105 protein-coding genes, 3 tRNA genes and 1 pseudogene (2 of these 109 only partly in view) are annotated in these 113,780 nt (G+C 64.2%); 49 read left to right on the top strand and 60 right to left on the bottom strand.

The genetic code is table 11. From position 1 onward, the window contains the following. On the bottom strand, window positions 1-1,262 hold the 5' portion of the coding sequence (locus tag P9255_RS24675) for a YihY family inner membrane protein (protein WP_309765094.1). The gene continues 46 nt to the left of window position 1, outside the view; only the first 1,262 of its 1,308 coding nucleotides appear in the window; the start codon lies at window positions 1,260-1,262; the stop codon falls past the left edge of the window. 420 nt (window positions 1,263-1,682) lie between these two features. Between P9255_RS24675 and wrbA the strand changes: the two genes are divergently transcribed. From wrbA to P9255_RS24650, 5 genes are all read left to right on the top strand, one after another. Further along, window positions 1,683-2,300: an NAD(P)H:quinone oxidoreductase gene (gene wrbA, locus P9255_RS24670; protein WP_309765095.1), complete on the top strand. Its 618-nt coding sequence runs from the start codon at window positions 1,683-1,685 to the stop codon at window positions 2,298-2,300. 7 nt (window positions 2,301-2,307) lie between these two features. After that, window positions 2,308-2,706, top strand: a complete 399-nt coding sequence (locus tag P9255_RS24665; RefSeq protein ID WP_309765096.1) for a DUF2069 domain-containing protein — start codon at window positions 2,308-2,310, stop codon at window positions 2,704-2,706. A gap of 108 nt (window positions 2,707-2,814) precedes the next feature. Next, window positions 2,815-4,272 (top strand): FAD-binding oxidoreductase, encoded by a 1,458-nt coding sequence (locus tag P9255_RS24660; RefSeq protein WP_309790568.1) that lies wholly within the window; start codon window positions 2,815-2,817, stop codon window positions 4,270-4,272. After that, on the top strand, window positions 4,269-5,072 hold the full coding sequence (locus P9255_RS24655; RefSeq protein WP_309765098.1) for a metallophosphoesterase: 804 nt from the start codon (window positions 4,269-4,271) through the stop codon (window positions 5,070-5,072). Before P9255_RS24660 ends, P9255_RS24655 begins: the two co-directional genes overlap by 4 nt. Window positions 5,073-5,093: 21 nt before the next feature. Then, window positions 5,094-5,798 carry an SOS response-associated peptidase gene (locus P9255_RS24650; protein ID WP_309790567.1) on the top strand — a complete coding sequence of 235 codons (705 nt, stop codon included), beginning with the start codon at window positions 5,094-5,096 and terminating at the stop codon, window positions 5,796-5,798. Window positions 5,799-5,804: 6 nt separating this feature from the next. On the opposite strand, the gene P9255_RS24645 is transcribed toward P9255_RS24650, so the two are convergent. Continuing rightward, window positions 5,805-5,972, bottom strand: coding sequence for a hypothetical protein (locus tag P9255_RS24645; protein WP_309765100.1), 168 nt, complete (start codon window positions 5,970-5,972; stop codon window positions 5,805-5,807). Window positions 5,973-6,093: 121 nt separating this feature from the next. Continuing rightward, window positions 6,094-7,032: a LysR family transcriptional regulator gene (locus P9255_RS24640; protein WP_309765101.1), complete on the bottom strand. Its 939-nt coding sequence runs from the start codon at window positions 7,030-7,032 to the stop codon at window positions 6,094-6,096. 165 nt (window positions 7,033-7,197) lie between these two features. Here P9255_RS24640 and P9255_RS24635 point away from each other — a divergent pair, with 165 nt between their 5' ends. The 5 genes from P9255_RS24635 to P9255_RS24615 are packed head-to-tail and all read left to right on the top strand — an operon-like array spanning window position 7,198 to window position 12,183. Next, the gene (locus tag P9255_RS24635) at window positions 7,198-8,715 is read left to right on the top strand and encodes an efflux transporter outer membrane subunit (protein ID WP_309790566.1); all 1,518 of its coding nucleotides are present in this window, start codon (window positions 7,198-7,200) and stop codon (window positions 8,713-8,715) included. After that, window positions 8,712-10,889 carry an FUSC family protein gene (locus tag P9255_RS24630; protein WP_309790565.1) on the top strand — a complete coding sequence of 726 codons (2,178 nt, stop codon included), beginning with the start codon at window positions 8,712-8,714 and terminating at the stop codon, window positions 10,887-10,889. Before P9255_RS24635 ends, P9255_RS24630 begins: the two co-directional genes overlap by 4 nt. Further along, window positions 10,879-11,079, top strand: coding sequence for a DUF1656 domain-containing protein (locus tag P9255_RS24625; protein WP_309765104.1), 201 nt, complete (start codon window positions 10,879-10,881; stop codon window positions 11,077-11,079). The genes P9255_RS24630 and P9255_RS24625 overlap by 11 nt, the downstream gene beginning before the upstream one ends. 28 nt (window positions 11,080-11,107) lie before the next feature. Then, window positions 11,108-11,971 (top strand): HlyD family secretion protein, encoded by an 864-nt coding sequence (locus tag P9255_RS24620; RefSeq protein ID WP_309790564.1) that lies wholly within the window; start codon window positions 11,108-11,110, stop codon window positions 11,969-11,971. A gap of 23 nt (window positions 11,972-11,994) precedes the next feature. Next, the gene (locus P9255_RS24615; protein ID WP_309765106.1) at window positions 11,995-12,183 is read left to right on the top strand and encodes a hypothetical protein; all 189 of its coding nucleotides are present in this window, start codon (window positions 11,995-11,997) and stop codon (window positions 12,181-12,183) included. Between the two features lie 64 nt (window positions 12,184-12,247). Here the strand turns inward: P9255_RS24615 and P9255_RS24610 are convergent, their stop codons facing one another. The 13 genes from P9255_RS24610 to P9255_RS24550 all read right to left on the bottom strand — a co-directional run bounded on the left by P9255_RS24610 (window position 12,248) and on the right by P9255_RS24550 (window position 26,170). After that, on the bottom strand, window positions 12,248-13,048 hold the full coding sequence (locus P9255_RS24610) for a lysine/arginine/ornithine ABC transporter substrate-binding protein (protein ID WP_309765107.1): 801 nt from the start codon (window positions 13,046-13,048) through the stop codon (window positions 12,248-12,250). 261 nt (window positions 13,049-13,309) lie between these two features. Further along, window positions 13,310-14,332, bottom strand: coding sequence for a succinylglutamate desuccinylase (gene astE, locus P9255_RS24605; RefSeq protein ID WP_309765108.1), 1,023 nt, complete (start codon window positions 14,330-14,332; stop codon window positions 13,310-13,312). After that, on the bottom strand, window positions 14,316-15,656 hold the full coding sequence (gene astB / locus P9255_RS24600; protein ID WP_309790563.1) for an N-succinylarginine dihydrolase: 1,341 nt from the start codon (window positions 15,654-15,656) through the stop codon (window positions 14,316-14,318). Before astB ends, astE begins: the two co-directional genes overlap by 17 nt. A gap of 15 nt (window positions 15,657-15,671) precedes the next feature. After that, window positions 15,672-17,144 (bottom strand): succinylglutamate-semialdehyde dehydrogenase, encoded by a 1,473-nt coding sequence (gene astD, locus P9255_RS24595; RefSeq protein WP_309765110.1) that lies wholly within the window; start codon window positions 17,142-17,144, stop codon window positions 15,672-15,674. Between the two features lie 20 nt (window positions 17,145-17,164). Further along, window positions 17,165-18,190 carry an arginine N-succinyltransferase gene (astA, locus tag P9255_RS24590; protein WP_309765111.1) on the bottom strand — a complete coding sequence of 342 codons (1,026 nt, stop codon included), beginning with the start codon at window positions 18,188-18,190 and terminating at the stop codon, window positions 17,165-17,167. Next, window positions 18,187-19,233 carry an arginine/ornithine succinyltransferase subunit alpha gene (gene aruF / locus P9255_RS24585; protein WP_309790562.1) on the bottom strand — a complete coding sequence of 349 codons (1,047 nt, stop codon included), beginning with the start codon at window positions 19,231-19,233 and terminating at the stop codon, window positions 18,187-18,189. The genes astA and aruF overlap by 4 nt, the downstream gene beginning before the upstream one ends. Before the next feature lie 24 nt (window positions 19,234-19,257). Continuing rightward, entirely contained in the window at window positions 19,258-20,487 is a 1,230-nt protein-coding gene (locus P9255_RS24580) for an aspartate aminotransferase family protein (RefSeq protein ID WP_309765113.1), read from the bottom strand. Window positions 20,488-20,625: 138 nt separating this feature from the next. After that, a complete protein-coding gene (locus tag P9255_RS24575; RefSeq protein WP_309765114.1) occupies window positions 20,626-21,666 on the bottom strand; it encodes a GlxA family transcriptional regulator in 1,041 nt (346 codons plus the stop codon). Between the two features lies 1 nt (window position 21,667). Beyond that, entirely contained in the window at window positions 21,668-22,459 is a 792-nt protein-coding gene (locus P9255_RS24570; RefSeq protein ID WP_309765115.1) for an ABC transporter ATP-binding protein, read from the bottom strand. 53 nt (window positions 22,460-22,512) lie between these two features. Continuing rightward, the gene (locus P9255_RS24565) at window positions 22,513-23,226 is read right to left on the bottom strand and encodes an ABC transporter permease (RefSeq protein ID WP_309765116.1); all 714 of its coding nucleotides are present in this window, start codon (window positions 23,224-23,226) and stop codon (window positions 22,513-22,515) included. A 13-nt stretch (window positions 23,227-23,239) separates the two neighbouring features. After that, a complete protein-coding gene (locus P9255_RS24560; RefSeq protein WP_309765117.1) occupies window positions 23,240-23,929 on the bottom strand; it encodes a histidine ABC transporter permease HisQ in 690 nt (229 codons plus the stop codon). 237 nt (window positions 23,930-24,166) lie between these two features. After that, window positions 24,167-24,565 (bottom strand): hypothetical protein, encoded by a 399-nt coding sequence (locus P9255_RS24555; RefSeq protein WP_309790561.1) that lies wholly within the window; start codon window positions 24,563-24,565, stop codon window positions 24,167-24,169. Between the two features lie 18 nt (window positions 24,566-24,583). After that, complete coding sequence (locus tag P9255_RS24550; protein ID WP_309765119.1) at window positions 24,584-26,170, bottom strand: EAL domain-containing protein; 1,587 nt, start codon at window positions 26,168-26,170, stop codon at window positions 24,584-24,586. A 318-nt stretch (window positions 26,171-26,488) separates the two neighbouring features. Between P9255_RS24550 and P9255_RS24545 the strand changes: the two genes are divergently transcribed. From P9255_RS24545 to rpsU, 4 genes are all read left to right on the top strand, one after another. Next, complete coding sequence (locus P9255_RS24545) at window positions 26,489-27,019, top strand: N-acetyltransferase family protein (RefSeq protein ID WP_309765120.1); 531 nt, start codon at window positions 26,489-26,491, stop codon at window positions 27,017-27,019. An 18-nt stretch (window positions 27,020-27,037) separates the two neighbouring features. Continuing rightward, on the top strand, window positions 27,038-27,631 hold the full coding sequence (locus tag P9255_RS24540) for a YigZ family protein (RefSeq protein WP_309790560.1): 594 nt from the start codon (window positions 27,038-27,040) through the stop codon (window positions 27,629-27,631). Then, window positions 27,628-27,960 carry a 2Fe-2S iron-sulfur cluster-binding protein gene (locus P9255_RS24535; protein ID WP_404980414.1) on the top strand — a complete coding sequence of 111 codons (333 nt, stop codon included), beginning with the start codon at window positions 27,628-27,630 and terminating at the stop codon, window positions 27,958-27,960. Before P9255_RS24540 ends, P9255_RS24535 begins: the two co-directional genes overlap by 4 nt. Window positions 27,961-28,128: 168 nt before the next feature. Beyond that, entirely contained in the window at window positions 28,129-28,341 is a 213-nt protein-coding gene (gene rpsU / locus P9255_RS24530; protein ID WP_006999077.1) for a 30S ribosomal protein S21, read from the top strand. A gap of 318 nt (window positions 28,342-28,659) precedes the next feature. On the opposite strand, the gene P9255_RS24525 is transcribed toward rpsU, so the two are convergent. The 4 genes from P9255_RS24525 to P9255_RS24510 form a co-directional block, all read right to left on the bottom strand. Continuing rightward, window positions 28,660-28,736: transfer RNA gene (locus P9255_RS24525), tRNA-Met, on the bottom strand. 54 nt (window positions 28,737-28,790) lie between these two features. Beyond that, window positions 28,791-30,317, bottom strand: a complete 1,527-nt coding sequence (locus tag P9255_RS24520) for an oligopeptide:H+ symporter (protein ID WP_309790559.1) — start codon at window positions 30,315-30,317, stop codon at window positions 28,791-28,793. A gap of 197 nt (window positions 30,318-30,514) precedes the next feature. After that, window positions 30,515-31,141 carry a LysE family translocator gene (locus P9255_RS24515; protein WP_309765123.1) on the bottom strand — a complete coding sequence of 209 codons (627 nt, stop codon included), beginning with the start codon at window positions 31,139-31,141 and terminating at the stop codon, window positions 30,515-30,517. A 17-nt stretch (window positions 31,142-31,158) separates the two neighbouring features. Further along, the gene (locus P9255_RS24510) at window positions 31,159-32,238 is read right to left on the bottom strand and encodes a porin (RefSeq protein WP_309765484.1); all 1,080 of its coding nucleotides are present in this window, start codon (window positions 32,236-32,238) and stop codon (window positions 31,159-31,161) included. A gap of 296 nt (window positions 32,239-32,534) precedes the next feature. Here P9255_RS24510 and P9255_RS24505 point away from each other — a divergent pair, with 296 nt between their 5' ends. Further along, on the top strand, window positions 32,535-33,278 hold the full coding sequence (locus P9255_RS24505; RefSeq protein WP_309790558.1) for an SDR family oxidoreductase: 744 nt from the start codon (window positions 32,535-32,537) through the stop codon (window positions 33,276-33,278). Window positions 33,279-33,281: 3 nt separating this feature from the next. On the opposite strand, the gene P9255_RS24500 is transcribed toward P9255_RS24505, so the two are convergent. Beyond that, a complete protein-coding gene (locus P9255_RS24500) occupies window positions 33,282-33,962 on the bottom strand; it encodes a ribonuclease HI family protein (protein ID WP_309765125.1) in 681 nt (226 codons plus the stop codon). 196 nt (window positions 33,963-34,158) lie between these two features. On the opposite strand from P9255_RS24500, the gene P9255_RS24495 reads away from it, so the two are divergent. Further along, entirely contained in the window at window positions 34,159-34,668 is a 510-nt protein-coding gene (locus tag P9255_RS24495) for a PRC-barrel domain-containing protein (RefSeq protein WP_309765126.1), read from the top strand. Between the two features lie 43 nt (window positions 34,669-34,711). Here the strand turns inward: P9255_RS24495 and P9255_RS24490 are convergent, their stop codons facing one another. Continuing rightward, window positions 34,712-34,957, bottom strand: coding sequence for a hypothetical protein (locus P9255_RS24490; protein WP_309790557.1), 246 nt, complete (start codon window positions 34,955-34,957; stop codon window positions 34,712-34,714). A 137-nt stretch (window positions 34,958-35,094) separates the two neighbouring features. Here P9255_RS24490 and P9255_RS24485 point away from each other — a divergent pair, with 137 nt between their 5' ends. Further along, the gene (locus tag P9255_RS24485) at window positions 35,095-35,322 is read left to right on the top strand and encodes a hypothetical protein (RefSeq protein ID WP_309765128.1); all 228 of its coding nucleotides are present in this window, start codon (window positions 35,095-35,097) and stop codon (window positions 35,320-35,322) included. Between the two features lie 32 nt (window positions 35,323-35,354). Here P9255_RS24485 and P9255_RS24480 read toward each other — a convergent pair whose 3' ends face one another. Next, window positions 35,355-36,095 (bottom strand): DUF2968 domain-containing protein, encoded by a 741-nt coding sequence (locus P9255_RS24480; protein WP_309765129.1) that lies wholly within the window; start codon window positions 36,093-36,095, stop codon window positions 35,355-35,357. 274 nt (window positions 36,096-36,369) lie between these two features. Beyond that, the gene (locus P9255_RS24475; RefSeq protein WP_309790556.1) at window positions 36,370-36,951 is read right to left on the bottom strand and encodes a hypothetical protein; all 582 of its coding nucleotides are present in this window, start codon (window positions 36,949-36,951) and stop codon (window positions 36,370-36,372) included. Between the two features lie 222 nt (window positions 36,952-37,173). Here P9255_RS24475 and P9255_RS24470 point away from each other — a divergent pair, with 222 nt between their 5' ends. Then, a complete protein-coding gene (locus tag P9255_RS24470; protein ID WP_309765131.1) occupies window positions 37,174-37,458 on the top strand; it encodes a hypothetical protein in 285 nt (94 codons plus the stop codon). Window positions 37,459-37,990: 532 nt separating this feature from the next. Further along, entirely contained in the window at window positions 37,991-38,275 is a 285-nt protein-coding gene (locus tag P9255_RS24465; RefSeq protein ID WP_309765132.1) for a hypothetical protein, read from the top strand. Window positions 38,276-38,370: 95 nt separating this feature from the next. On the opposite strand, the gene P9255_RS24460 is transcribed toward P9255_RS24465, so the two are convergent. The 5 genes from P9255_RS24460 to acs form a co-directional block, all read right to left on the bottom strand. Beyond that, on the bottom strand, window positions 38,371-38,757 hold the full coding sequence (locus tag P9255_RS24460; RefSeq protein ID WP_309765133.1) for a DUF3597 domain-containing protein: 387 nt from the start codon (window positions 38,755-38,757) through the stop codon (window positions 38,371-38,373). 1,669 nt (window positions 38,758-40,426) lie between these two features. Next, window positions 40,427-40,516 (bottom strand) — tRNA-Ser (locus P9255_RS24455). A gap of 43 nt (window positions 40,517-40,559) precedes the next feature. After that, on the bottom strand, window positions 40,560-42,584 hold the full coding sequence (locus P9255_RS24450; RefSeq protein WP_309765134.1) for a sodium:solute symporter family protein: 2,025 nt from the start codon (window positions 42,582-42,584) through the stop codon (window positions 40,560-40,562). After that, the gene (locus P9255_RS24445; RefSeq protein WP_309765135.1) at window positions 42,581-42,940 is read right to left on the bottom strand and encodes a DUF4212 domain-containing protein; all 360 of its coding nucleotides are present in this window, start codon (window positions 42,938-42,940) and stop codon (window positions 42,581-42,583) included. Before P9255_RS24445 ends, P9255_RS24450 begins: the two co-directional genes overlap by 4 nt. Window positions 42,941-43,019: 79 nt before the next feature. Next, window positions 43,020-45,002 carry an acetate--CoA ligase gene (gene acs / locus P9255_RS24440; RefSeq protein ID WP_309765136.1) on the bottom strand — a complete coding sequence of 661 codons (1,983 nt, stop codon included), beginning with the start codon at window positions 45,000-45,002 and terminating at the stop codon, window positions 43,020-43,022. Between the two features lie 607 nt (window positions 45,003-45,609). Here acs and P9255_RS24435 point away from each other — a divergent pair. From P9255_RS24435 to P9255_RS24395, 9 genes are all read left to right on the top strand, one after another. After that, the gene (locus P9255_RS24435; RefSeq protein WP_309765137.1) at window positions 45,610-46,539 is read left to right on the top strand and encodes a DMT family transporter; all 930 of its coding nucleotides are present in this window, start codon (window positions 45,610-45,612) and stop codon (window positions 46,537-46,539) included. Window positions 46,540-46,706: 167 nt separating this feature from the next. Continuing rightward, complete coding sequence (locus P9255_RS24430; RefSeq protein ID WP_404980413.1) at window positions 46,707-47,291, top strand: TIGR00645 family protein; 585 nt, start codon at window positions 46,707-46,709, stop codon at window positions 47,289-47,291. A 54-nt stretch (window positions 47,292-47,345) separates the two neighbouring features. Then, window positions 47,346-48,881, top strand: coding sequence for a fumarate hydratase (locus tag P9255_RS24425; protein ID WP_309765138.1), 1,536 nt, complete (start codon window positions 47,346-47,348; stop codon window positions 48,879-48,881). A gap of 195 nt (window positions 48,882-49,076) precedes the next feature. After that, entirely contained in the window at window positions 49,077-49,553 is a 477-nt protein-coding gene (gene bfr / locus P9255_RS24420) for a bacterioferritin (RefSeq protein ID WP_309790555.1), read from the top strand. Window positions 49,554-49,565: 12 nt separating this feature from the next. Then, entirely contained in the window at window positions 49,566-50,447 is an 882-nt protein-coding gene (murI, locus tag P9255_RS24415) for a glutamate racemase (RefSeq protein ID WP_309765140.1), read from the top strand. 175 nt (window positions 50,448-50,622) lie between these two features. Beyond that, window positions 50,623-50,865 carry a (2Fe-2S)-binding protein gene (locus P9255_RS24410; protein ID WP_309765141.1) on the top strand — a complete coding sequence of 81 codons (243 nt, stop codon included), beginning with the start codon at window positions 50,623-50,625 and terminating at the stop codon, window positions 50,863-50,865. Window positions 50,866-51,148: 283 nt separating this feature from the next. Continuing rightward, complete coding sequence (locus P9255_RS24405) at window positions 51,149-51,880, top strand: TonB family protein (RefSeq protein ID WP_309790554.1); 732 nt, start codon at window positions 51,149-51,151, stop codon at window positions 51,878-51,880. 26 nt (window positions 51,881-51,906) lie between these two features. Next, window positions 51,907-52,653 carry a MotA/TolQ/ExbB proton channel family protein gene (locus tag P9255_RS24400; RefSeq protein WP_309765143.1) on the top strand — a complete coding sequence of 249 codons (747 nt, stop codon included), beginning with the start codon at window positions 51,907-51,909 and terminating at the stop codon, window positions 52,651-52,653. 12 nt (window positions 52,654-52,665) lie between these two features. Continuing rightward, a complete protein-coding gene (locus P9255_RS24395) occupies window positions 52,666-53,088 on the top strand; it encodes a biopolymer transporter ExbD (protein WP_309765144.1) in 423 nt (140 codons plus the stop codon). Window positions 53,089-53,424: 336 nt separating this feature from the next. Here the strand turns inward: P9255_RS24395 and P9255_RS24390 are convergent, their stop codons facing one another. Further along, a complete protein-coding gene (locus tag P9255_RS24390) occupies window positions 53,425-54,387 on the bottom strand; it encodes a LysR family transcriptional regulator (RefSeq protein WP_244792861.1) in 963 nt (320 codons plus the stop codon). A gap of 162 nt (window positions 54,388-54,549) precedes the next feature. Here P9255_RS24390 and P9255_RS24385 point away from each other — a divergent pair, with 162 nt between their 5' ends. From P9255_RS24385 to hemP, 4 genes are all read left to right on the top strand, one after another. Continuing rightward, the gene (locus P9255_RS24385) at window positions 54,550-55,416 is read left to right on the top strand and encodes a pirin family protein (RefSeq protein ID WP_309790553.1); all 867 of its coding nucleotides are present in this window, start codon (window positions 54,550-54,552) and stop codon (window positions 55,414-55,416) included. 112 nt (window positions 55,417-55,528) lie between these two features. Further along, window positions 55,529-55,927 carry an OsmC family protein gene (locus P9255_RS24380; protein ID WP_309765146.1) on the top strand — a complete coding sequence of 133 codons (399 nt, stop codon included), beginning with the start codon at window positions 55,529-55,531 and terminating at the stop codon, window positions 55,925-55,927. A gap of 42 nt (window positions 55,928-55,969) precedes the next feature. Next, on the top strand, window positions 55,970-56,458 hold the full coding sequence (locus P9255_RS24375; protein WP_035970074.1) for an SRPBCC family protein: 489 nt from the start codon (window positions 55,970-55,972) through the stop codon (window positions 56,456-56,458). A 116-nt stretch (window positions 56,459-56,574) separates the two neighbouring features. Beyond that, complete coding sequence (gene hemP / locus P9255_RS24370) at window positions 56,575-56,808, top strand: hemin uptake protein HemP (protein WP_309765147.1); 234 nt, start codon at window positions 56,575-56,577, stop codon at window positions 56,806-56,808. Window positions 56,809-57,079: 271 nt separating this feature from the next. Here hemP and P9255_RS24365 read toward each other — a convergent pair whose 3' ends face one another. The 6 genes from P9255_RS24365 to uvrB all read right to left on the bottom strand — a co-directional run bounded on the left by P9255_RS24365 (window position 57,080) and on the right by uvrB (window position 63,144). Beyond that, window positions 57,080-57,493, bottom strand: coding sequence for a heme-binding protein (locus P9255_RS24365; RefSeq protein WP_309765148.1), 414 nt, complete (start codon window positions 57,491-57,493; stop codon window positions 57,080-57,082). 18 nt (window positions 57,494-57,511) lie between these two features. Beyond that, window positions 57,512-58,864 (bottom strand): 4Fe-4S binding protein, encoded by a 1,353-nt coding sequence (locus tag P9255_RS24360; RefSeq protein WP_404980412.1) that lies wholly within the window; start codon window positions 58,862-58,864, stop codon window positions 57,512-57,514. A 59-nt stretch (window positions 58,865-58,923) separates the two neighbouring features. After that, a complete protein-coding gene (locus tag P9255_RS24355) occupies window positions 58,924-59,775 on the bottom strand; it encodes an FTR1 family protein (protein ID WP_309765150.1) in 852 nt (283 codons plus the stop codon). 63 nt (window positions 59,776-59,838) lie between these two features. Further along, window positions 59,839-60,183 (bottom strand): cupredoxin domain-containing protein, encoded by a 345-nt coding sequence (locus tag P9255_RS24350; RefSeq protein ID WP_309765151.1) that lies wholly within the window; start codon window positions 60,181-60,183, stop codon window positions 59,839-59,841. A gap of 53 nt (window positions 60,184-60,236) precedes the next feature. Beyond that, complete coding sequence (locus tag P9255_RS24345) at window positions 60,237-60,782, bottom strand: iron transporter (protein ID WP_404980411.1); 546 nt, start codon at window positions 60,780-60,782, stop codon at window positions 60,237-60,239. Window positions 60,783-61,047: 265 nt separating this feature from the next. Continuing rightward, entirely contained in the window at window positions 61,048-63,144 is a 2,097-nt protein-coding gene (uvrB, locus tag P9255_RS24340) for an excinuclease ABC subunit UvrB (protein ID WP_309790551.1), read from the bottom strand. 417 nt (window positions 63,145-63,561) lie between these two features. On the opposite strand from uvrB, the gene P9255_RS24335 reads away from it, so the two are divergent. Further along, entirely contained in the window at window positions 63,562-64,761 is a 1,200-nt protein-coding gene (locus P9255_RS24335) for an amino acid aminotransferase (protein ID WP_309790550.1), read from the top strand. 76 nt (window positions 64,762-64,837) lie between these two features. Here P9255_RS24335 and P9255_RS24330 read toward each other — a convergent pair whose 3' ends face one another. Next, window positions 64,838-65,059 carry a hypothetical protein gene (locus P9255_RS24330; RefSeq protein ID WP_309765154.1) on the bottom strand — a complete coding sequence of 74 codons (222 nt, stop codon included), beginning with the start codon at window positions 65,057-65,059 and terminating at the stop codon, window positions 64,838-64,840. 284 nt (window positions 65,060-65,343) lie between these two features. Here P9255_RS24330 and P9255_RS24325 point away from each other — a divergent pair, with 284 nt between their 5' ends. Then, complete coding sequence (locus P9255_RS24325; protein ID WP_309790549.1) at window positions 65,344-65,835, top strand: hypothetical protein; 492 nt, start codon at window positions 65,344-65,346, stop codon at window positions 65,833-65,835. Window positions 65,836-65,914: 79 nt separating this feature from the next. Here the strand turns inward: P9255_RS24325 and P9255_RS24320 are convergent, their stop codons facing one another. Beyond that, complete coding sequence (locus P9255_RS24320) at window positions 65,915-67,327, bottom strand: lactate utilization protein B (RefSeq protein ID WP_309790548.1); 1,413 nt, start codon at window positions 67,325-67,327, stop codon at window positions 65,915-65,917. A 21-nt stretch (window positions 67,328-67,348) separates the two neighbouring features. Continuing rightward, entirely contained in the window at window positions 67,349-68,083 is a 735-nt protein-coding gene (locus tag P9255_RS24315; protein WP_309765157.1) for a (Fe-S)-binding protein, read from the bottom strand. A gap of 151 nt (window positions 68,084-68,234) precedes the next feature. On the opposite strand from P9255_RS24315, the gene P9255_RS24310 reads away from it, so the two are divergent. Further along, the gene (locus P9255_RS24310) at window positions 68,235-69,041 is read left to right on the top strand and encodes an IclR family transcriptional regulator (RefSeq protein WP_309765158.1); all 807 of its coding nucleotides are present in this window, start codon (window positions 68,235-68,237) and stop codon (window positions 69,039-69,041) included. Window positions 69,042-69,130: 89 nt separating this feature from the next. On the opposite strand, the gene pbpG is transcribed toward P9255_RS24310, so the two are convergent. Continuing rightward, entirely contained in the window at window positions 69,131-70,315 is a 1,185-nt protein-coding gene (gene pbpG / locus P9255_RS24305) for a D-alanyl-D-alanine endopeptidase (protein WP_309765159.1), read from the bottom strand. Between the two features lie 711 nt (window positions 70,316-71,026). Here pbpG and P9255_RS24300 point away from each other — a divergent pair. After that, window positions 71,027-71,614 (top strand): phasin family protein, encoded by a 588-nt coding sequence (locus tag P9255_RS24300; protein ID WP_035970856.1) that lies wholly within the window; start codon window positions 71,027-71,029, stop codon window positions 71,612-71,614. Window positions 71,615-71,761: 147 nt separating this feature from the next. Here P9255_RS24300 and lpdA read toward each other — a convergent pair whose 3' ends face one another. The 4 genes and pseudogenes from lpdA to aceE form a co-directional block, all read right to left on the bottom strand. After that, entirely contained in the window at window positions 71,762-73,504 is a 1,743-nt protein-coding gene (gene lpdA / locus P9255_RS24295) for a dihydrolipoyl dehydrogenase (RefSeq protein ID WP_309765487.1), read from the bottom strand. A 126-nt stretch (window positions 73,505-73,630) separates the two neighbouring features. Continuing rightward, a pseudogene (locus P9255_RS24290) lies at window positions 73,631-73,837 on the bottom strand (biotin/lipoyl-containing protein); the annotation flags it as partial. 73 nt (window positions 73,838-73,910) lie between these two features. Further along, window positions 73,911-75,581: a dihydrolipoyllysine-residue acetyltransferase gene (gene aceF, locus P9255_RS24285; RefSeq protein ID WP_309765160.1), complete on the bottom strand. Its 1,671-nt coding sequence runs from the start codon at window positions 75,579-75,581 to the stop codon at window positions 73,911-73,913. Between the two features lie 79 nt (window positions 75,582-75,660). Then, window positions 75,661-78,354: a pyruvate dehydrogenase (acetyl-transferring), homodimeric type gene (gene aceE, locus P9255_RS24280; protein ID WP_309790547.1), complete on the bottom strand. Its 2,694-nt coding sequence runs from the start codon at window positions 78,352-78,354 to the stop codon at window positions 75,661-75,663. A 288-nt stretch (window positions 78,355-78,642) separates the two neighbouring features. On the opposite strand from aceE, the gene fixL reads away from it, so the two are divergent. The 6 genes from fixL to P9255_RS24250 all read left to right on the top strand — a co-directional run bounded on the left by fixL (window position 78,643) and on the right by P9255_RS24250 (window position 87,766). Then, window positions 78,643-81,186, top strand: coding sequence for an oxygen sensor histidine kinase FixL (gene fixL / locus P9255_RS24275; protein WP_309765162.1), 2,544 nt, complete (start codon window positions 78,643-78,645; stop codon window positions 81,184-81,186). After that, window positions 81,183-81,821 carry an oxygen response regulator transcription factor FixJ gene (gene fixJ, locus P9255_RS24270; protein WP_309790546.1) on the top strand — a complete coding sequence of 213 codons (639 nt, stop codon included), beginning with the start codon at window positions 81,183-81,185 and terminating at the stop codon, window positions 81,819-81,821. The genes fixL and fixJ overlap by 4 nt, the downstream gene beginning before the upstream one ends. Before the next feature lie 348 nt (window positions 81,822-82,169). Then, the gene (locus tag P9255_RS24265; RefSeq protein WP_404980410.1) at window positions 82,170-83,501 is read left to right on the top strand and encodes a DUF3300 domain-containing protein; all 1,332 of its coding nucleotides are present in this window, start codon (window positions 82,170-82,172) and stop codon (window positions 83,499-83,501) included. A 53-nt stretch (window positions 83,502-83,554) separates the two neighbouring features. After that, window positions 83,555-84,466: a DUF2950 domain-containing protein gene (locus P9255_RS24260; RefSeq protein WP_309765164.1), complete on the top strand. Its 912-nt coding sequence runs from the start codon at window positions 83,555-83,557 to the stop codon at window positions 84,464-84,466. 180 nt (window positions 84,467-84,646) lie between these two features. Next, complete coding sequence (folD, locus tag P9255_RS24255; RefSeq protein ID WP_309765165.1) at window positions 84,647-85,501, top strand: bifunctional methylenetetrahydrofolate dehydrogenase/methenyltetrahydrofolate cyclohydrolase FolD; 855 nt, start codon at window positions 84,647-84,649, stop codon at window positions 85,499-85,501. Between the two features lie 147 nt (window positions 85,502-85,648). After that, window positions 85,649-87,766, top strand: coding sequence for a M3 family metallopeptidase (locus P9255_RS24250; protein ID WP_309765166.1), 2,118 nt, complete (start codon window positions 85,649-85,651; stop codon window positions 87,764-87,766). Window positions 87,767-87,811: 45 nt separating this feature from the next. On the opposite strand, the gene P9255_RS24245 is transcribed toward P9255_RS24250, so the two are convergent. From P9255_RS24245 to P9255_RS24230, 4 genes are all read right to left on the bottom strand, one after another. Next, window positions 87,812-89,086, bottom strand: a complete 1,275-nt coding sequence (locus P9255_RS24245) for an amidohydrolase family protein (protein ID WP_309765167.1) — start codon at window positions 89,084-89,086, stop codon at window positions 87,812-87,814. A 134-nt stretch (window positions 89,087-89,220) separates the two neighbouring features. Continuing rightward, window positions 89,221-89,835, bottom strand: a complete 615-nt coding sequence (locus tag P9255_RS24240) for a hypothetical protein (RefSeq protein ID WP_309790545.1) — start codon at window positions 89,833-89,835, stop codon at window positions 89,221-89,223. Between the two features lie 56 nt (window positions 89,836-89,891). Next, window positions 89,892-91,046 (bottom strand): polysaccharide deacetylase family protein, encoded by a 1,155-nt coding sequence (locus P9255_RS24235; protein ID WP_309765169.1) that lies wholly within the window; start codon window positions 91,044-91,046, stop codon window positions 89,892-89,894. A gap of 49 nt (window positions 91,047-91,095) precedes the next feature. Continuing rightward, a complete protein-coding gene (locus P9255_RS24230; RefSeq protein WP_309790544.1) occupies window positions 91,096-92,274 on the bottom strand; it encodes a tetratricopeptide repeat protein in 1,179 nt (392 codons plus the stop codon). A gap of 334 nt (window positions 92,275-92,608) precedes the next feature. Here P9255_RS24230 and xth point away from each other — a divergent pair, with 334 nt between their 5' ends. Next, entirely contained in the window at window positions 92,609-93,388 is a 780-nt protein-coding gene (gene xth / locus P9255_RS24225) for an exodeoxyribonuclease III (RefSeq protein WP_309790543.1), read from the top strand. 11 nt (window positions 93,389-93,399) lie between these two features. Here xth and ntrC read toward each other — a convergent pair whose 3' ends face one another. From ntrC to glnA, 3 genes are all read right to left on the bottom strand, one after another. Next, window positions 93,400-94,878, bottom strand: coding sequence for a nitrogen regulation protein NR(I) (ntrC, locus tag P9255_RS24220; RefSeq protein ID WP_309765172.1), 1,479 nt, complete (start codon window positions 94,876-94,878; stop codon window positions 93,400-93,402). A 114-nt stretch (window positions 94,879-94,992) separates the two neighbouring features. Then, on the bottom strand, window positions 94,993-96,135 hold the full coding sequence (glnL, locus tag P9255_RS24215) for a nitrogen regulation protein NR(II) (protein ID WP_309790542.1): 1,143 nt from the start codon (window positions 96,133-96,135) through the stop codon (window positions 94,993-94,995). Window positions 96,136-96,283: 148 nt separating this feature from the next. Then, window positions 96,284-97,699, bottom strand: a complete 1,416-nt coding sequence (gene glnA / locus P9255_RS24210; RefSeq protein WP_309765174.1) for a type I glutamate--ammonia ligase — start codon at window positions 97,697-97,699, stop codon at window positions 96,284-96,286. A 335-nt stretch (window positions 97,700-98,034) separates the two neighbouring features. On the opposite strand from glnA, the gene P9255_RS24205 reads away from it, so the two are divergent. Continuing rightward, window positions 98,035-98,499 (top strand): rhodanese-like domain-containing protein, encoded by a 465-nt coding sequence (locus P9255_RS24205; RefSeq protein WP_309790540.1) that lies wholly within the window; start codon window positions 98,035-98,037, stop codon window positions 98,497-98,499. Between the two features lie 9 nt (window positions 98,500-98,508). Here P9255_RS24205 and P9255_RS24200 read toward each other — a convergent pair whose 3' ends face one another. From P9255_RS24200 to hrpA, 6 genes are all read right to left on the bottom strand, one after another. Next, window positions 98,509-99,207, bottom strand: coding sequence for a copper homeostasis protein CutC (locus P9255_RS24200; RefSeq protein ID WP_309765176.1), 699 nt, complete (start codon window positions 99,205-99,207; stop codon window positions 98,509-98,511). Continuing rightward, window positions 99,204-100,022, bottom strand: a complete 819-nt coding sequence (locus P9255_RS24195) for a molybdopterin-binding protein (RefSeq protein ID WP_309765177.1) — start codon at window positions 100,020-100,022, stop codon at window positions 99,204-99,206. Before P9255_RS24195 ends, P9255_RS24200 begins: the two co-directional genes overlap by 4 nt. A 9-nt stretch (window positions 100,023-100,031) precedes the next feature. Next, window positions 100,032-100,886: an EI24 domain-containing protein gene (locus P9255_RS24190; protein ID WP_309765178.1), complete on the bottom strand. Its 855-nt coding sequence runs from the start codon at window positions 100,884-100,886 to the stop codon at window positions 100,032-100,034. Window positions 100,887-100,976: 90 nt separating this feature from the next. Continuing rightward, a complete protein-coding gene (locus tag P9255_RS24185; RefSeq protein WP_309765179.1) occupies window positions 100,977-101,993 on the bottom strand; it encodes a sterol desaturase family protein in 1,017 nt (338 codons plus the stop codon). A 108-nt stretch (window positions 101,994-102,101) separates the two neighbouring features. Beyond that, complete coding sequence (locus tag P9255_RS24180; protein WP_309790539.1) at window positions 102,102-103,124, bottom strand: beta-propeller fold lactonase family protein; 1,023 nt, start codon at window positions 103,122-103,124, stop codon at window positions 102,102-102,104. Window positions 103,125-103,280: 156 nt separating this feature from the next. Next, window positions 103,281-108,029 (bottom strand): ATP-dependent RNA helicase HrpA, encoded by a 4,749-nt coding sequence (gene hrpA / locus P9255_RS24175; RefSeq protein ID WP_309790538.1) that lies wholly within the window; start codon window positions 108,027-108,029, stop codon window positions 103,281-103,283. Window positions 108,030-108,051: 22 nt separating this feature from the next. On the opposite strand from hrpA, the gene argA reads away from it, so the two are divergent. From argA to proP, 3 genes are all read left to right on the top strand, one after another. Then, window positions 108,052-109,422, top strand: a complete 1,371-nt coding sequence (gene argA / locus P9255_RS24170) for an amino-acid N-acetyltransferase (protein ID WP_309765182.1) — start codon at window positions 108,052-108,054, stop codon at window positions 109,420-109,422. 55 nt (window positions 109,423-109,477) lie between these two features. Then, a complete protein-coding gene (locus tag P9255_RS24165; RefSeq protein ID WP_061134749.1) occupies window positions 109,478-109,750 on the top strand; it encodes an oxidative damage protection protein in 273 nt (90 codons plus the stop codon). A 685-nt stretch (window positions 109,751-110,435) separates the two neighbouring features. Then, entirely contained in the window at window positions 110,436-111,911 is a 1,476-nt protein-coding gene (gene proP / locus P9255_RS24160; RefSeq protein WP_309765183.1) for a glycine betaine/L-proline transporter ProP, read from the top strand. Window positions 111,912-111,971: 60 nt separating this feature from the next. Here the strand turns inward: proP and P9255_RS24155 are convergent, their stop codons facing one another. Next, the gene (locus tag P9255_RS24155; RefSeq protein WP_309790537.1) at window positions 111,972-112,430 is read right to left on the bottom strand and encodes a metallophosphoesterase family protein; all 459 of its coding nucleotides are present in this window, start codon (window positions 112,428-112,430) and stop codon (window positions 111,972-111,974) included. 7 nt (window positions 112,431-112,437) lie between these two features. Then, complete coding sequence (locus tag P9255_RS24150) at window positions 112,438-113,022, bottom strand: TMEM175 family protein (protein ID WP_309790536.1); 585 nt, start codon at window positions 113,020-113,022, stop codon at window positions 112,438-112,440. Window positions 113,023-113,204: 182 nt separating this feature from the next. On the opposite strand from P9255_RS24150, the gene P9255_RS24145 reads away from it, so the two are divergent. Then, window positions 113,205-113,289 (top strand) — tRNA-Leu (locus P9255_RS24145). Between the two features lie 31 nt (window positions 113,290-113,320). On the opposite strand, the gene P9255_RS24140 is transcribed toward P9255_RS24145, so the two are convergent. Next, on the bottom strand, window positions 113,321-113,701 hold the full coding sequence (locus P9255_RS24140) for a hypothetical protein (RefSeq protein ID WP_309765186.1): 381 nt from the start codon (window positions 113,699-113,701) through the stop codon (window positions 113,321-113,323). 53 nt (window positions 113,702-113,754) lie between these two features. On the opposite strand from P9255_RS24140, the gene P9255_RS24135 reads away from it, so the two are divergent. Continuing rightward, window positions 113,755-113,780, top strand: partial view of a hypothetical protein gene (locus tag P9255_RS24135; RefSeq protein WP_309765187.1) — the start only. 322 nt of this gene lie beyond the right edge of the window; only the first 26 of its 348 coding nucleotides appear in the window; the start codon lies at window positions 113,755-113,757; its stop codon lies beyond the right edge, outside the window.

Below are 113,780 nucleotides of genomic sequence, written 5' to 3'. Positions count from 1 at the left end.
CGCGCATCGGCCTGCGCCTTCGTGCGCGCGGCGATGAGCGTGGCGAGCGAGATGCCGAGCTTCTCGTTCTCCAGCGCGTTCATGAGCGCGTCGCGTTCGATCCGGGTCGCGTCGAGACATAACTGGTAGTCGAGTTCCTCGCGATCCACGACGAATTCCTGAAACAGCATCGTCAGCGTGATCTGCCCCGGATTGGCGATCAGCACGTAACGCGGCATGCGCGCGTCCTCCAGCCGTCCGATCCAGCCGAGCGCATCGAGTCGTGCGATGAGGCGCGTGGAAGTATCGACTTCGCATCGGACCATTCTCGACAACTGCAGCGCGGTGTAGCCGGGCTTGCCTTCGTCGCGCGCTTCGACGAGCCGCGCGAGAATTTCGAGCGCGTCGAGCAGATCGCTGCCGGGAAACTCGCGCCGATGATATTGCCCGATGCGGATTGCGGGCAGCGCGGATGTCACCATCGCGCCGACGAGCGCGATCATCCAGCACAGATAGACCCAGAGCAGAAACACCGGCAGCGACGCGAACGCGCCGTACACGGCGGTGTAGGTCGGGATGCTGCGCACGTAGAAACCGAAACCGCGCTTGCTGATTTCGAACGCGACGGCGGCGATCAGCCCGCCGATGACGGCATCGCGCCATTCGACTTTGCAGTTCGGCATGTAGACGTACATGATCGTGAAGCCGAACACGGTGAGCGGCAGCGAAACGCCCGTGAGCAGCCATTCGACGACGGGCGGCATCAGGTTGTGCGAGCCTGCGAACGCGACCGAGTGCGCGAAGACATAGGAGGAGATCGACAGGCTGCAGCCGAAGAGAATCGGTCCGAGCGTGATGATCGACCAGTACACGAGCACGCGCTGGGCGAACGGACGCGCCTTCTTTACGCGCCAGATGACGTTGAACGCGGATTCGACGGTCATCATCGTCATGACGGACGTCACGAGCAGGATGATCATGCCGACGGTCGTGAGCCCTTTCGCTTTGGATGCGAATTCGTTGAGGTACTTGAAGATCTGGCTGTTGATGGTCGCGGGCATTAGATGGTCCGCGAGGAAGTCCTGCAGCGACGCCTGGAACGAGGCGAAGATGGGAAACGCGGTGAAAAGCGCGAAGGCGACGGTGGCGAGCGGCACGAGCGACAGCACGCTCGTGAACGTGAGGCTTCCGGCCACTTGTGCGACGCGATCTTCGCCGATACGCCGCGCGACGAAACCGGCGAGGCGCTTGACCGCTGCGAAATCGATTGATAGGTGCTGCAAAACTTGTTCTCCTGTCGGTAGGAGTTGGCGCTTTAGCGCCTTACTCCTACCCCATGCAAAGCTGTCGGTGGGAGTTGGCGCTTCAGCGCCTTACTCCTACCCCATGCAAAGCTGTCGGTAGGAGTTGGCGCTTCAGCACCTTACTCCCACCCCATGCAGAGCTGTCGGTGGAAGTTGGCGCTTTAGCGCCTTACTCCCACCCCATGCAAAGCTGTCGATGGTAATTGGCGCTTTAACGCCTTACCGCACTCCCATGAAAGGCTCCCGGCGAAATCGGCGCTCCGGTCCTCACCCGCCCTACAGCACTGCGCCAAAGAGTCGCCGCACTGACGAGCAAGATCCCGACCCCGAACCGCGCTTGCTGCCTCTCCACCGAAACTCACCTCAATACCTATAATAGCCCTTCACTAAAAAGGCTTTATGAACGACATCCTCGTGCTCTACTACAGCCGCCACGGCGCGACGCGCGAACTGGCGCTCGCCATCGCCCAGGGCGTCGACAGCGTGTCCGGCATGCAGGCGCGCGTGCGCACGGTGCCGCCCGTCTCCACCGTCTGCGAGGCAACCCAGCCCGACATCCCCGCAGACGGCCCGCCGTACGCGGAACTACGCGATCTCGAAGAATGCGCAGGCCTCGCGCTCGGTTCGCCGACGCGCTTCGGCAACATGGCGGCATCGCTCAAATACTTTCTCGACGGCACCACGCCGCAATGGCTCTCGGGCGCGCTCGCCGGGAAGCCCGCGAGCGTCTTCACCTCGACCGGCAGCCTGCACGGCGGCCAGGAAAGCACCCTTCTTTCAATGATGCTGCCGCTGCTTCATCACGGCATGATGATCGTCGGCATTCCGTACACCGAATCGCGCTTGACGACGACGCAAAGCGGCGGCACGCCCTACGGCGCGTCGCACCATGCGCGCACCGGTGACGATGCGAACCGCCAGGGCATTACCGCGGACGAAAAAGCGCTCGCCATCGCGCTCGGCGCACGGCTTGCCCGCACGGCGCGCGATCTCGTGCGCGGCGCGCAGGCAGGCTGACCGCGCGATGAACGCTCGTCCCGACGCCGACACGCCAGCGCGCGGTGCATGCGCCGCAGGCGCGATCGCGAGCCTCGGCGCGCTCGTCGCATTGTCGCTCGCCTGGGAACTGTGGCTCGCCCCGCTGCGTCCGGGAGCCTGGGCGCTGGCGCTGAAAGCGCTGCCGCTCGCCTGCGCGCTGCCGGGCATCGCGCGGCGCGACGTCTACACACTGCAGTGGGCCGCCATGCTCGTGCTGCTCTACTTCGCCGAAGGCATCGTGCGCGGCATGACCGATGCAGGTCTTTCCGCACGGCTCGCCTGGCTCGAAACGCTGCTTTCACTTGTCTTCTTCGTCTGCGCGCTCGCTTATGTCGCACCGTTCAAGCGCGCATCGAAAAGCAAGCGGCGGCGTGATGCTTTGTAGCACGGATCGGTGCGTGCCGCGCGTGCCTATGCCATTCGGCCGAGGCACGCGCGGCGACGCGCTGCGCGATACTGTCGGCTACGCTCCTAAAGACCCTGCCTCTTGCCCATGACCGCCTCTGCCGCCGCTTTCGTCGATGCCTGCACCCGCCTGCTCGGCGCATCCCACGTTCTGACCGATGCCAACGACACCGGCCCGTATCTCGTCAACTGGCGCAAGCGCTATCGTGGCGAGGCGTGCGCCGTGCTGCTGCCGGCCGACACGCAAGAGGTCGCGGGCATCGTGCAGCTCGCGCGCGAGCACCGCATCGCGATCGTCCCGCAAGGGGGAAACACCAGTCTCGCCGGCGGCGCGACGCCCGATGCGAGCGGCGCGCAGGCGGTCGTGAGCCTGAAGCGGCTGAACCGCATCCGCGGCATCGATCCGCACAACAACACCATTACCGTCGAAGCGGGCGTCGTGCTCGCCGAAATCCAGGCACACGCCGAAAGCGCGCGGCGCCTGTTCCCATTGAGCCTCGCTGCCGAAGGCAGTTGCACGATCGGCGGCAACCTGTCGACGAACGCGGGCGGCACCGGCGTGCTGCGTTATGGCAACACGCGCGAACTGTGCCTCGGGCTCGAAGTCGTGACGCCGCAGGGCGACATCTGGGACGGCCTGCGCGGACTGCGCAAGGACAACACCGGATACGACCTGCGCGATCTGTTCATCGGCGCGGAAGGCACGCTCGGCATCATCACGGCTGCGGTGATGAAGCTGCATCCCGCGCCCGTCGCAAAAGTCACGGCGCTCGCGGGCCTCGCGTCGCCGCACGCCGCGCTCGATTTTCTGTCGATGGCGCAGCGTCACGCCGGTCCGCTCCTGACCGGCTTCGAGCTGATGTCCGATTTCTCGATGCGCCTCGTCGGGCGGCATTTCCCGCAACTGCGCTATCCGTTCGGCGAGCCGCACGCGCAGACCGTATTGCTCGAACTGTCCGACAGCGAAAGCGACGACCACGCCCGCGCGCTCTTCGAACGCCTCATGGAGGAAGCGCTCTCGGAAGGCATCGTCGAGAACGCGGTGGTGGCCGAGAGTCTCGCGCAATCGCAGGCGTTCTGGAATTTGCGCGAGCACATTCCGCTCGCGCAGGCGCAGGAAGGGCTCAACATCAAGCATGACATCGCGGTGCCGATCTCGAGCATCGGCCGCTTCATCGACGAGACCGATGCGATCATCGCCCAGGCGGTGCCCGGCGCGCGCATGGTCACGTTCGGCCATCTCGGCGACGGCAATCTGCATTACAACGTTCAGGCGCCCGAAGGCGTGGATCAGAAGGCGTTCTTGATCGAATTTCAGACGCCGGTCAACGCGCTCGTCTACGAGCAGGTGCACCGGCATCGCGGCAGCATCAGCGCGGAGCACGGGCTCGGCCAATTGAAGGTCGATGAAGCGATGCACTTCAAATCGCCTGTCGAAGTCCGCCTGATGCAGACGATCAAGGCCGCGCTCGATCCCGACAACCTGATGAATCCGGGCAAGGTCGTGCGATGGAACGCCAACGCCGGCAAGGAGAACACCGCATGAAAATCCGAGTGCTGTCCGACCTGCATCTCGAATGCGACGAGCCGCTCGCCTTTCCGTTTGCGGACGCCGATCTCGTCGTGCTCGCGGGCGATATCCACAATCACGCGGAAGGCCTGCGCTGGGCTGCGGAGAACTTCGACAACGGCGTGCCGGTCGTCTACGTCCCCGGCAATCACGAGTATTACGACGGCGAGTTCGGCGCGATGGAAGCCGCGATGCACGACGCCGCCCGAAGCGTCGACAACGTGCACTTTCTGAACAACGCGTCGCTGGTCGATCGCCGGGGCGCGTGGCGCGTGCTCGGCACCACGCTCTGGACCGACTTCGCGCTGTTCGGCGCGGGCGAGCAGGAAATCGAAAAAGCGAAGGACGCCTGCACGAAAGTGATGCTCGACTATCGCGGTCTGATCCAGCTTGCATGGCCCGAGCCCGATGGCGAACCCCGCGCATTCACGCCCGACGACTCGCTCGCGCTGCACATTCAGTCGCGCGCATGGCTGGAAAGCGAACTGGCGAAGCCGTTCGCGGGACAGACGATCGTGGTCACGCATCACGCGCCGATGCGCGAAAGTCTCGCGCCGCGCTATGCCGAAGACATCGTATCGGCGGGGTTCATCAATCACCTGCCGGCGCTCGCGCGTTCGCCGGTCGCGCTCTGGATTCACGGCCACACGCACACCGCGTTCGATTACACGGTGAACGGCACGCGCGTCGTGTGCAATCCGCGCGGTTATATCGAGAGGCGCAGCGGGCGGCTCGAAAATCCGCAGTTCGCGTGGGATAAAGTCGTCGAAATCTGAAGCTTCGAAGCGAGGATATTCATGTGCGGCCGAATCAGCCAATACCGACTGCCGGTGTATTACGCAGCGCGCCTGCATCTGAAGAATCCGTTCGTGCTCGTCGATGCCGCCGACCGCCGCCCCGGCTATAACCTGTCGCCCGGCACGCATCCACTCGCCGTTTATCCGGACGAAACCATCCGCGCCGTGCATTGGGGCTATTGCCCGCCCTGGGCCATGCGCAAGAAGCTGCCGCAGACGATCAACGCACGCGTTGAAACGGCGTCGACCAGTGCGTATTTCAAGGACTTGTGGAGGAAGGCGCGCATTCTCGTGCCCGCCGACGGCTGGTTCGAATGGCGCGTGGAGCCGGCCGCAGGCAGTCCGGCAGGCAAGACTTTCAAGCAGCCCTATTTCATCCAGCGGGCGGACGGCGAGCCGATGTTTCTCGCTGCGCTGACCAGCATCGTGAGCGAGCAGGATGCGGCCGCGCCGGGCGCGGGCTTCGTCATCGTGACATCGAAGGCGGACGAAGGTCTCGTCAACGTGCACGATCGCCGCCCGCTCGTCTTTTCACCGGCGGCTGCCCGGCGATGGCTCGACGCCGGCGCATCGCCCGACGATCTTCACGCGCTCGTCAAAAGCGATGGCGTGCCGGCGTCGCACTTCGTATGGCATCGCGTGACGAGCGACGTCAATCGCACCGTCAACGACGAGCCGCGGCTCATCGAACCGCTCGCCACATGAGCGATATCAGCGCGGATAACGATCGCGCCGGTCGTCATCGATGCGAATCGGCACGAGGCGCTGCTTTGCCTGACGCTCCGACTGCGCGCGCATGGCGTTGAAGAGATCGCGCGACGCGGGCACGGCGATCAGAACGAGAAGCGCGGCAAGGGCGATAAGAAGAGGCGTGCTCATGTGACGTTTTCCCGAGAGAGCGGTAAGGACGAGTGCAAACGGTATCAAGCTGCGGCCGAAACGGGAGTAAGCAAGTGTTGCGCCGCGGGAAATTTCGTAACCGAAGCTGCGCGGTCGTGAATCACGTCGCCACGAACTCTTTGAGAGATTCCTCGTCGGCCTGAAGCGTCGCGGGCAGCGCCTCGCGCAGGAACTCCACCCACGTGCGGATCTTCGCGTCGAGATACTGGCGCGATGGATACAGCGCGTAGACATTCAGCTCCTGCATCGTGTATTGCGGCAGCACGCGCACCAGGGTGCCCGCGCGCAGGCCGGGCAGCGCCGACGATGTCGGCAGCACGCCGATACCCATGCCCTCGCGGATGGCGACGACCATCGCTTCTGCCACATTCACCGTAAACGCCGACGGTCCGAGGCTCACCGTCTCCTGACCGTTCGGGCCGTCGAACAGCCAGCGGTCGGGCGGGAACACCGGCGTCATCAGATGCAGGCACGTGTGGCGCACGAGATCCGACAGCACATGCGGCGCGCCGTGCTTCTCGATATATGCGGGCGAAGCGCACGCGATGCTGAACACCGTCCCGAGCCGCGCGGATACCAGCCCGGAATCGGCCAGATCGGACGCCAGCACGAGCGATACGTCGTAGCCTTCGTCGAGCAGATCGGGCACGCGCTGCGCGAGCGTCAGATCGACCTGCACCGACGGATGCCGCTCCTGATAGCGCGAGATCATCGGCACGACGTAATGCTGGCCGAAGCTCGTCATCGAATGGACCTTGAGCTTGCCTGCGGGCCGCGCGTGAGCGTCGCTGGCTTCGGCTTCGGCCTGATCGACGTAGGCCAGAATCTGCTCGCAGCGTTGCAGATAGCGCTCGCCGGCCTCGGTCAACGCGATGCGACGCGTCGTGCGGTTGAGCAGGCGCGTGCGCAGATGCGCTTCGAGATCGGACACCGCCCGCGACGCGTAAGCCGTGGTTGCATTGAGATGGTGTGCCGCGGCGGTGAAGCTGCCGGCCTCGACCACGCGCACGAAGACGCGCATGTTTTGAAGCGTATCCATAGCGTCTTTCGACTCGTTTTTTCCTGGAATCCGGATGCATTGTTGCACGGCCCGTAAATGCGATTATCACGCCGTTCGTAAGAATGCTTTGCCGAGCGATCGGTTATTCGACTATCGTTGCAAAAATATAATCAGCGCTTGATCGTTTTCCGTTCGGAGTAGAACGTGCAAGGCCGGAGGTCCAGATACGCTGCTTTCGCTGCGGCTCTTACAGCAATATTAACAATCGCCGGGTGCGCGAGCACCGGGAACATCCGGCCGAAGGATTCGCCGATGGATGCCGCCGCGCTCGATGCGGGCAGCGCGATCCGCGCCGCCAACGCAGACGCCGCGTGGCCCGACTCTCAATGGTGGCGCGCCTACCGCGATCCGCAACTCGACGGATGGATCGACCGTGCGACCTCCGGCAGCCCGACGCTCGCGATGGCCGCGGCCCGCGTGCGCGAAGCGCAGCAGCAAGCGGGCGTGGCACGCTCGGCGCTGTTGCCGCACGTCGACGGCAGCATGAGCGTGCAGCGCAAGAACTGGCCGAACAACGAGTTCTACGGCCCTGGCCCGTTCGCCGATGCGACGACCTGGGACAACACCGCCGGCCTCACCCTTTCCTATGACCTCGACCTGTGGGGCCGCGACGACAACGCCGCCGCACGCGCGCTCGATGTCGCCCACGTACGCGCCGCCGACGCCCGCGCTGCACAGCTCGAGCTCGAGACCAACATCGTCCGGGCGTATATCGGCTTCTCGCAGGCGTTCGCGCAACTCGACATCGCGCAGGAAACGCTCGAGCAGCAGGAACGGCTCGCGCAACTGGCGCGCCGGCGTCTCGCGGGCGGCCTCGGCACGCAGCTCGAAGTGAGTCAGGCCGAAGCGCCGCTGCCGGAGTACGAGCGCCAAGTCGACGTGTTCAGGGAAGAGATCGAGCTCGCCCGCCATCAGCTTGCCGCACTGGCGGGCGAAGGACCCGGCGCGGGCGAAGCGCTCGCGCGGCCGCAACTGTCGCTGGCGACGCCGCTGCCGTTGCCGTCGTCGCTGCCGGCGGAACTCGTCGGGCATCGGCCGGATATCGTCGCGGCGAGATGGATGGTGGCGGCAGAGGCGCGCGGCATCGATGTCGCCCGGGCGCAGTTCTATCCGAATATCAATCTGGCGGCGTCGCTCACGCAGGCGTTCGCGGGCGGTGCGCTGCTGAGCTTTCTGACGAGCAAGGCGACCGGCTATACGTTCGGCCCGGCCATTACGCTGCCGGTCTTCGAGGGCGGGCGCCTTCGCGCGCAACTCGGCGCGGCATCGGCGCAATACGACCAGGCCGTCGATCACTACAACGCGACGCTCGTCGCCGCGCTGAAGGACATCGCCGACCAGGTGGTGCGCGTGAAGTCGCTCGATACGCAGATGGATGCGTCCGCCCGCTCGGTCGCCGCCGCGCGCAAAAACTACGATCTCGCGAACGAGGGATACCGGCGCGGCCTCACCGATTACGTCAATGTGCTGCTCGCGCAGTCCCAACTGCTGCGCGCGCAGGATGCGCAGGCGCGCGTGCGGGCGCAGCGGCTCGGCGCTTACGCGACGCTCACGGCGGCGCTCGGCGGCGGTATCGACGATCCCGCGAACGGGCCGAAGGACGCGACGCTCGCGCCCGCGCGGCACATCGGGCCGTTCAGCCACGTGGCCGAAGTCGAATGAGGCCGGCCGTGTCAGCATCGCTGCGTGCATCCTTCGCGGACTGGGCGCGTACCGACGGCCTCGCGTGGGTCTATATCTTCAAGGCCGTGCTCGCCGCGCTGCTCGCGCTGTGGATCGCCATGCGCCTCGACATGCAGCAGCCGCGCACCGCGATGACGACCGTTTTCGTCGTGATGCAGCCGCAAAGCGGGATGGTCCTCGCCAAGAGCTTTTATCGCTTCTGCGGCACGATGATCGGTCTCGTCGTGATGCTCGCGCTCATCGGCCTGTTCGCCCAGCAGCCGGTGCTGTTCCTGTCGGCGACGGCGCTTTGGGTCGGCATCTGCACGGCGGGCGCGGCGCGCAATCGCAATTTCCGCTCGTACGGTTTCGTGCTCGCGGGCTACACGGCGGCGCTGATCGGCATTCCGGCGGCGCAGCATCCGGATGGCGCGTTTCTGTCGGCGCTTACGCGTGTCGGCGAAGTGACGCTCGGCATCGTCTGCGCGGGCGCGGTCAGCGCGCTCGTCTTCCCGCAGCACGCAGGCGAGCAGATTCGCACGACGGTCCGCCAGCGCTTCACGCATTTCGTCGATTACGTGTGCCGTGCGGTGTCCGGCGCGATGGACCGCGCGCAGATCGAGCGGGCGAACCTCGGCTTCGTCGCGGATGTCGTCGGCTTCGAGGCGGCGCGCAGTGTCGCGGTGTTCGAGCATCCGGAGTCGCGCCGGCGCGGCGGACGGCTCGCGCGGCTCAACAGCGAATTCATGAGCGCGTCGACGCGCTTTCATGCGCTGCATCAGTTGATGAACCGTCTGCGCGAAAGCGCTTCCGCGGCGACGGTCGCGGCGCTCACGCCGTTCATCCACGAAGTGCCGCCGCTGTTGCTGCATTCGGGCCAGCCCGTGCGCAACGCCGCCGATGCCGCCCATGCCGCCGCGCAACTCCGCGATTACAAGGCCGCGCTGCCGAAGCGCGTGCGCGCGGCGCGCGCCGCGATCGAATCCGATGCGACGTTCTCGCCGCTCGAATTCGATACGGCCACCGAACTGCTTCACCGCTTCGTCAACGACATGCTCGCCTATGCCGAAACGTACGCGTCGCTCGGCGCGCCGTCGCATGAACGAGAACGCTGGGTCGCGCGCTATGTGCCGAAGACCAACATGCTCGCCGCGGCGATCTCCGGCTTGCGCGGGGCGATGGTGATGTTCGTGCTGAGCGCGTTCTGGATCGCGAGCGCGTGGCCGAGCGGCGGCACGATGGTGCTCAACGCGGCGGCCGTGTGCGCGCTCGCGTCGTCGTCGCCGCGCCCGACGCTGATGTCGGCGCAGATGGCCATCGGCACCGCGCTCGCGAGCGTCGTCGGGATGATCGTCGTGTTCGGCGTCTTTCCGCACATGGACGGCTTCGTGCTGATGTGCGTCGCGCTCGTGCCGGCGCTGCTGCTCGGGGCCTTCATCAGCACGCGGCGCGCGGTGGCGGGCGTGGGTATCGGCTATTGCATCTTCTTCTGCTTTCTCGCGGGGCCGGACAATCTGGTTCATTACGATCCGGCGAGTTTCATGAACGATGCCGTCGCGCTCGTGCTGTCGATGATCGTCTCGGCGGTTGCGTTCGCCGTCATCCTGCCGACCGACGCGCCGTGGCTGCGACGCCTGCTGCTCGCGGACCTGCGCCGCGAAGTCGTGCATGCGCGACGCGAACGCCTGACGCGCGTGGCGACGCACTTCGAAAGCCGCACGCGCGATCTGCTGTCGCAGATCAACGCGCTCGCCGCCGGCAAGCCCGAACTCCAACGCGAGGCGCTGCAGTGGCTGTTCGCGGTGCTGGAGGCCGGCCGCGCGGTGATCGAAGTGCGGCGCGAAATCGCCGCCTTGCCGGATGCGCCGCATTACGCGGCGTCGACGCCCTGGCGGCGTACGTCGAAAGCGACGCTCGATGCCGTCGCGCGCCTTTTCGATCGCCCGGGCGCCGCGCGCTTCGAGGCCGCGCTGGAAAGCACGGCGCACGCTATCGCCGATGCGCAGGCCGTGCTGGCTGCGATGAATCCGCCGCGCGAGGAACGGCATCGCCTGCAGCGGATCGTCAGTCATCTGCATTTCATCCGCACGGCGCTGCTCGATCCGGCCTCGCCGCTTGCCGGGTTCGTCCCGCCGGATTCGACTTCCGTCAATGGAGCGCCGCATGCCGCGTGATACCGCGATTCTCGAAGCCTACGTGCCCACTCTGCTCGTGCTGTTCGTCGCGGGCGCGCTGATCGCGTGGGTGATCGACCGCGCGCTCGCGATGACCGGGCTTTATCGCGTGGTCTGGCATCCGGCGCTCTTTCGCGCGAGCCTGCTCGTCTGCGTGTGCGGCGCGCTCGGGCTTGCGGTGTATCGCTGATCGTTTCTACAGGTTTAGAAGACTCATCATGGTTCTCAGAAAAATCATCGGCTTCGTCATGACGATCGTCGTTTTCGCGGCCGCCCTTCTCATCGGGCGCGTGTTGTGGGTGCACTATATGGACGAGCCCTGGACGCGCGATGGCCGCGTGCGCGCCGAGGTCGTCAACATCGCGCCGGATGTGTCGGGCGCGGTCGTGCAATTGCCGGTGCGCGACAACCAGTACGTAAAGAAAGGCGACTTGCTGATGGAGATCGATCCGTCGCACTATCAGATCGCGGTCGAGCAGGCACAGGCGAATGTCGCGGCGCGCGCGGCCGAGTTGCGCATGCGGCGAGCGGACGCGGCGCGCCGTGCAGACATGGACAGTCTCGTCGTGTCGCGGGAGGCGCGCGAGAACGCGTCGCAGACGGCATCGACGGCGGCGGCGCAATTGCAGCAGGCAGAGGCCGCGCTGGATGCGGCGAAGCTGAACCTGGCGCGCACGAAGGTCTATTCGCCCGTGGATGGCTATGTCACGAACCTGAACGTTTATCGCGGCGACTACGCGACGGTGGGCGCGGCGAAGCTCGCGATCGTCAACAGTCATTCGTTCTGGATCTACGGCTACTTCGAGGAAACGAAGCTGCCGCACGTGCGCGTGGGCGACCGGGCGCAGATTCGTTTGATGAGCGGCGGAGAGTTGAAAGCGCACGTCGAGAGCATCTCGCGCGGCATCTATGATCGCGACAATCCGCAAAGCCGCGAACTGCTCGCCGATGTGAACCCCACGTTCAACTGGGTGCGGCTTGCGCAACGCGTGCCGGTGCGGCTGAAGATCGATGAGGTGCCGGACGGGATGCTGCTCGCGGCGGGGACGACGTGCACGGTGGTGATCAGGCCGTCGATGTGACGCGTTGAACGGTCATGGAGCGAATGCAAATGGCGCCGAGAAGAATCGGCCGGCTTCTGGCCGACGGAATTCCACTGCGCGTCAAGGTTGCACCGCGCGAGGACAGGGCCATCGACACGTCTACGCCGGAGTCGCGCGAGCGAGTAATGGAAGCCGTGCGCAAGGTCATCCGCACTCGCAACGTCGCCATCAAGGCGCTCGCCAAACGCTGATGCTCCTCGACGCGGTGCGTTCAGCGAACAGCCCGTTCCAGCGCCGTCGGAACGGGCCATCCCCTTACTTCAGCACCACCTTCACATCGAAGTACTTCGCGGCCAGCCGGTCGATCGACCCGTCGTCCTTCAGTTCCTTCAATGCGCGGTTCATCGATTCCCTGAGCGCCTTGTCGCTCTTGCGAACGCCGAAGCCCACGCCCGAGCCGAGCAGCTTGTCGTCCGCGACAGCCGGCCCCGCGAACGCGAACGCCGCGCCCTGCGGCTGCTTCAGGAAACCCTTCGACGCCGCCTCGGCATCCTGGAACGCCGCATCGAGACGGCCGGAGGACAGATCGGCATAGATCTGGTCCTGCGCCTGATACGACTCGACATCGATGCCCGCCGGCGCCCACTTCGCCTTCGCGTACGTTTCCTGGATCGAGCCCTGCAGCACGCCCACGCGCTTGCCCTTCAGACCGTCAACGGTCGGCAGCACGCCGCTGCCCTTCTTCGCGATGAGCTGGTTCGGAATCGAATAGATGGGATCGGTGAAGTCGATCGCGAGCTTGCGCTTGTCGGTGATCGTCATATCCGAATTGATGCCGTCGAACTTGCGCGCCTGCAACGCGGGAATCAGGCCGTCGAACGAATTCTCGACCCACACGCATTTCATCTTCAGCTTCGCGCAAACCGCGTTGCCGATGTCGATATCGAAGCCCGTCAGTTCCCCGCTCGCCGTCTTCGATTCGAACGGCGCATACGAAGCCTCCACGCCGAAGCGCAGCGTCTTCATGTCATCGGCGGCGTGCGCGCCCATCGATGCAGCCAGCGTTCCCAGCACCGCGACGGCGGCGAGCTTGCGATTGATCCATTGCGATTTCATCTATTGCCATCTCCTTCCAGTGTGTTTCGTGATCCATGTCGGATGCGGCATGAAGCCGGCGAACCAAGCATCGCGGCGTCAAAAAAAACGCTCAAACGGCGCAAATGGTTTTGGTGCGGTGCATCAGACACAGGGCCGCGATTGTAGCGCGCGGCTACACGCGCCCGCCCGCGCGCGGGCAGGCGCGCCGCGCCGTCAGGGCCCAGGGAACACAAAGCGGAATTGGCAAGCGGATGTCGCGCTGGCGCAAACCCAGCGCGATCAGTCGAGCGAGGCGAGCGTGGCGTCGGTTGTATCGACGACCATCAGGCCCGCGCGCAGCCCCGGCTTCACCTTGGGATTCGGAAAGACGATGCGCTCTTCCTCGTGCGTGACGCGATAGGTGTAATCGCCATCGCGCGCGAGTTCGGCGCCTGCGGGAAACGGCGTGAAATTGGGCACATCGCTCGCGACGTTCATGACGAACTGCTCGCTCTGCTTGTCGATCTGCGCGACGACCGTGAACACGCGCAATGGCCTTGGCCAACTCGCGGGCTCCCCCGCGATCAACCTGCGCAACGCCGCATCCGATGCCGCGAAGCGCGCGAGATCGTTCTCGCCGAACGGCCGCACCTTGCCGAGTTCGAGCGTGCAGGCAAGCGCGCCGCACTGCGCGGCGGTGTAATGCGTGAACGTCGATCCCTTCTCGCGATGCAGAAGCACCGCTTCGAGACGCGCATCGCGCAGCCAGTCGAACATCGCGCGGGCGAGCGGCGCGCCGGTGTGCGGCAACAGCGCGAACTGCTCGAAAACCGACGCGCGAATGGCCGTGTGCATGTCGATATGCCACTTCGGATGCGTCACGTTCCCGAAGAACGCCGCCGCCACGCGTTCGAGTTCGGCCGCGCGAGGCGCTTCGACGCTTTGCGGCAAGCTCGCGTGACGGCCGCTGAAGAGGCGATTGAGATCGTCGTCGATATAGCGCACGCCCGCACGCATCGCACCGGCGTTGCCGAGCACGACGAGCGTGCGCGACGCGAGCCGCGCGCCGCCGTTCGCGATATCCGCGACGAGCCGCGACAGCATTTCGATGGGCGCGGTTTCATCGCCATGAATGCCCGCCGACGCCAGCACGCTTTGCGCCGATGCCGTTCCGGACGCCGGTTCGAGAAGCAACACGCCCTCGCCCTGCCACGTCCATCGCACGCCCGAAGCCAATGCGCCCGATATGACCGATGGCCGCGAGCCCGCGAGCGTGAACGCGAGAAAGTCGCTCAGCAACGATGCATCAACGCTGGAAGTCATAGACGGCGCCTAGTCCGAGGATGGTCGTCAACTCATCGAGCGCCGTCCGCGATTCCGTCAGGAGCCGCGGATCGGCCAGATCGGCGGGTGCGAGCGAATCGCGGTAATGCGTGTCGATCCACGCGTCGAGGCGCGCAAACAGCGCGTCGTTCATCCACACGTCGGGATTGACGGCCGCACGCTCGGCGTCGTTCAGCACGACGCGCAGACGCAAGCACGCGGGACCGCCACCGTTCTTCATGCTCTCACGCAGATCGAAAACGAGCACTTCGTCGATCGGCGTCGCGCGCGTGGCGAGTGAGTCGAGGTACGCCGCGACGCGAGCGTTCTCGCGGCATTCCTGCGGCACGACGAGCACTTGCGTGCCGTCCGCGCGCGACAGCAACTGGCTGTTGAAGAGATACGACGAGACCGCGTCCGCGACGCTGACTTCGCTTTCCGGCACTTCCAGCGCCGCGAACGACGCGCCCTGAGCCTGCAACTTCGCGCTGAGCTGGTCATAGACCTGGCGCTGATCGACGAACGCGCGCTCGTGACAGAACAGCGTCGTGCGATTGCCGACCGCGATCACATCGTTGTGAAACACGCCGGCATCGATCACATCGGGCGACTGCTGCGCGAACACGGTCAACGCTTCATCGAGGCCATGCAGCCGCGCCACCGCACGGCTCGCTTCGAGCGTCTGCCGCGCCGGAAAACGCTGCGGCTGCGGACCTCGCCCGTATTCGCTGCGTCCATACACGAAGAACTCGACGCCCTTCTCGCCGTACTCGCGTGCGAAGCGCGTGTGATTGGCCGCGCCTTCATCGCCGAGCGCGGGCGTGCCGGGCAGCGCGTGGTGAATGTGAAAGCGCGACTCGTCGGCGAAGATCGCGGCGAGCGAACGGCGCGTTTCGCCATGCTCGATCGCGCGATGCAGCTTCGCCGCGAGGTTCGCGGGCGTGAAATGAACGCGGCCATCGGCGGTATCGGCGGAAGGGCTGACGGTCGCCGCGTTGGCGGTCCACATCGCGGAAGCGGAACTCGCGGCGGCGAGCAGTTCGGGCGCTTCGACGGCCGCGCGTGCGATCACGCCGGCGTCGTCGCCCGTGAAGCCGACACTGCGCAACAGCTTCACCGATGGCCGTTCGAGCGGCGGCAACACGCCCTGATGGAAGCCGAGGTCGGCCAGGCGCTTCATCTTGCGCAAGCCCTGCTTCGCGGCGGCCTTCGGGTTCGCCACCGATTTCTCGTTGCTGCGCGACGCCACGTTGCCGAACGACAACCCCGCGTAGTTGTGCGTCGGGCCGACCAGCCCGTCGAAGTTCGCTTCGTATGCCTGCATATCGGATCCCGATGCTTAGAACGTGAGACCCGGCGATACGCTCGCCGGCATCTGCAATTGCGCGCTTTCCACCGACGCCATCGGATACGAGCAGTAGTCCGCCGCGTAGTAGGCGCTCGGCCGCTGATTGCCCGAGCGGCCGATGCCCCCGAACGGCGCCGCCGACGATGCGCCGTTGGTCGGCCGGTTCCAGTTGACGATGCCCGCGCGAATCGTGCGCTGAAAGTGCGTCCAGGCGGTTTCGTCGTCGGCGAGCAAGCCGGCGGACAGGCCGTAGGCGGTGTCGTTGGCGCGCTGGATCGCTTCGTCGAACGTGCGGTAGCGCGCGACCTGCACCATCGGGCCGAAATGTTCTTCGTCGGGGACGTTGCGCGCGCCGGTCACGTCGAGGATCGCGGGCGTGACGAAACCGAGGTTCGCCGCGCGCTGCTTCATCGCGAGAACGGGCTTTGCGCCGCCATCGACCAGTTGCGTCTGAGCCAGCATGAGCCGTGCCGCCGCCCGCGCCGAAATCACGGCGCCCATGAACGGCTGCGGGTCTTCATCGTAAGCGCCGATGCGGATGTTCGCGCTCACCTCCGCGAAACGCTGCAGGAAGCGCTCGCCGAAGGCATCGTCCGGAACGAAGAGACGCCGGGCGCACGTGCAGCGCTGGCCCGCCGAGAGAAACGCGGATTGAATCGTGTGATGCACCGCGGCGTCGATGTCGTCCACCTGCGCGACGACGAGCGGATTGTTGCCGCCCATTTCCAGCGCGAGCACGATTTCAGGCCGCCCGCCGAACTGCCGGTGCAGCAGCGTGCCGGTATCCGAGCTGCCGGTGAAGAAGAGGCCGTCGATCTGCCGGTGATTCGCCAGCGCGACGCCCGTGTCCTTTTCGCCCTGAACGAGATTGAGCACGCCCGCAGGCAATCCCGCTTCGATCCACAGCGCGACGGTCGCCGCCGCGACGCCCGGCGCAAGCTCCGACGGCTTGAACACGACCGCGTTGCCCGCGATCAGCGCCGGCACGATATGGCCGTTCGGCAGATGCCCCGGAAAGTTGTACGGCCCGAACACCGCGACGACGCCGTGCGGCCGATGCCGCAGCACCGCGACGCCATCGGCCATCGGCGCGCGCTTCTCGCCGGTGCGCTCGTGATAGGCCTGCACGGAGATGTCAACCTTCGCGGCCATCGACGCGACCTCGGTGCGCGCTTCCCACAGCGGCTTGCCGGTTTCGCGGCCGATCGCGTGGGCGAGCGTTTCCTTGTTCTCGTTGAGCAGCGCGGCGAAGCGCTTCGCGATGCCCACGCGCTCGTCGAACGTCATCGCGGACCACGACGCGAACGCACGGCGCGCCGACGACACCGCACGATCGACGTCATCGGCGGATGCGCTCTTGCCCTGCCACACGGTTTCATCGCTTGCCGGACTGCGCGAAGCGAACGCCGCGCCGTTGCCGTCCTGCCATTCACCGCCGATATACAGCTCGTTCCGGATATCCATGAGGTCTCTCAACTTGTTCGTTAGCGCGGCTGCGAGGTCAGCACGCGCACGGTATCGCCGGCCTTCACGCGCAATGCGGCGGCTTCGGCGGCGGTGAGGAGGAACGCGCCGTCCTCGACCGCGCCCGTCGTCGCGCCGCACCGGAAATCTCCGAGCGATGTATTCGACACGAGACTCTTCGCCGCGCCCTCCGCGGCGACGCGCTCGCCGATGCGCACCGTCGCCAGCACGCTCTCGCGCACCGTGCGCAGGTCGGACGTGTGGCATTCGAGCACCGGGCCGGCATCGAAGATATCGACGTGATTCTCGTAACGCAGCCCTTCCGCTTCGAGCATCTTGCGCGCGGGCGCGGTATCGCGATGCGTGACGCCGACCGTGCGCTGCGCGTCCTCGGGCAGCAGATCGAGATACACCGGATAGCGCGGCATCAGTTCCGCGAGGAACGACTTCTTGCCGTGCGAACTGAGGTAATCGGCTTCGTTGAAATCGATCTGATAGAAGTGCGAGCCGACCGCGTTCCAGAACGGCGATTCACCGTTCTCGTCGAAATGGCCGCGCAACTCCGCGCACAGGCGCTGCGGGAAGCGATCCTTGAACTGCGCGATGAACATGAAGCGCGAGCGCGACAGCAATCCGCCCACGCCCGCCGTGCGATAGCGCGGGCTGAGAAACAGCGAGCAGACTTCGGCATACCCCGTCAGATCGTGCGAGATGTTGAGCAGCGACATGCGCGTCCACACACCCAGATCCTTGCTCGCATGCACGACCGTCGCCACGCGATAGTTGTAGAACGGCTGCTCGAGCCCGACTTCGGTTTCGATGCCGCAGACGCCCGCGATGTCGCCCGTCGTGGTGTCTTCCATCACGAAGAAGTAACCGGCTTCGAAGGGCGCCGCAGCGTCGGCGAGCGTGCGGCGCGCGCGTTCGACGCGCGCGGCGAGCGCCTGCCGGTCCGGCTTGAACGTGGTGAGCCCCGGGCCCGTTTCCTTCGCCAGCGCGACGAGCGCGTCGACATCTTCCGGCTGCACGCAGCGCACGACGATCATTGCAATTCTCCCGAGGCTTGATGCAGCGGCACGCAGCGCACCGTGTCCTTCTCGTGCACGCCGAGCGCATCGCGCGCCGCGGCGGTCAGGGCGGCGCCATCGGCGCGCGTGCCGTTCAGATCGGCCAGGATGCAGCGGAAGCCGTGCGCCCCGCCCGCCGCGATCAGATACGGCGCACCGCTCGCGACGACGCCATCGCGCACCGGGCGCACTTCGCCCGAACCCGCCGATGCGCTCTTGTTAACGGCAAGCGTCAGCACCGGACCGGCATCGAAGATATCGACGAAACGGTCCGGCTCGAAACCTTCCTCGAGATGAATGTCGTAGGCGAGCAGCGTGCTGTCGTTCGGCTCGCCCAGCACGCGCTGCGCTTCGCCCGGCAAAAGCGGCACGTAGATGGGATACGTCGGCATGACTTCGGCGATGAAGGTGCGGCTGCGCCCGCCCGATTCCAGCTCGACCTGCTCGAAGTCGCGCCCGAAGAACTTGCGGCCCACGGCTTCCCAGAATGGCGAGAGGCCCGCTTCGTCGGTGACGCCCAGCATCAGCGAGAAGACTTCGCTCGAGAAGCGCTTGCGATTCGCGACGACGTACATCATCCGCGCGCGCGACAGCAGATGCGCCGCCGCCTCGCCTTCGGGCGTGCGCAACGATGGATCGATATAGAAGCCCGTGAGCCGGCTCTTGCCGGTCAGCTCGTGCGACATCGTGAGCGCGTGGATCTTGCGGTTCACCTTCAGCTCGCGCGATGCATGGATGAGCGCATCGTTGCGAAACGCGTAGAACGGCTCGGAGTATCCCGCCGACGCGACGATGCTCGACGTGCCGAGCAGCCTGCCCGTGTCCGTGTCTTCGAGCACGAAGAGATAGAACTCCTCGCCGGGAAAATCGACTTCGGCGCGGAACGAATCCTCGGAGAGCGCGACGCGTCTCGCGAGCTGTTCGCGGTCGCGCGGCAGCGAGTGCAGCACGGGCTGAGCGGTGCGCGCCATCCGTTCGAGCTCGTCGAGATCGGAGAGTCTTGCGGGACGAACAGATAGCATCGTCGTTTCCTGTTTGGCTGTGAATCAGCGCGCGATGGCAGGCGCGCCCGCGACCTGCTCGATCGCCTTCTCGATGCGCGCGAAGCCTTCGTCGAGATCGGCCATCGGCATGATGAGCGACGGTGCGAAGCGGATCACGTTCGGCCCCGCGATCAGCATGATGACGCCGTTCGCCGCCGCAGCAGTCAGCACGTCCTTCGCGCGGTCCTTGTAGGCATCGGCGAGTTCCGCGCCGATCAGAAGACCGCGGCCGCGAATCTCCCTGAACATGCCGAAGCGCTCGTTGATGCGTTCCAGATGCGCCCGGATCGCCGCGCTGCGCACGCCGACGCCTTCGAGAAGCTTCGGATCGCTGATCAATTCGACGACCTTCTCCGCGATCGATGCGCCGAGCGGATTGCCGCCATACGTGGTGCCGTGCACGCCGACCTTGAAGTGCTGCGCGATGGCGTCGGTGGTCAGCATCGCGCCGATGGGAAAGCCGTTGCCGAGCGCCTTCGCGGTCGTGAGAATGTCGGGCGTCACGCCGTATTGCATGTACGCGTACAAGGTGCCGGTGCGGCCGACGCCCGTCTGCACTTCGTCGAAAATCAGCAGGGCACCGTGCCTGTCGCACGCTTCGCGCAAACCCTCGAGGAACGCGGGATCGGCAGGCAGCACGCCGCCCTCGCCCTGCACCGGCTCGACGATGACCGCGCAGGTCTTGTCGCCGATGGCTTCGAGCGCCCGCGCCAGATCGTTGTACGGCAGATGGCGGATGCCCTGCGGCTGCGGGCCGAAGCCTTCCGCGTACTTCGGCTGGCCGCCGACGCTCACGGTGAAGAACGTGCGCCCGTGAAACGACTGCGTGAAGGAGATGATTTCGATCTTCTCGGGCCCGAACTTGTCGATGGCGTATCGGCGCGCAAGCTTCAGCGCCGCTTCGTTGGCCTCGGCGCCCGAATTCGCGAAGAACGCGCGGTCCGCGAACGTGAGATCCGTCAGGCGTTTCGCGAGCCGCAACACCGGCTCGTTGGTATAGCCGTTACCGATATGCCAGAGCTTGTCGCCCTGTTCGTGCAGCACCTTGAGCAGTTCCGGATGCCCATGTCCGAGCGCCGTCACGGCGATGCCGCCGGCGAAATCGACATAGTCGCGGCCTTCGGTGTCCCACACGCGCGAGCCGCGGCCCCGGTCGGGCACGAAACTGGCCGGCGCGAAAACCGGGACCATTACTTCGTCGAACGTACCGCGATTCACATTGATGTCGGTCATGCGCCACTCCTCTTCTGGTTCGTGCTGATCTTGCACCGCAATGCTTTGGATATTAAGCAATCGCACGCTTTCCGTCTTGCGCGTTCGCGACATGCTTTCATGCGCTTTTCCACGCGGCTCGTTGCGCCTCCAGCGCCGTCAGCGCGAATCGGGCCGCTCGATCAGCGCGCCGCCGCGCGGCTCGTCCACCGCGCCGCCGCGCTGCTTTTCGATCCAGTTGCGGCGCTCCTCGCGCGGCGTCACGCCGAAGCGGTCGCGGTACGCATTGGAGAAATGCGCCGCCGATGAAAACCCGCACGCGAGGCTGATCTGCACGACGGACTTGCTCGTGCGCTGCAGTTGGGTGCGCGCTTTGGTCAGGCGCAAGCTGAGGTAGTACTTCGACGGCATCGCGCCGAGATACTGCCGGAAGAGCCGCTCCAACTGGCGGCGCGAAATGCCGACGAGCGTCGCGATTTCATCGGTGGCGAGCGGGTCTTCGATATTCGCTTCCATCAGTTGCAGGGCGTCGTTCAGGCGCGGATGCCGCTCGCCCGGCGCGGTCACGAACGGAATGCGCTGCCGCTCGGTGCCCGCGCGCAGCACGCCCACGCCGAGGGAATCCGCGATGCGTTCCGCGAGGTCCTGGCCATGGTCGCGCGCAATCATCGCGAGCATGAAGTCGATGCTCGCCTGACCGCCCGCGCATGTCGCGCGATCGCGATCGATCTCGAATATCTGCTGCGTGACGATGGTGCGCTCGAACTGCTCCGTGAACTGCTGATACGTCTCCCAGTTCACCGCGACGCGATATTGCGCGAGCTGTCCGGCCATCGCGAGCCACCACACGCCGTGGTGAATGCCGGAGACGAGCGGCGTGCGCGGCGCGACGCGCGCGAGGCTCGCAAGAAACAGCCGGTAATCCGCGAACTGCTGATAGCGCTCCGATACGACGATCAGCCAGTCGCATTGCAGGGCGTCGTTGAACGCGCAATCGGCGGGGAGCTGCGCGCCGCCGGAAAGGGGCACGGCGCGCCCGTCCCATGAGCACACGCGCCACTCGTAGAGACGATGCCCGTCGATTTCATTGGCGAGCGCCAGACTGTCGATGACCGGCCCGATGCCGCTCATCGAGACCGGCGGAAGCGCGACGATCGCCACTTGCAGCGGCGCGCGCGCCGGGCCCGATGGACTTGCCACGTTACTTGAGGCTACCCGACAGGAACTGTCGCAGGCGATCGCTTTTCGGCTGCGTGAGCACCTCGGACGGCACGCCCTCTTCTTCCGTGCGCCCCTGATGCAGGAACATCACGTGATTCGACACGTTGCGCGCGAAGCCCATCTCGTGCGTGACGACGATCATCGTGCGGCCTTCTTCCGCGAGCTTCTGCATGACCTTCAGCACTTCGCCGACGAGTTCGGGATCGAGCGCGGACGTCGGTTCGTCGAAGAGCATGACGTCGGGATGCATGGCGAGCGCCCGCGCGATCGCGACGCGCTGCTGCTGCCCGCCCGACAAGTGCGACGGATACTGCTTTTCGACGCGCGGCGGCAGGCCGACCTTCTCCAGATACTCGCGCGCGCGTTCCTCGGCTTCCTTCTTCGAGACGCCGAGCACGTGGATGGGCGCTTCCATCACGTTCTCGATGGCCGTCATGTGCGACCAGAGATTGAAGTGCTGGAAGACCATCGCGAGCTTCGTGCGCACGCGCTGCAGTTGCTTGTGATCGGCGACATCGAGATTGCCCTGGCGATCGGTCTTCGTGCGCACGGCTTCGCCATCGACGACGATCTGCCCGGCGTTCGGCTTCTCGAGGAAATTGATGCAGCGCAGGAACGTGCTCTTGCCCGAGCCGCTCGCGCCGATGATGCTGATGACATCGCCCGCGCGCGCCGACAGCGAGACGCCCTTGAGCACTTCGTTGTCGCCGTAGCGCTTGTGAATGTCCTGTGCGGCGAGTTTCGTCGCGACGTCTGTGGGCTTGGGCTCCAACGCTTTCTCCTCGGATGATGATGGGTTCGCCACGATGCGGATTCTAACGCCCGTCAATGCGCGGCCGGCCGCAGATACGCGAGCCAGCGGCGTTCCGCGCGCCTGAATGCCGCAACGAGCGCGAACGAGATCGCCAGATACAGCAGCGCGGCGACGCCGAACGAACCGAACGATTCATAGGTCGCCGAATTGGCATCGCGCGCCACCTTCAGGATATCCGGCACGGTGGCCGTGAAGGCGACGGTCGTGGCGTGCAGCATCAGGATCACTTCGTTGCTGTACAAAGGCAAGGCGCGGCGCAGCGCGGACGGCAGGACGATGCGCCGATACATCGTGAACGTGCCCATGCCGTACGCGCGGGCGGCTTCGACTTCGCCGTGCGGAATCGAGCGGATCGCGCCGGCGAAGATTTCCGTCGTATAGGCGCACGTGTTCAGCGCGAACGCGAGCACCGCGCAATTGAAGCCGCTGCGGAAGAACGCTTCGAGCAGGGACTGGCTGCGGATGAATTCGAGGCTGTACATGCCCGTGTACAGCAGCAGCAACTGCACGTAAAGCGGCGTGCCGCGGAACACGTAGGTGTAGAGGCGCACGGGCGCCGACAGCCAGCGGCGCTTCGATACGCGCGCGCATGCGAGCGGCACCGAAGCGCAGAAGCCGATCGCGATCGACGCCGCCAGCAGCCATAGCGTGACCACGAGACCCGATGCGTGCATGCCATCGGAGTACAGGAACGGACGCCAGTATTCGGCGAGGATCGGGATCATGGCGGCTCCGTCTTCAGAGTTCGGCGTGGCGCACGCCGGTCGAATAGCGGCGTTCGAGCGTCATCAGCACGAGGTTGGATGCGGTCGTGATCGCCAGATAGATCAGCGCGGCCACGAGCACGAAGAAGAACATGTTGAACGTGCTCTTGCCGGCGTCCTGCGCGGCCTTGACGACATCGGCGAGGCCGATGATCGACACGAGCGCCGTCGCCTTCACCAGCACCTGCCAGTTGTTGCCGATGCCCGGCAGCGCGAAGCGCATCATCTGCGGAAAAAGGATGCGGCCGAACACGCGCATGCCGCTCATGCCGTAGGCGGTGCCGGCTTCCAACTGGCCGCGCGGCACCGCGAGAAACGCGCCGCGAAAGGTCTCGGTGAAATACGCGCCGTAGATGAAGCCGAGCGTGAGCACGCCCGCGGTGAACGGGTCGATATCGAACTGTTCCCAGGCGAACGCGTCGGTGATGTGGTTGATCGCGATCTGGATGCTGTAGAAAAGCAGCAGCATCAGCACGAGATCGGGCACCGAGCGAATGAGCGTCGTATAGGCGGTTGCGATACCGCGCAGCAGGCCGTGCCGCGACAGTTTCGCCGACGCGCCGACAAGCCCGAGCAGCACCGATACCGCGAGAGAGAGCATCGCGAGCGCGAGGGTCTCTTTTGCGCCCGCCCAGAGCAGCGGGCCGTAGCCGTGCAGCGACACAAGCGCCTCCTTGGTTTTCCGTCGATCGATGGGAGGTGATCGTCGCAAGCCGAAATAAGGCGCTCAAACGAGGCGGTATTGTTTTATTGCGATGCAGCAAGCGCCTCTTTGCGGACGCGCGAGCCGTTCAGCCCCGCCGCACAAGGGCCGCGCCCCGGGGATAGCCGTGCAAACCCGAATGCGTGCGGCGGGCGAAACCTGTGCTTTTCGCGTCGCTTTTTCGATAGAAGATGCGCGCTAGCCGCCCGCCGCGCTCCGCACCACCTGCACCACATGCCCGTTGGCCACGGCGATGTCCGGGCTTTCCTGCAACAGCGGCAGGAACCGCTCGGCGAATTCCGCGTCGCGCGTCTCGGCGCGAAACATCGCGGCGACCGCTCTGGCGTGGGCGACGCGCGCGTCGGGCGTGGCTTCGGGGTCGTCGAGCACGTCGTCGATGGCGGCGATTGCCGTCGACAACGGCGAGAGCCAGAGATACGCGGTGCCGTTGATGACGATCTGCAGAAACTCACCGGGCGATACCGGCCCGAACTCGCTCTCGTGTTTCGTGCGCAAATGCGTGAGCACGGCGCGATGCAGCGCGAGCAGCGGATGCCGCACGTCGCGAAGGAAGGAAACCGCAGTGTGATCGTCCATGAACTTTGCCTTGTTGATTTAACTGGTACGCGTCTCGCCCGCATAGCGGATGAAATCGGCGGCGGTCAGCGGCGGCGAGAAAAGCCAGCCCTGCCCGAACTGTGCGCCGCGTGCGCGCAGATACGCGGCCTGCTCCTCGCGCTCGATGCCCTCGGCGATCACCTGCACGTCGAGCGTCGCCGCCATCTCGATGATATGCGACGCCACGCTGCTCGACGCCGCGTCCTGGCCGACGGTATCGACGAACGACTTGTCGATCTTCAGCCCGTCCACGCTGAACGACTGCAGATGCGACAGGCTCGAATAGCCGGTGCCGAAATCGTCGAGATAGACGGCGTGGCCCGCGCGCCGGAATGCGCTGATGACGTCCTTCGCGGCGTCCGCGTCGAGGAACGCGCGCTCGGTCGCCTCGATGCGGATCTGCTGCGGCCGCACGCCCTGCTGCTCGATGGCGGGACCGAGCACGTCGAGGAAACGATGCGTCGTCAGATCGGACGCCGACAGGTTCACGGAGACGTAGTAATCGTCGTAGTGCCGCAGGAAATCGCCGAGTTCGAGGAGGACGGTGTCGAGCACCTGATCGGTGATCGCCTGAATGAGGCCGCCGTGCTCCGCGAGCGGAATGAAATGATCCGGGCGCACGATGCGGTCGTGATGCTTCCAGCGCACCAGCGCTTCCGCGCCCACGCAGCGGCGTGTCGCAAGGTCAACGATCGGCTGATACGCGACGATGAACTGATGCCGCCGCACCGCATCGCTCAATTGTCCGCGCGGGGAAATCCTGCGCACGACGAAATACGCCGCCCAGCACGCGCATGCGAGACCGACCGCGACGCCGCCGAAGAGCCAACCCCACGGCAGCGTGCGCAAGCGCTGCCGCCAGCTTTCGCGCGGCGTGCTGACGACGACCGCGAGCGGCATCGACGCCGACTGGCGCACGGCGACGGCCGCGCAATCCGGGGGCGGCAAGTTCTGACTGTAGACGGCGAGGACCGCGGCGGCATCGGTCGAAGGCGTGCCGGCGATCACCCGCCGCGCTTCGGTATTGATGACGGCGACGCGGCCCTCGGGCGCGATGTCCGTATCGATGCCGTCGACGTACAAGGAAGGATCGGCGGCGATATAAAAGCCGTCGCGGCCCATCACGAGCGAGTCCTTTCCGCCCGGCAGACGCGCGAGGCCATACCACGCGCTGAGGCCATCGGACGAGCGCCAGTCGGGCGGCGGCAGCGTGAGGCCGTCGAACGTACCCGCCGATACCGCGCCGAGCAGCGACGAGCATTGCCAGCGGCCGTCGCGATCGTACGCGCCCGCGTCGCGGACCTGTTCGTGCGTGAGGGCGATCTGGCGCAACGCGTGGAGATACGGCGTCGAGCACGGCGTTTCGTTCACCTTGCCGATTTCGCCGAGCGCGCCCGACAGACGCCGCGTGATGTCCTCGGCGCGATAAAGCGCGGCGTCCGCGACGATGCTCAGCCGTTCGACGCGCTGTTGCCGCTCGCTGCGCGCCGCGACGACAAAGCCGATCCCCGCAGGCGCGAGCGCCGCAATCCCCACGATGACGATCAGAAGCGCCGCAAGCGCCCCACGTTGAAAGTTGTTCATTGCGTGTCATGGTCGCGCCGCGAAGCGAGCGGCTCCTCGCCGTTGCGCGGGTCGCCGGGCGAACGCCGCGTGGATCGCCGGGAGGGTTTCGTCGTGCCGGCGCGGGGCGGGAAGCCGCGAATGCGAATCGCTACACAAGCGAGTAAGTGTAGAGTCCGGCTGTCGCGCGCTTCAACGTTTTAATTCGGCAATAAGTCGTGGTTTCCGTGGTCTGGCGCACGGCCCGCCGCGCATTTATTTGCCCTGGACGGCGTGAGAGAATTCCGGCTTGCAGCGCGTCTCGCGTGGTGCAAGACCGTCCTTCCATCCGGAACAGCCATGACTTCATCCAGCGCCCGCCAGCCCGTGATCCGCGATGCCGAGCCCGGCGACAGCGACGCGCTCGCGCGCATCTACGCGCATTACGTGCTTCACGCGCTCGCCACGTTCGAAGAGGCCCCGCCTTGCGCCGATGAAATGCGCGCGCGCCATGCCGCCATCGTCGGGGCGGGCCTGCCCTATCTCGTCGCGGAAATCGACGGCGAGGTCACGGGCTATGCGTATGCATCGGCGTATCGGGCGCGCTCGGCGTATCGGCATACGATCGAAGACTCCGTCTATGTCGCCGATGGTTTCGGCGGGCGCGGCATCGGCTTCGCGCTCTTGTCGGCGCTGATCGCGCGTTGCGAGGAGGGACCGTGGCGGCAGATGGTCGCGGTCATCGGCAGCAGCGGCAACGCCGGCTCGATCGCGCTGCATGCGCGGCTCGGCTTCGAGCACGTCGGCGTGCTGCGCAATGTCGGCTTCAAGCTCGGCGGATGGGTCGATAGCGTGCTGATGCAGCGCGCGCTCGGCGTGACGGTTTCCTGATCTGCGACGTTACGAGCCTTGCCGACCTACACCCTCGCCTCCCCCGTCAGCGCCGAAATCGACATACGCAAGAGCCGCTTCATCGCGCTGGCGATTCCGGTCTCCGATCGCGATGCCGCGATGCGCGAACTGGACCGGCTGCGCGCCGAGCATCCGGGCGCGACGCACGTGTGCTGGGCGCTGCTCGCGGGCGGCCAGTCGGGCATGTCCGACGACGGCGAGCCTTCCGGGACGGCGGGCCGGCCCATTCTCGAAGTGCTGCGGCATCACGAAGTGGACGGCGTGCTGGCGGCCGTGGTGCGCTACTACGGCGGGATCAAGCTGGGCGCGGGCGGGCTCGTGCGCGCCTACACCGACGCCATCGCCACCGCGATGCAATCGGCCGTGCGCGTGGAGCGCATCGAGCGCGGGCTGATGAATGTGGACATCGACTATGCCGATGAAGCGCGCGTTCGCCGATGGATCGAGCAGCACGACGCGGAACTCGTCGACAGCGGCTATGCAATGACGGTGCGGCTCGTCGTCCGCATGCCTTCCGCCGCTCGCGACTCCGCTGTTGCCGAACTTCGCGATCTGACGAACGGTCGCGCGATCATCGAGGTGCCCGCGTGAGCGGGGCGCGTGCCTTTACGCTGACCATCGCGCCGGGCGGGCATGTCGCCGAAGCGGAGGTTGGCGCTTCGCTGCTGGAAGCGGCGATGCGCGCCGGCTTGTCGCTGCCAAGTTCGTGCCGCAACGGGACCTGTCGCGCGTGCATGTGCCGGTTGATCGCGGGCGAGGTTGGCTATCGCATCGACTGGCCGGGCTTGACCGCCGAAGAGAAGGCCGAGGGCTGGACTCTTCCCTGTGTCGCGCTCGCGCAATCGGATGTGACGATCGATCAGCCGGATGCGAAACCGACGGCCGCCGCGCCGCGTGCGGTTCGATCGCGCGGATTCTGACGCACGCGGGTATTCCGGGATTTGTCGTCCCGATTCAACGACCTACGATGTGAATCCCGAGCCTCTGGAAGCACGTCTTCGCTCAAAGGGGATGCGGACCAGCTCTCAAAAAGTGTACAATTGCGCTTTGCCCCAATTTCTGGCAGGGCCAGATCAACCGAGATTTCAATGACTAAAGTACTGTTGAAAGAGAACGAGCCTTTCGACGTCGCCATGCGTCGTTTTCGCCGTACCGTCGAACGCACGGGCCTGATTCAAGAGCTCAAGTCGCGTATGGCGTATGAGAAGCCGACCACCGAGCGCAAGCGCAAGAAAGCTGCTGCTGTCGCTCGCCTGCGCAAGCAGATCCGTCGCGCGCAACTGCCGAAGAAATTCTATTGATCGACTGATCGGCGCGGGCATTGCCCTCGCCTGTCGGTTGCGGTCAGCCCGGCCGGAACTCTGCGGGTCGCGGTTTCGTCAAGACCGTGGCGTGACCTGAGGTCGCGTTATGGGCGAAAGCTCGCGAGTTGCATGCTGAGTGCATGCACCCGTTGGAACCGGTTGCCGGACAGCAAAAAGCCTGCATGAGTGAATGCTCATGCAGGCTTTTTGTGTTTGTTGGGTCAGTTGGGCGGAACCGAATAGCGTTGCAACGGCCAGCATCCGGACGCACAAAAGCAAAGAGCCCGGCTGAACCGGGCTCTTTGCTTGATGTCTTGGTTGCGGGGGTAGGATTTGAACCTACGACCTTCGGGTTATGAGCCCGACGAGCTGCCAGACTGCTCCACCCCGCGTCTGAGAAAGAAATTATAGACCGGGCTCGCTCGCGAAGTCAAACAATATTTTCATCACGATGCCGACGCCGCGCTCAGACGATCGCGTTCGCCATCGTTCGCGGCGAGCACCGCGTCATGGTGCGCCCGCGACAGCTTGCCGAGGAGCGGCAACAGCAGAATCGCGACCACTGCCCCACCCGTCGCAAGCCAGCCGAGCCAGACGAACAACTGCGTATAAAGCGGCAGCGAATGCAGGGGATCGAGATCGCCTGAAGGCATGCGCGCCATGTTCGCGACGAGGCTCCCCAAATACTGCGACACGCCCGTCGCCACGAAATACGCGCCCATCATGAAGCCGCCCATGCGCGCCGGCACGTAGCGCGCGATCATCGCCAGGCCGAGACCGGACACGAGTAACTCGCCGAGCGAATACAGTCCGTAGCCCGCGACCATGAACCACGACGACACGCGGCCGTCCACGGCGTATCGCCCGCTCAGCCCGAACACGAAGAAACCGATGGCGACGACCACGAAACCGAGCGCATACTTGCCCGCGACCGGGATATCGCGGCCCCGTCGTGCGCGCCGCGCATACAGCACGGCGAGGACCGGACTCAGAAACATGATCCAGATCGGATTGAGCGCCTGAAACTGCGCCGCGCTCCAGGTGAAGAGCTGGACGCCGGCGATCGAAAACGCAGGATCGACATTGCGCAACGCGAAGAGCGTCAGCGACGTCAACATCTGCTGATAGAACACGAAGAAGAGAATGACCTGCATCGTCAGAATCAGCGCGGCGACAAGGCCGGCCCGTTCGCTGCGGTCGCATCGCGCGAGCATGTAGCCGAAGATGGCCAGAATGCTGACGCCGGCGATCCACACGCACGCCCGCGCAACCGCCTGATGCTGAAGAATGAAAACCGTCGCCGCCGCGAGCGCCGCGCCGCCCGCGATGACTGCGCCCAGATGGCTCCAGCGGATCGGCCGATCGTCCGGCGCCGAGCCGATGTGCGCGAGCGTGCGGCGCATCAGCGCGAAGTTGGCAAGACCGAGCAGCATCCCGCCGCAGCAGACCGCGAACGCGGCGTGCCAGCCCCAATGGTCCTTGATCCAAGGCGTCGCGAGCATCGACGCCGTCGAACCGATATTCACCGCCATGTAATAAATGGTGAAGGCGCTGTCGATCTGCGCGTCATCGCCTTCGTAGATGCGGCGCACGAGATTGGCGGCGTTGGACTTGAACAGTCCGTTGCCGACGACGACCACGCCCAGCGACGCATACAGAAAGCCGAGCGCATCGAAAGGCAGCGCGAGCATGAAGTAGCCGGCGGCCAGGACGATCGCGCCGAGCGTCATCGTGCGGCGGGCGCCGAGCACCTTGTCGCCGATCCAGCCGCCTATCGACGGCGCGGCGAATACGAGCGCCGTGAATGCGCCCCAGGTCAGGTTCGCGTGTTCATCCGCGAAACCGAGTTTATCGATCATGAACAGCACGAGCAGCGCCGCCATGCCGTAATAGCCAAAGCGCTCCCACATTTCGATCAGGAAAATGGTCGTGAACGAGCGCGTCCGCGATACCGCGGGCGTTTGATTCTTCATTGGGACATCCTTCAACAACGATAAGCAGTGCGGCGCGTTCTTGCGTAACGCGTTTAGTAGTGACGATGGAAATCGTCCTATACCGGACGATGGCTGCGAGAAAAAGGCAATTATCGCCTATCGGACTTGCGCAGCGCGCGCGTATCCTGAAATGCGGCTACGCGGATCGGAAACAACGAAGAGATCGATTCGTGCGTTCAGCCTGCCGGCCGGCGCACGAAGGCGAGCATCAGGCCGAAGCCGATCATGAGCGCCCCGCTCGCACGATTGAACCATCCGAGTCGGCGTGCGCCGCGCGACAGCGAAGTCAGACGCGCACCGAGCGCCGCATAGATGACGATCGCGACCAGTTCGAGCAGCAGAAAGATCGTGCCGAGGATGGCGAAGCTCGCCGCATAGGCAGTGCGATCGACGAACTGCGGAAAGAACGCGGTGAACACGAGAATCGCCTTCGGATTGCCCGCCGCGACGAAAAACTCCTGCCGCATCAGCCGCGCGACGCCCGCAGGCGCGCTGGCGTCGCGGTTGACCGCGAGCGATGGCCCGGAGCGCATCAGCTTCACGCCGATCCACACGAGATACGCTGCGCCCGCCAGCTTCACAGCCGTGAACAGTGTTTCCGACGCCAGCAGCAACGCGCCGAGCCCCAGTCCCGCGACGGCGATCATGATCGCGAACGCCGCCAGCCGCCCGAACGACGCCAGCACCGAAGCGCGCACGCCCTCCCGCGCGCCGTTCGACAGCGACAGCATGTTGTTCGGACCGAAGGCCATGTTGATGGCGAAGCACGCCGGCACGAACAACGAGAAGGTCTGGAGCGACATGATTCACCTCGCCGAAGTCAGAAGCGGTGACGGATTCCGGTCGTGAACATCAGCTGATTGCGCCCGCTCGCCGGGTCGTTGCTGTTGATGATCGCCGGCGCCTGCGACGAAGCGCGCTGATAGATCGTTTCAATGTAGACATCCGTGCGCTTGCCCAGCAGATAGTCGACCTGCAGCGCCCCTTCGTGCCAGTGCGCCCCGCCACCGTTGGTGTACACATACATGCCCGCGAGCAGGATGGCCGGCGTCAGCTTGTAGATGCCGTTGACCTCGTAGTTGTTGAGCGCGAGCGAGCCGAGCGCGTCGCCGGTGTCGGCATCGACGGGCGCGGTGTTGATCGAGCGCGAGAACGTGCCGGCGAGCTGAAAGTCGCCGATGCCGTAGCTCATCCCGACGCCGAACGTGTTCTGGCGCTGGACGTTCGCCGTGAGCACGGCGCCGGGCGCCGAACCGGGCAGCGAGAGGGAGTCGTAAGCGCCAGTCGCCGTGTTGCCGCGTCCGTTGTTGTGCAGATAAGCCGCGCCGGCGCTGAAGGAACCGGCCGAATAGTTGGCGCCGATGCTGTACGCGCGATTGTTCGCAAACTGGCCTGCCTGATTCGAGAACGCGTACAGCCCGCCGAAGCTCAAGCCGCCGTAGGTCGCGCTCGTGTACTTCAGCGAATTGGCCGCGAGGAAGGAGTTGTTCGCGTTGTCGTTGTCGAGCAGATGAGCGAACGCGGTGCCGCCCGTCCCGCCCGTCAGCGTGAACGGCGCGAAGTAATCATGCATCGAGTCGTATTGGCGTCCGAAGGTCAGCGTGCCGAGATCGTCGGTGCCGAGACCGACGTAGATCGGATGATCGTTGATGCCCTGTCCGGTCGACACCGCGAAGCCGCGCTCGAGCCGGAAAATCGCGCGTGCGCCGCCGCCCAGATCCTCCGATCCTTGCAGGCCCCAGTAACTGCCGTCGATGGTCCCGGTGGTCAGCCGATACTGTGCATGGCCGCCGACGTTGTTGACATAGGCCAGGCCGGTGTCGAGTTCGCCGTAGAGCTGAACGGAACTCTGGGCCCAGGCACACGCCGGAACGCCGACGAACGCGATGCAGGCGGCCATCACGGCCCGCGCTTTCGCTCGACGGATACCGCGCGCTGGGTTGTCGGCGGGAAGGCAGTCTGCTGGACTGATCGGCATGGGATGCTCCGGATGCGTTTCGTGACTGACGAGAATTGTCGATTTTGCGATCAATCTTGTCAGGTAAAAAACCCGCGTAGCGTTTCGCTGTGACCTCGAACCAACGAACGACCGTCGCGCCCCTTCCCTTTCCGCCGATTCGGCGCTATTGAGGCCCGGCGCGATTCGCAGCGCGTCGCTAGAATCGACTGCACTCCCTCACGCAACCGGACCATTCGATGCCCCAAAAGACTCTCGCGATCGTCACCGGCCACACGCGCGGCCTCGGCGCGGCGCTGGCCGACGCGCTGCTGTCGCTCGACGCCGATATCCTCGCGATCTCGCGCAACCGCAACGCCGACCTCGCCGCGCGCTATCCCGGCCGGGTTCAGGAAGTGGAGCTCGACCTCTCCGATCTCGCCGCCCTCACCGCCTGGCTCGCGGACGGCGCACTCCGGCAGGCCGTGACCGGAGCGGATCGCGTGGTGCTCGTGAACAATGCGGGACTGCTTGCGCCTGTCGGGCCGCTCGCGAGTCAGGACGCCGCAGCCATCGCACGCGCGGTGAGCGTGAACGTCGCCGCGCCGCTGATGATCGCCGCCGCGTTCGCCGCCGCGAGCGCGGACGCGGCGGACCGGCGCATCGTCCATATTTCGAGCGGCGCGGGACGCAACGCTTATCCCGGCTGGAGCATCTACTGCGCGACGAAAGCCGCGCTCGATCAGCACGCCCGCGCCGTCGCGCTCGATGACAATCAGGAGTTGCGGATTTGCAGCGTCGCGCCCGGCGTCGTCGATACCGACATGCAGGCGGAGATTCGCGGGACCGGACTGGACCGTTTCCCGTTGCGCGAGCGCTTCGATGCGCTGAAGCGCGACGGCCAGCTCGCGACGCCGGAAGAGTCGGCGCGCAAGCTGATCGATTATGTATTGGGCGATGCGTTCGGCAGCACGCCGACGGCGGACATCCGCGAACTGGGTTGACCCTCAGGCGGCGCGCAATGCGGGGAGTCCCAGCGCCTGCCGCGACAGCCGATCCGCGTCGGCGTTGCGGGCGCGTGGTATCCACTGCAGGCGCACATCGCCGATCTGCGCGATCAACGCGCGCACTCGCGCAGCGTGATCCGCGAGCGAGCGGCTGCCGGCGCCTTCGGGCGCGGCGACGTCGTCGATGACCACGCGGCTGTCGCCGTAGATCACCAGTCGCGTCGCGCCCTCCCGCAACGCTGCTTCGAGCAGTGCGATCAGCGCGAAATATTCCGCGGCGCTGCTGTCGCCGACGCCGGCCGTCGCGCTTATTTCGACGCTCCGACCGTGCGGCGCCTTCAACAGTCCGCCGATGCCGAGGCGGCCCGGATTCGGCAGCGCGGAGCCGTCGAACCAGCCGATCCACGCGTCACAGTGACGCGCCGATGAATCGCCGGACGCCGGGCGCCGCTTCGTTCGATTCGCACGTTCGAGCTGGCGGGTTCGCCGAGCCTCGGCCGCTTTCGCCTGCGCGGCGCGGCGTGTGACGATCAGTTCGCGCAACGGCTGCCCGGCCGCCGCCTGTTCGAGTGTTCTGACAAGCGCCGCATGCTCCGACAGCCCCGCGTGCTTTTCGAGCCTGCGGCTTCGCAAGCGCTCTTTCCTGTAGGCGACAGCAAGCAGTTCGTGCAATTCGACCATGGGCGGCAAGCTCGATGAAGGAGTGCGCAGCTTAGCAGACGCACCTGTCGAGCCACCCGTCGGCAGCCGCAAAAAGCACAAGAGGCGGCATGTGGCTTGCTACCTGACAGGCGGAATCCGGACAAGCACGGCTGGTAAAACCGCGTCGATCTGACAACCCGCCAGGCATCGGCCTGGAACCTGCAAGGAGCGGATCATGAATCAACCGATGGAGCAATCTTCCGGCGGCGCGACGATCGTCGGCAAAGGTGCGGCGACGGCTGCCGGGCCCGGTCCGGACGTGATGGCCGCGAGCACGCTCGACGACAATCCGGTGCTGAGCAGCGACGGCCACGACGTGGGCTCGGTGAAGGAAATCATGCTGGACGTGCGAAGCGGCCGCATCGCGTACGCGGTGTTGTCGAGCGGCGGCTTTCTCGGCATCGGCGACAAGCTGCTGGCGGTGCCGTGGAGCGCGCTCACGCTCGATACCGACAATCGATGCTTCCGCATCGCCGCCACCGCCGACCAGGTGCGCAACTCGCCGGGCTTCGACAAGGACGCGTGGCCGTCGATGGCCGACCAGGTCTGGGCGAGCAGCGTTCACCAGCATTACGGCCGCGAGCCGTACTGGTCGAGCGACACGCGATCGAGCGACCTCACCCCGACCGGCGCCGTTCCGCCAGCAGGCGTGGACGCTCCCGAAGCGGGCGGCGTGAAGCTGTAATGCGCGCGCGCCGCGACGAATGCGCCGCGGTGCGCCGGCATCGCTAGTCGAGCGGACGTTCGCCGAGCGGAATGTCGACGGCTTCGGAGCCGTCGTCCATCAGAGCGCAAAGCACATCGCTCGCGAAATCTTCGACGGCGAAATGCCATTCGAGCGAACCGACCGGAAAGTCGTTCGGATTGCACTTACCTTGCGCGCGACGAATCGCGCCAACGGACAGACTCAGCGCGCGTGCATGCTGAAAGTGAGGATCGTCCGAATCGAGAAACGGCAATTGGTCTTTTTCCATGACAGCCTGAGGCCCCCGTCGCTGACACATGACAACAATATCGGCCGGGTTTGCTTGTTCTTTAGCCCGGCTTTTCGAATCTGCCGTTCGCGCACTGCGCGCTGCGTCGACGCGAACGGATAAGGCAAAGGACGTTGATGAAGCCCTATCGGAACCTGGCCGGCAACTCCGGCGTATCCGCATTCGAGATTTTGAATGATGGCATCAGGGTCCGCTTCGCCAACGGCGTCACTTATTTGTACGACTACGGCACGCCGGGCCGGGCGCATGTCGAGCGGATGAAACGCTACGCCCGCGCCGGACGCGGACTCAGCAGTTACATCTCGCAGGAGCACCCGCCCTACGCCGCCAAAAGCGATGATTGAGCGCCACGGGCGCTCTCTTCGTTGTATCGCCCTTAACGACCCGACGGCACGAACGGAACGTTCTCGTTGCTGGCCGCGGTCAACTGATGCATCTGCCGCTGCAGCTTGTTCAACTGCGCCTGTGCGGCGGCGCGGCGCGCTTCCAGTTGCGCGAGTTCCTTGCGCGCCTCCTGCTGTCTGAGCGCGACTTCCTGGTCCTGGCTGCTGCCGCGCTGCAGGTCGACGCGCACGCGTTCCACCTGCGCTTCGGATTCGGCGATGAGCCGCGCGAACTGATCGTTCTGCGCCTGCAGATGCACCCGCCGCATGTCGGCCTCGGCGAGGCGGATGGCCTGCTCCACGAAGTGACGGAAGGCCGGCTCGGCCGCGCCGATATCGCCGGCCTTCAGCACACGCCAGACGGCGTCGTCGTGAAGAAGCACGGCGTAGTATGTGAGGTCGCGCGGATAGAACAGCAGGCTCACCGAATAGACGAAGCTCCGGAACGTGCGAAACGTCGCGAGCGCCGATTGCTGCATCAGCCATTCGACCTCCGCGATCTGCGCGGCTTGGAGCGCCTGCGGTCCCGGCTGCGACGCTGCGCCGAGCGGCCGCAGCGGAGTCACGCGCGTGGACGGCGTCGGGGGCGCGGACTTCGGCAGAAGGTCGTCGGGTCCGGCTTCGTCATCCGGTTTCGGGGGCGCGGTGAAACGAACCGGCGCATTGTTTTTTTGCCGCAGGAACGACGGCGCGTTTTCGAGCAGGGTGCCTCGTCTGCTTAGCAGGCTTTTCACAGTAACTCCAGGGTTGGCTTGCCGACACGGCATCGCGGGCGAGTTCGCGAAGCGAAATCATGAAACCCGCAATTTTAGTCAACGTTGCTTGCGCTTATTCCGATTGCAAATGATGTCGCGGCGACAGTATCGGCTGATGAAACCCAAGTGTAGGCGAGTGATTAGGGGATGCAATCGAAGCCTCACGAAGCTATGTCAGTGTTTTAATCGACGGGCAAAACGTGAAAATTCATGCAGAATTACGTTTCGCGCGCAAGGCTAGAATTACAGATAATCACGAATGGCGATAAACGGCCTGTGTCCCGCTGATTCGCAGATTAGCCAACTGCGCGGACCGTGCTTTCGACATCAACGCGACCATGCGCATGATCCGAACACCCTGGATGCCGCAGCCGATACCGGGCGTCGGCGCAACGAGCGCTTCCAGCGAGTGCAGCCTTCCATAGAATTCGATGACGGGCGCTGCGGGCGGCATGTCCTCGTCCGGTATCGCCGGGCTCGAATGTGCGAGCACCGGCTCGCACAGCCGGTCCGGCCCCGCCGGCTGGTCGCCGAGTGAATCGGCGAGGACCTCGGGCGGCTCGTAATGCAGCCGGCCTTCGCTCCGATCGCGAAAATATTCGTAGACCGCTTCGAGATGAGCCATCGACGTTTGTTCGACGCGCCGGGCCGTGGCCGCGCATCGCTGCAATCTCCAGTTCTCACGCTGGCTGACGGCAGCGATCAGGTCGGCGATGTGCGTCCTCAACTCTGCTTCACGCCGCGCAATCAGAGCCTGGAGCATTCTGGCTTCCTCAGTGTCCGCATCGGGCAAGCGTTCGCTCCATGCCAATAAATCGTCAAGTTTGATCGACATGAATCACTCCGTCGCAATAAGCCATTGAATCGTCTTCCGGGCGGCTGAAATTTGTTTGGATCGCGAATTGTAATGAATCGGGATTCAATTGCCAGTCAGTTTGCGCTGATACACCTTATCGTAGTCGTTTTAGTCAGGGACGGCACCGTGCCAACGGCCCGGCACGCTCGATGCTGAACGAGTGCAGCGGCGCGTCTTGCGCCCGATACCAAGGAGACAGTCATGAAAGCGACCGCAGCAATAGCAGGCGCGCTTCTCGCGCTTGCCAGCACAGCCACTTTCGCGCAAGACATGTCGCGCGATCAGATGAATCAACGCCCCAAGCCGATGCAGGGGCAAACGAGCGCATCGCCGACGCCGGGCTCCCACGATGCATCGCAAGGTGGCGCCCAGGCCGGGACGTCCGGTAGCGGAACGCTGATGCAGCAGCGGGAACAAGGCATGTCTCCAGATGCCTCGACAGCGCCGGCCGGTGGCGGGAAGGCGACCGGTACGATGAAGCAGTAGGCAGCGTGATGATGCCTGCGCCTAATGCGCGCAGGCATCATCGATTGATTGTGTCGCATCGATGCAATGTGTAAAGGTTCGTTGCGCGTGACGTGAATAGGAAAATTCCGGCTGCAATTTGCGGGGCCAACCGCTTAAATGCCTTCTTCATGGGTGAGATGAGGCAACCTGCAGTGAAGGCACTTCGCATTTCAGTCTCGGCAGATACGGTGCAACGCCCACGCGCGCGATTGCGTCATCGGTGAAGCTCCCGTTTGTATCCGATGGCATAGGAAACGCCTGGGGGCTGCAGGATTCGACTGCCCGTAAGCAGATGCCGCTGAAAAAGCGCACTGCTCTCATGTTCCGCGACATAGGCGCCCGCCCTGCCCGCGAATTTCTGCTGCCACAGACCCATCCCGACCCCGTGTTGGCCACGCGCTGAAGCACGCCCCGCTACCGGTGCGGACGCTCCGTTCGCCCGACCGAAGCCGCGACGTGCGCCGGCTCGCGCAGCAGCCCTTTTGCATTTCGACAACGACAAAAATACTTCATGCCCGTACGTAACGCCTTCCGACTTTTCATGATTTCTGTTGCGGCGACGGTGATCGCCGGCCCGGCCTTTGCCAAGTACACCGAAGAGTGGGTGAACGGTAAAGATGTTGCGAAGCCACAGGCCACGACTCGCGGTAATGCGCACGTATCCGTCTCGCAAACCACCGACGCGCCGCATGATCACAGCAAATCCAAAGCGTCCAGTTCTCCGTTCGCGTCCGATCCGATCGCTGCATTCGCAGACGACCCGATTGCTGCATTCGCGCGGTCGCGAACGAAGTAGGCTCGAGTTCGCGCTCACCTGCGTCTAGCAGAAATAGCAGAAGCCCGCGACTGGCTGATTCGCCCGTCGCGGGCTTTCGTTTGTCCGTCGAGCGCTTAGCCGATCAGATCGGCCGGCAGCTTGCCGCCGTTGGCTGCGAGCGCCCGCATCAACTGCTTGTGCAACCAGATGTTCATCGATGCGGAGTCGTTCATGTCGCCGCTGTAATGCAGTTCAGTCGCGAGCTGCTTGCGGTGATCGAGACTGCTGTCGACTTGCAACAGCTTCATCAGGTCGACGATCGACACGCGCCAGTTGAGCGTCTGGCTGCTCTCGCTCGCGAGCTGGTCCATCACGGCTGCGACGTCGATATCCGTCAGCGCCTGCGGCGAAGTGGCCTCGACGACGGGTGCGGGCGTCGGATCCGGCTCCACGACGGGTGCGGGCTGCTCGGGCTTTGCTCTGTGGAAGATCTTGCCCACGATGTCACCGAAGATACTCATCTTTGTGTCCTTGTTCGAATTGAAATGCTGCGGTATGCGGCTCGGCGCTGGTATGCGGCGAGCCTGCCGCGGCTCAACGCGCGCACCGCGGATCAGTTGACTCTTGTAGACAATTCGAGCGAGATTGTGACGAATTATTCCAGCGTTTCGGTTAGTACAACATCTTGTCCTGGGTGCGAGTGTGCGGTCGTCGGACGAAGCGTTAGGATCAACGAGACCGATCGCCACAAGCGACGGTCTGCAAAGCGTCAGGCGACACTGCACCCTGCTCTTGGCTGCGCGTATTCAGAAGCACGCGGTCGCCTACCGCACGCGATGTGGACGCGCACCCTTCACAGAACAGACAGCGCAGCATCAAAACGCGTCCGCCGCTGGTCTACGGCATCTGCCGCATCGCTTTCCTTGCCTGCCGGGCTCGCTTTCGTCGCAAATCGCTGAGCACTTTTCGAAGTGCATCGTACTGCTCCCAGTAGCCCAGCTCCTTGAGCCAATGGCGCACCTGTACAGGACTGACGCCGCGCTCGAGGGCGGCGTCCTGCATCGTGATGTCGCCCCGCAAGAGCCGTCTGGCGACCGCACGCTGCTGGGCCTTTGTGGTGGTCGGTGCAGGAGGTATGGCTCGCATAGAAAAATGGTCCGTTATAAGTCAGCGTGTGGCATCGCCGAACTGCTCGGCAAACGATTAATCGAAAGAGGAACGCACCAGCGATCTTGTAGCAACGTGATGGGTCGGCTGCGAGCGCGAAAGCTAGGGCTGGATCGAGTGCTCAATCGGGGCGCGAGGACGTACCGTTGGCGCCGAGCGCTTTCCAGTCGTCCAGTCGTCCAGTCGTCCAGTCGTCCAGTCGGCCGGTGCGCGCGCACGGGTTCCGTGAGGTATAGCGTCCTATTACGGAACGACGCTACCCTCGCCCACGATCCGTGTCGATGTGTATCGCCATGTCGCGGCGGGTGCGACGCACTTTCATGAGCGCAAAAAGGCGTTCATGCATAACCGCTGAAAACGCCGCATGTCTGGCTGAACATGCGGCGTGTATGCTCGGACGATTGAACGCTGTTTCGTCCCATAGGCGGACGATCTTTCTCGTGGCGCTTGTCTCCTTCATCCTTTTCGCTTCCTTATCAATTAGTGGATGGATGCATGACGGAAATTGGATCGCACCTGCTGGTCCTCTCGCTATCGGAGAAGCCCTAAAAGCGTATTGCCAGCAAAGGCTGAGTAGCAATCAGTAGCAGATGATTGCGTCGCGACGCCTCAGCGCGTGCCGACATCCAAGTCTCAATCGGAATTGCGACGGTGACAGGAATACACGGTTCTTTTCACAACATGTGACGGTAGCCGCGCCCTGCCCAGGTGCCCGGGAGCAGCATCGCCCTCACAGGCGGAAGTCGTGTGCGTCGGCTCGCTCTAGATCATTCGTCATCCTAACTTCCTAAGGTGGATTACGCCCGAACCGATGCAGTGCTATCAGGAGTCAGGGCAATGGCCGGAACGGCTAAGCGCTGCGAACACGAAGAAGCCATACATCGATAGTCGACGCGGCAACGGCAAGCAGCGTGACGCATGAAGCGGAAGCGACCGATAAGATCGAGCCCGGCATGGACGAATACGGACCGGCAAAACAAAAAATCCCGCAAGTCATCGACTGTGCGGGATTAAGAAAATTGCTGGCGGAGAGAGGGGGATTCGAACCCCCGATAGGTTTTACCCTATACACGCTTTCCAGGCGTGCGACTTAAACCGCTCATCCATCTCTCCGGAAGACAGCGATTATACCAACTTCGCGCCGCCCGCCTAGCCCCTAAGGGTGACGAATGTAATCGACCAGTGCGCGCGTGTATTCATCGGGCTTGCGATCGAACAGACTCACCGCGATCGCCACCGCGAATCCGGCCGGCACGCCGAACACGCCCGATCCGATCGGCTCGATCCCCAGCCAGCGCGGCCCGTCGAAGCCCGTCAGATGAGTAAAGAATGGATACGTCGACACGATGTAGTACACGCATACCACCAGCCCCGCGATCATCCCCGCGACGACCCCTCGCTGCGTCGTTCGCTTCCAGAACACGCCCAGCACGAGCGCCGGAAACAGTCCCGACGCGGCCAGCGAGAACGCCGCGCCCACGAGAAACAGGATATTGCCCGCATTGAGCGACGCCACATACGACGCCAGCAGCGCGACGCCGAGCAACAGAATCTTCGAAATGGTGACGCGCCGCTGACTCGTCGCGCGGCGATCGACCATGCAGTAATACACGTCGTGCGAGAGCGCATTGGCGATCGTGAGCAGCAGGCCATCCGCCGTCGAAAGCGCCGCCGCCAGCGCGCCCGCCGCAATCAATCCCGAGATCACATACGGCAGCCCCGCAATTTCCGGCGCCGCCAGCACCACCATGTCCGGCTGCATCTGAATGGCGGCCCATCGCACGATGCCGTCGCCGTTCACGTCGCTGATACGGATCAGATACGGTTCGACGCGCCGCCACTGCGTCACCCACTGCGGCAAGTCCGCGAATCGATGGCCGACGAGTCCCGTCAGAATCTCGTGCTTGATGAGCACCGCGAGCACCGGCACCGTCAGATAGAACAACGCCACGAAAAACAGCGTCCAGCCGACCGACCGCCGCGCCGACGCCACCGAGGTCGTCGTGTTATAGCGCGTGAGAATGTGCGGCAGGCTCGCCGTGCCGATCGACAGACAAAGGATCAGCGCCAGAAAGTTCAGTCGATGCGCCTGCGGGCTTTGATCGTCGGTGGACGTGCGGGCGAACGCGTCGGTCATCGGCACCGGGGCGGCGACGCGCGCGCTCAGCGCATCGCGTTCGCGGGACCATCGCGCCTGCGCGTCGGCGGGATCGCGGGGAAACGACGCCAGTTCCCGCTCGCGCTCGTTGATCTCGCGCAGCGGGCCGTTGCGCCGGCGCAGTTCGGCGATCTCATCGACGAGACGCGCGTGCTCGTCGAAATACGAACGCGGCAACGCATCGATGCGCTGCTGCACGCGCGCCGCCTGGCGCCCATATTCGGCGCGCACGCGAGCTTCGTCGGGCGACGCCGCCAGTTCGCGTTCGAGCGTTTCGACACGCTCCAGCACGCGACCATAGCTGAGTTGCGGGAACCAGCCGAGCCCGTCGCGATGGCCGATCATCGATACGGGAATCAGAATCGCACTGATCAGGATGATGTACTGCGCGACCTGCGTCCACGTCACCGCGCGCATGCCGCCAAGAAACGAACACACGAGAATGCCTGCCAGCCCGCAGAAGATGCCGATGGAAAACTCGATGCCGATGAAGCGCGACGCGATCAGCCCGATGCCCTGAATCTGCGCGACCAGATACACGAAGGAGCAGAGAATCGCCGCGAGGGCGGCCAGTCCGCGCACGAGGTTGCTCGAAAAGCGCGTGCCGAGAAAATCGGGAATCGTGTAGCGCGCGAGCTTGCGCACATAAGGCGCGAGCAGGAACGCGACGAGGCAATAGCCGCCGGTCCAGCCCATCACGTAGGCAAGTCCGTCGTAGCCGCTGGCGTAGATGGATCCGGCGAGGCCGATGAACGACGCCGCCGACAGCCAGTCCGCCGCCGTCGCCATGCCGTTGAACGCGGACGGCACGCGTCTTCCCGCGACGTAGTACTCGACGAGATCGGAGGTGCGCGACAGCAGGCCGATCACGGCATAGACGGCGATCGGCACGAAGAGAAAGACATAGCCGACCCACATGCCCGCCCCCGCCACGCGCTCGATGCGCTCCATCACGAAGATGAACAGCAGGAAGCCGAGCGTGTACAGCGCGTACGTTAGAATGAGGCGATTCGTGAGCTTCATCGCGCCGGATCGTCCGGCGGTGAATCGGCGACGACTGCTTCGGCGACGGCGCGCGAGAGACGCGCATCGGCGATCTGCATCAGCACGATATACACGACGATCAGCGTCACGTAGACGAGGATCGCGCCTTGTGCGCCGAAATAGAACGGCAGCGGAAAGCCCGCGATGCGGACGTGCTGAAGCCGCTGCGCAAAAAGCGGCACGCCGAACGAGACCACGAAGCCGACCGTCATCAGCACCGCGATCAGCGCGACGTTGAAACGCCAGTAAGCGCGATGGGCGCGCGCCGTCGCCGCCGGCACCGGAGGCGGCGTAGCGAATGTCGGATTGAGGGTTTCGGCATGAGGCGTGGTCATGCGGTTATTTACCAAAACCGCGTCACGCCGGCAATCGGGATCGACCGCCGCCAGTCAGGCGGCGGCCGAATAAGGCGGCTTAGCGCGCCTCGCCGAGCTGGTCGAGGATCGCCGGATTCTCCAGCGTGGATACATCCTGCGTGATTTCCTCTCCCTTCGCGAGAGAGCGCAACAGACGCCGCATGATCTTGCCCGAGCGCGTCTTCGGCAGGTTCTCGCCGAAGCGAATGTCCTTCGGCTTCGCAATCGGCCCGATTTCCTTGCCGACCCAGTTGCGCAGTTCGGTGGCGATCTGCTTCGCTTCATCGCCCTCGGGACGCGCACGCTTCAGCACGACGAACGCGACGACCGCCTCGCCCGTCGTATCGTCGGGACGGCCGACGACCGCCGCTTCCGCCACGATAGGATTCGCGACCAGCGCCGACTCGATCTCCATCGTGCCGAGGCGGTGCCCGGAGACGTTCAGCACGTCGTCGATGCGGCCCATGATCGTGAAGTAGCCGGTCTCCTTGTCGCGCACCGCGCCGTCGCCGGCAAGATACAGCTTGCCGCCGAGTTCCTCGGGGAAGTAGCTCGTCTGATACCGCTTCGGGTCGCCCCAGACGTTGCGCAGCATGGACGGCCACGGGCGCTTCACGACGAGAATGCCGCCCTGCCCGTTCGGCACGTCCTGGCCGGTTTCATCGACGATCGCGGCCATGATGCCCGGCAGCGGCAAGGTGCACGAACCCGGCACGAGCGGCGTCGCGCCCGGCAGCGGCGTGATCATGTGGCCGCCCGTTTCGGTTTGCCACCACGTATCGACGATCGGGCATTGTCCCCCGCCGACGTTCTCGTGATACCACATCCACGCTTCCGGATTGATCGGCTCGCCGACCGTGCCGAGGATACGCAGCGTCGACAGGTCGTAGCTTTTCGGGTGCACCTTCGCGTCGGCTTCCGATACCTTGATGAGCGAGCGGATCGCGGTCGGCGCGGTATAGAAGATCGTGACCTTGTGACGCTGGATCATCTCCCAGAAGCGGCCGGCGTTCGGATACGTCGGCACGCCTTCGAACATGACCTGCGTCGCGCCGATTGCCAGCGGCCCGTACGCGATATAGCTGTGTCCCGTGATCCAGCCGATATCCGCGGTACACCAGAAGATGTCGCCGGGCTTCATGTCGAAGGTCCACTTCATGGTCTGCGCGGCCCACAGCAGGATGCCCGCCGTGCTGTGCTGCACGCCCTTCGGCTTGCCCGTCGAACCCGAGGTGTACAGAATGAAAAGCGGATGCTCCGCGCCGACCCACTCGGGCTCGCACTGGGCCGCTTCGTTCTCGACGATTTCATGCAGCCACACGTCGCGCCCTTCGTTCCACGCGACATTACCGCCCGTGCGCCGATACACGATGACATCCTTCACCGCGTCGCAGCCGCCGGCGGCGAGCGCTTCGTCGGCGATGCTCTTGAGCGGCAACGCCTTGCCGCCGCGCATCTGTTCGTCGGCGGTGATGAGCGCGACTGCGCCGACATCGACGAGACGCTCGTTCAGCGACTTCGACGAGAAGCCGCCGAACACGACCGAATGCGTCGCGCCGATACGCACGCACGCCTGCATCGCGACGACGCCTTCCACGGACATCGGCAGATAGATCACGACCCGGTCGCCCTTCTTCACGCCGCGCTTCCTGAGCGCGTTGGCGAGGCGGCACACGCGCTCGAGGAGGTCCTGATAGGTGACGTTGGTGACGGCGCCGTCGTCGGCTTCGAAGATGATCGCGTTTTCGTTGCCGCGCCCCGCTTCGACGTGACGGTCGAGGCAGTTGTACGACGCGTTGAGCTCGCCGTCGGCGAACCACGTGTAGAACGGCGCGTTGGATTCGTCGAGCACGTTCGTGAAGGGCTTGTGCCACGAGAGCGTTTCGCGCGCGAGCCGCGCCCAGAAGCCTTCGTAATCGCGTTCGGCTTCGGCGACGAGCGCCTTGTAGGCGTCCATGCCCGATATCGCCGCCCCGGACGATGCCTTGGCTGACGGCGGGAACACGCGTTTTTCCTGAAGAACCGATTCGATCGCAGACATCGACAACCCCTCTGATGATGATTCCAAGAACCGCCGGCGCGCCTTGTGTGAAGCGTCGCGCGCCGCATGTTATGAGGTTCGGCGGGAAGCAGCCGCTCGCGCATACAGCCGAACCTTGTCTCCTGTCGACACGAGTTAGCGCTTGAGCGCCTGCTCGTGTCCCATGCAAAGCTGTTGACACGAGTTAGCGCTTGAGCGCCTGCTCGTGTCCGATGCAAAGCTGTCGACACGAGTTAGCGCTTGAGCGCTTACTCGTGTCCCATGCAAAGCTGTTGACACGAGTTAGCGCTTTAGCGCCTACTCGTGTCCCATGCAAAGCTGTTGACACGAGTTAGCGCTTAAGCGCCTGCTCGTGTCCCATCCAGAGCCGTAGACGAAAGCAGGCGCGTCGACGCCTCCCTTTCGCCTCACTCGAACGTTCGAGCTTGCCCTCCGATATCATCCCGCACTGGTTCGAAGATATGCCGCGCAACTTACCCGCTTCTTACGCGAGCGCCCTTGTCGGCACGGGGTATACACGGAGTCGGCGCGGCTTCTACAATGCCTCCCCACAATCGTAACTGAACTCGTCGCGGGCTTGTTCGCCACGCATCGCGGAAATCAAAGCGTGAATCGCTACGCCCTCTATCTCATCGCGTCGATGCTGCTCGTCGGGAGCAACGTCGGCATCGGCAAGTCGATCGTCGCAAGCGTGCCCGTGCCGCTTTTCGCGCTGCTTCGCTTCGTGATCGCGCTCGCGGTGCTGTGGCCGCTCTTTCGTCTCTCGAAGATGAAGCAGGTAGGCCGCGCCGAGTGGATCAACCTCTTTCTGCAAGCCCTGTTCGGCACGTTCGGCTTCACGCTGCTGATGCTCAACGGCGTCGCGCTTACGAGCGCCGTCGCAGCCGGCGTCATCACGAGCACGATGCCTGCGGTCGTCGCGCTCTTCGCATGGATCTTTCTGAAGGAGCGGCCGGGCGGACGCGCGTTCGTTTCCATCGCGCTGGCGGTCGTCGGCGTGGTCATCGTCAACGTGGCGCAAAGCGGCGGCGCTCATGCAGGCGCCGATACGAGCGCGGCCGCCGCCGGTTCGCTCGCGGGCAACCTGATGGTCGTCGGCGCGGTCTGCTGCGAATCGCTTTATGTGATTCTCTCGCGGCGGCTCACGCAGACGTTGCCCGCCATCGACATCTGCGCGTACACGCACGGCTTCGGCTTTCTGCTGATGCTCCCGCTCGGTCTGCCGTCCGCACTCGCGTTCGACTGGAGCGGCGTCGACTGGATCACCTGGGCGCTCGTCGGCTGGTACGCGCTGTCGGCCAGCGTCTTCTCCTTCTGGCTGTGGATGAAGGGCATCCGCCATGTGCCCGGCAGTCTCGCCGGCGTATTCTCGGCCGTGCTGCCCGTCGCGGCGGCGCTCTATGGCATCGCGTTTCTCGGCGAACGGCCGACGCTCGCCCACGGCGCGGCCCTCGCCTGCGTGATGGCAGGCATCGTGCTGGCGAGCCTCCGCCGCCGGCCGCGCAGTTCGCGCGAAAGCCACGAAGGCGGCGTCTGAAGCGGCGGCATCGATAGCGATGACGGCGGCATTACCCGCCGACGCGCTACAATGTCGGGCTTTGTGACGCGGCCCTTGCGTCCGACGCGCGTTCCGGTTGCACGCGCATCGTTTCAATCGATTTCAGCCATCCCTCTTCGCCGACCGCCCGACCCGACAAGCCGCCCATGTCCGCTCCCAAGCACATTCCAGATTCGCCCGTTCAATCCGGCACGATGAAGGCGCTGCCGAGAATCATCTTCATGAGCCGCTGGCTTCAGGTGCCGCTGTATCTCGGGCTGATCGTCGCGCAAGCCGTTTATGTCGTGCTGTTCCTGAAGGAAGTCTGGCATCTCGTCACGCACGCGATGACGCTGGATGAGACCAACATCATGCTCGTCGTGCTCGGCCTCATCGACGTGGTGATGATCTCGAACCTGCTGATCATGGTGATCGTCGGCGGGTACGAGACCTTCGTGTCGCGGCTTGGCGTCGAAGGGCATCCGGACGAGCCCGAGTGGCTCGATCACGTCAACGCCGGCGTGCTGAAAGTGAAGCTGTCGATGGCGCTCATCAGCATCTCGTCGATCCATCTGCTGAAAACGTTCATCAACCCGGATCAGCACAGCTTTCATACGGTGTTGTGGCAAGTGATCATCCACGTCGCCTTCCTCGTGTCCGCGCTGATCATGGCGTACGTCGACCGGCTCACCACGCACACGCATCCGAAGCATTTCCACAGCGAGACCGCCGCGCGCGGTGCGCTGGATTGACCAGAGCGTCATTCGAACGCTCACAGCAAGATTCACGTCCCCAGAGCACAAGCCATGACCGTCATCAAGCAAGAAGACCTGATCCAGAGCATCGCGGATTCCCTGCAGTACATCAGCTATTACCATCCGCTCGACTACATTCAGGCGCTCGGCCGCGCCTATGAGCGCGAGGAAAGCGCCGCGGCGAAGGACGCCATCGCGCAGATCCTGACCAACAGCCGCATGTGCGCGGAAGGCAAGCGGCCGATCTGCCAGGACACCGGCATCGTGACGGTGTTCGTGAAGGTCGGCATGGACGTGCGCTGGGGAAGCGAAAACGGCAGTGCGACGATGTCCGTCACCGACATGATCAACGAAGGCGTGCGCCGCGGTTACCTGAACCCGGACAACGTGCTGCGCGCATCGATCGTGAGCCCGCCCGAAGGCGCGCGCAAGAACACGAAGGACAACACGCCGGCTGTCATCCACTACGAGATCGTGCCGGGCGACAAGGTCGACGTGCAGGTCGCGGCCAAGGGCGGCGGCTCCGAAAACAAGTCGAAGTTCGCGATGCTGAACCCGTCCGATTCGATCGTCGACTGGGTGCTCAAGACGGTCCCGACGATGGGCGCAGGCTGGTGCCCGCCTGGAATGCTCGGCATCGGCATCGGCGGGACGGCGGAGAAAGCGATGGTCATGGCGAAGGAATCGCTGATGGACCCGATCGATATTCAGGACATCATCGCGCGCGGCCCGCAGGACTGGATCGAGGAATTGCGCGTCGAGTTGCACGAGAAAGTGAACGCGCTCGGCATCGGCGCGCAAGGGCTCGGCGGCCTGTCGACGGTGCTGGATGTCAAGATCATGGCCGCGCCGACGCACGCGGCGAGCAAGCCCATCGCGATCATCCCGAACTGCGCAGCGACGCGCCACGCGCACTTCACGCTCGACGGTTCAGGCGTCGCGAAGCTCGAAGCGCCCTCGCTCGACGCCTGGCCGAAGGTCACGTGGGCGCCGAACACGGAGACGAGCAAGCGCGTCGATCTGAACACGCTGACGCCGGAAGAAGTCGCTTCGTGGAAGCCCGGCCAGACGCTGCTGCTGTCGGGCAAGATGCTGACGGGCCGCGACGCCGCGCACAAGCGCATCGCGGACATGCTGGCGAAGGGCGAAAAGCTGCCGGTCGATTTCACGAACCGCGTGATCTACTACGTCGGCCCGGTCGATCCGGTGCGCGACGAAGCCGTTGGCCCCGCCGGTCCGACCACGGCCACGCGCATGGACAAGTTCACCGAGACGATGCTCGCGCAAACCGGCCTTATCTCGATGATCGGCAAGGCCGAGCGCGGTCCGGTCGCGATCGAGGCGATCAAGAAGCACAAGGCCGCGTATCTGATGGCGGTCGGCGGCGCGGCGTATCTCGTGTCGAAGGCGATCCGCGAAGCGAAGGTGCTCGCGTTCGAAGACCTCGGCATGGAAGCGATCTATGAGTTCGACGTGAAGGACATGCCGGTAACGGTAGCCGTCGATTCGAGCGGCACGTCGGTCCACAAGACCGGCCCCGCCGAATGGCAGGCGAAGATCGGCAAGATTCCGGTTGCCACGGTCTGAGCGCGAGTCTTCGCGCACCCGTGAAAGAAATAGCCGGGCATCGCGCCCGGCTTTTTCTTTGAACGCAGCCGCGACCGCTAAAGAGATTCATTCTCAGTTTTATCTGGAAGAAAAAATTTCTTCCCATCCTTGGCAGAAACACGCTCAAGGATTATCTTTCTTCAAATGCCCCGAGCTTTCGAACAAGGAACAATCATGCAAGGCGACGCAAAAGTCATCGAATACCTGAACGCGCAGCTCAAAAACGAGCTGACGGCGATTAACCAGTACTTCCTGCACGCGCGGATGTATAAGCACTGGGGCCTGGAGAAGCTGAACAAGCATGAGTACGACGAATCCATCGGCGAGATGAAGCACGCCGACTGGCTCATTCAGCGCGTCTTCATGCTCGACGGCCTGCCTAATCTGCAAGACCTGCACAAACTGCTGATCGGCGAGGAAACGAAGGAAATCCTCGAATGCGACCTGAAGCTCGAGCAGATTTCGCAGTCCACATGCAAGGAAGCCATGGCGTATTGCGAATCCGTGCGCGATTACGTCTCGCGCGACATCTTCGACAAGATCCTGAACGACACCGAAGAGCACATCGACTGGCTGGAAACGCAACTGGATCTGATCGACAAGGTCGGCATCCAGAATTACCAGCAAACCATGATGGGCGACCACGAGTAATCCGCAATCGCAATGTCCGTTGTCGCTGTGCCGTCCGCTTCAACCATCGCTGCGCCGAACGTGCGCGCCGTGCCTGACACGAGCGCGCCGGTCGGCATTTTCGACTCCGGCTTAGGCGGGCTTTCCGTCCTGCGCGCAGTGCGTGCCGTCTTGCCGCACGAGCGGCTGATTTACGTCGCCGATTCGCTGCATGCGCCCTACGGCGAGCGCGACGACACGTTCATCACCGCCCGCACGATGGCCATCGGCGAATGGCTCGTCATGCAAGGGGCGAAGGCGCTCGTCGTCGCGTGCAATACGGCGACGGCGCAATCCATCGCCTTCGTGCGGGAGCGGCTCGCGATTCCGCTCGTCGGCGTGGAGCCTGGGGTGAAGCCGGCGGCGGCGGCGTCGAAGACGCGCGTCGTCGGCGTGCTGGCGACGCAGGTGACGCTAAGGAGCGCGCGCTTCCAGTTGCTCCTCGATCGCTATGCCGGCGATTGCCGCTTCATCTGCCAGCCGGGGCACGGGCTGGTGCAGGCGGTGGAACGCTGCGACACGTCGTCGCCGGAACTCATGGCGCTGCTCGAAAGTTATCTGAAGCCGATGCTCGATGCCGACGCCGATACGCTCGTGCTCGGTTGCACGCACTATCCCTTTCTCGACCGGGCCATTCGCGAGATCGCGGGCGAGCGGCTGCAGATCATCGATACGAGCGTGGCCGTCGCGCGCCAGCTCGAACGCCTGCTGAATGCGAACGCGCTGACAAACCGCGACGCATCGCTCGAACGCCTGCCGCGCTTCTGCTCGACGGCGGACGGCGAATCCCAGCGGCAACTCGCCGCATCGCTCCTCCAACTCGATGCCAGCGTCGAGCACGTGGTCATCCCATCGGTCCCGGCGCAGCTCGTCTGAGCAGTTCCTTGCGGCGAGCGCTTCCGCGCGAGCCGCTTCCGCCCGCAGGACAACGCCGCCGGCAACAACCCCGCTCACTTCTGCGACGTGTTACAAAAAACACCGACCCTCGCTTGCAAAGCCTCGCATACTGAATGATAATAATTCGCATTAACGAAAGCTATCGCGAACGATCATGATCGTGTGTGTCTGCAAATCAGTGTCTGACCGGAAGATCCGCGCCGCCATCGCCGAGGGGATCGACTCCTTCGACGAACTGCAGTTCGAGCTCGGCGTCGCCATGTGCTGCGGCAAATGCGAAGAAAGCGTTCGCGATGTCATGGCCCAAAGCGGCGTCTGCGCGTCGCACTGCGGGGTCGTCGAGCGCGAGCGTCCGCAGGCCGTGCCGTTGACGTTCTACGAACGCAAGGCTGCGTAAGGTATTCCGCCGTACTGCCGGGCGACGGAGCGCTGAGCGCGCTGTTCCGTCGCATGATCGTTTTCCCGCAAGCCAGGTACCTTGGTTCCACAGGTCATCAGCCAGCCATGCAACGCTTGTCCCGAGGAGGGAAAGATGGAATTGCTGATTGGTTTCGTGGCCACCCTGTTTACTTCCCTGGTTATTTTTCGCACATGATGTCGTTCGGCTCTCTTCGCGCCTCGCGCGCCTTCTTCGTCCCGAATGACAGCGCAATCCGCAGTCAGGCCAGCAGCGCATAAGAATGCAGTCCCCGATCACTTCCCCCGCCGCTTTCCAGCGGTCGCCTGCTTCGAACGTCAATCCGCGCGTGATGGCGGCGTGCGCCTTCGTGCTGGCGATTCATGCCGCGCTCCTCGGCGTCGCGCTGACGATGCGCCACGAGCCGCCGCCGCGTATCATCGAATCGAAAGCGATCACCGCGCAGTTGATCAGCGAGACGCCGCAGCCCGCGCCGCAGCCGGTCGCAGTCGAATCCCCGCCGACGCCGCAGCCGCCGAAGCCCGTGCCTAAGCCGCAGCCCAAGCCGAAGGTGAAGCCCAAGGTCGAGCCGAAGCCCACGCCGATGCCGGTGACGGAAGCGCCGTCGCAGATCGCCGCGCCCGCGCCTGAACCCACGCCGCCCGCCCCGCCGCAACCCGCGCCGCCGCCGCCGGCCGCCCCTGCAATCGGCAAGCCGACGATGGATCTCGCCGCGCCGAAGAACGTGGCGCATCTTTCGTGCAATATCGCGCAGCCCGACTATCCGGCGATGTCCCGCCGCCGCGGCGAAACGGGCACGGCAATGGTCAGGCTGACGGTCGGACTTTCGGGCAAGATCGAAGACGTGAAACTGCAGAAGAGCAGCGGCTCCTCGCGCCTCGACGACGCCGCGCTCGACGCCGTCCGCTCGAGCGCGTGCACGCCCTATAAGGAAAACGGCGAGGCGATCCGCGCGACCGCGACGGTGCCCTTCGTTTTCAGCTTGAACGACTGACGTTTTTTTAGATACAGGAACTGGAAATGCAAAACTACGGAATTGCGCACGTGTGGGCGCAAGGCGATTTCGTGACGCGCGGCATTGCGCTCGCGCTCGTCATCATGTCGGTGCTTTCGTGGACGGTGATCGTCGTGAAGGCGTGGAATGTCGTGCGCCTGAAGCGACTGACGAAAAACGCCGAGACGGCCTTCTGGCACTCCGACGACTTCAACGACGGCATCAAGAAGCTCGGCGGCCAGTCGTCGAGCCCGGCCGACAACCCGTTTCTCGCGCTTGCGCTCGCCGGTCAGGAAGCGGCCGAGCATCACCATCAGACGCAGCCGCACCTGCATGACCGCATGGACGTGTCCGACTGGATCACGCGCTGCCTCAAGGACGTGATGGACGAAGGCGTCGGCCGCATGCAATCGGGCCTGGCGATTCTCGCGTCCATCGGCAGTACGTCGCCGTTCGTCGGCCTCTTCGGCACGGTGTGGGGGATTTATCACGCGCTGCTGACCATCGGCGCGACGGGCCAGACGTCCATCGATCAGGTGGCGGGGCCGGTTGGCGAGTCGCTCATCATGACCGCGTTCGGCCTCTTCGTCGCGATTCCGGCGGTGCTCGGCTACAACGCGCTGACCCGCGCGAACAAGAGCATCGTGAACAAGCTGAATCGCTTCGCGCACGGCCTGCACGCGTTCTTCGTCACCGGTGCGAAGCTCTCGTCGCGCAAGCCCGCCGGGAACGGCCAGGCCGACAGCCTGCGTCTCGCGACGCGCGCCAGCTAAGCGGAGGTTCTCATGGCCATGAGCCCATTCGCCGGCGATGAAGACGACGGCATGATGAGCGAAATCAACATGACGCCGCTCGTCGACGTCATGCTCGTTCTGCTGATCATCTTCCTGGTGACGATTCCCGCGATGCATCACGCGGTGAAGATCGACCTGCCGCACGCAAGCAGCCAGCCGCAGGACGAGAAGCCTTCGCACGTGAACGTCGCGATTCAGGCAGACGGCGCCATCCTCTGGGACGACCAGAAGATCGATGACGCGACGCTCAACGCGCGCATCGCACAGGCGTCGCAGCAGACGCCGCAGCCGGAAATTCACTTGCGTGCGGATCGCAAGGTGCCGTACGAGCGTGTTGCCGACCTGATGTCGGCCGCCCAGGCAGGCGGTCTGACGAAGATCGGTTTCGTGACGGAGCCGAAAGGCGGCAAGTAAGCGGCGTCGCGAGCAGAAAGAAAAAGGCCTTCATCGTCGGACGAAGGCCTTTTTTATTGCGCGCTCGGCGCATTCGGGCGAGGCGATTACTTGGGGCTCGAATAACCTGAACCCGCGGAATCGCCGCATGCGGCAGCCGTGTTGGACACGGACAGCGCGATCAGCCCTATCAGACTAACTATCAGAGTAGCCGTCAGTTTTCGCATAAGAAGCTCCTTAGCGAAAGGAACCCCAATATAACGCCGGCATTTTCGCCGGACAAGATTTCGGCCGATTGAATATGTCCATCGCAAGCGCGCGCTTCAATGTCACAGACGATGCAGCGCGCCCCGGCGATCAAACCGTTTCCTGTTCAGGCCGCTCGATGACAGGACATTCTCCGGGAAAGCGTCTGCCGTCATCGATCGACTCGACGAGAAAATCGACGAACGCGCGAATGGCCGGCACCATGCCCTGCCGCGACAAAAAGACCGCGTAGAGCTGCGGCGACGGAAACGTCCAGCCCGGCATCACCGGCGACAACTGGCCGCTTCGCAGCGGCGCGCCGTACATCATCTCCGGCAAGGCCGCGATGCCGACGCCGCGCATCACGGCTTCGCGGATCATCGACAGGTCGGCAGTGACGAGACGCGGCTCGTGCTCGTACTCGTGACGCGTGCCATCGGGCGCGATCAGGCGATACACATGCCGGCCGTCCGACGACGGCATGTCGAGCGTGTCGTATTGCGCGAGGTCCGCGACGGTCATCGGCGGCGCGTTCGGCTTCAGGAGCGACGGCGCGGCGACCAGCATCTGCTGCGTGCGCCACAGCGGACGCGCCACGACATTCGAACTCGCGGGCGCCTCGGACCGCACGCGCAACGCGACATCGATCGCGTCCTCGAAGAGATCGACGACGCGGTTCGTCACGCGCAGCACCACGCGAACCTCGGGATAGCGATGCATGAAATCGGGCATGACCGAGGCAAGAAACGTCTGCGCGATGGTCACGGGCACGCTCACGCGCACCGTGCCGCGCGGCGAATCGCGCAGGCTCTGCACGACGTTGACGGCCGCCTGCGCCTCGGCGAGCATCGCCTGACAATGCTGGTAGAAGAGCTGGCCCGCCTCGGTGAGCGCGAGCTTGCGCGTGGACCGCTGCAAGAGCCGCACCCCGAGCGACGCCTCCAGTTCCGACACGCGCCGTGACAGCCGCGACTTCGATATGCCCAGCACGCGTTCGGCTGCGGAAAATCCGCCGTGCTCGACCACGTGAGAGAAGTACATCAGATCGTTGAGGTCGTGCGAATCGGCTTTCATTTTCGGTAGTCGGTTTCTGTCGTCGGCCAAGGCCGTTGTTTATCGCAGCAGGACAATGCATTGCGCCGCAGCGTCTTTTACCGCCAAATACGGGCCATATAATAGCTCCATCGTTCCAAATTTAGCGCCATTCCCCTATTGGCGACGCGAGGCCAGAACACCATGAGCCGCACCATTTCCAGCATCATTCCCGCGACCCGCACCGTTGAAGGCGGCGGGTTCGTCGTGCATCGCCCGTTTCCGACCCGCCTTTTGATGGACTTCGACCCGTTCCTGCTGCTCGACGAAATGGGTCCGGTCAACTACGCGCCCGGCGAAGCGAAGGGCGCGCCCGATCATCCGCATCGCGGCTTCGAAACCGTGACGTACATGCTCGAGGGCGAATTCGGCCACAAGGACTCCGCCGGGCATTCCGGCACGCTGCGCCCCGGCGATGTTCAATGGATGACGGCGGGCGCGGGCGTCGTGCACAGCGAGATGCCGGGCGAAGCGTTCACCCAGCGCGGCGGGCGCGTTCACGGCGTGCAACTGTGGGTGAACCTGCCGCAGCGTGACAAGATGATCCCGCCGCAGTATCAGGAGATTCCGTCGGAACGCATTCCGGTGGCCACGAGCGAAGACGGCAAGGTGCAGGTGAAGGTCATCGCCGGCGAAGCGCTCGGCGTCCGAGCTGCCATCGAAACGCGCACGCCCATCCTGTACCAGCACTTTTCGCTGCAGCCGGGCGCGAAGATCGAGCATCGCGTGCCGCGCGACTTCCGCGTGTTCGCGTATGCGCTGTCGGGCACCGCGCTGCACGGCCCGCAAGCGCAACCGGTCCGCGCGCAACAGATGGTCATTTTCCGCGACGACGCCGACACGATCACCCTCGCCGCCGGCGACGAGCCCGTCGAACTGCTCTTGCTCGGCGGCGTCCCGCTGAAGGAGCCGGTCGTGCGTTACGGTCCGTTCGTGATGAACACGGAAGAGGAGATTCGTCAGGCGGTGATCGACTATCAGTCCGGCCGGATGGGCGCCATCACGCACTGATCGAAAGCGCAAAACGGCGCGGCACGAACGGGCACATTGCGTCACAATGACCGTTCGTCCCGCGCCGTTTCTTTTTGTCCGGCGCGTCCGTTCCCTTCTCGAGGAAAAGCGCATGTCCGCTCCTGTCGTGACCGCCGTCATCGGCGAGGCTGAATATCGAACGCGTCTCGAAGACGGCACGCACACCTGGCACGCCGATGAACCGGCCAGCCTCGGCGGCGCGGACTCGGCACCGCAGCCGGCTGCGCTGCTGCTGTCGAGCCTGGGCGCGTGCACCTCGATCACGCTGAAGATGTACGCGAAGCGCAAAGGCTGGGCGCTCGATTCCGTAGAGGTGGCGCTGTCGATGAAAAGCACGGACGGCGGCACGGTCATCGACCGTCGAATCACCGTTGCGGGCGCGCTCGACACCGAGCAGCGGGAACGGCTATTGCAAATCGCCAACGCGTGCCCGATGCACAAGGTCCTCTCTGGCGCGATCCACATCGAGTCTGAACTAGCCGAAGTCTGACGGCCTGCCATCGGCATCACGAACGTCCAAGGAAACGTCGTCTTGAATTTTGAACACCTGATCCAGATCAACGATCCGCACAACCCGCTCGTCGCATCCCTGACGCGCGAGCAGTTGTGGGAAGGCCTCGTGCTGCGCGCCGAGCAGCCGCAGTTGTTCGTGCTGGGCCTCGATAGCTGCGCCATCCTTTCGCGCGACGGCGACGTCATGGAGCGCGAACTGCATTACGGGCAGGCCGTCGTGCGAGACCGCGTGACGCTCTATCCGAACGACAGCGTGCGCTACGACATCCTGCCGACTGCGGAGCACGTCGGCGGCTCGCTGACTATGGCCATCGAACAGCCGGATGCGCTTCAGCTCTTCTTGCGCTTCACCTACAGCACGACGCTGCCGGAGAACGACCATCCGACGCCTGATGAACGACAGACGCAGGAGATCGTCAAGTCGGCGTATCGCGAGTCGGATATCGATACCGTTCGGCTGATTCGCCAGTACGCACACGGCCGCACCGGCGAAAGCCCGCTGCACTGAGCACATGAAGCGCGGCTATCGAAAGTCGCGCTTCCATCGGAAAGTCTGCTTGCAAATAGGAATCGTTATCATTTACTATAGATCCATCGAATCAACGAACGCACTCTCTCACCGACATGACCGACACGCTGCGATCCTCCACGCTCAGGCTGCGCCGTCCGGCTGTTCGCGACGCGGCCATTACCCGCCTGAAGGCGGCGACCCCCGCTCCTGCAGCTGATGCGAACGCCGAGCGGTCGCTGCGCAGCGATACGCTGCTGCAGGGGCGCAGTCACATCGCCATCATGCATAACGGGGAGACTTATCAGTTGCGCGCGACGCGTCTGGGGAAACTCATCCTGACGAAGTAGCGCAAGGAACGCTGTACGTACCGTGTATTGTGGGGACCACCTCGCCAGGAGGTGTTTGGCCTTAGCCAGCAAGGACGACTTGCACGCGAGAATTTAGACCCCTTCGTGCAAACACCAGCCAGTCGTCGATAGCCAGCGAAGCCGTTTTTTTGGTTCCTGCCGGATGTGCCCGCATTCTTCATGCGGAAAAAAAAACGGCACGCTTTCCTGATGAAAGCGTGCCGTTTCCTTTGGCGATGAACGCCTGACACGTTCTGCTCAGGCGCTCTCCTCAGGCGCTCTCGATCCCCAGCGCGGCGATGCCCGCGCGCGCGATCTGCGCATCCTGATCCGACTTCACGCCCGATACCCCCACCGCCCCGACGATATCCGCGCCGACGAAAATCGGCACGCCGCCTTCGAGCATCGCGGTCATCGGTGCGGACAGGAACGCGGTGCGGCCTTGCTTGATCGTGTCCTCGTAGGCTTTCGTCTCGCGGCGGCCGAGGACGGCGGTCCGCGCCTTGCCCGTCGCCATCTCGACCGTGCTCGCGCCCGCCCCGTCCAGCCGGTGCAGATGCAGCAGATGCCCGCCTTCATCGACGATGGCGATCGTCACGTTCCACTGATGCTGTTTCGCGAAAGCCTCGGCGGCGGCGGCCATGGCGGTGACATCATCGTCGGTCAGTACGGGTTTCGTTCTCATGGCGCACTCGCGGTCCGGTTAGCGTGAAAAGCCCCAGAACATCAAATACCACGCGCTGTCCGCAACGGCCAGCGCTGCCACGAACCATAACATTGCAGCGAAGCGGGGAACAGTCGCCGCGGCATAGCGGCCGGTCACGCGCCAGGCGAGCCACGCGCTCCATACATTCGCGATGCCGAGCAGCCCGAGGCGCAAGCCCGTGACCCACCACAGCGGCACGTGCTCCGCGCGCAGCAGCGAGACGGTCGTCGCGGAAAGGCCGAGAAACACGCCGACGCCCGCAATCGGAATCAGCGCGAGCGCCAGATGATGCAGCCGCTTCGCGCTGCCCCCGCCGAGCATGCGCGCGCCACCGGCGAGAAGCGCGAGCAGCGCCGTGCCGTAGACGAGCCCCGTCGCGACGATATAACCGATGACCAGCGTGCCGTCGAGCCACGAAAAGACGTCGTTCTGCTCCGGATAGTTCGTGAACAGGAACCACGGCGCGTTCGCTTCGAGCGGCCAGAGAATGTTGTGGTCGATCAGCCAGCCCGCGCAGAACTGCTTCAGATCGACGAACCACGTGCTCACGGTCCAGTGAAAAGCCCCGATGGCGATGCCCAGCAGCCCATAGAGAATGAGCGCGGTATCCCAGGGATTCGCCGCCCTGTCGCCGAGATTCACGACTTCCTCGGCGGGCGAGCGCCACGACAGCGCAATAGCGTCGCGGTGACCGCTGCATCGTCCGCACATGTGGCAGTCGGCGGCGCCCTTCATGTTGCGCAGCGGCACGAGCGGCGCGCAGTTGATCGGAATCACGCGATGCCCGTGCTCGCCCTTCGTGTACGAGCGCCGCCAGGCGTCTTCGTCGACCTTGTAGTGAAACGGCGCCAGGCGCGAAAGCAGCGAGAACACGCCGTTTACCGGGCACAAATACTTGCACCACACGCGCTTCTCGCGGCCGTACAGCGCGCCGATGACCATGGCCGCAACCGTCGATCCGCCGAGCACGAGCAGCACGGCCTTCGGATACTGGTAGACGCTGACCATCTGGCCGTAGATTGTCGTGAGGCCGAACGCGACGAAAGGCCAGCCGCCCCAGCGCATCCAGCGCGGAATGGCGCGGCCGCGCCCGAAACGGCTCGCGAACTCCGTCAGCGCGCCTTCGGGACACAGCACGCCGCACCACACGCGGCCGAGCATCACCATCGACAGCAGCACGAACGGCCACCAGATGCCCCAGAACACGAACTGCGCCGCGAGCGTGAGGTTGTTCCAGAGATGCGCCGAGCCGTCGGGCAGCGGCATCACGGCGGGAACGAGAATCAGAAAAGCGTACACGGCCACCACGACCCACTGAATTGCGCGGATCGTGCTGCCGTGACGTTGCATCCATTGGCCGGCTTGCTGAAGCCGGCTAGGGACTCGCACACCTGATTGCATCTGGGAGCTCATGCTGGGCGGCCAGCCGCCTTCTGCTTTTGCGCCATCTGATTGTTGGAGCGGCGCATCAGCAGATAGATGACGATCCAGTACACCGCATAAGCGACGAGATTCATGCCGGCGGGATGCGCACGATAACCGGTAAGCGTCGCGACGAGCGAGCCGAAGGTGGTGGAATCGTCGAGCAGCGCGGACGTATTCCACACCTGATTGACGATCACCGGCAGCACTTCCATGTCGATCAGCTTGTCGACGCCCGTTTCGAAGAGACCGGCGGCGAGAAACAGCAGCATGATCTCGGTGACGCGGAAGAACGAGCGCCACGAGAAGACCTTGCCGCCGAGCTGGAGCACGTAGAACGTGAGCAGCGCGAGCCCGAAGCCGATGACGATCGCCACGTACTGCGACGCCGGCACGTGACCCGACTGCCCGAAGCCGACGCCATACAGGAACACGGCCGTTTCGCTGCCTTCACGCGCGATCGCAAGCGCGACCAGCAGCGCGATGCCCCACCAGTGCCCGTCCTGCGTGGTCCTTTTCAGCGACGTTTCCATGTCGCGCTTGAGCGTGCGGCCGTGCCGCTTCATCCACAGCACCATCTGGACGATCAGCACGCACGCGATCAGCACCATGCCGGTCTGGAAGTAATCCTGCGCATTGCCCGACAGCACTTCGGTGAAACCGATAAGCGCCGCGCCGAGCGCGATCGCCGCCAGCAGCCCGGCCGCGACGCCGAACCACAGGTAAGGCAGGCCGCGGCGCGCCTGATGATCGCCGTTCTTGAGCCACGCATGCAGGATGCCGACGACCAGCAGCGCCTCGACGCTTTCCCGCCAAACGATGAAAAGGACCTGCCCCATAACGCACACCTCCTGCGGTTCTGCTTCACTACCGCCGCGCGATCGCACCGCGCGGCAGGAACATCACTTCGCGACGATGACGCCTTGCGCCGTCTGGTGGAAATCGTCGAAGAACTTGTACTCGCCCGGATCGAGCGGCGCGATCACGACGAACGAATCCGCGCCGGGCGCAAGGACCTTTTCCTTGCGCAACTGCACGCTCTCGAATTCGGCGGCGCCCTTGCCGACGTTGTGCACCTCGATCTTGATGCGCTGCCCCGCCGGCACTTCGATGCGCGCCGGGTTCAGCTTGCCGTCGTTCATTTCGAGCTTGAACGTCGGGAGATCGGCGGCCTGCGCGACACCGGCGCTCGCGCCGGCAATCAACGTGGACAACGCCAGTGCAACAACCTGCCTGTTGAATTTCATGCGTACTTCCTGGAGAAGAACGCGCCCGGCTCACGCGCGCGGGCGCTCGATACTCAATACCCGCCCTTCTTGCCGATGCCCGCGAACGGGAAGTCGTATTCGATCGTGTACGGCTTGAACCACGGGCCGACGCCGGTTTCCTTGTCGGTGTGGCGACCGAACGCCATATGGCCGGTTTCCGTCGGCGGCGAGATGTGCAGCTTCAGGTGATACTTGCCCGGACCGAAGAGCTTGACGTTGTCGCCGTAATGCGGGCCGTCGCTTGCGACCATCGCCATCAGGTCGCCCTTGACCGTCTGCGTCGTCCCGACCTTCGAGAGTTCGTACGTGATGTTGAGGTACGGCATCCAGTCGCCTTCCGCGAAACCGGTCGGATTGTTCTTGACCGCGTGGATGTCCGCTTCGAGGTGGATGTCCGAATCCGACGCCTTGCGCATCATGCCTTCCGGCGACATCGTGATCGGCTGCAGATAGACGGCGCCCACTTCCATGCCGCCTTCGATGTGCTGCTTTCCGATCGGATACTCGGCAGCGGAGGCCGCCATCATCGCCGTGAGACCAGCGGCGGCGACAAGGCCGCGCATCAACGTAGAACCCATCAGATACTCCTTCTTTTTATGGACCGGCCCGCGCTTCGAAGCCGCCGCGCGGCCACGCTACAAAACGGCCGATTACCCCGCTACCGTGAACGGTAATACGAACCATTCTCAATGTTCGTCAGTTTAGCATCGTTCGGTGGGCGCAACAATTTGAACCGGCTTACAAACCCAGTCGCGGTAAGGCTTTTCGGGCGGAGGAAAGCAGCAAGAAAAACGGCGAACCGAAGGTTCGCCGCCTGTCGATGCCGCAACGCCGCGCCGGGCGTCACTTTCCGCCCGGCCCGCTCACGTGATCGCCGACGTTCGCGCCGAACACGCGCTGCCGCAGCAGCGCCAATTGGTCGCGGGTCTGCGCGGCTTTCTCGAATTCCAGGTTCTTCGCGTGATCCATCATCTGCTTCTCGAGGCGCTTGATTTCCTTCGCGATCTGCTTCTCGCTCATGTCCTCGAACTTGGCGCGCGCCTGCGCTTCCTTCAGTTCGGCGCGTGCATCGTCGGCGCTGTAGACGCCATCGATGATGTCCTTGATGCGCTTCTCGACACCGCGCGGCGTGATGCCCATCGCCTGATTGTGCGCGATCTGCTTCGCGCGCCGGCGCTCGGTCTCGCCGATCGCGCGTGTCATCGAGTCGGTCATGTTGTCGGCGTAGAGGATCGCCTTGCCGTTCACGTTACGCGCCGCCCGGCCGATGGTCTGGATCAGCGAACGCTCGGCGCGCAGGAAGCCTTCCTTGTCGGCGTCGAGGATCGCAACGAGCGATACCTCCGGAATATCCAGCCCCTCGCGCAGCAGGTTGATGCCGACGAGCACGTCGAAGGTGCCGAGCCGCAAGTCGCGGATGATCTCCACGCGCTCGACCGTATCGATATCGCTGTGCAGATAGCGCACCTTCACGCCGTGGTCCGCGAGGAATTCGGTCAACTGCTCGGCCATGCGCTTGGTCAGCACGGTAACGAGCACGCGCTCCTGCGCCGCGACGCGCGCATTGATCTCGGAGAGCACGTCGTCAACCTGTGAGCGCGCGGGCCGCACTTCGATCTCCGGATCGACGAGGCCGGTCGGACGCACGAGCTGCTCGGCCACCTGCCCCGCTTTCGCTTTTTCATAGTCGGCCGGCGTCGCCGATACGAAGATCGCCTGGCGCATCTTGCGCTCGAACTCGTTGAACTTGAGCGGCCGGTTGTCGAGCGCGGACGGCATGCGGAAGCCGTAATCGACAAGATTCTCCTTGCGCGCGCGGTCGCCGTTGTACATGCCGTTCAACTGGCCGATCAGCACGTGCGACTCGTCGAGCAACATCAGCGCGTCGGGCGGCAGATAGTCGACGAGCGTCGGCGGCGGCTCGCCGGGCGCCGAGCCGGAGAAATGCCGCGAGTAGTTCTCGATGCCCTTGCAGAAGCCGAGCTCTTGCAGCATCTCGAGATCGAAGCGCGTGCGCTGCTCCAGCCGCTGCGCCTCGACGAGCTTGCCCTGGCTATGGAAGAACTCGAGCCGGTCGCGCAGTTCTTCCTTGATCGTCTCGATCGCGCGCATGACGGTGTCGCGCGGCGTCACGTAATGCGACGACGGATAGACGGTGAAGCGCGGAATCTTGTGGCGCACGCGGCCGGTGAGCGGATCGAAAAGCTGCATCGACTCAATCTCGTCGTCGAACAGCTCGACGCGCACCGCCATTTCGGCGTGCTCAGCCGGAAAGATGTCGATGGTGTCGCCCCGCACCCGGAACGTCCCGCGCTGAAAATCGGCTTCGTTGCGCGTGTACTGCATCGCGATCAGGCGCGCGATGATGTCGCGCTGCCCGAACTTGTCGCCCGTGCGCAGCGTGAGAATCATCTTGTGATATTCGGACGGATTGCCGATACCGTAGATCGCCGAGACCGTCGCGACGATGACCACGTCGCGGCGCTCCAGCAGGCTCTTGGTCGCCGACAGCCGCATCTGCTCGATGTGCTCGTTGATCGACGAATCCTTCTCGATGAAGAGATCGCGCTGCGGCACGTACGCTTCCGGCTGGTAATAGTCGTAGTACGAGACGAAATACTCGACCGCGTTGCGCGGGAAGAACTCGCGGAACTCGGCGTAGAGCTGCGCGGCGAGCGTCTTGTTCGGCGCGAAGACGATGGCCGGCCGGCCCATCCGCGCGATGACGTTCGCCATCGTGAAGGTCTTGCCGGAGCCGGTGACGCCGAGCAGCGTCTGGAACGAGAGGCCGTCCTCGATGCCTTCGACGAGCGTCGCGATGGCGCCGGGCTGATCGCCGGCGGGCGGATAGGGCTGGTAAAGCTGAAACGGCGAGCCGTCGAAGGTGACGAACTTCGACTCGTCCAGTGCGTCGGGCGCTTCGATGAGGGTATCGGACATGGGTACGAGAGTCTTCGCCGGGGCAAACACTTATTCTAGCGGCTGCCGCAAAACTGGCGCAGCGCCCGGGCGTGGGCGAAATCGGGCGCGGCATCCCTGCTGTGCGGCGTGACCGCGCGTCGTGTTCAGCACATTGGGCTCGCTCGCGCGATCTCAAGCGCCGCAAGGCGGCTCGCGGCAATTTTCGGCGAGCCGGCCGGTAAAAAGCGCGCAATCGCGCTGCCCGCCGACGAAACCGGAGCGGGATTCGCTACAATGTGCGACTGGGCCAGGCGGCGCGAAACGAGGTTCCACGGCCTTTCGCCCCGCCGACGCCCGCGCCTGAGCCAGCTTTCCGGCCATCGAGGCGCGACGCGGTCGAGAAACTTCGCCGTCCGCACTCCCTGCCGCACGTCCTTTCCTCACTGCCGATAGATCATGTCTCTTTTCTCTGCCGTCGAACTCGCCCCCCGCGACCCGATTCTGGGCCTCAACGAAGCCTTCAACGCCGACCCGCGCCCGACCAAGGTCAATCTGGGCGTCGGCGTCTACACCAACGAAGAAGGCAAGATTCCGCTCCTGCGCGCCGTGCGCGAAGCCGAAAAAGCCCGCGTCAACGCCGCGCTGCCGCGCGGTTATCTGCCGATCGACGGCATCGCTGCTTACGACTCCGCCGTGCAGACGCTCCTGCTCGGCCGCGACTCGCCGCTGATCGCCGCGGGCCGCGTCGTCACGGCGCAGGCGCTGGGCGGCACGGGCGCGCTCAAGATCGGCGCGGATTTTTTGAAGCGCCTGAATCCGAACGCGACCGTCGCGATCAGCGATCCGAGTTGGGAGAACCATCGCGCGCTGTTCGAAGGCGCGGGCTTCGAAGTCGTCAACTATCCGTACTATGACGCCGCCACCCACGGCGTGAACTTCGAAGGCATGCTCGCCGCGCTGAACGGCTATGCGGCGGGCACGATCGTCGTGCTGCACGCGTGCTGCCACAACCCGACGGGCGTCAACCTGAGCCCCGCGCAATGGGCGCAAATCGTCGAAGTCGTGAAGGCGCGCAACCTCGTGCCGTTCCTCGACATCGCCTATCAGGGTTTCGGCGAGAGCATCGAGGCCGACGCCGCCGCCGTGCGTCTCTTCGCTGCGGCCGAGCTGAACGTATTCGTGTCGTCGTCGTTCTCGAAGTCCTTCTCGCTGTATGGCGAGCGCGTCGGCGCACTGTCGATCATCACGACGGCGAAGGAAGAATCGGCGCGCGTGCTGTCGCAACTGAAGCGCGTGATCCGCACCAACTACTCGAACCCGCCGACGCATGGCGGCTCGATCGTGGCGGCGGTGCTGGCATCGGCCGAACTGCGCGCGACGTGGGAACAGGAGCTGGGTGAAATGCGCGACCGCATCCGTGCGATGCGCAACGGTCTCGTGGAGCGCCTGAAGGCGGCGGGCGTCGATCGCGATTTTTCGTTCGTCGATGCCCAGCGCGGCATGTTCTCGTACTCCGGCCTGACCGCCGCGCAAGTGGACCGTCTGCGCGAAGAGTTCGGCATCTACGCCGTGAGCACCGGCCGCATCTGCGTCGCCGCGCTGAACACGCGCAATCTGGATGTCGTCGCAAACGCGGTCGCCAGCGTCATCAGATAAGCGTCGTCTGCCGCAGAAACGAGAATGGCGTCCTTCGTTCGAAGGACGCCATTTTTTACGGCCGATGCAGTTGCCGTTACAGCGCGCGCGGCGTGGGATGCACGACGGGCGCTGCTGTGTCGTCGGCTTCGACGAGACCGTACGAAATCGCGCGCGCCAGTTCCGCGCTCACGCTGCCCACGTCCACCTGCTGACGGCGCGCAGCCGCCGATTCGCGCTCTTCCGCGTGCATGCAGAAGGTCAGCGCAGCCACGAGCAGAATGGCGAGAGGCCAGTAAGTCGATATTGTCTTTCTCATGAGACTGCCTTCGGTTCGATGTCGCTGCGGGCGATGTACCCACTGATCGACGTTTCGGATGGTACGCAATCGCCCGTTGCTGAAAAAGCCATCGAACAGAGAAGGTTCGTTGCGTCCATGGCAACAAGCAAGTTGTCGGCCAGTTTCGCTGTGCGATGTAACAGGCGAGGCCAGGCCGTCATAAAGGCTTACAAAGTTGTTGGGGACATCGGGCCGCCCCCGGTGTCTTAATGCTTAAACGTGCAACCAAAATTTCAACGGTCATGAAAGTCGCTGGGTTAGTGATGTTCTCCTCCGCGTTGCTCCTGGGCGGATGCGCGGCTTATCCGGATGGCCCCATGTATGGCGGCGGCTATCCCGTGTACGACGATCCCGGGTACGCGGCTTACCCCGCCTATCCCGCTTATTACGGCGGGCCGGTCGTGCAGCCCGGCGTGGTCATCGGCGGCGGTTACTATTCGGGGCCCCGGCGATACTGGGACGATAGCCCCGGCTATCGCCGTCCGCCGCCTGGCGGCTGGAATAACCGGCCGCGCGGCGACGGGTATCCGAATCGCGGCGGTCAGGCCGGCGGCCCGCCGCAGCGCGGCGGCGGCGGTGGTCCTCCGCCACAGGCCAGCGCCGCGCCGTTACCGCAGGCAGTCGGCGGCGTGAGGCCGCATCCCCCGCAGCAGCAGGCGCCACAGCAGCAACAGGCGCCGTCGCGTGGCGGCGGCGGTGGCGGTGGTGGCCACGGCGGGAACGACCGCGGCTTTCTCGGCCGGACTGGCGGCTGACCGTCCGCCCGAAAGCGAAAAAGGCCGCGCCGGATCACACGATCCGGCGCGGCCTTTCCTTTGCGCGACGCCTGCGCTGTCAGCCGATATGCGATTGCTGCGCTTTGTACAGTTCGCGGAACGTGCGGCCGACGGGCGCGGGCATATCGCGCGTGCCGGTCCATCCCGCGCCGAAAGGCAGGCGCGACAGTTTCCTCTCCCGCCCGCCGATGCGCTCCAGCACGCGCACGGCCAACCTGGTCACGAGCGCGTAAGCAGCCGGACGCATCGCCAGATAACCCCACGCCGCAAGCGCCGCGCGCTCGGTCCACGGACGCAGCCGCCGCTCCATCTGCTTCTCGCGCAGCTTGCGCAGCAGATCGGAGATCGGAATGCCGACCGGACAAACGCTGTTGCACTCACCGCATAGCGTCGCGGCTTGCGGCAGGTCCAGCGCCTTGTCGATGCCGACATAAGCCGGCGTGAGCACCGAACCCATCGGGCCGGGATACACCCAGCCGTATGCATGCCCGCCGATCTTCTGATACACCGGGCAATGATTCATGCACGCGCCGCAGCGGATGCAGCGCAGCATCTCCTGAAACTCGCCGCCTATCAGCCCGCTGCGCCCGCCATCGACGAGCACGAAGTACATGTGTTCCGGGCCGTCGGTTTCGTCCGACGCGCGCGGGCCGGTGAGCAGCGAGAAGTAATTGGACGTGGTCTGCCCGGTGGCCGAGCGCGGCAGCAGGCGCATCGCGGTAGCGAGATCTTCGAGCGTCGGCAGCACTTTTTCGATGCCCGTGACCGCGACGTGCACGCGCGGCATCACCGTGCACATGCCTTCGTTGCCCTCGTTCGTCACGACGGCCACCGATCCCGTCTCCGCGATCAGGAAATTGCCGCCCGTCACGCCCATGTCCGCCGACATGAAATGCGGGCGCAACACGTCGCGCGCCTCGCGCGTCATCGCGGGGATATCAGTGAGACGCGGCTTGCCGTGCGTCCTCGCGAACAGGTCCGCGATCTGTTCCTTGTCCTTGTGAACCACGGGCGCGATGATGTGGCTCGGCGGCTCGTTGTCGTTGATCTGCAGAATGTATTCGCCGAGATCCGTCTCGATGGACTGCACGCCCATCTCGCCGAGCACGCGGTTCAACTGCATCTCCTCGGACACCATCGACTTCGTCTTGATGACCTTCTTCACGCCGTGCTCGCGCGCAATGTCCGCCACGAGGCGCGCCGCGTCCTGCGTCGATTCCGCGTAGAGCACGGTCGCGCCCCGCCTCGTCGCCTCCCGCTCGAACGTTTCGAGCCAGACGTCGAGGTTCTCGAGCGCGCGATTGCGACGCTCCCTGAGCGCAGCGCGTGTCGCTTCGAAGTCGATGTCGCGCACGGCCGTCGCCCGCGCGCTGACGAATTTCGTCAACAGTTTCGTGAGGTTCTGCTGGAGCCTCTGGTCGGCGAGCTTGCTGCCGGCGCGCGCCTTGAAGTGCATCGTCTGGACTTGCATGTTCTTGTCTCCTCGCGATGCTCAGGCGCGGCTCTGCGCGTCGCCGGTAAGCACTTGCGCGATATGCAGCACGCGCGTCGCGGTGTCGCCCGTGCGGCGCAGCCGGCCTTCGATATTCAGCATGCAGCCCAGATCGCCGAGCACGACCGCATCCGCCCCGCTCGCCTTGATGTTCGCGCATTTCTCGTCAACGATCGCCGTCGAGATGTCGCCGTACTTCACCGCGAAGGTGCCGCCGAAACCGCAGCAATGCTCGCATCCGGCCATCTCGGTGACAGGCACGCCGGCTTGCGCAAGCAATTCGCGCGGCTGCGTCTTCACGCCGAGCTCGCGCAGGCCCGAACAGGAATCGTGATAGGTGACGGTGCCATCGAAAACGCCTGGTTCCAGGCGCGCCTTCGCCACGGTGACGAGAAAGTCCGTCAGTTCGAAGACGCGCGGCTGCAGCCGCGCGTAGCGGTTCATTAGTTCGGGATCGTCACGAAAGAGGTCGCCGTAATGCACGCGAACCATCCCGCCGCAGGAGCCGGACGGGATGACCACGTAATCGAACTGCTCGAATTCGCGCAGCGTTTTCTCGGCGAGATCGCGTGCAAGCCGCCGATCGCCGGAGTTGTACGCGGGCTGCCCGCAGCAGGTCTGCGCGGGCGGAACGCTCACTTCGAAGCCGGCGCGTTCGATCAGCTTGATGACCGAAAAGCCGATCTCGGGACGCATCATGTCGATGAGACAGGTGACGAATAAACCGACTCGCATGGGCAATTCCTTCTAGTTCGGATAGGCGAAGCACGCCGATTATCCGCGATAAGCGAGCATGTCCGAACACCTTGGCCATCGCAGCATCTCTTTTCACATTATGAGATACAATGGAATTTCCGCTGTTTGACGCATCAACCGATTTTTCACGATGAGCGATACGAACCCGGACTCCAAGACATCCATTCAGGTGATCGAACGCATGATGCGTCTGCTGGACGCGCTTGCCAATCACACCGATCCGGTCAGCCTGAAGGAACTCTCGCACAGCACTGGCCTGCATCCGTCCACTGCGCACCGCATCCTGAACGACATGGTGCTCTGCCGGCTGGTGGATCGCTCCGATCCGGGCACGTACCGGCTCGGCATGCGGCTGCTGGAACTCGGCAATCTGGTGAAAGCGCGTCTGTCGGTGCGTGAAGCCGCGATGCCGCCGATGCGCGAGCTGCATCGGCAGACGGGTCAGACGGTGAATCTGTCCGTGCGACAGGGCGACGAGATCGTGTATATCGAGCGCGCGTATTCGGAGCGCTCCGGCATGCAGGTCGTTCGCGCGATCGGCGGGCGGGCGCCGCTGCATCTCACATCGGTCGGCAAGCTCTTCCTCGCCGCCGACGAAGCCGCTCGCGTGCGCGCCTACGCGATGCGCACCGGACTCTCGGGCCACACGCAGAACAGCATCACGGATCTCGCCAAGCTCGAACGGGAGTTGTCGTTCGTGCGCCAGCAATCGTGCGCGCGGGACAACGAGGAACTGGAACTTGGCGTGCGCTGCATCGCGGCAGGCATCTACGACGACACCGGCCGGCTCGTCGCGGGGCTATCGCTTTCGGCGCCTGCGGATCGTCTGCAGGACGCGTGGCTCAGGCAACTGAGCCACACCGCCCTGGAAATCTCGCGGTCGCTCGGCTATCACCCGGAAGCGTCGGCGGAAGGACAACGCGAAGCGCAACGCTGATCGCGACGACCAAAGAAAAAGCCGGATTCGTCTCTCGACGATTCCGGCTTTTTTGCGGCCCGGCCCGACGGCCGATCCCGGGGACGCGCTCAGGGATTAGCGCCGCCGCCCATGTCCGCGCTCATGATGCGCGGCTCGCCGAGCGTGTCGAGATACGACCGCAGGCGGCCAGCATCGGCGAAGCGCGAATACTTGCCATACGAATCCAGCAGCACCATGATGACCGGCCGGCCGTGCACGTTCGCCTGCATCACGAGACATTCGCCCGCCTCGTTGATGAATCCGGTCTTCTGCAAGCCGATATCCCACGACGCATTGCGAACCAGCGCATTCGTGCTGTTGTACGCGAGCGTGCGCTTGCCGGTGAAGACTTCGTAGCTGCGGTCCGTCGAGAATTTGCGAATCAGCGGATACTGGTACGCCGCGTTGACCATCTTCACGAGATCGCGCGCACTCGACACGTTCTGGCTCGTAAGACCGGTGGAATTTTCGAAGTGGGTATCAGTCATGCCGAGCGCCTTCGCTTTTGCATTCATCGCCGCGATGAACGCCGGACGCCCGCCGGGGTAATAACGCGACAACGCCGCCGCCGCGCGATTTTCCGACGCCATCAGCGCGATATGCAGCATGTCTTCACGATTCAGCACCGAACCCACGGCGAGCCGCGAGCCCGTGTATTTCTCGTAGTCGCGGTCTTCGTCGGTCACCGTCATTTCTTCGGTGAGCGGCATGTGCGAATCGAGCGCGACCATCGCCGTCATCAGCTTCGTGATGGATGCGATCGGCACGACGGCGCGCGAGTTCTTGTCGAAGAGCGTCTCGGAGGTGTCCTGATCGACGACATATGCAACGCTCGACCGCAGCGCGAGGCTGTCGGGCGTATCGTGCAGACCGAACGCCTGCCCGACCGACGTCGCGCGCGGCTGGTACGCCACGGAGTGCACAGCAGCACGGCGCGCATGCGAGTCCATCCGGTAGTTCACGCGACGCTTGCGCGAGGCCTTGGGTGCGTCGTCGTCATCGGCCGCGGCGACCTTGGCCGCGCGCGCGCCCTTGCCGGCTTTCGCGACGCGAGCCGGCTTGGCGGACTTGCCTGCGGCTGCGGGCTTGGCGGATTGCTTGGCGGCCTTGCTGTGCGTGGTGGTTTTGGCGAGGGCTTCAGCCGGAGCCACTGCGAAGGATGTCGCGACGGCGAGCGATACGGCGAGAGACAATGCGGAGCGCAATGCCACGCCATGCACCACCTTTAGCGACGAAAACATTTCGGTTTTCATTAGTGTTCTGTTGGGCGGCTGGAGAGTACCGCCAAGTGTAGTGAAGCTGCGAAATTTAAGCAATATTAAGCACTTATCGACGCACGTTAATCCGTTTTGTAAGCGCCGATTGCTGATTTCTGAAACATTGGGCGCATCGATCGGCAAAAACGATCGAGCCCTGAGCAGCCGACACTGCGAAACCCGCGCTTTGACCCGCTGTTTCACGTGCTGTCGGCAATTCTTTCCCAAACTTGAGGCTCGACTTTAAGAACGGCGCTGGCGGGCTTGCTGCTAGCGGAGAGGAGCGCATGTCCTTCCCTCTCCCCGCGCCGGTGTGCACTGCATCGTCAGTCGAAATGTTAACGGTTCTTCAACAGTTTGGTGTACGGCAACGTCTTAAAAACAAGAACAGACGAGAAATTTCTTAGCGATCGACGGAGCCCGTAATCGGGCAGAAGCGGCGAAGTTGCTGCTTTTCGGCAATTCAGCATGGTGCATGAGCTGCACCTCTTGCCTCTGGAACGTTCGAACCTTTGTACTTAAACTCTTGTTTAACAAGGGTTTTCCACTATTTGTGCATCGCACAAAAAGCCCTTGACATCGATAGGAATATCTCTAAAATGGGCTTCATGTTGCGACGCACCAATCGAAGGTGCACCATCTGGCAGCAAGTTGCTGCAACTATCAAACCACGACCCGCCGTGATGGGTCGGCAATAAGGAGCCTGAGATGACGCTGTTGACCCCCGAGCAAATCGCCGCTGCGCAGAAAGCCAACTTCGACACGCTGTTCGGTCTGACGAACAAGGCGTTCGAGGGCGTCGAGAAGCTCGTCGAACTGAATCTCCAAGTCGTGAAGTCCACGCTCGCCGAAAGCCAGGAAAACGCGCAACGCGCCCTCTCGGTGAAGGACGCGCAGGAACTGCTGGCGCTGCAGGCCAGCCTGACCCAGCCGGTCGCCGAGAAGGTGCTGTCGTACGGCCGTCACCTGTATGAAATCGCATCGGCCACGCAAGCTGAGTTCGCCCGCGTCGCGGAAGCGCAGTACGAAGAGCAGAACCGCAAGGTCCAGACGCTGGTCGACAATGTTGCGAAGAACGCGCCCGCTGGTTCGGAAACGGCTGTCGCCGTGATGAAGTCGGCCATCACCGCCGCGAACACGACGTACGAAACCGTCCACAAGGCAACGAAGCAAGCTGTCGAAATCGCGGAAAGCAACTTCAACGCCGCCGCCACGGCTGCCACGAAGGCTGCGACGCAAGCGACCGAGCAAGCTGCTCGCACCGCTGCAGTTTCGGCAAAGCGCACTGTCGCGTAAGACATCGGCCAGGCATGCTTCGGCATGCGACGGTTGAAACAAGAAACCCGGCTCCGGCCGGGTTTTTTTTTGCACGGCGAGTTCGGCATAAAAAAAGGCGCGTCCCTTTGCAGGAACGCGCCTTCGTGCGTCAAACGACCCGCGAGATTACTTCTTCCGCTGCGGCGGCAGATCCGTGCAGACGCCTTCGTACAACTCAGCCGCCATGCCGACCGATTCACCGAGCGTCGGATGCGGGTGAATGGTCTTGCCGATATCCGTCGCATCCGCGCCCATCTCGATGGCGAGACACACTTCGCTGATCAGATCACCCGCATTCAGCCCGACGATCCCGCCGCCGATCACGCGATGCGTCTCTTCGTCGAAGATGAGCTTCGTGAAGCCTTCGTCGCGGCCGTTCGCGATCGCGCGACCGGACGCCGCCCACGGGAACACCGCCTTGCCGTACTTGAGGCCTTCGGCCTTGCACTGTTCCTCGGTCTTGCCGGCCCACGCCACTTCCGGATCGGTGTAGGCGACCGACGGAATCTGCATCGCGTCGAAGTACGCCTTCTCGCCGTGCGCGGCTTCCGCCGCAACGTGGCCTTCGTGCACCGCCTTGTGCGCGAGCATCGGCTGGCCGACGAGATCGCCGATCGCAAAGATGTGCTCGACGTTCGTGCGCATCTGCTTGTCGACGTTGATGAAGCCGCGATCCGTCACGGCCACGCCCGCCTTGTCCGCGCCGATCTTGCCGCCGTTCGGGCTGCGGCCGACGGCCAGCAGCACGAGGTCGTAGCGCTGCGGCTCGGCCGGCGCCTTCTCGCCTTCGAACGTGACGTAGATGCCATCGTCCTTCGCTTCGGCCTTCGTGGTCTTCGTCTTGAGCATCACGTTGGCGAAACGCTTCGCGTTGAACTTCTCCCACACCTTCACGAGATCGCGGTCCGCGCCGACCATCAGGCCGTCAAGCATTTCAACCACGTCGATCTCGGCGCCGAGCGTCGAATAGACCGTGGCCATTTCGAGCCCGATGATGCCGCCGCCCACCACCAGCATGCGCTTGGGCAACTGGCGCAGCTCGAGCGCACCGGTCGAATCGACAACGCGCGGGTCATCCGGGAAGAACGGGAGCTTCACCGCTTGCGAGCCGGCCGCGATGATCGCCTTCTTGAAGCGCACGACTTTCTTGCCGCCGTCGCCCTGCACTTCCATGTGATGCGGATCGACGAACGTGCCGACGCCCGTGACCACCTGCACCTTGCGCGCCTTCGCCATGCCCGCGAGACCGCCGGTCAGCTTCTTGACGACGCCTTCCTTGAAGCCGCGCAGCTTGTCGAGGTCGATCTTCGGCTCGCCGAAGCTGATGCCGTGCGATGCCAGCGCGGCCGCCTCGTCGATGACGAGCGCGGTATGCAGCAGCGCCTTCGACGGAATGCAGCCGACGTTGAGGCACACGCCGCCGAGCGTCGAATAGCGTTCGACGAGCACGGTGTTCATGCCGAGATCGGCGGAACGGAATGCCGCCGAATAACCGCCGGGGCCCGCGCCGAGCACGAGCATGTCGCATTCGACGTCGGCCGAACCCGAATAGCTGCCCGCTTGCGGCGCGGGCTCGGCGCTCGCCTTCTCGGCCGGTTGCGGCTGGGCGGCGGCGGGCGCGGTCGGCACATACGTCGTGCCGCCGCCCTGCGCGTCGAGCGTCAGGATCGGCGTGCCTTCCGACACGTTGTCGCCGACCTTGACCTTCAGCTCCCTGACCGTGCCCGCTGCGGGCGACGGCACGTCCATCGTCGCCTTGTCGGATTCGAGCGTGACGAGCGACTGCTCCTTCTCGACCGTATCGCCCGGCTTCACGTGAATTTCGATGACCGGAATATCCTTGAAGTCGCCGATATCCGGGACCTTCACATCCTGCGCCGCGCCACTCGATGCGGCCGGCGCCGCCGGCTTCGCGGTCGACGCCTCTTTCGGCGCTTGCGCCTGCGATGCGCCCGCGCTCGCGCCTTCGGTTTCGATCATCGCGATGACCGAGCCCTGGCTCACCTTGTCGCCCTGCCTGACCTTCACTTCCTTGATGATGCCTGCGACATCGGCGGGCACTTCCATCGTCGCCTTGTCGGTTTCGAGCGTGATGACGCCCTGTTCCTTTTCGATGACGTCGCCGGGCTTGATATTGACTTCGATGACATCGACATCGGAGAAGTCGCCGATATCGGGTACTTTTAGTTCGACGAGACTCATGTTGTCCCCTAAGAGATGTGCGGATGGAACCTCGAGGCAAGCCCGAGGTTCCGCCGTCGGCCGGATCCGAAGATCAGAGAATGACGCGACGGAAATCGCCCAGAATCGCCGACAGATACGCGTTGAAGCGCGCAGCGGCCGCACCGTCGATGACGCGATGGTCGTACGACAGCGACATCGGCAGCGTGAGGCGCGGCACGAACTGCTTGCCGTCCCACACCGGCTTCATCTGACCGCGCGAAAGGCCGAGAATGGCCACTTCCGGCGCGTTGATGATCGGCGTGAAGTGCGTCCCGCCGATGCCGCCCAGCGACGAAATCGAGAAGCAGCCGCCCTGCATCTGATCGGGCTTCAGCTTGCCGTCGCGTGCGAGCTTCGACAGTTCCGCCATCTCCTTCGCGATGTCAACGAGGCCCTTCTTGTCCGCGTCGCGGATCACCGGAACGACGAGGCCGTTCGGCGTATCGGCCGCGAAACCGATGTGGTAATACTGCTTGAAGACGAGGTTGTCGCCATCGAGGCTCGCATTGAAGTCCGGGAACTTCTTCAGCGCCGAGACCACGGCCTTGATGACGAACGCGAGCATCGTGAACTTGACGCCTGCCTTCTCGTGCTCCTTGTTGAGCTTGACGCGCAGTTCTTCCAGTTCGGTGATGTCCGCTTCGTCGTTGTTCGTGACGTGCGGGATCATCACCCAGTTGCGATGCAGGTTCGCGCCGGAGATCTTCTTGATGCGCGAGAGCGGCTTCGGATCGACCGGACCGAACTTCGTGAAATCGACCTTCGGCCACGGCAGCAGGCCGAGTTCGCCGCCGCCACCGCCAGCCGGTGCGGCCGCCGCGGCGGGCGCTGCGCCCTGGCCGCTCATGACGCCCTTCACGAACGCGGTGATGTCCTGCTGCGTGATGCGGCCTTTCGGACCCGAGCCCTTCACACGCGTGACATCGACGCCCAGTTCGCGTGCGAACTTGCGCACCGACGGCGACGCGTGACTCGACGTGCGCGTGCCGTCGCCGGCAGGCATCAACGGCGCTTGCGCCAGCGCGGACGGCGCTTCCTTCGCGGCTGCGGCGGGCGCGGGCTTCGCGGGCGCGTCGGGCGGCGGCTCGACCGCTTTCGCGGCTTCCTGCTTCGGAGCCGGCGCCGCGGCGCTCGCACCGTCGCCGCCTTCGAGCACGAGGATCAGCGATCCTTCGGAGACCGTATCGCCGACCTTGACCTTCAGTTCCTTGACCGTGCCCGATGCGGGGCTCGGCACGTCCATCGTCGCCTTGTCGGATTCGAGCGTGACGAGCGACTGCTCCTTCTCGACCTTGTCACCGACCTTCACGCCGATCTCGATGATCGGGATGTCCGTGAAGTCGCCGATATCCGGCACCTTCACTTCCACCGATCCGCCGCCCGGCGCTTGCGCGGCCTGCGCCGGCTGCGATTGCGTCTGCGTATGGGCGGGCGCTTCCTGCTTCGCGGGCGCAGCCGACGACGCCGACGACCCCGCGTTCACGCCGCTTTCTAGCACGACGATCAGCGTGCCTTCCGACACGTTGTCGCCCACCTTCACCTTCACTTCCTTCACCGTGCCCGCTGCGGAACTGGGCACGTCCATCGTCGCCTTGTCGGATTCGAGCGTGACGAGGGATTGTTCCTGTTCAACGACATCGCCCGCCTTGACCAGAACCTCGATCACGGGAATGTCCTTGAAATCGCCGATGTCCGGCACTTTGACTTCGATCGCTTGACTCATTATTAGTGTCTCCTGGGTTGCACACGGCCTCTTTCCGCTTCGGAAAGAGGCCGCATCACAACGCTCGGGGGCGATGCCTTTAGACGGTCATCGGGTTGGGTTTGGCCGGGTCGAGGTTGTACTTGCTGATCGCCTCGGCGACGACCTTGCGCTCGATCGCGCCTTCGTCGGCCAGCGCGTTGAGCGCCGCCAGCGTGACCCAGTAGCGGTCGACTTCGAAGAAGTGGCGCAGCGCCTCGCGCGTGTCCGAGCGGCCGTAACCGTCGGTGCCGAGCACCACGAACTTGTTCGGGACATAGCCGCGAATCTGGTCGACGAGCGCGCGGATGTAATCCGTCAACGCGATCACCGGGCCTTGTGCGCCCTGGAGCAGCTTCGTCACGTGCGGCACGCGTCGCTCTTCGGTCGGATGCAGCAGGTTGTAACGCTCGCAGTCCTGGCCTTCGCGCGCGAGCTCGGTGAAGCTCGGCACGCTCCAGAGGTCGGCGGAGACGCCCCAGTCGTTCCTGAGCAGTTCGGCAGCGGCGATGACTTCGTTGAAGATCGTGCCCGCGCCCATCAGTTGAACGTGCGCCTTGGCCGGCGCGTCCGCCTTCCGGAACGAGTACATGCCCTTGATGATGTCCGACGCAACCGACTCACCCTGCGGAATCGCCGGATGCTCGTAGTTCTCGTTCATCACGGTGATGTAGTAGTACACGTCTTCCTGGTCCTGCACCATGCGGCGCAGACCGTCCTGCATGATGACCGCGAGTTCGTAGCCGAACGTCGGGTCGTAGCTCACGCAGTTCGGCACCGATGCGGCCCACAGGAGCGAGTGACCGTCTTCGTGCTGCAGGCCTTCGCCGTTCAGCGTCGTGCGCCCCGCGGTGCCGCCCAGCAGGAAGCCGCGCGAACGCATGTCGCCCGCCGCCCACGCCAGATCGCCGATGCGCTGGAAGCCGAACATCGAATAGAAGATGTAGAACGGGATCATGATCTCGCCGTGCGTCGAATACGACGTCGCGGCCGCGATCCAGTCGCACATGCCACCCGCTTCGTTGATGCCCTCCTGCAGAATCTGGCCGGTCTCCGATTCCTTGTAGAACATCAGCTGGTCGGAGTCTTCCGGAATGTACTTCTGGCCGTCCTGATTCCAGATGCCGATCTGGCGGAAGAGACCTTCCATGCCGAAGGTGCGCGATTCGTCCGGCACGATCGGCACGACACGCTTGCCGATGGCCTTGTCCTTCAGCAGGATGTTCAGCACGCGCACGAAGGCCATCGTCGTGGAGATTTCGCGGCCTTCGCCCGTGCCTTTCAGGAGCGGCTCGAATGCGGACAGCGCCGGCACCGGCAGCGATTCCGCCTTTTCGCGGCGCGCCGGCAGATAGCCGCCCAGGTCCATGCGCTTCTGGCGCATGTATTCGAGTTCCTTCGAGCCTTCCTCGAACGTGAGATACGGCACGTCAACGATCTGCTCGTCGGTGATCGGCAGGCGGAACTGGTCGCGGAATTTCTTCAGCGTCTCGATCGGCAGCTTCTTCTGCTGGTGCGTGATGTTCATCGCCTGGCCGTGCTCGCCCATGCCATAACCCTTGATGGTCTTGGCGAGGATGACGGTCGGCGCGCCCTTCGTCCTGGTCGCGGCGTCGAATGCCGCGTAGATCTTGTGCGGATCGTGGCCGCCGCGATTCAGGTTCCAGATGTCGTCATCGGACCAGTCGGCGACGAGGGCCTTCAGTTCCGGCGTGTTGAAGAAGTGCTCGCGCACGAATGCGCCGGACTCCGACTTGTACGTCTGATATTCGCCGTCGACGACTTCCATCATGCGGCGCATCAGCGCGCCGGTCTTGTCGCGTGCGAAGAGCGCGTCCCAGCGGCTGCCCCAGATGACCTTGATGACGTTCCAGCCCGCGCCGCGGAATTCGCTTTCCAGTTCCTGGATGATCTTGCCGTTGCCGCGCACCGGGCCGTCCAGACGCTGCAGGTTGCAGTTGATGACGAACACGAGGTTGTCGAGCCGCTCGCGCCCGGCCATGCCGATCGCGCCGAGCGATTCCGGCTCGTCCGTTTCACCGTCGCCGAGGAACGCCCACACCTTGCGGCCTTCGGTCTTTGCGATGCCGCGCGCTTGCATGTACTTCATGAAACGCGCCTGATAGATGGCCATGATCGGGCCGAGGCCCATCGACACGGTCGGGAACTGCCAGAAATCCGGCATCAGCCACGGATGCGGATATGACGAGATGCCCTCGCCGCCCACTTCCTGGCGGAAGTTGTTCAGCTGCTTCTCGGTCAGGCGGCCGAGCAGGAAGGCGCGCGAGTACACACCCGGCGACGAGTGCCCCTGCACGAACACGAGGTCGCCGCCATGCTCTTTCGACGGCGCATGCCAGAAGTGATTGAAGCCGACGTCATACAGCGTCGCCGCCGATGCGAACGAAGCGATATGGCCGCCGACGTTGGTGTCCTTGCCCGCGCGCAGCACCATTGCGATGGCGTTCCAGCGCGTGTACGAGCGGATGCGGTGTTCGACGTCCTGATCGCCCGGGATCTTCGCCTGGGTGGCGACGGGGATCGTGTTGATGTACGGCGTGTTCGCCGAGAACGGCAGATGCTCGCCATGCACGCGAGCGAATTCGATTTGCTTTTCGATCAGGTAGTGCGCGCGGTCAGGGCCGACCGCCGAAATCACGCCATCGAGCGCTTCCAGCCATTCGGCGGTTTCCTGCGGATCGTCGTCTTTTGCGTTGGCGACATATTTGAGAACTTCGTCGGGTACAGCGGACATGCTCGTCTCCTGATGTGAGGAACGCTCCTAAACCGCCAACACACGCCCGCGCGAAAGCACAAAAGCGGGCACTGGCCGCGTGCCGGCAATTCTAAAGAGGGTCCAGAGCTTGAAGCAAGGAATTTTTCGAATCATGAGAGGCTATCTCATAATACGGAAAATTGCTGCAATGCACCGTCCGATATGGCTTTTCAACTCGGATAGTTCGTCTCCTTTTCTTGTAAAGGCCTCATTCTTAGCGCCTTTTTACGCCAATTAACAATCGGGTGCTGCGTTACAATCGCTCCCATGTTGACTGACCGGCTGATCAAACGCTCGGCGCGCGTCGCAAAGAAGCCTGCCGACTCGTCGCCCTCCCGCTGGCACCACGGACCGTGGTGGTCGAACTCCTATTTACTCACGCCGCTCATTTCGATCCTCGTTTTTCTGGTCGTGATGAGTCTGATCCTATGGAGCCTGAACCGGCGCGAGCAGCAGCAACAGGAAGACACGCTGTATCGCAATGTCGCGTGGGCGCAGCAGCAGATCCGTCTTTCGATGACCGCTGCGCAAGAACAAATCCAGGCCCTCGCACGCGACATCACGGGCGGACACGGCGACCCGCAGAACTTCCAGAACGCATCCACCGACATCATGCAGGGGCATCCCGAGATCCTCTACATGAACTGGTACACGAGCGAGCACAAGCCGCGCTGGCCCAATTCGCCGCTGCCGGTGCTCGGCTCGCGGCTCGCCAAGCCGAACGACACGCAAATGGACGAAGCCGTGCAGGCTGCGTTCGACGAAGCCCGCACCACGCGCCGCCAGGTCTACTCGCCCCTTCTTTACGACGACCTCGGCAACGGCTACATCACGCTGCAGACGCCCGTTTTCCGCGACCGCGAATTCCTCGGATCGATCGCCGCCGTGTTTTCGATCGAAGGCATTCTCAAGCATGACATTCCAGGCGAACTGTCGGCGAAGTACAAGATCTCCATCACCGATCTGAACAATCGCGAGCTCGCCACCACGTCGAGCCGCCCGCGCCTGCCGCGCGACATGTTCTACGACCTGCCGCTCGATCCGCCGGGTCAAGGGCTGTCGGTTCGCGTCTATTCGTATCCGCAGCTCACGAACTTCACCAATAACACGCTCGTGTGGCTCGTGGCGGGATTGTCGTGCTTCGTGCTGTGGAGTCTGTGGAGCCTCTGGAAGCACACGCGCCAGCGCTTCGAGGCGCAGCAGGCGCTCTATGCCGAAGCCTTCTTCCGCCGTGCGATGGAAAACTCCGTGCTGATCGGCATGCGCGTGCTCGACATGCACGGCCGCATCACGCACGTGAATCCGGCGTTCTGCCGCATGACGGGCTGGGACGAGAGCGATCTCGTCGGCAAGAACGCGCCGTTCCCGTACTGGCCGCGCGATGCCTATCCGGAAATGCAGCGCCAGCTCGACATGACGCTGCGCGGCAAGGCGCCGTCTTCCGGCTTCGAACTGCGCGTGCGCCGCAAGGACGGCTCGTTCTTCCACGCGCGCCTCTATGTGTCGCCGCTGATCGACAGTTCGGGGCGTCAGACCGGCTGGATGTCGTCGATGACGGACATCACCGAGCCGAAGCGCGCCCGCGAGGAACTGGCCGCCGCGCACGAGCGCTTTACGACGGTGCTCGAAAGCCTCGACGCCGCTGTGTCCGTGCTGGCCGCCGACGAAGCCGAGCTGCTTTTCGCGAACCGCTATTACCGGCATCTGTTCGGCATCCGTCCGGACGGCCATCTGCAACTGGCGGGCGCGGCGTTCGACGGCAGCAGCCACAGTTCGTCCGACACCATCGACATGATCGACACCTATGCGGGCCTGCCTACCGCCGCGCTTACCGAAAGCTCGGCGGACGCGCAGGAAGTTTATGTCGAAGGCATTCAGAAGTGGTTCGAAGTCCGCCGCCAGTACATTCAGTGGGTGGACGGCCATCTCGCGCAGATGCAGATCGCGACCGACATCACGCAGCGCAAGCAGGCACAGGAACTCGCGCATCAGCAGGAAGAGAAGCTCCAGTTCACGAGCCGCCTGATGACGATGGGCGAGATGGCGTCGTCGCTCGCGCACGAACTGAATCAGCCGCTCGCCGCCATCAACAACTACTGCTCCGGCTGCGTCGCGCTCGTGAAGTCGGGCCGCATGACGCAGGAAACGCTGTTGCCCGTGCTCGAGAAGACCGCGCAACAGGCGGTGCGCGCGGGGATGATCATCAAGCGCATCCGCGAGTTCGTGAAGCGTTCGGAGCCGAAGCGCCAGGCCACGCGCGTCGCCGATATCGTCGCCGATGCGGTCGGGCTCGCCGAGATCGAGGCGCGCAAGCGGAAGATCCGCATCGTCACGGAGATTCGCTCGCGCATGCCGGTGATTTACGTCGATCCGGTTCTGATCGAACAAGTGTTGGTCAACCTGTTGAAAAACGCAGCGGAAGCAATGCATGATGCGAAACCGAACGCCGTCGATCCGGTGATCCGCGTCGTCGTGTTGCGCACGGACGGCGGCTCCGTTTGCATCAGCGTCGTCGATCAGGGGCCGGGCGTGGACGAAGCCACCGCCGAGCGCCTGTTCGAGCCGTTCTACAGCACCAAGTCGGACGGCATGGGCATGGGTCTGAACATCTGCCGCTCGATCATCGAATCACATCGTGGCCGCCTGTGGGTGGTCAACAATGTCGATCCGGACGGCCACGTCACCGGCGCGACCTTCCATTGCAGCCTGCCGATCGGCGAGGTGGACGGCTCGCACGGATCGGGCTCGGGTGGCGATGCGAACGACGAACACACGAATACGAGACAACAAACAGTTACGGGAGAACTATGAGCAGTCCAGTCACCACTCAGGAAACCGTCTTTGTCGTCAACGATGACGAGGCCGTGCGTGATTCTTTGCGCTGGCTGCTCGAGGCGAACGGCTATCGCGTGCAGTGCTTTTCGAGCGCGGAGTCCTTCCTCGATGTCTACCTGCCGATCGCTCATTCCGGCGCCATCGCCTGCCTGATTCTCGACGTCCGCATGGCCGGCATGACCGGCCTCGAATTGCAGGAAAAGCTGATCACCGAGAATTCGCTGCTGCCGATCATCTTCGTCACCGGCCACGGCGATGTCCCGATGGCCGTCTCCACGATGAAGAAGGGCGCGATGGACTTCATCGAGAAGCCCTTCGACGAAGCCGAGCTGCGCAAGCTCGTCGAGCGCATGCTGGAGAAGGCGCGCAGCGAAAGCACCAGCGTGCAGCAGCAGCGCGCGGCCGCCGAGCGCCTCGGCAAGCTGACGGCGCGCGAGCATCAGGTGCTCGAGCGCATCATCGCGGGACGCCTGAACAAGCAAATCGCCGACGACCTCGGCATCAGCATCAAGACCGTCGAAGCGCACCGCGCGAACATCATGGAGAAGCTGTCGGTGAATACCGTGGCTGATCTCCTGCGTCTCGCGTTGTCCAACAAGCCGCAGCAATAAATAGCGCTTCAACGCGGCCGGCTTCGGATGCCGGCCGCGCCTCCCTTCGCCACTCTTCAACACGCTTGCGCATATCGCGCGAGTGTGAAACGCGACGTTTCGCGATTCGCGTTGACACCTGGCAACGCAGCCCCGTAAGTTGATCGAGCGTTCTCAAGAGGACCCGGTCATGCACGGCAACGCGCTCGCTGCTCTCACGCTCCTTCAGCAAACGTTTCCCGCTTCTTCCCTCGCCAACGCAAGTCGCGTTCGGTTCGCAGTTCGGCTTCTCATCGTTTCCATCGGCTCTCGACTTCATGGCTGCCTTTTGGCAGCGATGAGTTGACGCGCGCTCAGGAGGACATCGCCTTGAATAAGAAAACCAACCGATCGCTCGTGAGTCGCGGCTGCGCGGCGCGCGTGCTGGCGATAGCGGCGACGCTTGCCGCTGCGCCGCTCGCCGTGCTTCACGCGCCGCCCGTTCACGCTCAGGCGCAGGGCAACGCCCCGGCGCAGAAGCTCACGAACCAGCAGCTCGACGCCCTCGTCGCGCCCATCGCGCTCTATCCGGACGCGCTGCTTGCTCAGGTGCTGATGGCGGCGACGTATCCGCAGGACATCGAAGCGGCTGCGCAATGGTCGAAGGCCAATCCGAACATTAAGGGCGATGACGCCGTGAAGGCCGTGCAGTCGGAGCCGTGGGACCCGAGCGTCCAATCGTTGGTGGCGTTCCCGCAGGCGCTCGCGACGATGGCCTCCAGGCTCGACTGGGTCACGCAGCTCGGCAACGCGTTCATCGCGCAGTCGAGCGATGTGATGGATTCGGTGCAGCGCCTTCGCCGGTCCGCCCAGAGCGCGGGCAATCTCAAGACGACCGAGCAGCAGAAAGTGGTCGTCGAGCAGAGCACGATCCAGATCGTCCCGGCGAATCCCGAAGTCGTGTATGTGCCGACGTACAACCCGACGGTCGTCTATGGCGCGTGGCCTTATCCGGCGTATCCGCCCGTCTATGTCCCGCCGCCGCCCGGCTACGCGATCGCGACCGGTTTCGCCACGGGGCTCGCGTTCGGCGCGGGCATCGCGGTCGCGAACTCGCTGTGGGGCAATTGCGACTGGAATCGCGGGGACGTGAACGTGAACGTCAACCGCTACAACAACATCAACGTGAACAACCGCATCAATGCGAACAGTAACAACGTGCGCTGGAACCGCAACGATCCGCAGTTCAACCGGAACACGAACGTGAACCGGCAGAACCGCGTGAACAATCAGAACCTGGCGTCGGTGAATCGCGACCAGTTCCGCGGACGCGATCAGGCGCGCGCGCAGGCCGCGCAGACGCTGCAGCAGCGCACCGGGCAGAACATGAACCAGACGGCCAACCAGCGCGTGCAGAACATGCGCCAGGGCGGAGCGGGCAATGGCGACCTGCATCAACGGGCGCAGAACGTCAATCGCGACAACGCGCTGCGCGGCGCGGGCGATGGCAATGTCGCGCGGCAGGACATGCAGCGCGGACAGGCAAGCCGGCAATCGCTTGCGAGCGCACATCCGAACGCGGGCGGCGGGTTCGAGCGTCAGGGCAACGCAGGCGGCGGGATACAGCGCAGCGGCGGTGGCTTTCAGGGAGGCGGCGCAGGCGGCTTCCACGGCGGCGGCGGCGGCGGTTTTCACGGCGGCGGAGGAGGATTCCGCCGGTGATGATGAGACGAGCCCAGATACGCCAACCTGCAAGTCCGACCCCGGAGCCTCAGATGACTCGAACCACAACGCTGGCTGCATCGAAGAAAACGCTGCTATGCGCGACGCTCGCCGTCTCGCTGACGATGGCGGCAACCATCGCCCGTGCGCAGGCGCTCTACCCCACGCCCGATGCCGCCGCGCAAGCCTTCACCGACGCCGTCGCATCCAACGACGAAACCGCGCTTAAGAAAGTGCTCGGCAAGGATCACGCGCGCTACGTGCCGGCCGGCAGCGTCGGCGAGGACGATATCTATCAGTACCTCGCGTCGTGGGCGAAGGAGCATCGCATCGTCGAGGATAAGGAGCCGCTCGGCGGACGCAGAAGCGCGCACATCGAAACGGGCGACAGCGGCTGGACGCTGCCGATACCGCTCGTCGATACGGGCCGTGGCTGGCGCTTCGACATGCCCGCCGCGCGCGACGAGCCGCTGACGCGGCGCATCGGCCGCAACGAGCGATCGGTAATGCACGTCGCCCTCGCCTACGTCGATGCGCAGAACGACTATCGCAAGCTGATGAACCGCTACGCCGGCCGTTTCGTGAGCACGCCGGGCAAGCACGACGGCCTCTACTGGGACACCGCGCCCGGCGAGCCGGACAGTCCGCTCGGCCCGCTCGCCGCGACGATGCGCAACAAGACGCATCCGGGCGACGCGTACTACGGCTACCACTATCGCATCCTGACGGCGCAAGGCCCGCACGCGAAAGGCGGCGCGAAGAACTTCATGGAGGGCGGCGCGCTCGCGCAGGGCTTCGCCATGATCGCGTGGCCGGCCAGGTACGGCGAGACGGGCGTCATGAGCTTCATCGTCAATCAGGACGGGCAGGTCTTCGAGAAGAACCTCGGACCCGCGACCGCGCGCGTCGCGGCGTCGATCAAAGCGTTCGATCCGGATTCGTCCTGGCAGCCCGTTTCGCCCTGAGCGCGCCAGCGCCCCGCCCCCTGTCGCGTCGTCCGCCGCCGGACGCTGAAAAGCGCCCGGCGGTATAATCTCGCCCTTCCCCAAGGGCGCAACGCAAAGCGCCCGCGATGCCTGCAGCAGCCAGCCCTGCGCACGCGGCTCGCCAGTTCACGCCATCCGGCTCATCCTCACTGATTCGCCATGACTGCCCAACTCATCGACGGCAACTCCCTTTCCAAGACTCTTCGCGCCGATGTCGCCGCACGAGCCGCCGCCCTCACCGCTCGCGGCCACAAGCCGGGCCTCGCCGTCGTGCTCGTCGGCGACAACCCCGCGAGCGAAGTCTATGTGCGCAACAAGGTGAAGGCGTGCCAGGACAACGGCCTGCATTCGGTGATGGACCGCTTCCCCGCGACGCTTTCCGAGCGCGAACTGCTCGCGCACATCGACAAGCTCAATGCCGATCCCGCGATTCACGGCATCCTCGTGCAACTGCCGTTGCCCGCGCATATCGACAGCCACAAGGTCATCGAAGCCATCGCGCCGGAGAAGGACGTCGACGGTTTCCACGTCGCCAATGCGGGCGCGCTCATGACCGGCAAGCCGCTCTTCCGGCCCTGCACGCCCTATGGCGTGATGAAGATGTTCGAGGCGCACGGCATCGCTCTGCAAGGCGCGAACGCGGTGGTCATCGGCCGCTCGAACATCGTCGGCAAGCCGATGGCGCTCCTGCTGCTCGAAGCAGGCGCGACGGTCACGATCTGTCACAGCAAGACCCGCGACCTCGCGAAGCACACGCGCGATGCGGATGTGGTCGTGGCCGCAGTCGGCCGCCGCAACATCCTGACCGCCGACATGGTGAAGCCGGGCGCGACGGTCATCGACGTCGGCATGAACCGGGACGACGCCGGCAAGCTGTGCGGCGACGTGGATTTCGCGGGCGTGCGCGAAGTGGCCGGCCATATCACGCCCGTACCGGGCGGCGTCGGCCCGATGACCATCACGATGCTGCTCGTCAATACGATCGAAGCCGCCGAGCGCGCGGCGGCGGCGTAAGCGCACGCTCGGCGGGAGACCGCCAATCGTCCCCTTCCAAACAATCGATTGGTTTTTGGCCCTGCCGCCCCAATAATGTTCCGACAGGCATCTGAATGAAGCGGCGCGGCCCGTTCCGCGCCTGATCGAACTCGAATTGGGAGAGCCATGAGCGATACCACCGCAGCCACGCCGACCGCAGCCAGCAACCCGCTGCTCGATTTCTCCGACTTGCCGCGCTTCGGCGACATCAGGCCCGAGCATGTCACCCCGGCGCTCGACGTGCTGCTCGCGGCGGCCAAAGACGCCGTCGACCGCGCGAGCGCCCCGCAAACGCCCGCCACGTGGACGGACGTCGTCGAGGCGGTCGAGCGCGAATCGGAAAAGCTCTCGCGTGCGTGGGGCATCGTCGGCCATCTGAACGCCGTCGCCGATACGCCCGAATTGCGCGCCGCCCACGCTGAAAACCTGCCGCGCGTGACCGAATTCTCCGCGAGCGTCGGCCAGAATCTCGCCCTTTACGAGAAGTACAAGGCGATTGCCGCAAGCGAAGCATTCGCCGGTCTGTCGCCCGAACGCAAGAAGATCCTCGAGAACTCGCTGCGCGACTTCCGCCTGTCGGGCGCGGAACTGCCCGAAGATCGCAAGCCGCGTTTCGCGCAATTGCAGGAGGAGCAGGCGGCACTGTCGAAGGCGTTTTCGGATCACGTGCTCGATTCGACCAATGCGTACGCGTACATCGTCACGCAGCAGAGCGACCTCGCCGGCCTGCCCGACGACGTGATCGAAGCGGCACACGAAGCCGCGCAGAAGGAAGGCCGCCAGGGCTGGAAATTCACGCTGCACTTCCCGTCGTATTTCCCGGTGCTGCAATATGCGGAGCATCGCCCGTTGCGGGAGGCGATGTATCGCGCGTATGTGACGCGTGCTTCCGAACTCGGCGAAACCTATGGGCACGGCAAGGCCGAGTGGGACAACACGCAGAACATCGCCGAGCATCTGAAGCTGCGTCTCGAAGAGGCGCGCACGCTCGGCTATCAGAACTTCGCGGAAGTATCGCTTGCGCCGAAGATGGCCGAATCGCCCGCACAGGTCATCGCGTTCCTGGAAGACCTCGCCGTGCGCGCGCGTCCCTTCGCGGAAAATGACTGGATGGAGCTGCGCGCCTTCGCGGCGACCGAACTCGGCATGCCCGAGCTTCAGCCGTGGGATATCGCGTTCGCGGCGGAGCGTCTGCGTCAGAAACGCTACTCGTTCTCCGAGAACGAAGTGAAGCAGTACTTTCCGCAGGAAGCCGTGCTGAAGGGCCTGTTCAAGGTCACGGAAACGCTCTTCAACGTATCGATTCGCCGCGATGAAGCCGCCGTCTGGAACCCGGATGTGCGCTTCTTCCGCGTCGAGAACAAGGACGGTTCGCTGGTCGCGCAGTTCTATCTGGACCTGTACGCCCGCGAAGGCAAGCGCGGCGGCGCCTGGATGGACGATGCCCGCGCGCGCCACAAGCGCAGCGAAGGCGGCGTGCAGACGCCGGTCGCCTATCTGACGTGCAATTTCTCGGCGCCTGTCGGCGGCAAGCCGGCCTGCTTCACGCACGACGAAGTCATCACGCTGTTTCACGAGTTCGGGCACGGGCTGCATCACATGCTCACGCGCGTCGATGAACTGGGCGTGTCGGGCATCAACGGCGTCGAGTGGGACGCGGTCGAACTGCCGTCGCAGTTCATGGAAAATTTCTGCTGGGAGTGGGACGTGCTGACGGATATGTCGGCGCATGTAGACACCGGCGCGCCGCTGCCGCGCGAACTCTTCGACAAGATGCTCGCGGCGAAGAATTTCCAGAGCGGTCTCGGCACGCTGCGCCAGATCGTCTTCTCGATGTTCGACATGGTGCTGCACACGTCCTACGATCCGGCCAACGCGACGCAGAACGTCAACGACCTTGCCCGCGAAATCAACGAGAAGTTTCACGTGATTCCGCAGACGCCGTTCTCCCGCTGGCCGAACACGTTCAGCCATATCTTCGCGGGCGGTTATGCGGCGGGCTACTACAGCTACAAATGGGCAGAAGTGCTTTCCGCCGATGCCTACGCCGCGTTCGAAGAAGCCGCGAAGGCGGCGAACGGGTCGGTGCTGAATGCGGAAACCGGCACGCGTTATCGCCGCGAGATTCTCGAAGTGGGCGGCAGCCGTCCCGCGATGGATTCGTTCAAGGCGTTCCGCGGACGCGAGCCGAACATCGACGCGCTGTTGCGTCATAACGGCATGGCCGGGCAGACGCTGCACTGAGCTCCGATACTCGAAACCCCGGCCAGGCGCCGGGGTTTCTTGTCTCTAGCGCCTGATTCTGAAATCCACTTCCGCAGGCCGCCCTTCGAGGGCGAGCGTCGCGCGCACGGCCGGGCTGCGGCTCACCACCTTCCCTCTTCTGATCACCGCCGTGCGCGCCGCGCGCAGACGGATCGCTTCGATCGGATCACGCGCGTCGAGCACGACGCAATCCGCGTGGCAGCCCACCTCGATGCCGTAGCCTTCGAGCCCGAGGATGCGTGCGGGCGTCGTCGTGACGGCGTCGAAGCAGGCGCGCATCGCATCGACGCCCGTCATTTGGGCGACGTGCAGGCCCATGTGCGCGACCTCGAGCATGTCGCCGGAACCGAGGCTGTACCACGGGTCCATCACGCAGTCGTGGCCGAACGCGACGTCGATGCCCGCCGCCATCAGTTCTGGCACACGCGTCATGCCGCGTCGCTTCGGGTAGCTATCCGAGCGCCCTTGCAGCGTGATGTTGATGAGCGGATTGGCGATCGCCGCGACGCCGGACTCGCGTATCAGCGGGATCAGCTTGCTGACGTAGTAGTTGTCCATCGAGTGCATCGACGTGAGATGCGAGCCGGTCACGCGTCCATGCAGTCCAAGCCGATGCGTTTGTGCCGCGAGCGTTTCGATATGGCGGGACATCGGATCGTCCGATTCATCGCAGTGCATGTCGACGCGCAAGCCGCGCTCGGCTGCGAATTCGCATAGCAGTCTGACCGATGCCGCGCCGTCGGCCATCGTGCGCTCGAAGTGCGGAATGCCGCCGACCACATCGACGCCCAGATCGATTGCGCGCTTGAGATTGTCGAATGCGCCCGCGCTGCGCAACACGCCGTCCTGCGGAAACGCGACAAGCTGAAGGTCCAGATACGGCTTCACGCGCCGCTTCACTTCGACGAGCGCTTCGGCGGCGAGCAGGCGCGGATCGCACACATCGACGTGCGAGCGGATGGCAAGCAGCCCGCGCGCGACGGCCCAGTCGCAATACTGCAGCGCGCGCTCGACGATCGCTTCCTGCGTCAGTTCAGGCTTCAGTTCGCCCCATAGCGCGATGCCTTCCAGCAGCGTTCCCGACGCATTCACGCGTGGCAAGCCGTACGAGAGCGTCGCGTCCATGTGAAAGTGGGCGTCGACGAAAGGCGCGGTGACGAGCGAGCCGTTCGCGTCGATCTCCTCCGGTGCGTTGACGGCGAGATGCGGCTCGATGGCGGTGATGCGCCCCGCTTCGATGCCGATGTCGACGAGCCCGTTCGAGCGAACAAGCGATGCGCGGCGAATGACGAGATCCATCTGCGAAACCTCCGGCGGTGGCGGTACTGTCGATTGTAGCGAGCCATAAAGGCGCTGCGACGTACGCAGCGCCGTGGCGCGTGCGAGCGCAATCGGGCAATGCGGCGCAGCAGTCGTCAGGACGACGCGAGTTCTCAGCGCCGACCGTATTGTCGGTACACCACGATGAACCACGCGAGAACAAGCGGAGCACCGAGCAACCACAAGGCGCCGTCCGCAGCCACGGTGATCGGCGTGAGCGCGTAGAGCGCCTTGCTCGCATTGAACGGATTGGGCTCGTTGACGCGCACCTCGTATGTTCGTCGGAGCAGCTTCTTGTCCACCTTCGATGCGTCGAAGCCTTCGGCGCTGTAACGCTTGCCCTTCAGCGCGATAGACACAGATGCGGACAATGCATTCCGTGGTGTGAATCCAAAATGCACAGCCTGTGCGATCTCTTCGGCGCTTGCTTTCTCCAGTTCCATGCGAAGGTATCCCTCGACATTGCCGTTTTCATCGGCAAAGAAGGTGTCTGTGCGTACCTCCACCTTCGCATCGAGAGGCGAGTTGAGCAATTCCGCGAAGTGCTCGGGCGCGTCGAAAACATAGTGAAACTTGACGCCGAGAAACACGAGCTTCGTGCCGTCTGCCGAAGTCAGGACGCTATCGATCGATTCGGTATAAGTCCGGCGATCGTTTCTGTGGATCGAGCCGTACAGCGATTCCGTCACGCAAGCGGACAACAGTAAAGGCGTCGCCGCTGCGGCCATGATGAAGCTTCTTCGTTTCATTGATGCTCTGGTAGCTAAAAGAAAACGTGGAATGCTCAACGCCCATCGCCAGCATTCGCCGCGACAAAACGCTTGCAATCCATCCACTGCACGCCCGCGTCGCCGAACTGCCGATGCAGCCACGGCACCGCCACTTGCGCCTTCGGGTGAATGTCGTGAAAGAGGATGATTCCGCGCCGCCACAGCAGCATCAGCGTCATCACGCGCTGCTTGACCTCGTCCGCGCTGACCTTGTCGTTCCAGTCCTGGGAATCGATGTTCCACAGCGCGACGGAAAGGCCCTGCGACGCGAAAAACTCACCGCTGTCCGCTCTGCGCTGACCATACGGCGGCCGGAAAAGCGACACGGCGCTGTCCGGCAGGTTCGCCCGCACCAGCCCGATGCTGCGCGTCACCGAGTCCTGCCACGACGCCCACGCGCTGTGCGATCGGTGCTCCCATCCGTGCGATCCGACGCACATGCCGCGATAAGCGTCTTTCGTCGCCGATGCGCCCGCCTGCTGCAAGCGCGCCTGCAATTGCGCCCCGAGCGTGAAAAAGACGCCGTTGAGATGCACCGCGTGCAGCACTTGCAACAGTTGGTCGGTGGAGCCGTCGCGAGCGGTCGGGCCATCGTCGAATGTGAGGAGGAAGGTGCGGTCCGGCAAGCCGCTGCCGTCGATCTCGCGCGACGAGTACGTATCGATCTCGCTGCTGATGCGCGGAAACAGCGCGGCCAGTCGCAGCAGTTCGTTCACATAGGTCGCGTGAAACGTGGCTGCCTGTATCGACCAGCTTCGATAATCGCCGCTGGCAGGCGTCGCGAAGGACTTCGCGGCGCGCACGAAATCTGCCTCGTCCCGGACCTTCTCGCAAAACGGCGCTGCGCTCGCGCAACCGGCAGATGCCGCGAGGTAGTTCGCCGTGAGACGCGTCCAGAACCGGGCGCGAATGCGATCCACCGACGCGCGATCGAACGACTTCACTTTCAGGCGTGCCTGAAGCTGGGTATCGGCGAGTGATTCGGTATCCGCGAGCGCCCGGCCGAACGCGAGCAGTTCGGCGCGTGAGGCGAGATTGAAGTCATCGGCGGAATTCAGCGGCCGCGGCCACGTCGCACGGTCTCCGATGGCGACGGCGGATGGACCCGCCGCATACGAACATGCCGCTGCGGTGACGAGCAGCAGGGTCAGGATGGCTTTCTTGAACATACGAGAAAAGAGTGCCCCCGGCACGCGGCCGGGGAGCGGTTGAGCAATGTCATTGACGGCCAGCGACGCGTGCGATGGCGGCGTCGTAGACGGCGTTGGCCTTCGCGGCTTTGGCCGCGCGATAGTGCGTGAGCGCGTCGCCGTATTGACCGGCGTCTTCATAGAGACGGCCGATGTTGTACAGAGAACTCGCGGTGACAGTCGGAGCCGTCGGGCCGCTTGCCAGCGCGATCGCCTTGCGGTTCGCCCAAATCGCTTCAGCCGGACGCCCCGCCTTCTGGAAAGCGAGTCCGAGGTTGCTGTACGCTTGCCCATACTCGGGATTGAAGCCGATGGCCTCGCGATACAGCGCGATTGCGCCGTCCAGATTGCCCGCGTGATACGCGGCCTCCCCCGCCTTGTTCGACGTGACCGCCCGCGCGGGATCGATATCGCCCTGATTGGCGGGCACGATCTGCATCTGCTCGTTGTTGTAACTGTCGATGGTCCCGAGCACCTGACCGGCATTGACTGTCACACCGCGCATGGTGTTGATGTCCTGGATTTCGCCTTCCCCGCTGAGACGGAACACCGTCCACAGATTGCCCGCCTGACGCGGCACCGTGAAGGTTCGCACCAGTGACTGCCCGACATAGACGAAGACCCTGGCTTGACTGTTGGAAAGCGCAGTCGAAGTCGGAACGCTGCTGTTGGTGTAGTCATGCACCGCGAAGACGTACGTCTGCCCCTGTTGCTTGCGTTCAAGCGTGACGGTTTCGGGTCCGTAACTGTTCGTATGATCGATGTCGAGGTTCGCGTCGGCGCCGCGTTTGTGCTCGAAATACACGTGATTGCCCGGGAAGGACGCGTGAAGATCCAGGTCGCCAGGACGTGCGCCCCAGGTCAACACGACCCGCATGCCATCCAGATTCTTCATGACCGGGCTCAGCGCATACGACAAGCCCGAACACGGGCACTTGGCCACGAGATCCGAGTAACCGCTCTTCTTGATGATGAGCGTCGCGTTGCCGTCATTGGCGACGTCGTCGGGAAGCTGCGCAGCGCCCTGAGCATCGCTTTGCGTCTGGGTCGACTGCGCGCCGTTCTTCTGCAGGATGACGGTCGCGCCAGCTATCTTCTGGTCCCTGACCGTGGCGCTTAGAATCTGGATCGGTGCGTTGGCCGCCTGAGCCGCGCCGGCGGCGAGCAGCAAAGCGAGTAACAAAGGCTTGAATGTCGAACGAAACATGTGCGGTAAGGTTGAGTTGTCCTCCGCCGCACTTTCCAGCGTTGCAATATTAGTGATCCGAATCATTCGATCGATTCGGGGAACCCGATTCACTTTGCTCTGGACAACGCAGCGGGTGCTCACGAGGAGAGACCATTCGCAATGAGACGACCGGAAAACCGGGAACTCCGTCTCGCGAAAGGCCGAGCAGCGCGAGACTTTACATCGTCCCTCATGCTGCCTAATCCGCACAGCCAAAATGTTTCACATCCTTCGATGGATGAGCCGCAACGCAGCATGGCGTTATCATTCGTGCTTCTCTCGACAAGTCACGAAATCACCGCACGCGCCGTCAATGAAAATCGCCACCTGGAACGTCAACTCTCTCAAGGTCCGCCTGCAGCACGTCATCGACTGGCTGCAACTATCCCAAGTGGATGTGCTCTGCCTTCAGGAACTGAAGCTGCCCGACGAGAAATTTCCGCGCGCCGAACTCGAAGCGGCCGGCTACAAGAGCTGGTTCGCGGGACAGAAGACGTATAACGGCGTGGGCATTCTGGTGCGCGACGGCATCGAGGTCCACGATGCGACCGTCGTGCGCAACATTCCCGGGTTCGAAGACCTGCAGCAGCGCGTGATCGCCGCGACCGTCGGCGACGTGCGTATCGTCTCCGCTTATTTTCCGAACGGACAGGCGCCCGGAAGCGACAAGTTCGCCTACAAGATGCGCTGGCTGGATGCGCTGCGCGAATGGCTGCGCGAAGAGATGACGCAGTTCCCGAAGCTGGCGCTGCTCGGCGACTACAACATCGCCCCGGATGACCGCGACGTGCACGATCCCAAGGCATGGGAAGGACAGAACCTCGTGTCGCCCGAGGAGCGCGCGCATTTCCTGCAGCTCGTCGGACTCGGCCTCACGGATGCCTTCCGCAAGTTCGAGCAGCCGGAGAAGCTCTTCACGTGGTGGGATTATCGGATGATGGCGTTCCGCCGCAATGCGGGGCTGCGCATCGACCACATCCTGCTGTCGGCCGATCTTGCGGAACTGTGTTCGTCGTGCGAAGTCGACCGTGTGCCGCGCAAATGGGATCAGCCGTCCGATCACGCGCCGGTGATCGCGAACATCGGCTGCTGATCCCGCGACGCTCACGCGTCGAGATGCAGCTCCTGAATCTTGCGCGTGATCGTATTGCGGCCGATGCCCAGCCGCTCCGCCGCTTCGACCTTGCGCCCCCGCGTGAAGTCGAGCGCCTCGCGAATGACGGCGGCTTCGAAGCGGCGCGCGAGTTCATCCATCACATCGGCGGAGTTCTCGCGCAACAGGCGCGCGACTTCCGTGCGCAAGCCGCTTTCCCACACGCTCACGGGCACGACGGCGGACGCTGCAGGCGACGTCGCGGCCGCTGACGCACCGTTGAGCGGGACAGCTCCATCGGGCGATACCGCGATCACTTCCGCCGAAGTCTCCTGACGCGCCGTCAGGTCGGGCGGCAGGTCCTTCTGCTCGATCACCTGCGCGGGCGCCATCACCGTGAGCCAGTTGCACAGATTCTCCAGTTGCCGCACGTTGCCGGGAAACGGCAGCGAAGCAAGATACGCGAGCGCATCGTCGGAAACGCGCTTGGGCTCGACGCCCAGATCGCGCGCGCTCTTCTGCAGGAAATGGCGCGCGAGCAGCGGAATATCTTCGCTGCGCTCGCGCAATGCGGGCAGACGCAGGCGGATCACGTTCAGGCGGTGATACAAGTCCTCGCGAAACAAACCCTGCCTCACGCGCGACTCCAGGTTCTGATGCGTCGCCGCGATCACGCGCACATTCGCGCGCAGCGGATTGTGCCCGCCGACACGATAAAACTGCCCGTCCGACAGCACGCGCAACAGCCGTGTCTGCAGATCGAACGGCATGTCGCCGATCTCATCGAGAAACAGCGTGCCGTTCTCGGCCTGCTCGAAGCGGCCCTGCCGCATCGCCTGCGCGCCGGTGAACGCACCGCGCTCGTGGCCGAACAGTTCGGATTCCAGCAGATCCTTTGGTATCGCCGCCGTGTTGAGCGCGATGAACGGCCCGTTCGCGCGCGGGCTATGCCGGTGCAACGCGCGCGCGACAAGCTCCTTTCCGGTGCCTGATTCGCCCGTGATGAGCACGGTCGCCGCCGAATGCGACAGGCGGCCGATCGCGCGGAACATGTCCTGCATCGCGGGCGCCTGGCCGAGCATCTCGGGCGTCTCGGTCACGCGCTCGTCATAGGCGGCCTCGCCGCGCATGCTTTCGTCGACGGCGCGGCGGATCAGCTCGACCGCCTTGTCGATATCGAACGGCTTCGCGAGATATTCGAACGCGCCGCCCTGGAACGCCGCGACGGCGCTATCGAGATCGGAGAACGCCGTCATGATGATGACCGGCAGCCCCGGCAGCCGGTCGCGCACGGTTTGCAGCAGTTCGAGGCCCGAGCCGCCGGGCATGCGGATGTCGGAGACGAGCACCTGCGGGCTGTCGGTTTCGAGCGCGGCGAGCGCATCGCGCACGCCGGAGAAACTGCGCGTCGTGAAGTTCTCTCGTGCGAGGGCTTTTTCCAGCACCCAGCGGATGGATTGGTCGTCGTCTACTATCCAGATCGGCTTCATATCGTTCGGCGAGAAGTCTTCGTGTGGTTCGGTGTATGCCCGTCGAAACGGTCAGGCTTCCGGTTGCGCGGCGGCGCCCGTGAAATATTTGGTTGTCCTTGTCGGTCGATGCCCTCAGTTCCCAAAGGGCAACAGGATGGTGAACTCGGTGCAGCCGGGCCGGCTCTCCACTTCGATCAGGCCATCGTGCTGCTGCACGAAAGATTGCGCGAGCGTGAGACCGAGACCGCTGCCGTCCTCCCGCCCCGACACGAGCGGAAAAAAGATGCGATCTCGAATCTCGCTGGGAATGCCAGGACCGTTGTCAGTGATATGCAAGTCCAGTGCCAGTTTATGCAGGCGCTTGCCGATCGTGACCTTGCGCGCGATGCGCGTGCGCAGTTCGATCTTCGCGTCGCCTTGCGAGATGCGCTCCCTGAGCGCCTCGGCGGCGTTGCGCACGATATTCAGCACCGCCTGTATCAACTGCTCCTTGTCGCCGCGAAGGTCGGGCACGCTCACGTCGTAGTCGCGCTCGATGGTGAGGCCGCGTGGAAACTCCGCGAGAATCACCGCGCGCACGCGTTCGCAGACTTCGTGAATGTTCACGTCGCCGACGATATGCGGATGCCGGTGCGGTTCCAGCAGCCTGTTGACGAGCGTCTGCAAGCGGTCGGATTCCTTGATGATGACTTGCGTGTACTCGCGCAATTCGTCGCGTTGCAGCGCGCCGAGTTCGAATTCGAGCAACTGGGCCGCACCGCGAATGCCGCCGAGCGGGTTCTTGATTTCGTGCGCGAGATTGCGGATGAGCTGTTTGTTGACCGCCGTGAGGTCGTGAATGCGCTCCTCGCGATCCGTGCGCAGATGGCGCTCGTTCTCGAAGACTTCGAGCAGCACGTAATCGCTCGCGGCTTCGAGATAGGCGACGATTGCGTGGACATGAACCGGCTCGCGTCCGCCGCGCTCGAGCACGGCGTCGAGCCGTGTCGCGTTGAAGCGATTCTCCGCGATCGATGCGATCGTGGTCGCGAGTTCATCCGCGTTGGCGAAGAGATCGGGCCAGGGGGTCAGCGTCAGTTGCTTGCGCGACATCTCGAGCATCGATTCCGCCGACGGATTCGCATACGCGATCCGGCTCGTGCGCTTGTCGAGCACGAGCACGACGGTCGGCAGCGCTTCGAGGCCGGGCAGCAGGCCGGTCGCGGCGAGCTGGGCGTCGTCGGAGAGCGCATCGGCGTGACCCTTGCGGGCCTTGATCAGATTCTTTAGCACCATCGAGCGGATAAGGTGTGGGCCGGCGAAGTCGCTTCTTCGACGCGACGGCGATTAAAAAAGGGACGGCGCGCCGTCCCTTTCGTTGTCGCATCACATCGCGTTGCGCGCTTCATCGAACAGCCATGAATGAAGCTCCGCGGTCATGCCTTTACAGCGAGTAGTACATCTCGAACTCGATCGGATGCACCGACTGACGATAACGCTGCAGCTCTTGCGTCTTCAGTTCGATGTAGGCGTCGAGCATCGAATCCGTGAACACGCCGCCGCGCGTCAGGAACTCGCGATCCGCGTCGAGTGCGTCGAGCGCCTGATCGAGGCCGGCGCACACGGTCGGGATCTTCTTGTCCTCTTCCGGCGGCAGGTCGTACAGGTTCTTGTCGGCAGCTTCGCCCGGATGGATCTTGTTCTGCACGCCGTCGAGACCCGCCATCATCAGCGCGGAGAAGCACAGGTACGGGTTCGCGAGCGGATCCGGGAAGCGCGTTTCGATACGGCGGCCCTTCGGGTTGGACACGTGCGGAATGCGGATCGACGCCGAACGGTTGCGGGCCGAGTAAGCCAGCTTCACCGGCGCTTCGAAGTGCGGCACGAGACGCTTGTACGAGTTCGTACCCGGGTTCGTGATCGCGTTCAGCGCGCGCGCATGCTTGATGATGCCGCCGATGTAGAACAGCGCGAATTCCGACAGGCCGGCGTAGCCGTTGCCCGCGAACAGGTTCTGGCCGTCCTTCCAGATCGACTGGTGAACGTGCATGCCCGAGCCGTTATCGCCGACGATCGGCTTCGGCATGAACGTCGCCGTCTTGCCGTACGTGTGCGCGACGTTGTGGATGATGTACTTCATCTGCTGCAGCCAGTCCGCGCGCTGAACGAGCGTCGAGAACTTGGTGCCGATCTCGTTCTGGCCCTGGCCCGCCACTTCGTGGTGGTGCACTTCGACCGGGATGCCGATCTGCTCGAGCAGCAGGCACATTTCCGAGCGGATGTCCTGGAACGTGTCGACCGGCGCGACCGGGAAATAGCCGCCCTTCGTGCCCGGACGATGGCCGGTGTTGCCGCCTTCGAATTCCTTCGACGACGACCACGGCGCCTCTTCCGAGCCAATCTTCAGGAACGTGCCCGACTGGTCCGTGTTCCATTGCACCGAGTCGAAAATGAAGAATTCCGGCTCCGGACCGAAGAAGGCGGTGTCGCCGAGGCCCGAACTCTTGAGATAGGCTTCCGCGCGCTTGGCGAGCGAACGCGGGTCGCGCTCGTAGCCCTTGCCGTCGGCGGGCTCGACCACGTCGCAGGTCAGGACGAGCGTCGATTCTTCGTAGAACGGGTCGATGAAGGCGGTGTCCGCGTCCGGGACGAGCAGCATGTCCGACGCTTCGATGCCCTTCCAGCCGGCGATGGACGAACCGTCGAAAGCGTGGCCGCTTTCAAACTTGTCCTCGTCGAAATGCGAAACCGGCACGGAAACGTGTTGTTCTTTGCCGCGCGTGTCGGTGAAGCGGAAATCGACAAACTTGACGTCCTCGTCGTTGACGAGTTGCATGACGTCGGCCACGGATTTACTCATTACCTATCTCCTGATTAACAAAAGTCGGCAGATCCCTCCGCCGCCTCGACCAATTCTGCACTTTCCGTTTCAATCGAGGATGGAAAAGCAGCTTCTGTGCCAAGTGCATATGGTTCGCGCTAAGTGACTGATGTAGCGGGCGCTTTTTGCGGCACGCCAGCGCCGCGCACGCCGTGCTGCAATCACCGTGCACCAATCGAGTGCCGCACTACACGGGCCGTCTAGCGTATGCACTATGTTTGCGCATCCGGGCGATTTTGCACCAAGACGAGGCAGATCCGTGCGCTGCGTCGCCAAGCTAGAATTGAATCATTCCAGCCTGCGGAGACACGAACATGACCACGCGAGAGCAACTGTACGACACGGCCACGCGCCGGGCGGCCGAGAACAACCTTTCATACGCCGGCGCGATACTGCCCGCCGAAGCCTTCGAACTGCTACAGCTCGAACCGGCCGCGCGCCTCGTCAACGTGCGCACGCGCGCGGAACTGGACTGGGTCGGACGGCCCGCGATCAACGGCGAGCAATACGTGCACATCGAATGGATTCGCTATCCCGGCTCGGTGCCGAATGCCGAGTTTATCCAACAATTGCGACAAGTCGCCACCCCGGACACCCCGATTCTCTTCCTGTGCCGAAGCGCCGCGCGCTCGAAACTGGCCGCCGTCGCGGCACAGAAAGAAGGCTTCAGGAACGCATTCGACTTGCTGGAAGGCTTCGAAGGCGACAAGGATGCGCAAGGGCACAGAAAAACGGTGTCCGGATGGTGCTTTCGCGGGCTGCCCTGGATGGGCGCGTAATCGGTGCGATCAGCCGGTAGCCGCGTCGAGCAACGCACGCACGCGCGCAACCGCTGACGCCTCGACGGGCGCGAGTCCCTTGCCGCCGGCACGCACGCCCGAGCCGAAATGCACCGCGCGCACGCCGGTCGATGCCACGAACGGCGCGACGGCGTCGACGGTGAGGCCCGCGCCCGCGAGCACCGTGCAGTGCGTGCCTTCGGACTGCGCAACGAGCTTCGAGATCGCGCCCTGCGCGTCGAGCACCGATGCCTTGCCGCCCGACGTCAGAACATTGGTCACGGTTTCGAAGCGCAGCAGCGCGTCGAACGCCGCATGAAGGTCCCGCGCTTCGTCAACTGCGCGATGAAACGTGATCTTCAGGCCATCGGCGGCTTCGGCGACGCGTGAGAGTCCGTCGACATCGACATCGCCGTGCGGCGTCAGCATCCCCACGACGATCGCGTTCGCGCCCGTCTTCGCGATCGCGCGCACGTCGCGCAGCATGACGGCGTAGTCGTCGGCATCGTAGACGAAGGAGCGGCTGTGCGGCCGCACGATCACGTTCACCGGAATGCGAACCGCATCGATCACCGATTCGATCAACCCGATGCTCGGCGTCAGTCCGCCCTCGCCCATCGCCGTGACGAGTTCGATCCGGTTCGCGCCGCCGCGCTCCGCGACGCGCGCATCGCCGGTCGTGGTCGCGATCACTTCGAGCAAAATCACTGCGCGTCCTCCGGCGGCACTTCGACCACTTCCCCGCCGAGCGCGAGCACGCCGTCGCGCAAGACTTCGAACGCAGCGTTCGCGCGCTCGGGATCGCCCTTCACGCCCAGATCGATATGCGGCCGCGCGTAGAGCGCACCGCGCGCTGCATCGCCGACGCTCGGCAGGCTGAACGCGCGCACGCCGTCGAAATCTCGCTCGATCGTGACCATCAGCGGCGTGATGCGCGATTCCGGCAGCCCGAAGACCAGCAGCGATCGCTCGACGTACGGCACCGCGTGATGCAAATGCGCGTACTTCGTGTCGAGCACCCATTCGATCATCGGCCAGGCCATCACCGGAAAGCCCGGCACGAAGTGATGATCGCCGACGGAAAAGCCCGGAATCTTGTTGTAGCTGTTCGGGATGATTTCGGCGCCCTGAGGAAACACGCCCATGTTCAGCCGATGCAGATTCTCGGGCGTATCCAGTTCGGCGGGCTTGCCGGCCTGCGCGGCGGTATCGCGAATCCGTGCGCGGATCAGTTCGGCTGCCTCCGGATGCAACTCCAGCGGCACGCCGAGCGCCTTCGCCGCACACTGTCGCGTGTGGTCGTCGGGCGTGGCGCCGATGCCCCCCGTCGAAAAGACGATATCGCCGGATGCGAACGAGCGCGCGAGCGTCGCGGTGATGCGCGCCGGATCGTCGCCGACGTATTCCGCCCAGTCGAGCGACAGGCCGCGCGCACTCAACAATTCGATGACCTTCGGCAGATGCTTGTCCGTGCGGCGTCCGGACAAGATTTCATCGCCGATGATGATGACGCCGATTCCCATGTGTTCTCCTTATTCAACTATCCGGTCGTGTGCTTGGGCGGTGATCGCCGGATACTGCGGCTCGTTCGCGCGCAGGCGCTCGAGCGCGTGCAGACAGTAATGCGCGAACCACAGCGCGGAAAAAACCAGAATGAAGGCATACGCCCAGATCGTCACGGCGGCGACGACCGGGAAAAGCGGCAGCAGCCACACGGACCATGCCCAGAGCATCGTCGGAACGGAACCGAGGAGGCCGCTCACGATGCCGATGGCGAGCAGCGGCCAGCGCAAATCGCGGACGATGGCGCGCCGTTCTTCGACGCTCGCGTGTACCGCGAGCGCGTCGTACGTCATCACGCGATACGTGAGCCAGCCCCAGAGCAGCGGCGGAATCAGCGCGAAAAACGGCGGGATGAGCCACAGCGGCAAGGTCACGACGAGCGCGATCAGGCAGACGACCGTCGTCACCACCGAGTGTCCGAGGCTGCCGTACCACGAGCCGCCGCGCCGCTCTTCGAGCATCGCGTAGTGGCCTTTCGGACGGCGCGTCAGGAGCTTGATGACGCCGGGCATCGACAAGGTGGCGATCAGCAGCAGCACGGTCACGACGATCAGCGGAATCGTCACGATGACGACGAGAAACGGCGCGATGACCGCGTGCAACGATGAAAAACCGACCGCGTCGAACAGGCGGTACATGGCGGACGTGAGCGCCCAGCCGTCGAGCCAGCCGTTGGCCGCGCCCGTGAGCGCCTGCCAGAAGTACCAGAGCAGCGCGCCCCACACGACGGTGGCGACGCCGAACGGCATCAGCGTGAGCCACAGCATGCGCGGATGGAACACGTTCGCAAGCGCGCGCACGAACGAACGCAGCAGATCATTCATGCGTGATTCGTCGAAGAAAGAGGAAACGACAGGATAAACCAGCGCCCGGAATGCGCGCTGGCGGAGGCGGAAGGCGGAGGAAGCGGACCGTCAGAGCGCGGCCGGACGCTTGCCGGAAGCGGCGGCCCGGCGCGCCGCCAGACGCGCGCCGATGCGCTTGAATGCAAGCCAGTGCTGCTCGATGAAGCCGTCGCCGTAGCGAACCGGCGCGACGCCGGGGCCGCCCAGCTGGTCGCGGATGCCGGTCGGCTCCACGGTGCGGTCGAACGATGCCGAACGGAACAGGATGTCCCAGAACGAGAAAAGCACGCCGAAGTTGCAGCCGTAGGTCGTGCCCTCGTGACCGTAGCCGATCGCGTGGTGGCGCCGATGAAACGCCGGACTCACGATAAGCCGCTCGCCGAGCCATCCGAAATGCATGCGAATGTTGGCGTGCTGCACGCTTTGCATCAGATTGGTGATGGCCACGAGCACCACGAACTGCGAGGGCTCGACGCCGATCACGAGCGCGACCGTCGCGAAGAAGCCGGCTTGGAAGATATCGTCGAGCAAGTGATTGCGGTCGTCCGACCAGAGCGACATCTTCTGCTGGCTGTGGTGAACCGCATGCAGTTCCCACCAGATCCCGAAACGATGCTCCAGCCGGTGATACCAGTATCCCGCCAGATCGAGCAGAACGAGGTAGATCACGAACGTGACGAGCGGCTGGGTCGTCACGCCGGGCCAGAGGTTGTCGATTTCGAGCGTCGGCACGTTATGCAGCCGCAGCCAGCTTTGCAGCGAATCGAAGAGCGGCTGGAACGTGAAGAAGAAAAAGAGATTGAGTATGCCGAGCTTCACGATCCACGTGTACAGCACGTCCACGCGCACGCCCTTGCGGTCCTTCCATGTTTCGGCGGGCCGCAAGGCTTCGAGCGGACGCAGGATGGCGTACATCGCGATCACTTCCAGGACGCCGACGATCACCCAGTAGAGCGCGTCGTAAGTGTCCTCGTCGTAGTCCATCATGCCGAGCTTGAACAACAGCGGCTGCACGGCGTCCACGTATAACGTGGTCTGCAGTGAGGAAACGAAGTTGTCGAGGAACGAGAGAATGGAATGAAACATGGTGCTCCGTGAAACTCGATTTTCGGGCCGGGTGAAACGGTCGATCACGCGGCCCGCGATTCAATCGTAGTACAGGACGCGCGCGAGCGCCGTCTTCACTGCGACGCGTCAGGCGCCGTTCGGCGCGGTCACCGGCGCGCGGTTGTAGAAGTAGATGCCGTGCGGCGAGCGCCCGACCTTGATGGTCTGGATCAGCTTGCGGCTCGCGAGGTCGATCACGCCGACATGCTTCGCAAAACGGAACGTCACCCAGAGATACTTCTTGTCGGCGGAAAGTTCCATGTCGTCCGGTCCCGGCAGGAGGCCGGTGATGTCGCCGACATTCGTGAGCGTCTCTTCATCGATGATGCTGATGGTGTTCGCCACGCGATTCGAAATCAGCACATGCTTGCCATCCACGAGCGAACGGAAGTTGTGCGCGCCCTTGCCCGTCGGGATGGTCTTGACGACTTTCTGCGTGGCGAGGTCGACCACCGCCACGTAGTCCGCGCCCGTCATGCCGACGAGCAGGAACTTGTCGCCCGGCGTCAGCCAGACGCCGGCCGGCACCGGACCGACCTTCATCTTCCATTTGACCGTCTGCGTCGCGAGGTCGATTGCCGCGATCTCACCGGAGACCTGCAGCGAAATGAACGCCGTCTTGCTGTCGTTGGTGAACGCGATGTGACTCGGCATCGTCGCGAGCGGCAGGCGCTTCGCGATGCTCAGGTTCTTGCCGTCGAAATGGTAGATGTCGAGACGATCCAGCCGCAGGCCGGTCGAAACGAACCACTTGCGGTCGGGCGAAAAGCCGATCTGATACGGGTCTTCGATGTCCTGCACCCAGCGCTGCACCGCGCCCGTTTTCGGATCGACGAACATCAGATTGTTCGACACCGAATTCGCGACGATCAGCGACGAACTGTCGGGCGTGGGCATCAGATGGTGCGGCTCCTTGCCCGTGGGCACGGTGCCGATGACCTGGCGCGTGTTTTCGTCGATGAGGCTCAGCGTGGCTTCCGCCGAATTGAGCACGATGACGTTATTGGCGAATGCTGCGGTAGCGGCGAGCGCCGCGGTGGCCGGAACCACGAAACGCGCGGCGCGTGCGGCGGCCGCGCGCAGGCGGCCGGAGAAGGTATTAGAGCGCATGAATTGTTCACGTCGGAAAGCAGGCGTCATTGTAGAACGTTTGCTTGCCGCAACACGTTGACGGCGCACGTCTTTTTGCGCAATAAGGTGCGCCCGCGCAAGAAATGCCGTCTGGCCAGGCGTCGTGTCGTCGCAAGCCGGCGGCCTGCTGCGGCGCTAACGCTGCATCGATTCCCACACCTTGTGAAGCCGCTTCACCGATACGGGCATCGGCGTGCGCAATTCCTGCGCGAAAAGCGACACGCGCAATTCCTCGAGCAGCCATCGATATTCGGTGAGCCGCGCATCCGCGACCCCGCCGCGCTGCGACAGCGCCCGCTGATGGTTCTGCGCGAGCGGCTGAAAGTCGGCGACAAGCCGCGCATCGCGGGCGGGATCGGCCTTCAGCTTGTCGATGCGCAACGCCATGCCCTTCAGATAACGCGGGAAGTGCGCGAGCTGCGGATATGGCGTGTCGATGACGAACCGCTTGCCGACGAGCGCGTTCAATTGCGACTGCATGTCGGCGTAGGCGGCGGCGAACGGCTTCGCCTGCGCGAGCTTCTTCACGAGCGCCGCATATTCCGACAGCACCGTCCCCGCGAGCCGCGCGATCTCCTGCGCGAGCAGCGTGAGGCGGCCCTTCGCGGCGTCGCGCCGGGCATGGAAGGTGGCGTCGTCGTCGGGCAGCGGGTCTTGCAGGCACGCGCGATCCAGCGCCGTCTCGACGATCTGATCGCGCAGTTCGTCGGCGGTGCCGAGCGCCATGTATTGCATCGACATTTCGCGCAGGCCCGGCAGGTTGCGCTCCAGATAGCGGATCGGCTCGCGCAGTTGCAGCGCAAAGAGCCGCCGCAAGCCCGCGCGGTGAATCCGCGCCGCCTCTTCGGGCGAATCGAACACTTCGACGTCGCAATGCGTGACGCGATCCACGAGCGCCGGGTAGCCGAACAGCGTCTGCCCGCGCCGGCGAATCTCCAAGAGCTCCGGCAGCTTGCCGAAGTTCCACGTCGTCAGGTTTTCATAGAGCGCGGTGCTTTCGCCGCTTTGCGCGGTCTGCGATTGGGGCTGCTGCGGATTAGCGTTGAACTCGCCGGAAAGCGCATCGAAGGCGGCCGTGGCCGTCAATTTCTGGAACTGCTGCTGCGCCTGGCCGCCGAGTTCCGCGCGCAACTGCGCGAGATTGCGGCCCATCGCCAGTTGGCGGCCGTGCTCGTCGATCACCTTGAGGTTCATGAAGAGATGCGCAGGCAGCGTCTCGAGCCTGAAATCGGCGCTTTTCACGGCGATCTGCGTTTCTTCCCGGATATCGGCGATAAGCGCGTCGATCAGGCCGCCCGCGCCGAACTTCGGCCCCGCGTGGCGCTCCGCGAACGCCGCCGCGTAATCCGGCAACGGCACCACGTGGCGTCGCAGCTTCTGCGGCAGCGACTTCAGCAGCAGTTGCGTCTTCTCCTTGATCATGCCCGGCACGAGCCATTCGACACGGCGTGCATCGATCTGATTCAGCCCGTACAGCGGCACCGTCAGCGTGACGCCATCGCGCGGCGCGCCCGGCTCGAAGTGATAGGAGAGCGTCATTTCGATGCCGGACATCGTCATGCGCTTCGGGAACAGATCGGTCGTGACGCCGGCGGCTTCGTGGCGCATCAGGTCGTCGCGCGACAGGAAGAGCAGTTGCTCGCCGCCCTCCTTCTTCTGCGCGTCGCGATACCAGCGCTCGAAGGCCGCGCCGGTCCAGATGCCTTCTGGAATCAGCGAATCGTAGAAACCGTAGATGAGTTCGTCGTCAACGAGCACGTCCTGACGGCGCGACTTGTGCTCGAGTTGCTCGATATCGGCGACGAGCTTGCGGTTATGCGCGAAGAACGGCAGGCGCGTGTCGAATTCGCCTTCGACCAGCGCCCCGCGAATGAACAGCTCGCGCGCATATTTCGGGTCCTGCTTGCCGAAGGTCACGCGACGCCGCGCGTAGATGGTGAGACCGTAGAGCGTCGCCCGTTCGAACGCGACGACCTGCGCCGCCTTCTTTTCCCAATGTGCATCCGACAGCGACTTGCGCAGCAAATGCGCGCCGACGCTTTCGATCCACTCCGGCTCGATCTTCGCGATAGTCCGCGCATAGAGACGGCTCGTCTCCACCAGTTCGCCCGCCATCACCCAGCGCCCTGCTTTCTTCAGCAGCGCCGAGCCCGGCCACAGATGGAACTTGATGCCGCGCGCGCCGAGGAAATGCGGCTCGTCGTCGGCCTTCATGCCGATGTTGCCGAGCAGGCCCGTCAGCAGCGACAGGTGAATCTGCTCGAAGGTGGCGTCCGTTTCGTTCAGGCGCCAGCCCTGTTCGCGCACCACCGTCAGCAATTGCGAATGCACGTCGCGCCACTCGCGCAGCCGCAGATGCGACAGGAAGTTCGCGCGGCACGCATCCGCGAGCTGCTTGTTCGACTTCTTGTGCGCGACGGCTTCCTCGAACCACTTCCAGATGCGCGTCCATTGCAGGAATTCCGAGCGCTCGTCGACGAATTGCCGATGCGCCTGATCCGCCTGCTCCTGCGCTTCCACTGGCCGGTCGCGCGGGTCCTGCACCGACAACGCGGATGCGATCACGAGCACTTCGCTCAGCGCGTGATGATCGCGGGCGGCGAGAATCATGCGGCCGACGCGCGGATCGAGCGGCAGGCGCGCGAGTTCGCGGCCGAGACTCGTCAGCGCGTTGTCGTCATCGACGGCGCCGAGTTCGTTCAGCAGTTGATAGCCGTCCGCGATTGCGCGGCCCGGCGGCGGCTCGATGAACGGGAAGGTTTCGATCGCCGTCAGATGCAGCGATTTCATGCGCAGGATCACTGCCGCGAGCGACGAGCGCAGGATTTCCGGATCGGTGAAGCGCGGCCGCGACTGAAAATCCGCCTCGTCGTAGAGACGGATGCACACGCCGTCCGCGACGCGTCCGCAGCGTCCCGCGCGCTGATTCGCCGCCGCCTGCGACACCGGCTCGATCTGCAACTGTTCGACCTTGTTGCGATACGAATAGCGCTTCACGCGCGCCATGCCGGTATCGACGACATAGCGGATGCCCGGCACCGTCAGCGACGTCTCGGCGACGTTGGTCGCGAGCACGATGCGCCGCGCGTTGGACGGCCTGAACACGCGCTCCTGCTCCTGCGCCGAAAGGCGCGCGAAGAGCGGGAGAATTTCCGTGTGCGGCGGATGATGCTTGCGCAGCGCCTCGGCGGCGTCGCGGATTTCGCGCTCGCCCGGCAGGAACACGAGGACATCGCCGGGGCCGACGCGGCAGAGTTCATCGACGGCATCGACGATGCCTTCCATCAGATCGCGGTCGGTCTTGCGGTCGTTACGTTTGGGCGCGTTGCCTTGCGCGTTGCGGATCGCTTCGCTTTCCTCTTCGATCGGCCGATACCGCACTTCCACCGGATACAGCCGCCCGCTCACTTCGATCACCGGCGCCGGTCGTTCGTCGCTGCCGAAATGGCGCGCGAAGCGTTCGGCGTCGATCGTGGCCGAGGTGACGATGAGCTTCAGATCGGGGCGCTTCGGCAGGATCTCTTTCAGATAGCCGAGCAGAAAGTCGATGTTGAGGCTGCGTTCGTGCGCCTCGTCGATGATGATCGTGTCGTACGCGTTGAGGAGCGGGTCGGTCTGCGTCTCGGCGAGCAGGATGCCGTCGGTCATCAGCTTGACCGATGCGCCCGGCGCCAGATTGTCCGTGAAACGCACCTTGTAGCCGACGACTTCGCCGAACGGCGTGCCGAGTTCTTCCGCGATGCGCCGGCCTGTCGCCGAAGCCGCGATACGGCGCGGTTGCGTATGACCGATGAGCCCGCTGCCGCCCGCGCCGCGACCGCGCCCGAGCGCGAGGCAGATCTTCGGCAATTGCGTGGTCTTGCCCGAGCCGGTTTCGCCGCTGACGATCACGACCTGATTCGATGCGATCGCGCGGGCGATCTCCTCGCGCCGGCCGGAAACGGGCAGCGCTTCGGGGAAGGTGATCGGCGGAATGGGGTTGGGCGTGACGATGCGCGCCTCGCGGGGGCGGCGCGGTTCGCTCGCGTCGCGCGCTTCGGGGGCGGCGCGGTTGGACGCGCGGGGCGCTTGTCGCGGTGCGCGGCCTTCTTGCGCTTCCGGCGATGGCGTCCTTTCGTCAGCGCGCGGGCGGCGGTCGCCAGGATTCGCCGCACGCGCGACGTCTGCGCGGTCGCTGCGTCGTGCTTCGTCGGGCGTGCGCTCGATGCTGGCTGGCTCCCGCCGCGCTTCCGGCGATGGCGTTCGCTTGTTGCCTGCTGGTCGTTGCGCGGCGGCGTCGGCGCGTTGTGCGCGCGCGTCGCGATTCGAAGCGTCTTGCGGCTGAACCTTCTGCTCGCGGTTGCTGTGATCCTTGCGACCCGCGACGATCTCCGCGCGCCGCGCTTCGTTCGCCTGCTTCTGCCCGCCGCGCGCCACGCGGTCGGCCTCGCGCGGCGAGTCGTCGGTACGATGTTCGCGCCTGGTGCGCTTATCGTTCGAATCGGGGTTTTCCGCGGCTTTCGTGCCGCTCGCGGGCACAGACGGAGCATCCGCGTCCGGCTCGAGCGCGCCATGCGCGCGTTCCGACGATTCCGCCGCACGCGAACGCAGCGCCGAAGCATCTTCGGCTCGACCGGAAAACGGCCGGCGCGGCGTCTGTTCGCGCTCGCGCTTCGCGCCGGACTGACGCGCATCCGGCGACTTCGCGGGCGCCTCATGGGTCTCGCTCGCCCCGGCGAACCGCCGCGCCGCCAGTTCCTTCTTGCTGAGGCCTTCTTCCCCGCCCGGCTTCGCCTCGCGCAAGAGATTCTCCCGCAGCTTCTTCAACTGCTCCTGGGTATCGAGGGCTTTATCGGCGGATTGCGGCTTGCCCGGCTGCGCGGGGCGTTTGAAAACATTCGGCATAGCGTCGCATTATAATCCCGGCATGAATTCCCAAACCGACCTCACCCTCGCGTCGCAGCCGGCCGTAGCGGAAGCCGACGCGCCCAATCCGCTCGCCCAGTTCGTCGACTGGATGCGCTCCGTCGCGCCGTATATTCACGCGTTCCGCAACAAAACGTTCGTCGTCGCGTTCGGCGGAGAACTGGTGCAGGAAGGACGGCTCAACGCGCTGGTGCAGGACGTCGGCCTCCTGCATGCAATGGGCATCCATGTCGTGCTCGTTCACGGCTCGCGTCCGCAGCTCGACGAACAACTGAGCCTGCACGGCGTCGAATCGTCGTTCTCGCATGGGCTTCGCATAACGGATGCCCGCGCGCTGGAATCCGCGAAGGAAGCAGCCGGCGAAGTACGCCTCGACATCGAAGCCGCGATCAGCCAGGGCTTGCCGAATACGCCGATGGCGCACGCGCACATCAGCGTGGTGTCGGGCAACTTCGTGACGGCGCGGCCGGTCGGCATTCTGGACGGCGTCGATTTCCAGCACACGGGCGTCGTGCGCAAGATCGACGGCGAATCCATTCGTCAGTCGCTCGCGAGCAGCAAGATCGTGCTGCTCTCGTCGCTCGGCTTCTCGCCGACGGGCGAGGCGTTCAATCTGTCGATGGAAGACGTCGCGTCCGCCGCGGCAATCGCGTTGCGCGCCGACAAGATCATCTTCGTCACCGAGATTCCCGGCCTCGCCGATCAGCAAGGCGAGCTCGTGCGCGAAATGTCGCTCGACGACGCCTATCGCCTGCATGAATCGGGCGAACTGCAGGGCGACACCGCCTTCTACCTGAAGCATGCAATTCGCGCCTGCCGCGGCGGCGTGGCGCGGGCGCACATCATTCCGTACGCGCTCGATGGCAGCGTCCTGCTCGAACTCTTCCTGCACGACGGCGTCGGCACGATGATCTCCTACGAGAATCTCGAAAGCCTGCGCGAAGCCACGCCCGACGACGTCGGCGGCATTCTCACGCTGATCGAGCCGCTGGAAGCGGACGGCACGCTCGTGCGGCGCGGCCGACACCAGATCGAGCGCGATATCGACCATTTTTCGGTCATCGAGCACGACGGCGTGCTCTTCGGCTGCGCGGCGCTCTATCCGTACACGCAGGAGCGCATCGGCGAGATGGCGTGCCTGACCGTCGCGCCGGAAGCGCAAGGCTCGGGCGACGGCGAGCGCCTGTTGAAGCGCATCGAGCAGCGCGCCCGTGCGCGCGGCCTCACGCGCATCTTCGTGCTCACGACGCGCACGGAGCACTGGTTTCTCAAGCGCGGCTTCGTGAAGGTCACGGTGGACGATCTGCCCGAAGACCGCCGCCGCCTCTACAACTGGCAGCGTAAATCGCTCGTCCTCATGAAACAGCTCTGAGGACGCGTCACAAAGCGCGTCCCGCACCCCAAATACAGGAAGGAGAAAGAACACGATGGCCCGAATGGTTCAATGCGCCAAGCTCGGCAAGGAAGCCGAGGGACTGGATTTTCCGCCGCTGCCGGGCGAGCTCGGCAAGCGCATCTATGAAACGGTCTCGAAGGAAGCGTGGCAAGGCTGGCTCAAGCAGCAGACGATGCTCATCAACGAGAATCGCCTGAATATGGCCGACCCGCGCGCGCGCCAGTATCTGATCAAACAGACGGAGAAGTACTTCTTCGGCGAAGGCGCCGACACCGCTTCCGGCTACGTGCCGCCGCAAAGCTGAACCAACTCCCCGCTCGACCGAAAAAACCGACTCGCCGTGGTCGGTTTTTTGTTGTCCGCTGACTCTGAAATAGGCGCTCAAAACATGAGACGCGACTAGGCGCAATCCTAGGCTGGACAAGGGATGCGGCCATCCGCGAGCGCGCCGTGTCGCGGGTCGGTTTGCACATCGTCTGTCATCGTGTTATTATCTCGCTCGTTATCAACAGCAATTCACCATCATTCACGCGCAGCAGCCGGCCATATCGCATGATTCGGTACGAATCGGCCAATGCGTGGTAGTGACAGTTTTTATACAAAGAGGCTTGTCGGTTTTAGCGCTTCACGCGCACGCCGGCCTTTTTCGTTCCGAGCCTTGTAATTCGCCGACGTAGCGGTTCCACCCGCGGCAGCTTCCCGAGTTCGCCGTCCGCACGTCAAATTCGTTTGTTTCATCCCGAGTGCAATTTCGCGACTTTCGCCGCGAGGCATCGGCACCGTGTTTTCCATTCGAGCCTCAGCTTCGGTCCATCGCGTCCGGCGCTGCGGAAAGCCCCTGGCTTTCGTTCCGACGATCCGAATGCGCTGCGGCGCCGTCACGAAACTGCACTATCCGGCAATACGCGCTGCTTTCCGGCGCGCCCGACGCTTTTCGCGAGCCGTTTTCGCGCGCGCACCGGGCACTTGAACACGGAGCTTTTCAACGTATGACCGCCCTACACGACGGCCTTTGGCGCACTCACAAGACGTCCGACGCAACCAGCGACCTCACGCTCGACGACATCACCATCGTCGATCAATCCCTTCTCAAGCGCGCTGTCGGCGCAATGGCCATCGGCAATGCGATGGAATGGTTCGACTTCGGCGTGTATAGCTACATCGCCGTGACGCTCGGCAAGGTTTTCTTCCCGTCGAGCAGCCCGACCGCGCAGTTGCTCGCGACCTTCGGCACCTTCGCGGCCGCCTTTCTCGTGCGTCCGCTCGGCGGCATGGTGTTCGGCCCGCTCGGCGACCGCATCGGCCGCAAGCGCGTGCTCGCGATGACCATGATCATGATGGCCATCGGCACCTTCTGTATCGGCCTGATTCCGAGCTACGACAGCATCGGCGTGATGGCGCCCGTGCTGCTGCTCGTCGCGCGCCTCGTGCAAGGCTTCTCGACCGGCGGCGAGTACGGCGGCGCGGCGACGTTCATCGCCGAATTCTCGCCGGACAAGAAGCGCGGCTTCATGTCGAGCTTCCTCGAATGCGGCACGCTCGTCGGCTATGTGCTCGGCGCGGGCGTGGTGGCGGTGATGACCGCTGTCATGTCGCAGGAAACGCTGCTTGGCTGGGGCTGGCGCATTCCGTTCATGATCGCGGGTCCGCTCGGTCTGATCGGTCTTTATATCCGGATGAAGCTCGAAGAGACGCCGGCGTTCCAGCGCGAAGCGGACAAGATGGAAGCCGCCGCGCACCAGTCGACGAAGACGCAGTTCCGCGAAACGCTCGTGCAGCAATGGAAGCCGCTTCTGCAATGCGTCGGCCTCGTGCTGATCTTCAACGTGACGGACTACATGGCGCTGTCGTATCTGCCGAGCTATCTGTCGGCGACGCTCAAGTTCAACGAGACGCATGGCCTCTTCATCGTGCTGGTCGTGATGGTGCTGATGGTGCCGCTCACGCTGCTCGCGGGACGTCTCTCGGATACGATCGGCCGCAAGCCGGTGATGCTGGCGGGCTGCGTCGGCTTGCTGGTGCTGTCGATTCCGGCGCTTTCGCTGATCCGCGTCGGCTCGGTGGCTTCGGTGTTCGCGGGAATGATGATTCTTGGCGCGCTGCTGTCAACGTTTACGGGCGTGATGCCCTCGTCGCTGCCGGCGCTGTTCCCGACGAAGATTCGTTACGGCGCGCTCGCGATCGGCTTCAACGTGTCGGTGTCGCTGTTCGGCGGCACGACGCCGCTCGTGACGGCATGGCTCGTCGACAAGACCGGCATGCTGATGATGCCCGCGTACTATCTGATGGGCGCATCGGTGATCGGCATCGTGTCGGTGCTTGCGCTCCACGAGACGGCGAAGAAGCCGCTGAAGGGCTCGCCGCCCGCAGTGGCGTCGCATTCGGAAGCGCATGCGATCCTGCGCGGTCATCGCGAGGCAGCCGAGATGGACGACTCGATGTTCGATAACGCCGCTCGCGCATAAGCGATCGCGTTCATCCGAATGACGAAGGGCCGGCGTGTCACGCGCCGGCCCTTTTGCTATCTACGCGATGAGCGTGACGATGCGTGCGTCGATGGCTTCTGTGTCTGCGTCGATTTCCAGCAACGCGACAGTCACCGGCAACCTGAAGCGTCGCGGCCCCGCACTGCCGGGGTTGACGAACAGCACGCCGCCGCGGCGCGCAACGACCGGCTTGTGTGAATGCCCGGTCACGACGACATCGACTCCATGCAGTTCTTCGGGCACGTCGGCGATATCGTGGACGACGTGGATCGTCGCGCCGCCCAGTTCGATGCGCGCATGTTCGGGCAACGTCGCGACGGTCTCGCCGGTATCGTTATTGCCACGCACGACGGTGAGCGGCGCGAGAGCCGCGAGCGTATCGAGGACTTCGCGCCTGCAGATATCGCCCGCATGGATGATGTGCTCGCAGTCGCGCAATGCGTCGAGCGCTTCGGGACGCACGAGGTTGTGGGTGTCGGAGATGAGGCCGATGCGCATCGCGCGCTTACTGTTCTTCGGTGAGCAGCATGCGTTCGATGCGCCGATCCGGCACGAGCCAGACGGCCGCGACGAGCGCATAGATCGCGGCGGCGAGCCACGGCTGCCAGAACGATGCCGCGATGGCGGCGAGATACAGCAGCACGGAAACCTTGCCCTTGCGATCGGCGCCGAGCGCGCGTTCGAGCGGCGAATTCTCGCCGTGCATCGAAATGAGCGCGCGCGTCAGGATGTAGTACGCAACGGCCGTCATGAAGAGCACGAAGCCGTAGCAGGCAGTGGGGACGGCGGTGAGATGGTTCTCGCCCATCCAGTTCGTCGTGAACGGAAAGAGCGACAGCCAGAAAAGCAGATGCAGGTTGGCCCACAGCACGGTGCCGTTGACGCGCTTGATCGCGTGCAGCAGATGGTGATGGTTGCTCCAGTAGATGCCGACGTAAATGAAGCTGAGCACGTAGGCGGCGAACACCGGAAGGAGCGGCACGAGCGCGCCGAAGTCTTCGCCGTGCGGGACTTTGAGTTCCAGCACCATGATCGTGATGATGATGGCGATGACGCCATCGCTGAACGCTTCGAGCCGGGTCTTGCCCATTGCATGTCCTCTCGTGTTGGCTTCGATCGAGCGAAGGCGGAACAGTCGGCGATTATGCGGGAGGCGCGTGAGGTTGTCGAATGGCTTTCAATAAGCCCGCGCGGGCGATACAGCGGGCAATACAGCGGGCGTTCGCGGCGTTTTGGCACGGCCGGATGCGATGGTAGAATCGCGTCGGCTCTGCCGGGGTGATGAAATTGGTAAACATAGCGGACTTAAAATCCGCCGCCGCAAGGCTTGCCGGTTCGAGTCCGGTCCCCGGCACCAGCGCACGTCCCTGCACTCGTGACACGCGTGGCTACACGCCATGCCCCAACACCCGCGCCACATAATGCCGGCCCCACGCCTCGCCATGCGCCATCGCCTGCGCGACGGTTTCGAAGGGTCCGTGATCGCCCGTCATTTCCCCTGAATCGTCCGCGAGCGTCGAGCCGTGTACCGGTCGGCCATCGGCGCGCGTGATCCGCACCCGGATCACGTAACCTTCGACGCACGCCTCAGTCTCGCCATCACCCGGACGCGGCTTCGGGACCGCGCTCATGGCGAGCATGTAATCGCCCACTTCGATGTCCTTTTGCATGCCCGCCTCTGCATCGTCGAGAATCGCTTCCGCCGATTGTGCTACCGCGCCCGAGCGTCGAACAAGTGCGTGGCGCGTGTTATAAAGCTTCGCCGCCAATTCCTATCTCGCTCCGATGCCCGCCCCGCATCGGGCATCGACCGGTTCCATCGATGAACACTCGCTCCCGCCTGCTTCT

Source organism: Caballeronia sp. LZ019 (assembly GCF_031450825.1).
Lineage (GTDB): Bacteria > Pseudomonadota > Gammaproteobacteria > Burkholderiales > Burkholderiaceae > Caballeronia.
This window is presented reverse-complemented; position numbering and strand designations above follow the sequence as displayed.

Coding starts and splice junctions, on each gene's coding strand:
- wrbA (WP_309765095.1), top strand. CDS start 1,683: ATGAACGACATCCTCGTGCTCTACTACAGCCGCCACGGCGCGACGCGC.
- P9255_RS24665 (WP_309765096.1), top strand. CDS start 2,308: ATGAACGCTCGTCCCGACGCCGACACGCCAGCGCGCGGTGCATGCGCC.
- P9255_RS24660 (WP_309790568.1), top strand. CDS start 2,815: ATGACCGCCTCTGCCGCCGCTTTCGTCGATGCCTGCACCCGCCTGCTC.
- P9255_RS24655 (WP_309765098.1), top strand. CDS start 4,269: ATGAAAATCCGAGTGCTGTCCGACCTGCATCTCGAATGCGACGAGCCG.
- P9255_RS24650 (WP_309790567.1), top strand. CDS start 5,094: ATGTGCGGCCGAATCAGCCAATACCGACTGCCGGTGTATTACGCAGCG.
- P9255_RS24645 (WP_309765100.1), bottom strand. CDS start 5,972: ATGAGCACGCCTCTTCTTATCGCCCTTGCCGCGCTTCTCGTTCTGATC.
- P9255_RS24640 (WP_309765101.1), bottom strand. CDS start 7,032: ATGGATACGCTTCAAAACATGCGCGTCTTCGTGCGCGTGGTCGAGGCC.
- P9255_RS24630 (WP_309790565.1), top strand. CDS start 8,712: ATGAGGCCGGCCGTGTCAGCATCGCTGCGTGCATCCTTCGCGGACTGG.
- P9255_RS24625 (WP_309765104.1), top strand. CDS start 10,879: ATGCCGCGTGATACCGCGATTCTCGAAGCCTACGTGCCCACTCTGCTC.
- P9255_RS24620 (WP_309790564.1), top strand. CDS start 11,108: ATGGTTCTCAGAAAAATCATCGGCTTCGTCATGACGATCGTCGTTTTC.
- P9255_RS24615 (WP_309765106.1), top strand. CDS start 11,995: ATGCAAATGGCGCCGAGAAGAATCGGCCGGCTTCTGGCCGACGGAATT.
- P9255_RS24610 (WP_309765107.1), bottom strand. CDS start 13,048: ATGAAATCGCAATGGATCAATCGCAAGCTCGCCGCCGTCGCGGTGCTG.
- astE (WP_309765108.1), bottom strand. CDS start 14,332: ATGACTTCCAGCGTTGATGCATCGTTGCTGAGCGACTTTCTCGCGTTC.
- astB (WP_309790563.1), bottom strand. CDS start 15,656: ATGCAGGCATACGAAGCGAACTTCGACGGGCTGGTCGGCCCGACGCAC.
- astD (WP_309765110.1), bottom strand. CDS start 17,144: ATGGATATCCGGAACGAGCTGTATATCGGCGGTGAATGGCAGGACGGC.
- astA (WP_309765111.1), bottom strand. CDS start 18,190: ATGATCGTCGTGCGCTGCGTGCAGCCGGAAGATGTCGACGCGCTCGTC.
- aruF (WP_309790562.1), bottom strand. CDS start 19,233: ATGCTATCTGTTCGTCCCGCAAGACTCTCCGATCTCGACGAGCTCGAA.
- P9255_RS24580 (WP_309765113.1), bottom strand. CDS start 20,487: ATGACCGACATCAATGTGAATCGCGGTACGTTCGACGAAGTAATGGTC.
- P9255_RS24565 (WP_309765116.1), bottom strand. CDS start 23,226: ATGATCCCGATCCTCGCCGAATACTGGCGTCCGTTCCTGTACTCCGAT.
- P9255_RS24555 (WP_309790561.1), bottom strand. CDS start 24,565: ATGGACGATCACACTGCGGTTTCCTTCCTTCGCGACGTGCGGCATCCG.
- P9255_RS24550 (WP_309765119.1), bottom strand. CDS start 26,170: ATGAACAACTTTCAACGTGGGGCGCTTGCGGCGCTTCTGATCGTCATC.
- P9255_RS24545 (WP_309765120.1), top strand. CDS start 26,489: ATGACTTCATCCAGCGCCCGCCAGCCCGTGATCCGCGATGCCGAGCCC.
- rpsU (WP_006999077.1), top strand. CDS start 28,129: ATGACTAAAGTACTGTTGAAAGAGAACGAGCCTTTCGACGTCGCCATG.
- P9255_RS24520 (WP_309790559.1), bottom strand. CDS start 30,317: ATGAAGAATCAAACGCCCGCGGTATCGCGGACGCGCTCGTTCACGACC.
- P9255_RS24515 (WP_309765123.1), bottom strand. CDS start 31,141: ATGTCGCTCCAGACCTTCTCGTTGTTCGTGCCGGCGTGCTTCGCCATC.
- P9255_RS24510 (WP_309765484.1), bottom strand. CDS start 32,238: ATGGCCGCCTGCATCGCGTTCGTCGGCGTTCCGGCGTGTGCCTGGGCC.
- P9255_RS24505 (WP_309790558.1), top strand. CDS start 32,535: ATGCCCCAAAAGACTCTCGCGATCGTCACCGGCCACACGCGCGGCCTC.
- P9255_RS24500 (WP_309765125.1), bottom strand. CDS start 33,962: ATGGTCGAATTGCACGAACTGCTTGCTGTCGCCTACAGGAAAGAGCGC.
- P9255_RS24495 (WP_309765126.1), top strand. CDS start 34,159: ATGAATCAACCGATGGAGCAATCTTCCGGCGGCGCGACGATCGTCGGC.
- P9255_RS24490 (WP_309790557.1), bottom strand. CDS start 34,957: ATGGAAAAAGACCAATTGCCGTTTCTCGATTCGGACGATCCTCACTTT.
- P9255_RS24485 (WP_309765128.1), top strand. CDS start 35,095: ATGAAGCCCTATCGGAACCTGGCCGGCAACTCCGGCGTATCCGCATTC.
- P9255_RS24475 (WP_309790556.1), bottom strand. CDS start 36,951: ATGTCGATCAAACTTGACGATTTATTGGCATGGAGCGAACGCTTGCCC.
- P9255_RS24470 (WP_309765131.1), top strand. CDS start 37,174: ATGAAAGCGACCGCAGCAATAGCAGGCGCGCTTCTCGCGCTTGCCAGC.
- P9255_RS24465 (WP_309765132.1), top strand. CDS start 37,991: ATGCCCGTACGTAACGCCTTCCGACTTTTCATGATTTCTGTTGCGGCG.
- P9255_RS24460 (WP_309765133.1), bottom strand. CDS start 38,757: ATGAGTATCTTCGGTGACATCGTGGGCAAGATCTTCCACAGAGCAAAG.
- P9255_RS24450 (WP_309765134.1), bottom strand. CDS start 42,584: ATGAAGCTCACGAATCGCCTCATTCTAACGTACGCGCTGTACACGCTC.
- P9255_RS24445 (WP_309765135.1), bottom strand. CDS start 42,940: ATGACCACGCCTCATGCCGAAACCCTCAATCCGACATTCGCTACGCCG.
- acs (WP_309765136.1), bottom strand. CDS start 45,002: ATGTCTGCGATCGAATCGGTTCTTCAGGAAAAACGCGTGTTCCCGCCG.
- P9255_RS24430 (WP_404980413.1), top strand. CDS start 46,707: ATGTCCGCTCCCAAGCACATTCCAGATTCGCCCGTTCAATCCGGCACG.
- P9255_RS24425 (WP_309765138.1), top strand. CDS start 47,346: ATGACCGTCATCAAGCAAGAAGACCTGATCCAGAGCATCGCGGATTCC.
- bfr (WP_309790555.1), top strand. CDS start 49,077: ATGCAAGGCGACGCAAAAGTCATCGAATACCTGAACGCGCAGCTCAAA.
- murI (WP_309765140.1), top strand. CDS start 49,566: ATGTCCGTTGTCGCTGTGCCGTCCGCTTCAACCATCGCTGCGCCGAAC.
- P9255_RS24410 (WP_309765141.1), top strand. CDS start 50,623: ATGATCGTGTGTGTCTGCAAATCAGTGTCTGACCGGAAGATCCGCGCC.
- P9255_RS24405 (WP_309790554.1), top strand. CDS start 51,149: ATGCAGTCCCCGATCACTTCCCCCGCCGCTTTCCAGCGGTCGCCTGCT.
- P9255_RS24400 (WP_309765143.1), top strand. CDS start 51,907: ATGCAAAACTACGGAATTGCGCACGTGTGGGCGCAAGGCGATTTCGTG.
- P9255_RS24395 (WP_309765144.1), top strand. CDS start 52,666: ATGGCCATGAGCCCATTCGCCGGCGATGAAGACGACGGCATGATGAGC.
- P9255_RS24390 (WP_244792861.1), bottom strand. CDS start 54,387: ATGAAAGCCGATTCGCACGACCTCAACGATCTGATGTACTTCTCTCAC.
- P9255_RS24385 (WP_309790553.1), top strand. CDS start 54,550: ATGAGCCGCACCATTTCCAGCATCATTCCCGCGACCCGCACCGTTGAA.
- P9255_RS24380 (WP_309765146.1), top strand. CDS start 55,529: ATGTCCGCTCCTGTCGTGACCGCCGTCATCGGCGAGGCTGAATATCGA.
- hemP (WP_309765147.1), top strand. CDS start 56,575: ATGACCGACACGCTGCGATCCTCCACGCTCAGGCTGCGCCGTCCGGCT.
- P9255_RS24365 (WP_309765148.1), bottom strand. CDS start 57,493: ATGAGAACGAAACCCGTACTGACCGACGATGATGTCACCGCCATGGCC.
- P9255_RS24360 (WP_404980412.1), bottom strand. CDS start 58,864: ATGCAACGTCACGGCAGCACGATCCGCGCAATTCAGTGGGTCGTGGTG.
- P9255_RS24355 (WP_309765150.1), bottom strand. CDS start 59,775: ATGGGGCAGGTCCTTTTCATCGTTTGGCGGGAAAGCGTCGAGGCGCTG.
- P9255_RS24350 (WP_309765151.1), bottom strand. CDS start 60,183: ATGAAATTCAACAGGCAGGTTGTTGCACTGGCGTTGTCCACGTTGATT.
- P9255_RS24345 (WP_404980411.1), bottom strand. CDS start 60,782: ATGGGTTCTACGTTGATGCGCGGCCTTGTCGCCGCCGCTGGTCTCACG.
- uvrB (WP_309790551.1), bottom strand. CDS start 63,144: ATGTCCGATACCCTCATCGAAGCGCCCGACGCACTGGACGAGTCGAAG.
- P9255_RS24335 (WP_309790550.1), top strand. CDS start 63,562: ATGTCTCTTTTCTCTGCCGTCGAACTCGCCCCCCGCGACCCGATTCTG.
- P9255_RS24330 (WP_309765154.1), bottom strand. CDS start 65,059: ATGAGAAAGACAATATCGACTTACTGGCCTCTCGCCATTCTGCTCGTG.
- P9255_RS24325 (WP_309790549.1), top strand. CDS start 65,344: ATGTTCTCCTCCGCGTTGCTCCTGGGCGGATGCGCGGCTTATCCGGAT.
- P9255_RS24320 (WP_309790548.1), bottom strand. CDS start 67,327: ATGCAAGTCCAGACGATGCACTTCAAGGCGCGCGCCGGCAGCAAGCTC.
- P9255_RS24315 (WP_309765157.1), bottom strand. CDS start 68,083: ATGCGAGTCGGTTTATTCGTCACCTGTCTCATCGACATGATGCGTCCC.
- P9255_RS24310 (WP_309765158.1), top strand. CDS start 68,235: ATGAGCGATACGAACCCGGACTCCAAGACATCCATTCAGGTGATCGAA.
- pbpG (WP_309765159.1), bottom strand. CDS start 70,315: ATGAAAACCGAAATGTTTTCGTCGCTAAAGGTGGTGCATGGCGTGGCA.
- P9255_RS24300 (WP_035970856.1), top strand. CDS start 71,027: ATGACGCTGTTGACCCCCGAGCAAATCGCCGCTGCGCAGAAAGCCAAC.
- aceF (WP_309765160.1), bottom strand. CDS start 75,581: ATGAGTCAAGCGATCGAAGTCAAAGTGCCGGACATCGGCGATTTCAAG.
- aceE (WP_309790547.1), bottom strand. CDS start 78,354: ATGTCCGCTGTACCCGACGAAGTTCTCAAATATGTCGCCAACGCAAAA.
- fixL (WP_309765162.1), top strand. CDS start 78,643: ATGTTGACTGACCGGCTGATCAAACGCTCGGCGCGCGTCGCAAAGAAG.
- fixJ (WP_309790546.1), top strand. CDS start 81,183: ATGAGCAGTCCAGTCACCACTCAGGAAACCGTCTTTGTCGTCAACGAT.
- P9255_RS24260 (WP_309765164.1), top strand. CDS start 83,555: ATGACTCGAACCACAACGCTGGCTGCATCGAAGAAAACGCTGCTATGC.
- folD (WP_309765165.1), top strand. CDS start 84,647: ATGACTGCCCAACTCATCGACGGCAACTCCCTTTCCAAGACTCTTCGC.
- P9255_RS24250 (WP_309765166.1), top strand. CDS start 85,649: ATGAGCGATACCACCGCAGCCACGCCGACCGCAGCCAGCAACCCGCTG.
- P9255_RS24245 (WP_309765167.1), bottom strand. CDS start 89,086: ATGGATCTCGTCATTCGCCGCGCATCGCTTGTTCGCTCGAACGGGCTC.
- P9255_RS24240 (WP_309790545.1), bottom strand. CDS start 89,835: ATGGCCGCAGCGGCGACGCCTTTACTGTTGTCCGCTTGCGTGACGGAA.
- P9255_RS24235 (WP_309765169.1), bottom strand. CDS start 91,046: ATGTTCAAGAAAGCCATCCTGACCCTGCTGCTCGTCACCGCAGCGGCA.
- P9255_RS24230 (WP_309790544.1), bottom strand. CDS start 92,274: ATGTTTCGTTCGACATTCAAGCCTTTGTTACTCGCTTTGCTGCTCGCC.
- xth (WP_309790543.1), top strand. CDS start 92,609: ATGAAAATCGCCACCTGGAACGTCAACTCTCTCAAGGTCCGCCTGCAG.
- ntrC (WP_309765172.1), bottom strand. CDS start 94,878: ATGAAGCCGATCTGGATAGTAGACGACGACCAATCCATCCGCTGGGTG.
- glnL (WP_309790542.1), bottom strand. CDS start 96,135: ATGGTGCTAAAGAATCTGATCAAGGCCCGCAAGGGTCACGCCGATGCG.
- glnA (WP_309765174.1), bottom strand. CDS start 97,699: ATGAGTAAATCCGTGGCCGACGTCATGCAACTCGTCAACGACGAGGAC.
- P9255_RS24205 (WP_309790540.1), top strand. CDS start 98,035: ATGACCACGCGAGAGCAACTGTACGACACGGCCACGCGCCGGGCGGCC.
- P9255_RS24195 (WP_309765177.1), bottom strand. CDS start 100,022: ATGGGAATCGGCGTCATCATCATCGGCGATGAAATCTTGTCCGGACGC.
- P9255_RS24190 (WP_309765178.1), bottom strand. CDS start 100,886: ATGAATGATCTGCTGCGTTCGTTCGTGCGCGCGCTTGCGAACGTGTTC.
- P9255_RS24185 (WP_309765179.1), bottom strand. CDS start 101,993: ATGTTTCATTCCATTCTCTCGTTCCTCGACAACTTCGTTTCCTCACTG.
- P9255_RS24180 (WP_309790539.1), bottom strand. CDS start 103,124: ATGCGCTCTAATACCTTCTCCGGCCGCCTGCGCGCGGCCGCCGCACGC.
- hrpA (WP_309790538.1), bottom strand. CDS start 108,029: ATGCCGAATGTTTTCAAACGCCCCGCGCAGCCGGGCAAGCCGCAATCC.
- argA (WP_309765182.1), top strand. CDS start 108,052: ATGAATTCCCAAACCGACCTCACCCTCGCGTCGCAGCCGGCCGTAGCG.
- P9255_RS24165 (WP_061134749.1), top strand. CDS start 109,478: ATGGCCCGAATGGTTCAATGCGCCAAGCTCGGCAAGGAAGCCGAGGGA.
- proP (WP_309765183.1), top strand. CDS start 110,436: ATGACCGCCCTACACGACGGCCTTTGGCGCACTCACAAGACGTCCGAC.
- P9255_RS24155 (WP_309790537.1), bottom strand. CDS start 112,430: ATGCGCATCGGCCTCATCTCCGACACCCACAACCTCGTGCGTCCCGAA.
- P9255_RS24150 (WP_309790536.1), bottom strand. CDS start 113,022: ATGGGCAAGACCCGGCTCGAAGCGTTCAGCGATGGCGTCATCGCCATC.